Annotated in this window: 88 protein-coding genes and 2 tRNA genes (1 of these 90 cut by a window edge); 43 read left to right on the top strand and 47 right to left on the bottom strand. The window is 68.0% G+C overall.

What is annotated here, in order from left to right:
* Positions 1 to 169: 169 nt before the first annotated feature.
* The 4 genes from ABN273_RS06485 to ABN273_RS06470 all read left to right on the top strand — a co-directional run bounded on the left by ABN273_RS06485 (position 170) and on the right by ABN273_RS06470 (position 3141).
* Positions 170 to 577 (top strand): hypothetical protein, encoded by a 408-nt coding sequence (locus ABN273_RS06485; RefSeq protein WP_349447703.1) that lies wholly within the window; start codon positions 170 to 172, stop codon positions 575 to 577.
* 64 nt (positions 578 to 641) lie between these two features.
* Positions 642 to 1799, top strand: coding sequence for an AAA family ATPase (locus ABN273_RS06480; RefSeq protein WP_349447702.1), 1158 nt, complete (start codon positions 642 to 644; stop codon positions 1797 to 1799).
* Positions 1796 to 2002: a helix-turn-helix domain-containing protein gene (locus tag ABN273_RS06475; protein WP_349447701.1), complete on the top strand. Its 207-nt coding sequence runs from the start codon at positions 1796 to 1798 to the stop codon at positions 2000 to 2002. The genes ABN273_RS06480 and ABN273_RS06475 overlap by 4 nt, the downstream gene beginning before the upstream one ends.
* Positions 1999 to 3141 (top strand): tyrosine-type recombinase/integrase, encoded by a 1143-nt coding sequence (locus tag ABN273_RS06470; protein WP_349447700.1) that lies wholly within the window; start codon positions 1999 to 2001, stop codon positions 3139 to 3141. The genes ABN273_RS06475 and ABN273_RS06470 overlap by 4 nt, the downstream gene beginning before the upstream one ends.
* Before the next feature lie 91 nt (positions 3142 to 3232).
* Here the strand turns inward: ABN273_RS06470 and ABN273_RS06465 are convergent.
* The 9 genes from ABN273_RS06465 to dnaA form a co-directional block, all read right to left on the bottom strand.
* A tRNA-Ile gene (locus ABN273_RS06465) sits at positions 3233 to 3306 on the bottom strand.
* A gap of 128 nt (positions 3307 to 3434) precedes the next feature.
* A complete protein-coding gene (locus ABN273_RS06460; RefSeq protein ID WP_349447699.1) occupies positions 3435 to 4136 on the bottom strand; it encodes a DUF3566 domain-containing protein in 702 nt (233 codons plus the stop codon).
* 3 nt (positions 4137 to 4139) lie between these two features.
* Entirely contained in the window at positions 4140 to 6638 is a 2499-nt protein-coding gene (gene gyrA, locus ABN273_RS06455; RefSeq protein ID WP_349447698.1) for a DNA gyrase subunit A, read from the bottom strand.
* 12 nt (positions 6639 to 6650) lie between these two features.
* Positions 6651 to 8594, bottom strand: coding sequence for a DNA topoisomerase (ATP-hydrolyzing) subunit B (gene gyrB / locus ABN273_RS06450; protein ID WP_349447697.1), 1944 nt, complete (start codon positions 8592 to 8594; stop codon positions 6651 to 6653).
* A 365-nt stretch (positions 8595 to 8959) separates the two neighbouring features.
* On the bottom strand, positions 8960 to 9460 hold the full coding sequence (locus ABN273_RS06445) for a DciA family protein (RefSeq protein ID WP_349447696.1): 501 nt from the start codon (positions 9458 to 9460) through the stop codon (positions 8960 to 8962).
* Complete coding sequence (recF, locus tag ABN273_RS06440; protein ID WP_349447695.1) at positions 9450 to 10703, bottom strand: DNA replication/repair protein RecF; 1254 nt, start codon at positions 10701 to 10703, stop codon at positions 9450 to 9452. The genes ABN273_RS06445 and recF overlap by 11 nt, the downstream gene beginning before the upstream one ends.
* 35 nt (positions 10704 to 10738) lie before the next feature.
* Positions 10739 to 11686 (bottom strand): phosphogluconate dehydrogenase (NAD(+)-dependent, decarboxylating), encoded by a 948-nt coding sequence (gnd, locus tag ABN273_RS06435; protein ID WP_349447694.1) that lies wholly within the window; start codon positions 11684 to 11686, stop codon positions 10739 to 10741.
* Positions 11687 to 11731: 45 nt separating this feature from the next.
* Positions 11732 to 12871: a DNA polymerase III subunit beta gene (gene dnaN, locus ABN273_RS06430; protein ID WP_349447693.1), complete on the bottom strand. Its 1140-nt coding sequence runs from the start codon at positions 12869 to 12871 to the stop codon at positions 11732 to 11734.
* A 533-nt stretch (positions 12872 to 13404) separates the two neighbouring features.
* Positions 13405 to 14982, bottom strand: coding sequence for a chromosomal replication initiator protein DnaA (gene dnaA, locus ABN273_RS06425; RefSeq protein WP_349447692.1), 1578 nt, complete (start codon positions 14980 to 14982; stop codon positions 13405 to 13407).
* A 447-nt stretch (positions 14983 to 15429) separates the two neighbouring features.
* Between dnaA and rpmH the strand changes: the two genes are divergently transcribed.
* From rpmH to ABN273_RS06385, 8 genes are all read left to right on the top strand, one after another.
* Positions 15430 to 15567, top strand: a complete 138-nt coding sequence (gene rpmH / locus ABN273_RS06420; RefSeq protein ID WP_043614899.1) for a 50S ribosomal protein L34 — start codon at positions 15430 to 15432, stop codon at positions 15565 to 15567.
* A gap of 62 nt (positions 15568 to 15629) precedes the next feature.
* Complete coding sequence (gene rnpA / locus ABN273_RS06415) at positions 15630 to 15992, top strand: ribonuclease P protein component (RefSeq protein ID WP_349447691.1); 363 nt, start codon at positions 15630 to 15632, stop codon at positions 15990 to 15992.
* A complete protein-coding gene (yidD, locus tag ABN273_RS06410; RefSeq protein ID WP_349447690.1) occupies positions 15989 to 16270 on the top strand; it encodes a membrane protein insertion efficiency factor YidD in 282 nt (93 codons plus the stop codon). Before rnpA ends, yidD begins: the two co-directional genes overlap by 4 nt.
* Positions 16271 to 16274: 4 nt before the next feature.
* The gene (gene yidC, locus ABN273_RS06405; protein WP_349447689.1) at positions 16275 to 17225 is read left to right on the top strand and encodes a membrane protein insertase YidC; all 951 of its coding nucleotides are present in this window, start codon (positions 16275 to 16277) and stop codon (positions 17223 to 17225) included.
* 20 nt (positions 17226 to 17245) lie between these two features.
* Positions 17246 to 17734 carry a Jag family protein gene (locus ABN273_RS06400; RefSeq protein WP_349447723.1) on the top strand — a complete coding sequence of 163 codons (489 nt, stop codon included), beginning with the start codon at positions 17246 to 17248 and terminating at the stop codon, positions 17732 to 17734.
* A 304-nt stretch (positions 17735 to 18038) separates the two neighbouring features.
* On the top strand, positions 18039 to 18710 hold the full coding sequence (gene rsmG, locus ABN273_RS06395) for a 16S rRNA (guanine(527)-N(7))-methyltransferase RsmG (protein ID WP_349447688.1): 672 nt from the start codon (positions 18039 to 18041) through the stop codon (positions 18708 to 18710).
* 206 nt (positions 18711 to 18916) lie between these two features.
* The gene (locus ABN273_RS06390) at positions 18917 to 19768 is read left to right on the top strand and encodes a ParA family protein (protein ID WP_349447722.1); all 852 of its coding nucleotides are present in this window, start codon (positions 18917 to 18919) and stop codon (positions 19766 to 19768) included.
* A 585-nt stretch (positions 19769 to 20353) separates the two neighbouring features.
* On the top strand, positions 20354 to 21316 hold the full coding sequence (locus ABN273_RS06385) for a ParB/RepB/Spo0J family partition protein (protein WP_349447687.1): 963 nt from the start codon (positions 20354 to 20356) through the stop codon (positions 21314 to 21316).
* A 301-nt stretch (positions 21317 to 21617) separates the two neighbouring features.
* Here ABN273_RS06385 and ABN273_RS06380 read toward each other — a convergent pair whose 3' ends face one another.
* From ABN273_RS06380 to ABN273_RS06370, 3 genes are all read right to left on the bottom strand, one after another.
* Entirely contained in the window at positions 21618 to 22664 is a 1047-nt protein-coding gene (locus ABN273_RS06380) for a threonine aldolase family protein (protein ID WP_349447686.1), read from the bottom strand.
* A gap of 423 nt (positions 22665 to 23087) precedes the next feature.
* Positions 23088 to 24044 carry a D-alanine--D-alanine ligase family protein gene (locus ABN273_RS06375; RefSeq protein WP_349447685.1) on the bottom strand — a complete coding sequence of 319 codons (957 nt, stop codon included), beginning with the start codon at positions 24042 to 24044 and terminating at the stop codon, positions 23088 to 23090.
* 176 nt (positions 24045 to 24220) lie between these two features.
* Complete coding sequence (locus ABN273_RS06370) at positions 24221 to 25567, bottom strand: aminotransferase-like domain-containing protein (protein WP_502910945.1); 1347 nt, start codon at positions 25565 to 25567, stop codon at positions 24221 to 24223.
* Between the two features lie 155 nt (positions 25568 to 25722).
* Between ABN273_RS06370 and ABN273_RS06365 the strand changes: the two genes are divergently transcribed.
* A complete protein-coding gene (locus tag ABN273_RS06365; RefSeq protein WP_349447684.1) occupies positions 25723 to 26340 on the top strand; it encodes a GNAT family N-acetyltransferase in 618 nt (205 codons plus the stop codon).
* Between the two features lie 76 nt (positions 26341 to 26416).
* Here ABN273_RS06365 and trxA read toward each other — a convergent pair whose 3' ends face one another.
* The 8 genes from trxA to ABN273_RS06325 all read right to left on the bottom strand — a co-directional run bounded on the left by trxA (position 26417) and on the right by ABN273_RS06325 (position 35340).
* Entirely contained in the window at positions 26417 to 26731 is a 315-nt protein-coding gene (gene trxA / locus ABN273_RS06360) for a thioredoxin (RefSeq protein ID WP_349447683.1), read from the bottom strand.
* A 14-nt stretch (positions 26732 to 26745) separates the two neighbouring features.
* A complete protein-coding gene (gene trxB / locus ABN273_RS06355; protein ID WP_349447682.1) occupies positions 26746 to 27678 on the bottom strand; it encodes a thioredoxin-disulfide reductase in 933 nt (310 codons plus the stop codon).
* A gap of 153 nt (positions 27679 to 27831) precedes the next feature.
* Positions 27832 to 28740 carry an anti-sigma factor family protein gene (locus ABN273_RS06350; RefSeq protein WP_349447681.1) on the bottom strand — a complete coding sequence of 303 codons (909 nt, stop codon included), beginning with the start codon at positions 28738 to 28740 and terminating at the stop codon, positions 27832 to 27834.
* Positions 28730 to 29365 carry an RNA polymerase sigma factor SigM gene (sigM, locus tag ABN273_RS06345; RefSeq protein WP_185069557.1) on the bottom strand — a complete coding sequence of 212 codons (636 nt, stop codon included), beginning with the start codon at positions 29363 to 29365 and terminating at the stop codon, positions 28730 to 28732. Before sigM ends, ABN273_RS06350 begins: the two co-directional genes overlap by 11 nt.
* 15 nt (positions 29366 to 29380) lie before the next feature.
* Positions 29381 to 30892, bottom strand: coding sequence for a protein kinase family protein (locus ABN273_RS06340; RefSeq protein WP_349447680.1), 1512 nt, complete (start codon positions 30890 to 30892; stop codon positions 29381 to 29383).
* Between the two features lie 166 nt (positions 30893 to 31058).
* Positions 31059 to 32663 carry a murein biosynthesis integral membrane protein MurJ gene (gene murJ / locus ABN273_RS06335; RefSeq protein WP_349447679.1) on the bottom strand — a complete coding sequence of 535 codons (1605 nt, stop codon included), beginning with the start codon at positions 32661 to 32663 and terminating at the stop codon, positions 31059 to 31061.
* Positions 32660 to 34774, bottom strand: a complete 2115-nt coding sequence (locus ABN273_RS06330; protein ID WP_349447678.1) for a DUF6049 family protein — start codon at positions 34772 to 34774, stop codon at positions 32660 to 32662. Before ABN273_RS06330 ends, murJ begins: the two co-directional genes overlap by 4 nt.
* A gap of 50 nt (positions 34775 to 34824) precedes the next feature.
* The gene (locus ABN273_RS06325; protein ID WP_349447677.1) at positions 34825 to 35340 is read right to left on the bottom strand and encodes a YbaK/EbsC family protein; all 516 of its coding nucleotides are present in this window, start codon (positions 35338 to 35340) and stop codon (positions 34825 to 34827) included.
* Positions 35341 to 35491: 151 nt separating this feature from the next.
* Here ABN273_RS06325 and ABN273_RS06320 point away from each other — a divergent pair, with 151 nt between their 5' ends.
* Positions 35492 to 36892 (top strand): CCA tRNA nucleotidyltransferase, encoded by a 1401-nt coding sequence (locus ABN273_RS06320; RefSeq protein ID WP_349447676.1) that lies wholly within the window; start codon positions 35492 to 35494, stop codon positions 36890 to 36892.
* Here ABN273_RS06320 and ABN273_RS06315 read toward each other — a convergent pair.
* Positions 36843 to 38147: an MFS transporter gene (locus ABN273_RS06315; protein ID WP_349447675.1), complete on the bottom strand. Its 1305-nt coding sequence runs from the start codon at positions 38145 to 38147 to the stop codon at positions 36843 to 36845. The two genes, ABN273_RS06320 and ABN273_RS06315, sit on opposite strands and share 50 nt — an antisense overlap.
* Before the next feature lie 108 nt (positions 38148 to 38255).
* Between ABN273_RS06315 and idi the strand changes: the two genes are divergently transcribed.
* Positions 38256 to 38840, top strand: a complete 585-nt coding sequence (gene idi, locus ABN273_RS06310; protein ID WP_349447674.1) for an isopentenyl-diphosphate Delta-isomerase — start codon at positions 38256 to 38258, stop codon at positions 38838 to 38840.
* 69 nt (positions 38841 to 38909) lie between these two features.
* Here the strand turns inward: idi and ABN273_RS06305 are convergent, their stop codons facing one another.
* Both ABN273_RS06305 and ABN273_RS06300 read right to left on the bottom strand, forming a co-directional pair.
* Positions 38910 to 39989 carry an inositol-3-phosphate synthase gene (locus ABN273_RS06305; protein WP_349447673.1) on the bottom strand — a complete coding sequence of 360 codons (1080 nt, stop codon included), beginning with the start codon at positions 39987 to 39989 and terminating at the stop codon, positions 38910 to 38912.
* Between the two features lie 13 nt (positions 39990 to 40002).
* Positions 40003 to 40593 carry a PadR family transcriptional regulator gene (locus ABN273_RS06300; RefSeq protein WP_349447672.1) on the bottom strand — a complete coding sequence of 197 codons (591 nt, stop codon included), beginning with the start codon at positions 40591 to 40593 and terminating at the stop codon, positions 40003 to 40005.
* 79 nt (positions 40594 to 40672) lie between these two features.
* On the opposite strand from ABN273_RS06300, the gene ABN273_RS06295 reads away from it, so the two are divergent.
* The 4 genes from ABN273_RS06295 (at position 40673) to ABN273_RS06280 (ending at position 46214) form a co-directional block, all read left to right on the top strand.
* Positions 40673 to 41113 carry a DUF5318 family protein gene (locus tag ABN273_RS06295; RefSeq protein ID WP_349447671.1) on the top strand — a complete coding sequence of 147 codons (441 nt, stop codon included), beginning with the start codon at positions 40673 to 40675 and terminating at the stop codon, positions 41111 to 41113.
* 135 nt (positions 41114 to 41248) lie between these two features.
* Positions 41249 to 43834 (top strand): transglycosylase domain-containing protein, encoded by a 2586-nt coding sequence (locus tag ABN273_RS06290; protein ID WP_349447670.1) that lies wholly within the window; start codon positions 41249 to 41251, stop codon positions 43832 to 43834.
* Entirely contained in the window at positions 43831 to 45153 is a 1323-nt protein-coding gene (locus ABN273_RS06285; protein WP_349447669.1) for a glycosyltransferase family 87 protein, read from the top strand. The genes ABN273_RS06290 and ABN273_RS06285 overlap by 4 nt, the downstream gene beginning before the upstream one ends.
* Positions 45150 to 46214 carry a mannosyltransferase family protein gene (locus tag ABN273_RS06280; RefSeq protein ID WP_349447668.1) on the top strand — a complete coding sequence of 355 codons (1065 nt, stop codon included), beginning with the start codon at positions 45150 to 45152 and terminating at the stop codon, positions 46212 to 46214. The genes ABN273_RS06285 and ABN273_RS06280 overlap by 4 nt, the downstream gene beginning before the upstream one ends.
* 63 nt (positions 46215 to 46277) lie before the next feature.
* On the opposite strand, the gene ABN273_RS06275 is transcribed toward ABN273_RS06280, so the two are convergent.
* Positions 46278 to 47021: a deoxyribonuclease IV gene (locus tag ABN273_RS06275; protein WP_349447667.1), complete on the bottom strand. Its 744-nt coding sequence runs from the start codon at positions 47019 to 47021 to the stop codon at positions 46278 to 46280.
* 97 nt (positions 47022 to 47118) lie between these two features.
* Here ABN273_RS06275 and ABN273_RS06270 point away from each other — a divergent pair, with 97 nt between their 5' ends.
* Positions 47119 to 47298 carry a hypothetical protein gene (locus tag ABN273_RS06270; RefSeq protein ID WP_349447666.1) on the top strand — a complete coding sequence of 60 codons (180 nt, stop codon included), beginning with the start codon at positions 47119 to 47121 and terminating at the stop codon, positions 47296 to 47298.
* A 43-nt stretch (positions 47299 to 47341) separates the two neighbouring features.
* Here ABN273_RS06270 and ABN273_RS06265 read toward each other — a convergent pair whose 3' ends face one another.
* Entirely contained in the window at positions 47342 to 47584 is a 243-nt protein-coding gene (locus tag ABN273_RS06265) for a hypothetical protein (RefSeq protein ID WP_349447665.1), read from the bottom strand.
* A 266-nt stretch (positions 47585 to 47850) separates the two neighbouring features.
* Between ABN273_RS06265 and rpsF the strand changes: the two genes are divergently transcribed.
* The 7 genes from rpsF to ABN273_RS06230 all read left to right on the top strand — a co-directional run bounded on the left by rpsF (position 47851) and on the right by ABN273_RS06230 (position 52145).
* On the top strand, positions 47851 to 48141 hold the full coding sequence (rpsF, locus tag ABN273_RS06260; RefSeq protein ID WP_080044189.1) for a 30S ribosomal protein S6: 291 nt from the start codon (positions 47851 to 47853) through the stop codon (positions 48139 to 48141).
* A 78-nt stretch (positions 48142 to 48219) separates the two neighbouring features.
* Positions 48220 to 48759 (top strand): single-stranded DNA-binding protein, encoded by a 540-nt coding sequence (locus ABN273_RS06255; protein ID WP_349447664.1) that lies wholly within the window; start codon positions 48220 to 48222, stop codon positions 48757 to 48759.
* 63 nt (positions 48760 to 48822) lie between these two features.
* Positions 48823 to 49059 carry a 30S ribosomal protein S18 gene (gene rpsR, locus ABN273_RS06250; protein WP_020543048.1) on the top strand — a complete coding sequence of 79 codons (237 nt, stop codon included), beginning with the start codon at positions 48823 to 48825 and terminating at the stop codon, positions 49057 to 49059.
* Between the two features lie 14 nt (positions 49060 to 49073).
* Positions 49074 to 49520, top strand: a complete 447-nt coding sequence (rplI, locus tag ABN273_RS06245; RefSeq protein ID WP_349447663.1) for a 50S ribosomal protein L9 — start codon at positions 49074 to 49076, stop codon at positions 49518 to 49520.
* Between the two features lie 123 nt (positions 49521 to 49643).
* Complete coding sequence (locus ABN273_RS06240; protein ID WP_349447662.1) at positions 49644 to 50543, top strand: ABC transporter substrate-binding protein; 900 nt, start codon at positions 49644 to 49646, stop codon at positions 50541 to 50543.
* A gap of 10 nt (positions 50544 to 50553) precedes the next feature.
* Positions 50554 to 51405 (top strand): amino acid ABC transporter permease, encoded by an 852-nt coding sequence (locus tag ABN273_RS06235; RefSeq protein WP_349447661.1) that lies wholly within the window; start codon positions 50554 to 50556, stop codon positions 51403 to 51405.
* On the top strand, positions 51402 to 52145 hold the full coding sequence (locus ABN273_RS06230; RefSeq protein WP_349447660.1) for an amino acid ABC transporter ATP-binding protein: 744 nt from the start codon (positions 51402 to 51404) through the stop codon (positions 52143 to 52145). Before ABN273_RS06235 ends, ABN273_RS06230 begins: the two co-directional genes overlap by 4 nt.
* On the opposite strand, the gene ABN273_RS06225 is transcribed toward ABN273_RS06230, so the two are convergent.
* Together ABN273_RS06225 and ABN273_RS06220 are read right to left on the bottom strand one after the other, a co-directional pair.
* A complete protein-coding gene (locus ABN273_RS06225; protein ID WP_349447659.1) occupies positions 52142 to 53614 on the bottom strand; it encodes an APC family permease in 1473 nt (490 codons plus the stop codon). The two genes, ABN273_RS06230 and ABN273_RS06225, sit on opposite strands and share 4 nt — an antisense overlap.
* Before the next feature lie 138 nt (positions 53615 to 53752).
* Positions 53753 to 55054: an MATE family efflux transporter gene (locus ABN273_RS06220; RefSeq protein WP_349447658.1), complete on the bottom strand. Its 1302-nt coding sequence runs from the start codon at positions 55052 to 55054 to the stop codon at positions 53753 to 53755.
* Between the two features lie 285 nt (positions 55055 to 55339).
* On the opposite strand from ABN273_RS06220, the gene dnaB reads away from it, so the two are divergent.
* On the top strand, positions 55340 to 58084 hold the full coding sequence (gene dnaB / locus ABN273_RS06215) for a replicative DNA helicase (protein WP_349447657.1): 2745 nt from the start codon (positions 55340 to 55342) through the stop codon (positions 58082 to 58084).
* A gap of 25 nt (positions 58085 to 58109) precedes the next feature.
* Here the strand turns inward: dnaB and ABN273_RS06210 are convergent, their stop codons facing one another.
* Together ABN273_RS06210 and ABN273_RS06205 are read right to left on the bottom strand one after the other, a co-directional pair.
* A complete protein-coding gene (locus tag ABN273_RS06210) occupies positions 58110 to 58562 on the bottom strand; it encodes a GtrA family protein (protein WP_349447720.1) in 453 nt (150 codons plus the stop codon).
* A gap of 165 nt (positions 58563 to 58727) precedes the next feature.
* A complete protein-coding gene (locus tag ABN273_RS06205; protein ID WP_349447656.1) occupies positions 58728 to 59564 on the bottom strand; it encodes an SDR family oxidoreductase in 837 nt (278 codons plus the stop codon).
* Between the two features lie 58 nt (positions 59565 to 59622).
* Here ABN273_RS06205 and ABN273_RS06200 point away from each other — a divergent pair, with 58 nt between their 5' ends.
* A complete protein-coding gene (locus ABN273_RS06200; RefSeq protein ID WP_349447655.1) occupies positions 59623 to 60090 on the top strand; it encodes a MarR family winged helix-turn-helix transcriptional regulator in 468 nt (155 codons plus the stop codon).
* 4 nt (positions 60091 to 60094) lie between these two features.
* On the opposite strand, the gene dnaN (ABN273_RS06195) is transcribed toward ABN273_RS06200, so the two are convergent.
* The 3 genes from dnaN (ABN273_RS06195) to ABN273_RS06185 form a co-directional block, all read right to left on the bottom strand.
* On the bottom strand, positions 60095 to 61192 hold the full coding sequence (gene dnaN, locus ABN273_RS06195; RefSeq protein ID WP_349447654.1) for a DNA polymerase III subunit beta: 1098 nt from the start codon (positions 61190 to 61192) through the stop codon (positions 60095 to 60097).
* Positions 61193 to 61292: 100 nt separating this feature from the next.
* On the bottom strand, positions 61293 to 61940 hold the full coding sequence (locus ABN273_RS06190) for a response regulator transcription factor (protein WP_349447653.1): 648 nt from the start codon (positions 61938 to 61940) through the stop codon (positions 61293 to 61295).
* Entirely contained in the window at positions 61940 to 63370 is a 1431-nt protein-coding gene (locus tag ABN273_RS06185; RefSeq protein ID WP_349447652.1) for a sensor histidine kinase, read from the bottom strand. The genes ABN273_RS06190 and ABN273_RS06185 overlap by 1 nt, the downstream gene beginning before the upstream one ends.
* A gap of 109 nt (positions 63371 to 63479) precedes the next feature.
* Here ABN273_RS06185 and ABN273_RS06180 point away from each other — a divergent pair, with 109 nt between their 5' ends.
* Together ABN273_RS06180 and ABN273_RS06175 are read left to right on the top strand one after the other, a co-directional pair.
* A complete protein-coding gene (locus ABN273_RS06180; protein WP_349447651.1) occupies positions 63480 to 64385 on the top strand; it encodes an ABC transporter ATP-binding protein in 906 nt (301 codons plus the stop codon).
* Positions 64382 to 65110: an ABC transporter permease gene (locus ABN273_RS06175; RefSeq protein WP_349447650.1), complete on the top strand. Its 729-nt coding sequence runs from the start codon at positions 64382 to 64384 to the stop codon at positions 65108 to 65110. The genes ABN273_RS06180 and ABN273_RS06175 overlap by 4 nt, the downstream gene beginning before the upstream one ends.
* A gap of 2 nt (positions 65111 to 65112) precedes the next feature.
* Here the strand turns inward: ABN273_RS06175 and ABN273_RS06170 are convergent, their stop codons facing one another.
* The gene (locus tag ABN273_RS06170) at positions 65113 to 66027 is read right to left on the bottom strand and encodes an SMP-30/gluconolactonase/LRE family protein (RefSeq protein WP_349447649.1); all 915 of its coding nucleotides are present in this window, start codon (positions 66025 to 66027) and stop codon (positions 65113 to 65115) included.
* Positions 66028 to 66083: 56 nt separating this feature from the next.
* Here ABN273_RS06170 and ABN273_RS06165 point away from each other — a divergent pair, with 56 nt between their 5' ends.
* Both ABN273_RS06165 and soxR read left to right on the top strand, forming a co-directional pair.
* Positions 66084 to 66515 carry an Lrp/AsnC family transcriptional regulator gene (locus ABN273_RS06165; protein WP_349447648.1) on the top strand — a complete coding sequence of 144 codons (432 nt, stop codon included), beginning with the start codon at positions 66084 to 66086 and terminating at the stop codon, positions 66513 to 66515.
* 9 nt (positions 66516 to 66524) lie between these two features.
* Positions 66525 to 67073 (top strand): redox-sensitive transcriptional activator SoxR, encoded by a 549-nt coding sequence (gene soxR / locus ABN273_RS06160; protein WP_349447646.1) that lies wholly within the window; start codon positions 66525 to 66527, stop codon positions 67071 to 67073.
* Between the two features lie 74 nt (positions 67074 to 67147).
* On the opposite strand, the gene ABN273_RS06155 is transcribed toward soxR, so the two are convergent.
* The 7 genes from ABN273_RS06155 to upp all read right to left on the bottom strand — a co-directional run bounded on the left by ABN273_RS06155 (position 67148) and on the right by upp (position 71693).
* Entirely contained in the window at positions 67148 to 67600 is a 453-nt protein-coding gene (locus ABN273_RS06155; protein ID WP_349447645.1) for a universal stress protein, read from the bottom strand.
* A 109-nt stretch (positions 67601 to 67709) separates the two neighbouring features.
* Complete coding sequence (locus ABN273_RS06150; RefSeq protein WP_349447644.1) at positions 67710 to 68384, bottom strand: FadR/GntR family transcriptional regulator; 675 nt, start codon at positions 68382 to 68384, stop codon at positions 67710 to 67712.
* Positions 68385 to 68483: 99 nt separating this feature from the next.
* Complete coding sequence (locus ABN273_RS06145) at positions 68484 to 69827, bottom strand: helix-turn-helix domain-containing protein (RefSeq protein WP_349447643.1); 1344 nt, start codon at positions 69825 to 69827, stop codon at positions 68484 to 68486.
* Between the two features lie 95 nt (positions 69828 to 69922).
* Positions 69923 to 70456, bottom strand: coding sequence for a PH domain-containing protein (locus ABN273_RS06140; protein WP_349447642.1), 534 nt, complete (start codon positions 70454 to 70456; stop codon positions 69923 to 69925).
* A complete protein-coding gene (locus tag ABN273_RS06135; protein WP_344999800.1) occupies positions 70453 to 70635 on the bottom strand; it encodes a hypothetical protein in 183 nt (60 codons plus the stop codon). Before ABN273_RS06135 ends, ABN273_RS06140 begins: the two co-directional genes overlap by 4 nt.
* Before the next feature lie 72 nt (positions 70636 to 70707).
* Positions 70708 to 70932: a hypothetical protein gene (locus ABN273_RS06130; protein ID WP_349447641.1), complete on the bottom strand. Its 225-nt coding sequence runs from the start codon at positions 70930 to 70932 to the stop codon at positions 70708 to 70710.
* 122 nt (positions 70933 to 71054) lie between these two features.
* Positions 71055 to 71693: a uracil phosphoribosyltransferase gene (upp, locus tag ABN273_RS06125; protein ID WP_349447640.1), complete on the bottom strand. Its 639-nt coding sequence runs from the start codon at positions 71691 to 71693 to the stop codon at positions 71055 to 71057.
* A gap of 185 nt (positions 71694 to 71878) precedes the next feature.
* On the opposite strand from upp, the gene ABN273_RS06120 reads away from it, so the two are divergent.
* The 7 genes from ABN273_RS06120 (at position 71879) to ABN273_RS06090 (ending at position 75501) form a co-directional block, all read left to right on the top strand.
* Positions 71879 to 72394, top strand: a complete 516-nt coding sequence (locus tag ABN273_RS06120; protein ID WP_502910944.1) for a tRNA adenosine deaminase-associated protein — start codon at positions 71879 to 71881, stop codon at positions 72392 to 72394.
* 17 nt (positions 72395 to 72411) lie between these two features.
* On the top strand, positions 72412 to 72888 hold the full coding sequence (locus ABN273_RS06115) for a tRNA adenosine deaminase-associated protein (RefSeq protein ID WP_349447638.1): 477 nt from the start codon (positions 72412 to 72414) through the stop codon (positions 72886 to 72888).
* Between the two features lie 31 nt (positions 72889 to 72919).
* Positions 72920 to 73357 carry a tRNA adenosine(34) deaminase TadA gene (gene tadA / locus ABN273_RS06110; protein WP_349447719.1) on the top strand — a complete coding sequence of 146 codons (438 nt, stop codon included), beginning with the start codon at positions 72920 to 72922 and terminating at the stop codon, positions 73355 to 73357.
* Between the two features lie 10 nt (positions 73358 to 73367).
* A tRNA-Ser gene (locus ABN273_RS06105) sits at positions 73368 to 73454 on the top strand.
* A gap of 317 nt (positions 73455 to 73771) precedes the next feature.
* Positions 73772 to 74119, top strand: coding sequence for a YbaB/EbfC family nucleoid-associated protein (locus tag ABN273_RS06100; RefSeq protein ID WP_349447637.1), 348 nt, complete (start codon positions 73772 to 73774; stop codon positions 74117 to 74119).
* 7 nt (positions 74120 to 74126) lie between these two features.
* Complete coding sequence (locus ABN273_RS06095) at positions 74127 to 74438, top strand: hypothetical protein (protein WP_349447636.1); 312 nt, start codon at positions 74127 to 74129, stop codon at positions 74436 to 74438.
* A 25-nt stretch (positions 74439 to 74463) separates the two neighbouring features.
* On the top strand, positions 74464 to 75501 hold the full coding sequence (locus tag ABN273_RS06090) for a hypothetical protein (RefSeq protein WP_349447635.1): 1038 nt from the start codon (positions 74464 to 74466) through the stop codon (positions 75499 to 75501).
* 210 nt (positions 75502 to 75711) lie between these two features.
* On the opposite strand, the gene ABN273_RS06085 is transcribed toward ABN273_RS06090, so the two are convergent.
* Together ABN273_RS06085 and ypfJ are read right to left on the bottom strand one after the other, a co-directional pair.
* Entirely contained in the window at positions 75712 to 76008 is a 297-nt protein-coding gene (locus tag ABN273_RS06085) for a type II toxin-antitoxin system VapB family antitoxin (protein WP_349447634.1), read from the bottom strand.
* A 48-nt stretch (positions 76009 to 76056) separates the two neighbouring features.
* Positions 76057 to 76959 carry a KPN_02809 family neutral zinc metallopeptidase gene (ypfJ, locus tag ABN273_RS06080; RefSeq protein WP_349447633.1) on the bottom strand — a complete coding sequence of 301 codons (903 nt, stop codon included), beginning with the start codon at positions 76957 to 76959 and terminating at the stop codon, positions 76057 to 76059.
* An 88-nt stretch (positions 76960 to 77047) separates the two neighbouring features.
* Between ypfJ and ABN273_RS06075 the strand changes: the two genes are divergently transcribed.
* The gene (locus tag ABN273_RS06075; RefSeq protein WP_349447632.1) at positions 77048 to 77689 is read left to right on the top strand and encodes a LysE family translocator; all 642 of its coding nucleotides are present in this window, start codon (positions 77048 to 77050) and stop codon (positions 77687 to 77689) included.
* A gap of 78 nt (positions 77690 to 77767) precedes the next feature.
* Here the strand turns inward: ABN273_RS06075 and ABN273_RS06070 are convergent, their stop codons facing one another.
* The 3 genes from ABN273_RS06070 to ABN273_RS06060 are packed head-to-tail and all read right to left on the bottom strand — an operon-like array spanning position 77768 to position 79592.
* Positions 77768 to 78073 (bottom strand): hypothetical protein, encoded by a 306-nt coding sequence (locus ABN273_RS06070; RefSeq protein ID WP_349447631.1) that lies wholly within the window; start codon positions 78071 to 78073, stop codon positions 77768 to 77770.
* Entirely contained in the window at positions 78070 to 79020 is a 951-nt protein-coding gene (locus ABN273_RS06065; protein WP_349447630.1) for an MFS transporter, read from the bottom strand. Before ABN273_RS06065 ends, ABN273_RS06070 begins: the two co-directional genes overlap by 4 nt.
* Entirely contained in the window at positions 79017 to 79592 is a 576-nt protein-coding gene (locus ABN273_RS06060; RefSeq protein WP_349447629.1) for an ArsR/SmtB family transcription factor, read from the bottom strand. The genes ABN273_RS06065 and ABN273_RS06060 overlap by 4 nt, the downstream gene beginning before the upstream one ends.
* Before the next feature lie 244 nt (positions 79593 to 79836).
* On the opposite strand from ABN273_RS06060, the gene ABN273_RS06055 reads away from it, so the two are divergent.
* Entirely contained in the window at positions 79837 to 80241 is a 405-nt protein-coding gene (locus ABN273_RS06055) for a hypothetical protein (RefSeq protein ID WP_349447628.1), read from the top strand.
* Between the two features lie 402 nt (positions 80242 to 80643).
* On the opposite strand, the gene ABN273_RS06050 is transcribed toward ABN273_RS06055, so the two are convergent.
* The gene (locus ABN273_RS06050) at positions 80644 to 80841 is read right to left on the bottom strand and encodes a DUF6223 family protein (protein WP_349447627.1); all 198 of its coding nucleotides are present in this window, start codon (positions 80839 to 80841) and stop codon (positions 80644 to 80646) included.
* Between the two features lie 112 nt (positions 80842 to 80953).
* Entirely contained in the window at positions 80954 to 81427 is a 474-nt protein-coding gene (locus tag ABN273_RS06045; RefSeq protein ID WP_349447626.1) for a carboxymuconolactone decarboxylase family protein, read from the bottom strand.
* Between the two features lie 232 nt (positions 81428 to 81659).
* Here ABN273_RS06045 and sigJ point away from each other — a divergent pair, with 232 nt between their 5' ends.
* On the top strand, positions 81660 to 82175 hold the 5' portion of the coding sequence (sigJ, locus tag ABN273_RS06040; RefSeq protein ID WP_349447625.1) for an RNA polymerase sigma factor SigJ. It continues 414 nt past the right edge of the window; the window shows 516 of its 930 coding nt (coding positions 1-516); the start codon lies at positions 81660 to 81662; the stop codon falls past the right edge of the window.

Raw genomic sequence — 82175 nt, 5'->3', positions numbered from 1 at the left:
TGCCCTCCGTCGGCAAGGTGCCGCCGCCGACGAACTCCCCGGCTCCCCGGAGCATGCATCCGATCTTGTCGGCAGACAGGATGCCGTACTCCGCCCACTACATCGGCATCTTCAAAGTCGTTCAACAACCCGCGCCAACGGCGGATACGTGGTCGGCCCTGGCAGCCGAGTGACCGCCACCGACGGCACCGGCACTTACACCGTGGTCCACGCCGCGCCCGCCGCACCGCTGCCCGCCTGGCTGGCCGACCGGCTCACCCCGGCCCCGCTCCCGCCACAACAGCCCGTGGTGGTCTCGCTCGGCACCGACCGGCGTGGCACCTACCTGCAAGCCGCCATCACCGGAGAGGTTCGCCGCGTGCTCGACTCGCCCGAGGACGGCCACAACAACGCGCTCTACCAGGCCGCCGTGGCGCTCGGTCAGCTGGTAGCCGGTGGCGAACTGCCCGAACCCGAGGTAAACGCCGTGCTGCTGGACGCCGCCCGCCAGGTCGGCCAGACGTACGGCGAAGCCTGCCGCACCATCGCCTCCGGGCTTCGGGCCGGTGCCCGCCGCCCGCGCACGGTGGCCGCATGACCCGCACAAGCTCTGACCTGCAAGGCCGTGCCTCACACCGTGAGGCACGGCGAAGGGCGGCCGCATGAACAGTCCCAACCGTCCATCTCACCTACAGCTGGTCTCCGGTGATGCCGTCAACGTGCCCGGCGCTCCCGTTGCCGGGCAGCCGTTCCGCACCTCGTGGACCGCCGACGAACTCATGGCCATAACCTTCCCTGAGGTGCGGTGGGCCGTGCCCGGCATCCTTGCCGAAGGACTCACCCTGTTCGCCGGACCGCCCAAGGTCGGCAAGAGCTGGCTTTCGCTTGGCACGGCTATCGCTGTGGCCGCCGGTGGCAAGGCGCTGGAGTCCATCCCGGTGGACCCCGGCCCCGTGCTCTACCTCGCGCTGGAGGACACCCCGCGCCGTCTCCAGTCCCGCATGCGGAAGATCCTGGGTAACCAGGCCGCCCCGAGGAACCTCACCCTGGCCACCTCTTGCCCGCCGCTGCCCAACGGCGGGCAGGAAGCCATCGCCCGGTGGCTGGAGCGCAACGTCGGCGCGCGCATGGTGGTCATCGACGTGTTCGCCAAGGTACGCGGCACCACCCCGCCCGGCCTGTCGGCCTACGACGCCGACTACGCCGCGATGGGACGTGCCAAGCTCCTGGCCGATACGTTCGGCGTGGCCGTCGTGCTCGTGCACCACGTCCGCAAGATGGGCTCTGACGACTTCCTGGCCGAAGTGTCCGGCACCAACGGCCTGGCCGGTGCCGCTGACGAAACCCTGGTGCTCAAGCGCGCCCGAGGCACCGCCGACGGCGTGCTCCACGTAACCGGCCGCGACGTGGAAGAGGCGGAATACGCCCTGTCCTTCCAACCCGCCGCCGGGGTCTGGCACCTGCTCGACGGCCCGCCCGAGGATCACACGCTCGGGGAGACCCGAGCGGCCATCGCCCGTTTCCTGCGCAGCAACCCGAATAGCCCGCCCAAGGAGATCGCCGAAGCCATCGGCATGTCCCGGGACACGGTCAAGCGGACGTGTGCCCGCATGGCCGCCGACAGTCAGCTCTGCGTAGACGCTGCCGGACGCTACCGCCTGCCGGGGACAGCCGAGGGGACACAGTCCACTGGAACTGTCCCCACTGTCCCCGCTGTCCCCAAACCGCTATCCACCAGCGAAAACGCCACGATTCTCCGGGGACAGTCCGCCCTGCCGGGTGTCCCCGCTGTCCCCGACAAGGAGCATCCGCACCCATGAGCACCAGCGCACTGGATGACACCCAGCTCTACCGCGTGACCGACGCCATGAAGCTCCTACGGCTCAGCAGGAGCTTGATCTATGACCAGATCAGGACAGGCCGCCTGCGTTCCGTCAAGCAGGGCCGCGCCCGCCTAATCACGGCGAACGGCATCCGCGAGTACATCGCTCTCCTGGAGAAGGAAGCAGAGGAAGCAGCATGACCAAGCGACGCAGCAGGGGCGACGGCGGTCTCCATTGGGATGACAAGCGCCAGCGCTGGATTGCCACCGCCAGTCTCGGCTATGCCCCGGACGGTAAGCGCATCATCAAGCGAGGGAGCGGCAAGACCAAGACCGAAGCCAAGGCCAAGCTCAAGGAGGTTCTCAGGGACTACGAAGATGGGTTGGCCATCGCGCCGGGAGAGTCCACCGTCGCTCAGGCCGCGAACGACTGGCTGGCCTACGGGCTCAGCGGGCTGGACCCGAGCACCGTCGCAACCAACACGACCCTGGTCAAGAGCCACATCATCCCGGCACTGGGCAAGCGGAAGCTCCGCGACCTCAGTGCACAGGATGTGGATAAGTGGTTGGCCGGTAAGTCCAAGACGCACAGCACAAGCACCGTGGCACGGCTCCACTCCTGTCTGAACCGAATCATCAAGCGCGCCATGGCGCGAGACAAGGTCAGGCGGAACGTGGTTGAGCTGTGTCGAGTGCCTCAGGGGAAGGAGGGGCGTCCCTCCAAGGCGCTCACGATGGCGCAGGCCGAAGAGGTGCTCAAGGCCGCCGAGGGCAAGAACCTGTACGCCTACATCGTGGTCTCCCTCCTGACCGGCGCCCGTACCGAGGAACTCCGCGCACTCCGATGGGATCACGTGGACCTGGTGGGCAACCTCGACGGCACCCCGCCGGTACCGCCGTATGTCGCCGTGTGGCGTTCCGTGCGGAATGGGGGAGACACCAAGACCCGCAAGTCACGGCGCACACTCGCGCTCCCCAAACGGTGCGTAGACGTGCTGATTGAGCAACAGGAAGCCCAGAAGAAGGAGCATGGCGACGCTTGGTCAGAGCACGGCCTGGTGTTCGCGTCCACCGTCGGAACCGAGCTGGATGCCGCCAACGTACGGCGTGCGTTCCGCCGAGTCATCAAGCACACCAGCTTGATCCCTGAGGAGTGGACACCCCGAGAGCTGCGGCACAGCTTCGTTTCCCTGCTCTCCGACAACGGGACACCCCTAGAGGAGATCTCACGCTTGGTCGGGCACAGCAGTACGGCGGTGACGGAGCTGGTTTACCGGAAGCAGATCCGGCCCGTGCTCCAAGGGGGAGCGGTGGTCATGGACCGCATCTTTGAGACCTGATCGGGAACGGTAGTCACGCAGATAGACACGCAGACAGCAGAATGGCCGCTTTCCGAAGATCGGATAGCGGCCTTTTTGCTGGTCAGAAAAGTGGGGCTACCAGGACTTGAACCTGGGACCTCTTCCTTATCAGGGAAGCGCTCTAACCGACTGAGCTATAGCCCCGCGCACACCGAACGTTATCGCATCCCCAGGAAGGACGCGAACCGGTTGTTCGGACGAGGAAAAGCTTACCGCCTCCAGCGTGTTGCTCGCGCCGTTCCCGTCGCCGGGACCGGCGCGAGCAACCCCGCCTACTCGGCCTCGCTGAACGTGACCTCGACGCCCCCGACCAGGTCAGAGGCGATGTTGTAGATGACCGCCCCCAATGTGGAAAGCGCCGTGATCAGTACGACGTTCACAGCCCCGAGCAATGCCGTGTAGCCAAGAATCCGCACAGGCTCGAACCACGAGGCGATGTTGATGGGGATCGAGTTCTGCCCCTGCTCGCCCTGGCCCAGCTGGTTGACCAGGTCGACCAGCGAGTCGAACACCCCCAAGGCCGACAGCACGCCGTACAGGACGGCCACCGCCACGAAGAGCACCACGAAGCAGACCAGGGACACCACAAAGCTGAACTTCATGGCCGACCACGGCTCAACGCGGCGCAGGACCAGGTGGGCCTTGCGGGGGAGCCGTGCCCCCGCGGCGCCGGACGACTTCTTCTTGGGCAGCTCGACCGCGGGCGGCGCCTCCGTGGTCAGCGACGGACGGATGCGGACCGTCTCGTTGCCCTCCGGAGGCGGCGGCGCCGGTGACGGCTTGGGCGTAGGTGCGGGCGCGGCAGGTGCCGACGACCGCGCGTCCTCCTTGGCCGGACCCGGCTTGCCCTGCGCGGGCTTCGTGTCCTTGCCGTCGCCGACCGCGCCGATTGTCTCGGATTGGTTGGGCTTCTTCGGTTGCTGTCCGTTACCCGAAGCCGCCTTTGTCCTGGCGGGGCCACCCTGGGCGCTCATGGACTACTCTCCTCCCCCGTTTTCCTCAATTTCCACAGAAGTCTCCATGGACTCCGCGTTCCGGGCGAGGGCCACCACGCTGTCGCCTTCAGCGAGATTCATCAATCGCACTCCCATGGTCTGGCGGCCGGACTGCTTGATCTCTCCGGCACTCGTCCGGATCACCCCGCCGGCGGACGTGATCGCGAAGACCTCGTCCTCTGGGTTGACCATGACGGCTCCGACCAGCTTGCCACGGGAAGACACGATTTTCGCAGTAAGCACTCCCCTACCGCCACGTCCTTGAACTGGATACTGCTCCACTGGCGTCCGTTTTGCGTACCCGCCCTCCGTGGCGATAAGCACATCTTGACCGTCGGCCATCCGATTCATGGCGAGAAGTTCGTCACCTTCGAGGAACCTCATGCCGATGACACCGCTGGTCGCGCGCCCCATGGGCCGCAGCGCCTCGTCGGAGGCGGTGAACCTGATCGACTGGGCGCCCTTGGAGACCAGCAGCACGTCGTCGTTCTCGGAGACCAGGCGGGCTCCGATGACCTCGTCGTCGTCCCGCAGGTTGATCGCGATCAGACCGCCGGACCTGGGGGAGTCGTACTCGGACAGGCGGGTCTTCTTGACCAGCCCGCTGCGGGTGGCGAGCACGAGGTAGGGGGCGACGTCGTAGTCGCGTAGGTCGAGAACCTCCATGACTGTTTCGTCGGGCTGCATCGCCAAAAGGTTCGCGAGATGCATGCCACGCGCGTCACGCCCGGCGTCGGGCAGCTCGTACGCCTTGACCCGGTACACCCGGCCCTTGTTCGTGAAGAACAGCAGCCAGTGGTGCGTCGTGGTGACGAAGAAGTGGTCGACGATGTCGTCCTGCCGCAGCTGCGCGCCCCGGACGCCCTTGCCGCCGCGCTTCTGCGCCCGGTAGAGGTCGGTACGGGTGCGCTTGGCGTAACCGCCCCGGGTGATCGTGACGACGATCTCGTCCTCGGCGATGAGGTCCTCGATCGACATGTCGCCGTCGTAGGCGATGATCTCGGTCTTCCTGTCGTCGCCGTAGCGGCCGACGATCTCGCCGAGCTCCTCGCCGATGATCTCGCGCTGCCGGGCCTCGCTGGCCAGGATCGCGTTGTACTCGGCGATCTGCGTCATCAGGGAGTCGTACTCGTCCTGGATGGACTGCCGCTCCAGGGCGGCCAGCTTGCGCAGCTGCATGTCGAGGATGGCCTGCGCCTGCACCTCGTCGATCTCCAGCAGCGCCATGAGGCCCTGCTGGGCGTGCGAGGCGGACTCAGAGGCCCGGATGAGGGCGATGACGTCGTCGAGCCGCTCCAGGGCCTTCAGCAGCGCGCGCAGGATGTGGGCGCGCTCCTCGGCCTTGCGCAGGAGGTAGCGGGTCCTGCGGACGATGACCTCGATCTGGTGCGCGACATAGTGCCGGATGAACTGGTCGAGCCGCAGCGTACGCGGCACCCCGTCCACCAGCGCCAGCATGTTGGCGCCGAACGTGTCCTGGAGCTGGGTGTGCTTGTACAGGTTGTTGAGCACGACCTTGGCGACCGCGTCGCGCTTGAGCACGATCACCAGGCGCTGCCCGACCCGCGAGGAGCTCTCGTCGCGTACGTCGGCGATGCCGGCCAGCTTGCCCTCACGCACCAGCTCGGCGATCTTGAGCGCGAGGTTGTCGGGATTGACCTGGTACGGCAGCTCCGTGACGACGAGCGCCTGCCGGCCCTTGTCCTCCTCGACCTCGACCACGGCGCGCATGGTGATCGAGCCGCGCCCGGTGCGGTAGGCGTCCTCGATGCCCCGCCGGCCGACGATCAGCGCCTTGGTGGGGAAGTCGGGCCCCTTGACCAGCTTGATCGCCGCTTCGAGCAGCTCCTCGTCGCCGGCCTCCGGGTTTTCCAGCGCCCACTTGACCGCCGCCGCGACCTCGCGCAGGTTGTGCGGCGGGATGTTGGTGGCCATGCCGACGGCGATGCCGCCCGAGCCGTTGACCAGCAGCTGCGGGAAACGCGCCGGCAGGACGTCGGGCTCCTGCGACTTGCCGTCGTAGTTGGGGCGGAAGTCGACGGTGTCCTTGTCGATGTCGCGCAGCAGCTCCATGGCGATGGGCGCGAGCTTGCACTCGGTGTAACGCATCGCCGCCGCCGGGTCGTTGCCCGGCGAGCCGAAGTTGCCCTGCCCGTCGACGAGCGGGTAGCGCATCGACCAGTCCTGCGCCAGGCGCACCAGCGCGTCGTAGATCGAGGTGTCGCCATGGGGGTGGTAGGTGCCCATCACGTCGCCGACGACGCGGGCGCACTTGAAGTAGCCGCGGTCGGGACGGTAGCCACCGTCGTACATCGCGTAGAGCACCCGCCGGTGCACCGGCTTGAGGCCGTCGCGGACGTCCGGCAGCGCCCTGGACACGATGACCGACATCGCGTAGTCCATGTAGCTGCGCTGCATCTCGGACTGGATGTCCACCGGCTCGATGCGTTCAGCCGGGGGAGTGGTGTTCACGTCCGTCACAGGTAAATGTCCTTAAACGTCGAGGAAGCGCACGTCGCGGGCGTTGCGGATGATGAACTCGCGCCTGGCTTCCACGTCCTCGCCCATGAGCACGCTGAACAGGTCGTCGGCCTGCGCCGCGTCGTCGAGCGTGACCAGTCGCAGCAGCCGGGTCTCCGGGTTCATCGTGGTCTCCCAGAGCTGGCCCGCGTTCATCTCGCCGAGCCCCTTGAAGCGCTGCACGTTGTCCCGCGGCCGCGGGTCGGGCTTGCCGTTGGCGATCCCTTCGGCGATGACCGCGTCGCGCTCGCTGTCGGAGTAGGCGTACGAGGCGTCCTCGCCCTTGCGGTCCCACTTGATCTTGTAGAGCGGCGGGCACGACAGGTAGACGTGACCGGCCTCGATCAGCGGCCTCATGAACCTGAACAGCAGCGTCAGCAGCAGCGTGTTGATGTGCTGGCCGTCGACGTCGGCGTCGGCCATCAGGATGACCTTGTGGTAACGCAGCTTGGCGATGTCGAACTCGTCGTGCACGCCGGTGCCCAGGGCGGTGATCAGCGCCTGGACCTCGTTGTTCTTCAGGACCTTGTCGATCCGCGCCTTCTCGACGTTGAGGATCTTGCCGCGGATGGGGAGGATCGCCTGGAAGCGCGAGTCGCGGCCGCCCTTGGCCGAGCCGCCGGCCGAGTCGCCCTCGACGATGAACAGCTCGCACCGCTCGGGGTCGTTCCACTGGCAGTCGGCCAGCTTGCCCGGCAGGCCGCTGCCCGCCTCGAGCAGCGACTTGCGCCTCGTCAGGTCACGGGCCTGGCGGGCGGCGATACGGGCGCGCGAGGCCTGCAGCGACTTGTTGATGATGTCTTTCGCCTCGCCGGGGTTGCGCTCGAACCAGTCGCGCAGGTGGTCGTTGCAGGCCTTCTGCACGAACGACTTGGCCTCGGTGTTGCCCAGCTTGGTCTTGGTCTGGCCCTCGAACTGAGGGTCGGACAGCTTGACCGAGATGATCGCGGTCAAGCCCTCGCGGACGTCCTCACCCGAGAGGTTGTCGTCCTTGCCCTCCTTGAGGAACTTCTGCTCGCGGGCGTAACGGTTGACGATCGACGTCAGCGCCGCGCGGAAGCCCTCCTCGTGGGTGCCGCCCTCCGCCGTGTTGATCGTGTTGGCGAAGGTGTAGACCGACTCGGAGTAGGAGTTGTTCCACTGCATGGCGATCTCGACCGCGATGCCGTCGCCCTCCTCCTCGAAGGAGATGATCGACGCGTGCGCCGGCTCCTTCTTGGTGTTGAGGTGCTGGACGAAGTCGGCCAGGCCGCCCTCGTAGAAGTAGGTGACGGTGTGGGGCTCGCCGTTGACGTGGTCGGGGCGCTCGTCGGTGAGCGTGATCGTCAGGCCCTTGTTGAGGAAGGCCATCTCCTGGAAGCGCCGCGACAGCGTCTCGTAGTTCCAGGTGGTCGTCTCGAAGACGTCGGGGTCGGGCCAGAACGTGATCGTGGTGCCGGTCTCGTCGGTCCCCTCGCCCTTGGCCAGCGGAGCGACGGGCTTGGACATCTCGTAACGCTGGCGCCAGTAGTGGCCGTTCTGCATGATCTCGACGTCCATGGCGGTGGACAGCGCGTTGACGACGGCCGAGCCGACGCCGTGGAGGCCGCCGGAGACCGCGTACGCCTGGCTGTCGAACTTTCCGCCCGCGTGCAGCGTGGTCAGCACGACCTCGACGGCGGAGCGCTTCTCCACCGGGTGGATGCCTGTGGGGATGCCACGGCCGTTGTCGAACACGCGCACGCCGTTGTCGGCCAAGAGCGTGATGTCGATCCTGGTGGCGTAACCGGCGAGGGCCTCGTCCACCGCGTTGTCCACGATCTCGTAGACGAGGTGGTGCAGCCCGCGCTCACCGGTGGAGCCGATATACATACCCGGGCGCTTGCGAACCGCCTCAAGCCCCTCGAGTACGGTGATAGAGCTAGCGTCGTAGGACAACTGCAAAATCCTCCTGCCGCGGACACGCGGCGGGGGAGGCGATCAAAATGCAAAGCTGCCCCTGCCGTGCCCGTCACCGTCGTGAGTGCCCCGATGCGCGGTCACCCAGGGGAGTCGGCTTGCTGCCGGGGTGACACGCAAGCGGACGTGTCCGGAATCCGTCTTCATTCTACCGGGTCCGGAGCCCGTTAGTGGCAAGGAACGCGCCTGTGATGCCCGCTAGCTCGTTTTGCCCCCAGTCCAGCATCCCCCCTCCGGAAAGGGGCCTTATCGCGTCTGTGGCTTTCTGATCGCCCCTGATGCCTAACCGCGGGTCCTATCCGTAGCGGCGCTCAGCGCCTGCTGTGGACAGCCACCGGACGCGGCTATCCATAGGTGTCGCGCGGGCCCCGGCTTCCGGTCACCCTCAACCCGCCTGACGGTCTCGGCGCGTTCTGCGGGCCTCTGACCTTGACCTTTGTGACGGTGCCGTCGCCGAGCTCCTCGTTCAGCCTGCGTACGAGGGTGCGCGCGAGCAGCCGCACCTGCGTCGCCCACGCCGTCGAGTCGGCCACGATCAGCACCTCGCCGTCCTCGAACGACTCGGGTTTGGTGTGGGCGGCCAGGTCAGGGCCCACGATGTCGATCCAGCGCCCGAACACCCCGCCCACCGCCGCCGAACGCTCCCAGCCGCGGTCGGCCAGGAGGTCTGCGATGGCACGTCCGAAAAGCTGTGGATCGCCGCTCTCCCTGCGCGGCCCCGCCGCCTTGCGCCTGGGCTCGCGCCGGGGGAGCTGGCCGCGTTTGGCCGCGTCGGCCTTGGCCTGGGCGAGCTTCTCCCTGGCCATCGCGGCGCCCCTGGCCGTGGGATTGTCGTCAACGGACACGGGTCACGCTCCCTTCTTCGACGTCGAACCTGGCGCCCACCAGCTCCGGAGGGACGTCCGCCGGCACAGCCGCGGTGATGAGCACCTGCTCGGCGGGGGCGACGATCTCGGCGAGCCGGCGCCGACGCTGGCTGTCGAGCTCGGCGAACACGTCGTCGAGGATCAGCACCGGGTCGCCGCCGTCGGCCCGCAGCAGGTCGTACGCCGCCAGCCGCAGCGCCAGCGCGAACGACCAGGACTCGCCATGGCTGGCATAGCCGCGGGCGGGCAGGTCGCCGAGGCCGAGTATCAGGTCGTCGCGGTGCGGGCCGACGAGCGTGACGCCTCGCTCCAGCTCCGCGGAGCGGACCTCCAATAGCCGCTCCCGCAGCCGTTCTTCAAGGGTTTTCCCCAAGTCTGTGGATAACGTCTGTGTATCGAAAGATCCCCGCTCACCGGGGACTTCGCCGTCCCGGCCACCCTCATCCGTATCCCCACCTGTGGACAACGTGCTGCGGTAGGCCAGGGTCGCGGGCGCGCTGCTCGGGGCGAGCGCGGCGTACGCGCCGGCCACCAGCGGGCGCAGCGCCTCGATGAGCTCCAGCCGCGCGCGCAGCAGCTCCGCGCCGTGCCTGGCGAGGTGGGCGTCCCACACCTCCAGCGTGCTCAGCACGTCGCCCGCGCCCGCCGTGGTGAACGCGCTGTCGCTCTCGGCCCGCCGGGCGCTCCTGCTGCCTCTGCTGCCTCTGCGGGCCTGCGCGGCCGTACGGAGCAGCGCGCCGCGCTGCTTGAGCACGCGGTCGTAGTCGGCGCGCACGCCGGCGAACCTGGGCGCCCTGGCCACCAGCAGGTCGTCGAGGAAGCGGCGGCGCTCGGCCGGGTCACCCTTGGACAGCGCCAGGTCCTCGGGGGCGAACAGCACCGTACGCAGCAGGCCGATGACGTCACGCGCCCTCGAGACGGGGGAGCGGTTGAGCCTGGCCCGGTTGGCCCGTCCAGGGTTGATCTCCAGCTCGACCAGCGCCCGCCGCTCGTCCCTGTGGACGGCGCAGCGCACGATCGCCCGGGTGGCGCCCCTGCGCACGAGCGGCGCGTCGCTCGACACCCGGTGGCTGGAATGCGTCGCGACGTAGCCGAGAGCCTCGACCAGGTTGGTCTTGCCCTGGCCGTTGGGCCCCACGAACGCCGTGACGCCCGGCTCCAGGCCGAGCTCCACGGACGCGTACGACCTGAAGTCGGTCAGCGAGAGGTGGGCGACATGCACCCCACGAGGTTAGTGCGCCTCAGGGATCGGTGTGGTCACCGACGCTCGGTCTCGCGCGGCGGCACCACGTCGGCGCCCGGCGAGTCGGCGCCCTTGCCGGTGCTGCCCTCGGTCGAAGTGATCGCGTGGCCGCCGAACTGGTTGCGCAGCGCCGCGACCACCTTCATGGCCGGCGAGTCGTCCTGCCGCGAGGCGAACCGGGCGTACAGCGCGGCGGTGATGACCGGCAGCGGGACCGCGTGGTCCACAGCCGCCTGCACCGTCCACCGGCCCTCCCCGGAGTCCTGTGCATAACCGCGGAGCTGGTCGAGGTGCTCGTCGTCGTCGAGCGCCCGCACCAGCAGGTCGAGCAGCCAGGAGCGGATCACGGTGCCGGTGCGCCAGCTCTTGAAGGAGCCCTTGACGTCCTTGACGATGTCGGAGGCCTCCAGCAGCTCCCAGCCCTCCGCGAACGCCTGCATCATGCCGTATTCGATGCCGTTGTGGACCATCTTCGCGAAGTGCCCGGCGCCGACGTCGCCCGCGTGGACGAAGCCGTCCTCGCCCTCGGGCTTGAGCGTCTCGAAGATCGGCATCAGCCGCTCGACGCCGGCCTTGTCGCCGCCGCACATGAGCGCGTAACCGTTCTGGAGCCCCCACACCCCGCCGCTGACGCCGCAGTCGACGAAGCCGATGCCCTTCTCCGCCAGCTCGGCGGCGTGCTTCTGGTCATCCACATAGTGGGAGTTTCCGCCGTCGACGACGATGTCGCCCGCGTCGAGCAGTTCGCCGAGATCGTCGACCGTGGACTGGGTGGGCTTGCCTGCGGGGACCATGACCCAGACCGCGCGCGGCGCCTGCAGGCGCTCGATGAGCTCCTTCAGGCTGGACACGTCGCTGATCGCCGGATCGCGGTCGTAGCCGATGACGTCGTGGCCGCCGCGGCGCAGGCGCTCGGCCATGTTGCCGCCCATCTTGCCCAGTCCGACCATGCCGATCTGCATGATGTCTACCCCCTTGTCAGACTTCCATCATCCCCGATGACAGGATCAGCCTGACAGGCGGATGGGCATGATCAGGTAACGGTAGTCCGTAGCGGCTCCGTCATCCACAGGCTTGCCACCGGTGAGGATAGCGGGCTTCGTCGATGTGGTCATCTGGAGCCGCGCGATGTCGGAGTCGATGGCGCCGAGACCCTCCAGCAGGAACTGGTGGTTGAAGGCGATGTTCATCTCCTCGCCCTCGTAGTCGACCGGGAGCGCCTCGACGGCCTGCGCCTCGTCGCCGCTGCCGGCCTCCAGCACGACCTCGCCGCTCTTGAACGCCAGCCGCACCGGGGTGTTGCGCTCGGCGACCAGGGCCACACGCTTGACGGCCTCGACGAACGAGCCTGTGGACAAGTCCGCGCGCGCGGAGAACTCCGTGGGCAGCAGCGAGCGGTACTTGGGGAACTCGGGGTCGAGCAGCCGCGTCGTGGTCCGCCGCCCGGCGCTGGAGAAGCCGATCATGCCCTCGCCGGTGCCGCCCGCGGAGCTGAGCGCGATCTCGACCTCCGCACCGGTCGTGCCGAGCGCCTTGGCCGTGTCGGCCAGGGTCTTGCCGGGGATCATCGCGATCGCGGAGAAGTCGGGCTGGCCCGGCTGCCACTTCAGCTCGCGTACGGCGAGGCGGTAGCGGTCGGTCGCGGCGAGGGTCACCGTGTCGCCCTCGATCTCCATCCGCACGCCGGTGAGCATCGGCAGCGTGTCGTCCCTGCCCGCGGCGACGGCGACCTGGGCGACGGCGGAGGCGAACACGTCGCTGCCCACCCGGCCGGCGGCCGGCGGCATGGCCGGGAGGGACGGGTAGTCCTCCACAGGCATGGTGAGGAGTGTGAATCGAGCGCTGCCGCAGGTGACGACCGCCTTGGCGCCGTCCACCACGAAGTCCACAGGCTGTGCAGGAAGAGCGCGGGTGATCTCGGCGAGCAGCTTGCCGGAGACCAGCACGACGCCGGGCTCACCGGTCTGGAGCTCGAGCGTCACCTCGGCGGAGACCTCGTAGTCGAAGCCGGACAACTTCAGCTGCTGCTCTTCGGTGACCTCCAGACGCATGCCGGCGAGAACGGGCACCGACGGGCGCGCCGGGAGGCTGCGTGCCGTCCATGCCACCGCCTCAGCGAGGACGTCTCGCTCGATTCGGAACATCACGGTGATCAGCCTCCTGGGTTCGTCGTTGATTCAAGTCTTCACTCTCCCGCACCTGAGCTCCGGGAGGACCCTCTATGGGTCTTTGGGTTTCTTAGTTAGAGATAGAAGAGGTCATCACACTAGGGGCTGTGGAAACTGGGGACAACCGGCGTTCCGGCTGGTCAGCAGCCCTGTTTTCATCCACTGGGGGTGTGGGTGACGCCTGGGGAGAACTCGCGCTCCTGGGGATGACGAGTTTTCACACACAGGCCGTCCCCAGATCTTGGTGCCTTCATCCACCGGCATCGGCCAGTTATCCACGAGGTTTCCACAGGTTGTCCACGGGGTAAAACGGACACCCCTGGAGTCCCAGATCGCCTGTTCACAGGCCGTCCACACGTTATCCACGAGTAGTCCCCAGGTTCTCCCCAGGCTGTCCCCAGAGTTGTCCCCAGGGCCTGTGGGGGATTTTTTCGGGCATTGCGTGGCGAAGGGCCGCCGGGATTTGGTGTTTTCGCAGATCCACAGTGTTTTCCACAGGCTGTGCATGACGCTCAGGCCCCGCGGGATGTCCGCTTGATACGCAAAGTCAGCTCGTTGACCTGGTTGTACATCGACCTGCGCTCGGCGATGAGCGAGCGGATCTTCCGCTCCGCGTGCATGACCGTGGTGTGGTCGCGGCCGAACTGCTGGCCGATTTTGGGCAGCGACAACTCGGTCAGCTCGCGCGCCAGATACATGGCGATCTGCCGGGCGGTGACGAGCGCCCGGCTGCGCGAGGTGCCGCACAGGTCCTCGATGCTGATGCCGAAATATTGAGCGGTCTCAGTCATGATCGCGGCGATGGTGATCTCGGTGTCGGACTCCGTGGTGATCAGGTCCTTGAGCACCACCTCCGCGAGCTGCAGGTCCACACCCTGCCTGTTGAGGCTGGCGAACGCGGTGACCCTGATCAGGGCGCCCTCGAGCTCGCGGATGTTGGTGGAGATGCGGCTGGCGATGTACTCCAGCACCTCGGGCGGCGCGGCCAGGCCCTCCTGGATGGCCTTCTTCCTGAGGATCGCGATCCGGGTCTCCAGCTCGGGCGGCTGCACGTCCGTGATCAGGCCCCACTCGAACCGGTTGCGCAGCCGGTCCTCCAGCGTGGTCAGCTGCTTGGGCGCGCGGTCGCTGGAGATGACGATCTGCTTGTTGGCGTTGTGGAGCGTGTTGAAGGTGTGGAAGAACTCCTCCTGCGTCTGCTCCTTGCCCTCCAGGAACTGGATGTCGTCCACAAGCAGGATGTCGATCGCCCGGTAGCGGCCGCGGAAGCCGTCGGCCTTGTGGTCGCGGATGCTGTTGATGAAGTCGTTGGTGAACTCCTCGGAGCTCACGTACCTGACCCGAGCGCCGTCGTACAGACTCTGTGCATAGTGCCCGATCGCGTGCAGCAGGTGCGTCTTCCCAAGCCCCGAGTCGCCGTAAATGAAGAGGGGGTTGTACGCCTTCGCGGGGGATTCGGCCACCGCCACAGCCGCCGCATGAGCGAACCTGTTGCTGGCACCGATGACGAATGTCTCGAATGTGTACTTCTGATTGAGCCTGGCCGGTTCGCTGGGCTTGGTGCTCTTCGCCTCCCACCGGTTCGGCGCCGGCTCCGGCTCTTTCTCCACAGGCGGTGTGTACGGCTGCGCCTGTTCAAAAGAGAAGCCTGGCTGTGGATATTCGGTGGATATCTGGGGCTGCTCAGGCTGTGGAGAATAGAACTGAGGAGGCTCGGCGGCCTGCTGGTGCTGGGGTTGCGCAGGCTGTGCGTAACGCGGCTGGCTCTCCACATTCTGGGGATAACTCTGAGTCACAGGCTGTTGATGAGCGTCGCGCGACGACTGCTCGGGCGCCGTGGTGTCGATCATCACGGCCAGCCGCATGTTCTGGCCGAGCTCCTGCGACAGCGCGTGCGCCACGAGCGGGCGCAGCTTGCCCTCGATGAGGTCCTTGAGGAAGTCGTTGGGAACGCCCAGCACGATGGTGTCGTTCGCCAGCGCGATCGGGCGGACCATGGCCAGCCACGTGCGCTGCTGGATCGGCACGTTCTCGTTGAGGAAGTTGCTCAGGGCCCTCGCCCATACCGTGCCGAGGTCGACACCGTTCATGGTGCGGTTCCCCCTCCTCCCTCTCGCGGCCCCCCGCGATCGTTTATCCACATGCGCGGCCGCCCGCTGTGATCGGCGACCCCTTCGTCCACAGCGTGGAGGCGGGGCTTCGTGCCCAGGTCCTCCACAGGAGATCCACAAGTTGTGCACAGCCTTTGGGCGGGTCCGGAAGGGCCGACAGTATCTATGTGCACAGCTGTGTTCAAGCGTTGTCCACAGCCTAGTGGTACCTGGGTGCACATACTGTGGACGCCGGTCTGGCCGTGGAAAAGTGGCCTGTGGAAAGGTGGATAACCCGTTCAGTTTGACCTGGACGGTGCTTCCCCCGTAACGTACGACGGTCGGCTTGTCACGCGACGGCTATTTCGCGTGCCCTCGCTTCCCTGGCAGGCCATCCATGTGTGTATAAGCGCCCTTGCGGCGCACCATCAAGCCTGGAGCCCACCCGTGAGCAAGCGTACTTTCCAGCCGAACAACCGTCGCCGCGCGAAGACCCACGGCTTCCGGCTGCGGATGCGCACCCGGGCCGGTCGCGCCATCCTCGCCGCCCGTCGCCGCAAGGGCCGCGAGAAGCTGTCGGCCTGACCGTCCCGCGCCCGATAGTTGGCCCGCCGGTGGATCTCGCCGGCGGGCGTTAGGCGTATACAGTGCTGTCCCATCAATCCCGCATGCGGCGCGGGGAGGAGTTCAACGCGGCGGTCAGGCGCGGCAAGCGCGCGGGTCGCCCGACTCTGGTGGTGCATTTCGCCATTTCGGGGGAAGAGTCCCCTCGGGTGGGTTTCGTAGTAAGCAAGGCCGTCGGTGGCGCCGTGACCCGGAACACGGTCAAGCGACGGCTCCGACACCTGATGCGGGACCGTCTCGACCGGCTGCCGCGAGGTAGCCTGCTGGTGGTACGCGCCAATCCACCGGCCGCGTCCGCGCGATTCGAGCACCTGGCCGCCGAGCTTGATTCCGCGCTGGAACGTTTGCTCAGGCGGCGCGAGTCCTCGACGGGTGGACAGAAATGACGGAGCAGCCGCAAGGGGTGACGCCGAGCTTCGCCGCTCGGGCGCTGATCATCCCGATCCGGTTCTACCGGGCGTTCATCAGCCCGATGCTCGGTCCACGCTGCCGCTTCTACCCGTCGTGCAGTGCGTATGGACTCGAGGCGATCGCCACGCACGGAGCATTGCGCGGCACATGGCTGACTGTCCGGCGCATCGGGCGGTGCCACCCATTCCATCCCGGAGGTATAGACCCGGTGCCCCCACGCCCGGTCCGGTCCCACGAAACGCAAGGGAGATAGCTCGGTGGAGCTGTCCTGGCTGAGCTGGCTATATGAAGCCGTAGCCCATGTCATCATTTGGATCCACACTGGGTACAGCACGATCCTCGACCCGGACAGCGGGCTGACTTGGGCGTTGACGATCATCACGCTGACTGTCTGCATGAGGATCCTGATCTTCCCGCTCTTCCTGAAGCAGATGCGCTCGTCGCGGAAGATGCAGGAGCTCGCCCCCAAGGTGCAGGAGCTGCGCAAGCGCTACAAGAACGACAAGCAGCGCATGAACCAGGAGGTCATGGCGCTCTATCAGGGAGCCGGGGCCAACCCGCTCGGTGGCTGTCTGCCTGTCGTCGCCCAGTTCCCCATCTTCATCTCCATGTTCACGGTGCTGCAGAACATGGCGAACGGCCACCCGAAGTACGGCATGACGCAGGAACTGGTCGACAGCGCCAGGGCGGCCCACATCTTCGGTGCGCCGCTGCCCGCGAGCTTCTTCATGTCCGAGGCGCAGATCGTCGGCTTCGACGCCACGGTCGTACAGACCAAGGTCGTGCTCGCCATCTTCGTGGCGATCAGCTCGCTCACCACGTTCCTCACCGTCCGGCAGAGCGTCACCCGCTCCATGGCCCAGATGCCGGACAACCCGATGGCGCAGCAGCAGAAGATCCTGATGTACATCTCGCCGCTGTTCGCCTTCTTCAGCCTGAACTTCCCGCTCGGTCTGATCCTGTACTGGGTCACCACCAACCTGTGGACGCTCGGTCAGCAGCACTGGTTCTACAGCCGGAACCCGATGCCGCAGTTCGACGCCAAGGGCAACGCGATCCCCGCGCAGACCAAGCCGGGCCTGATCGCCAAGCTGCGCAAGACCACGCCGGAAGAGCAGGCGCCTCCGCCCCCGCCTGAGCCTAAGATCATCAGGCAGCAGCCAAGCCGCCAGTCCCGCAGCAAGCGCACCGGCAGCAAGAAGTCTTGAACATGAAGGAGAGGCCGGCCATGACCGAGGCCGAGCAGGAGAAGACTCCTGATCTCAGCGCGCTGGAGCAGGAAGGCGAGATCGCTGCCGACTACGTCGAGGGCCTTCTCGACATCGCCGACATCGACGGCGACATCGACATGGACGTCGAGGGGGACCGCGCCATGGTCTCCGTCGTGGGTCTCAAGGGCACCGAGCTCGTAGGCCCCGAGGGAGAGGTCCTGGAGGCGCTGCAGGAGCTGACCCGCCTGGCCGTGCACCGGCAGACCGGCGAGCGCTCCAGGCTGATGCTCGACGTCGGCGGCTATCGGGAGCGTCGCAGGGCCGAGCTGACCAAGCTCGGCACCGAGGTCGCCAACCAGGTCAAGGACCATGGGGAGCCGAAGTCGCTGCAGCCGATGACGCCCTTCGAGCGCAAGATCGTCCACGACGCGGTGGCGGCCGCCGGGCTCCGCAGCGAGTCCGAGGGCGAGGAGCCGCACCGCTACGTGGTGGTTCTGCCCGCCTGAGGAGTGTTACGCCATCCGATCCGGCCGTCTGCCCGCTTGTGTGCGAGGTGGACGGCCGTTTCGCGTTTGTACTCTTTTATCCCTGTACGTCCACTGCAACGTGCATATATGCGCTTGTTAGCGTTTTCTCGGTCAGCCGGGTCGTACCGATAGCGGCGTGCTCAAAGGTCGCCTTCAGACCGGCCCGCTAGTCTTCCACTGTGATCTCACCTCTAGCCTTGAGTAGAGACCACCCGCAATAGATCAACGCCGGACTGTCGCCCGCCCATCAGGGCGGATCAGTCCTAGAAAGGGCCACTGACCAGTGAGCGATGAGCTTCCGGCGCCGCCGGACATAGCGCGGGACGTCTTCGCCGGGGAGGCTTGGGACCGCGCGAAGGCGTTCGCCGAGCTGCTGGCGGGGCCCGGCGTGGTCCGCGGGCTGCTGGGCCCGCGTGAAGTGCCCAGGATCTGGGATCGCCACCTGCTCAACTGCGCGGTCGTGGCCGAGGTCGTGCCCCCGGAGGTGCGCCTGGTGGACATCGGGTCCGGCGCCGGGCTGCCCGGGCTCGTGCTGGCGATCGTCCGCCAGGACATCACGGTCACGCTCCTCGAGCCGCTGCTCCGCCGTACCGTGTTCCTGGAGGAGTGCGTCCAGACGCTCAAGCTCGACAACGTCGAGGTGCTGCGCGGGCGGGCGGAAGAGCTGGCGGGCAAGCGCGAGTTCGACGTCGCCAGCGCACGCGCGGTGGCGCCGCTCGACCGCCTCCTGAAGTGGGCCATGCCGCTGCTCCGCGAGGGCGGCGAGCTGATCGCCATGAAGGGGGAGCGCGCCGCCGAGGAGCTCGCCGAGGCGGAGGACCAACTGCGGGCCATCGGAGTGCGATCGGCCGAGCTCGTGACCGTCGGGCGCGGTAAGGTCGAGCCGCCTGCAACACTGGTTCGGGTGGTAGCGGGTCGCGCGCCGGAGCGAGCCAGGCGGCGACGAAGGAGGTGACGGTCGTGCCAGTCGCGTCAAGCGGTCTTGGCTGGCCGGACAGCCGTCCGTCCGAGAGTCCAAGCGGGGTTGGCTGGCCCGAAAAGGGCGTGTCGCGACAGTCAATTCCCGGCACCGGCACACCACTGGTTGAAAGGATGGCCATCGTGACCCAGACCCCCCTGAACCCCGGCGATTCGCCGTTGGTACGAGAGGCGCTCAGCTCAGTGGTTTCACGTGAAACATCTGCAACCCAGACCGCTGCCCCCAGCGACGGGGACGGCGCGTGGCCGCGCCCGCCCAAGACCAGGGTGATCGCGGTGGCCAACCAGAAGGGCGGCGTGGGCAAGACCACCACGTCGGTGAACATCGCCGCCGCCCTGTCCATGAACGGCCAGCGCGTGCTCGTCGTCGACCTCGACCCGCAGGGAAACGCCTCCACGGCGCTGGCCACGGAGCATCGGGGCGACGTGCCGGACGTCTATCAGGTGCTCGTCGATGACCTTCCGATGGCGGACATCGTCAAGCAGGTCCCCGACATGCCTAACCTCTACTGCGCACCGGCCACCATCGACCTGGCGGGCGCGGAGATCGAGCTGGTCTCCCTGGTGGCCCGGGAGGCCCGCCTCCGCCGCGCGCTGGCGGCGTACGACGCGGTCGAGCTGGACTACATCGTGATCGACTGCCCGCCGTCGCTGGGCCTGCTGACGGTGAACGCGTTGGTGGCGGCGGAGGAGGTCATGATCCCCATCCAGTGCGAGTACTACGCCCTGGAGGGCCTCGGGCAGCTCCTCAGGAACGTGGACCTGATCCGGGCCCACCTGAACCCGACGCTGAAGCTCTCGACCATCGTCCTGACGATGTACGACGGGCGCACCCGTCTGGCCTCGCAGGTGGCGGACGAGGTTCGGGCGCACTTCGGCGACACGGTCCTCAACACGGTGATCCCGCGCAGCGTCCGCCTGTCCGAGGCGCCCAGCTACGGCCAGTCGGTGATGACGTACGACCCGGGATCCAGTGGCGCGATGGCGTACATGGACGCGGCCCGCGAGATCGCCCACCGCGCCACCGTGTCCTGATCGGGCCCCTTCGGCCTTCGAACCCGGGCGGAAAGGGAACGCGCCGCCCATCCCGGTCCGCTCCTCGGCGCCACCCCACCTGCCGTCACGGATGTTCTGCATGCCGTGGCGGGGCCGCACGGTGTTCTTCTGTCGTTGCCGTGGCCGCGCGTGTGCGCGCAAGAGTCCCGCAGCGCGCGCCTGACGAGACGCCTCCGCCAACGACCGGACCGTCACTGCGGAGACGGGAACCGAGTTGCGCGGCGTTGTCTCGGTGGCGCCGGCACCCATACCAAGAGCACGGCACAGCGAGACTGCGGCCCCGTGAGGCGGCGGCCCCGTGAAGTGGCGGCCCCGTGAAGCGAGGGCCTGCCCGTGAGATGGCGGGGCGTGGGTGCCGGAGTCGGGCGGCCGAGATGACAGGGCGACGACGCAGCGGGGTGGCGGGGTGGCCGGGGTGGCGGGTCAGGCGGTCGTTGGGTTGGTTTGCGGCCGTGTCGGTGTAAATACCGCGGGCCGGTGTGTGGCGAGGGGGCACCGTGCGGGGCATGCAACGGTAACCTCTCCTGGAGTGACCGGAATCGACCGGGTGGATGAGGAGACGCAGTGAGTCAGCAGCGGCGGGGATTGGGCAAGGGACTCGGGGCGCTCATCCCGACCGGTCCTATCGTTGACGGTTCGGGGACGGTGCCCGCCCCGTCGAACGGTTCAACGGGGGAGACGGGCCCGAGGCCGATCGCTGGAGCGTACTTCAAGGAAGTCGCGCTGGACGCGATCGTCCCCAACCCGCGCCAGCCGCGTGAGGTCTTTGACGAGGAGCGGCTTGAGGAGCTGGCGGCGTCCATCCGGGAGGTCGGTCTGCTGCAGCCGATCGTGGTCCGGCCGGTCGGGGGCGGTCAGTACGAGTTGATCATGGGGGAGCGGCGCTGGCGAGCGTGCCAGCAGGTCGGGTTGGATCCGGTTCCGGCGATCGTCCGCAACACCCAGGACACCGATCTTCTCCGGGACGCGCTCATTGAGAACCTTCAGCGTGAGCAGCTGAACGCTCTCGAAGAGGCCGCGGCCTATCAGCAACTCCTCGACGACTTCCAGGCGACGCACGAGCAGCTGGCCCAGAAGGTCGGCCGCTCCCGCTCTCACATCACCAACACCCTCCGCCTCCTGAACCTCCCGCCCGAAGTCCAGCGCACGGTGGCCGCCGGCGTCATCAGCGCCGGTCACGCCCGAGCCCTCCTCGGCCTCAACAGTCCCGAGGAGCAGATGCAGCTGGCCAAGCGCATCGTGGCGGAGCTCCTCTCGGTCCGGGCGGTGGAGGAGATCGTGGCCATGGGGAGCGCCAAGGCGGCCACGAAGCCCACTCGCGAGCGTCAGCCAGCCAAGCCCACGGCCCCCGGCCTGACCCACCTCGCCGACCGCCTCTCGGATCACTTCGAAACCAAGGTGAAGGTGGACTTGGGGCGGCGCAAGGGGCGCATCGTCGTCGAGTTCGCCACGATCGACGACCTTGAGCGCATCATCGGCACCATGGCGCCGGAAGCTGTCCGCGCGATGCGAGAAGCCGAAGACTGACCTCTGTTTCCACGTGAAACCGGCATCGCCGAGAGTCGGAGCTCATGTTTCACGTGAAACTGCGTGGGATCGAGCGCCCGGCCAGCCCCTTCCCTTGGGGGCGATGTTTCACGTGAAACGCGGGGCGCTTCGACTGGTTCTGCTTCTGAGAGGGTCGCCGCCGAGTGTGAGGCGCCTGTCGTCCGTGCTTGTTGTTTCACGTGAAACGTGCGACCCAGCGGCAGGATCCGACGGGCAGCATCGTGACCCGTCTCGGGCCGCCTGTTTCACGTGAAACAGGCGGCCGCTGTGGTTGCGATGGCTACGTGGCAGCGGCCTTGTGGATGTCCGCCAGGAAGTCGTCTACGTGTTCCGGGGTCGTATCGAAGGCGGTCATCCACCGGGCGACTCCCGTGGGCTCGTCCCAGTGATGGAAGAGGTAGCGGCTCTGGAGGGCCTCCACGACGGTCGGTGGGAGAGCGGCGAAGACGGCGTTCGATTGGACCGGATAGGCCAGGGAGACGCCGGGCATCTCGGCTATGCCGTCCGCCAGGCGGGTGGCCATCTTGTTGGCGTGGGAGGCGTTCTCGCGCCACAGCTCGTCCGTCAGTAGCGCCGAAAGCTGGGCCGAGACGAAACGCATCTTCGAGGCGAGCTGAAGTGACTGGCGGCGGAGGTAAGGGATGCCGGGGGTGAGTGAGGGGTCGAGGATGACCACCGCCTCCGCGGCCAGGGCGCCGTTCTTGGTGCCGCCGAAGCTGAACACGTCCACACCTGCGTCCGTCGTGATGGTCCTCAGATCGCAGTCGAGGTGGGCGGCGGCATTGGCGAGCCTGGCGCCGTCCACGTGGAGGCGTAGGCCCGCCGCGTGTGCGGTCTCCGCGAGGGCGGCGATCTCGTCGGGGGAGTAGCAGGTGCCGAGCTCGGTGGCTTGGGAAATGGAGACGACCGAGGGCTGGGGTTCGTGTGGATTGCCGATCACACCCAGTCGGGACTCGATGTCGTCGGGGCGGAGCTTGCCGTGCTCGGTGGGGATCGTCACCAGCTTGACACCGAGCAGGCGCTCTGCCGCTCCCGTTTCATGCGTGACGATGTGGGCGCTGTCGGCACAGAAAATGGAGTTGTAGCGGCCGAGTACCAAGGACAGCCCGACCATGTTGGCGCCCGCCCCGTTGAGCACCGCGAATCCCTCAGCGCCCGGGCCGAACACCTCCTTGATCCTGTCTTCGAACGCCGAGGTCCAACGGTCGTCACCGTAGGCGGGTGCGTCCCCGTGGTTGGCGGCGGCTATGGCTTCCAGGACGGTCGGGTGCACGCCCGCGTGGTTGTCACTGGCAAAGCTCTTGGGGTACATCGAATCGATCGGCACACGGTAAGGCTACTTACTCGCTCTCGACCGGAGTTCTGCCCGGTTGTCGTCTGGTGGCGGGGAGGGGTGAGGGGCACGGATTGGGCGCGCCGCACCGGTACCGCGCTCAGCCCGCACCGTATCGGGCGATGTGGTGCCGAGCGGATCGGTGGACGCGATGGGCTGAGCGTCCGAAGGGGAGGGCACTTGGCGCCTCAGGTTGCCGGCGGCGCCTCGCGGCAGGTTTCCGGCTCAAGGCGTCGACAGCCCGGTGCTGCGTCGCCCGTCTGCCCGGTGGTGCCGTGCCGAGCCTCCGCCGTGTGGTGCCGTGCAAAGCGTCGTCTGCTTCATGTGCCGTGGCGCGTGCTTGAGGTGCAGTGGCGCGCGCCGTCCTTGAGGCGGTGGCCCCGTCTCGCAGCACGGCACCAGCGAGCCGGAGTGGGGCTAAGCGTGGGCGCGGGATGCCGCGTTCTGGAGGAGGGTGCGGCAGAGGTCGCCCAGGTCTTGACCGGCGGCCTCGGCGGCCATCGGCAGGAGGGATGTCTCCGTCATCCCCGGGGCCACGTTGACCTCCAGGAAATGCGGGGTGCCCGCCGCGTCCACGATCAGATCCGTGCGGGAGATGTCGCGGAGACCGAGCGCCGTGTGGGCGGTCACCGCCGTCTCCGCGCACGCCGCGGCCGCCTGGGCGGAGAGGCGGGCGGGAGCGAAGAACTCCGTGTGCCCGGCGGTGTAGCGGGCCGCATAGTCGTAGACGCCCTCGTCCGGGACGATCTCGACGGCCGGCAGGGCCACCGGGCCGTTGCCCAGGTCCACGACGGAGACCGCCACCTCGACGCCCTCCACATAGCGCTCGATCAGCGCCGTGTCGCCGTACGCGAAGCAGCCGACCATCGCGGCGGGCAGCTCCTCCGCCGTGCGCACGATGGAGGCGCCCAGCGCCGACCCGCCCCGGGCGGGCTTGACGAACAGGGGGAGGCCGAGTCGCTCCACGATGCGGCCAAGCACCACCGTGGCGCCGAGGTCGTGGAAGGTCTCCTTCGGCAGCGTGACCGACTCCGGCGTCCGCAGGCCGACGGAGCGTACGACGGCCTTGGCGGTGGGCTTGTCGAACGCCACCCGGCACGCGTCCGGGTCGGCGCCCACGTAGGGGACGTTGAGCAACTCGAGCACGGAACGGATGGCGCCGTCCTCGCCCGCGCCACCATGGAGGGTCACGAACACCGCGTCCGGCGGGTCCGCGAGGATGGACGGCACGAGGGAGGCGTCGGTGTCGCGGGCCTCCACATCGATGCCCGCCGCACGCAGCACCTCGCTGACTCGGCGACCGGAGCGAAGGGACACCTCTCGCTCATAGGAGAGACCTCCGGCCAGCACGAGCACGTGGCCCAGATCGCTCATCACTTCTCCTCCGCTGATCGCACGCGCCGCTGTCCAACCGTACCGCCATGGCGTCGTCGCCAGGCACGGAGCCGACGTATGGCGCGTCTGCTTGACGGCATGCGGAGGCGCGATGCCCGAAGGGGGCGGGGCCGCCGTGGTGCCGGCCCCGCCCAAGAAAGAAAGCCAGGAAAGGACTAGGCCAGGTCCGGGCCGGGGGTGTCGACGCCCTGGTGGTCGCGGACCGAGCCGGTGCCGAACGTGTCCCGGAGCTGCATCTCCTGCTCGATCACCACGGCCAGCCGCCGCACCCCTTCCCTGATCCGGTCAGGCTCGGGGTAGCAGTACGAGAGCCGCATGTGCCGGGCGCCACTCCCGTCCGAGTAGAACCCGGTCCCCGGCACGAACGCCACCCGCTCGGCCACCGCCCGCGGCAGGATGGCCTTCGAGTCGAGCCCCTCTGGCAGGGACGCCCAGACGAAGAAGCCGCCGGCGGGACGGGTCCACGTCACCTCGGGAGGCATCAGGGAGTCGAGCGCGTCCAGGAGCGCGTCGCGGCGCTCGCGGTAGAGCTCCCTGAACGCCTTGATCTGCTCCTGCCACGGCTGCGTGGCGAGGTACTGGCCCACGGCCAGCTGGGTGAACGAGGAGTGCGAGAGCACGGCCGACTCCATGGCAAGCACGAGCTTGTCGCGGATGGCGTGCGGGGCCAGCGCCCAGCCGACGCGGAAGCCGGGGGCGAGGGTCTTGGAGAACGACCCCAGGTAGACCACGCCGTCCGGATTGTCGGCCCGGAGGGCCCGCATGGGCTCCCCGTCGAACCCGAGCAGTCCGTACGGGTTGTCCTCGATGATCAGGATCCCGGCCCGCTGGCAGATGTCGAGCACCTGCTGCCGGCGGGCGATGTTCAGGGTGACGCCGCCCGGGTTGTGGAAGGTCGGGATCGTGTAGAGGAACTTGATGGGCGCGCCGGCCGTCTCCAGGGCGTAGATGGTCTGGGCGAGCGACTCGGGCACGATGCCCTGATCGTCCATGGCGATATGAACGACTTTGGCCTGGTAGGCGGCGAAAGTACCTAGCGCGCCCACGTACGAGGGACCCTCGGCGAGCACCACGTCGCCCGGGTCGATGAAGATGCGGGTGATCAGGTCGAGGGCCTGCTGCGAACCGACGGTGACGACCACGTCGTTCGCCCCGGCGTTGATCCCCTCCAGCCGCATGACCTCGCAGATCTGCTCGCGCAGATGCGGGTCGCCCTGGCCGGAGCCGTACTGCAGCGCGACGGGGCCGCGCCTGGTGACGAGCTCGGAGACCAGCTCGCCGACCATGTCGAGGGGAAGAGCCGTGACGTACGGCATGCCGCCGGCGAGCGAGACCACCTCGGGCCTCGACGCGACGGCGAAAAGAGCTCGGATCTCGGAGGCGACCATCCCGGTAGCTCGCGCGGCGTACCGATCGACGTAAGCGTCGATGCGCGACCCTTGGGTCGCGGGTGCCTGACCGTGATCCAGCTCTCCTGTCACGGCCCACCTCCTAGGTGTCATATCGGACTGAAATACCAGATTACGCTAACCGGACATGTCGCCTGTGACGGGCTCGACCGTCGTGGTGTCCGCTGGCTGCATCTTCACTGGGCTACGATGCCACCTGTGGACGCGGTTTTCGCGCGCTTTTCCGGGTCAACGACAGGGGGCCGTAGTTGTCGCGCCGGCTGGTCAACATAACCCTGGACAATCTTGATGATCTGCCGCGGCGCTGCCGCCGGTGCGTGTTCTGGGAGCTCGATCCGGTCAGCGGGGAGCGGGCGGTGGAGTCAGGCGATCCGGGGCTGGAGAAGGAGGCCTGGATCTCCGGCACGCTGCTCGAATGGGGCAGCTGCGGGAAAATCGTGTACGTCGACGGGGTGCCCGCGGGGTTCGTGCTCTACAGCCCGCCGCTCTACAGCCCTCGTTCCGTGGCCTTCCCCACCTCTCCGGTCAGCGCCGACGCGGTGCTGCTCATGACGGCGCACATCATTCCGGAGTTCTCGGGCGGCGGGCTGGGGCGAATGCTGATTCAGGGCGTGGCCAAAGACTTGACCAGGCGCGGGGTGAAAGCCATTGAAGCTTTTGGCGACCTCAAGTGGGAAGAGCCTAGTTGCGTAGTTCCAGCTGAATACTTGCTTTCTGTGGGGTTTAAGACGGTTCGTCCGCATTTGCGTTTTCCGCGACTCCGGCTGGAGCTCAAGACCGCCGTCTCGTGGCGTGAGGACGTCGAGGTGGCCTTGGAACGGCTCCTGGGCTCCATGAGTCCAGAACGCGCGCTACGTCCCGTCTGACGACTTCTCAGCGCCGTACAACGCGAAAGCCCCCCGCCATGGGCAGGGGGCCGGGCGCGCGCCGCGGGAGAGCGGACTAGATGATGCCGTCGAGCTCGCGAAGCAGCATGGCCTTCGGCTTGGCGCCGATGATCTGCTTCACGAGCTCTCCGTTCTTGTAGACGTTCATCGTCGGGATCTGGAGCACACCGTACTGGCGCGGAACCTCCGGGTTCTCGTCGATGTTGAGCTTGACGATCTCCAGCTTGTCGCCGTGCTCGTTGGCGATCTCCTGGAGGATGGGCGCGACCTGACGGCAGGGGCCGCACCACTCGGCCCAGAAATCGACCAGCACGGGCTTGTCGCTCTTGAGGACGTCAGCTTCGAAAGAGGCGTCGGTGACAGCCTTCACGGTGCGCTCCTTTATCACTTCTCGGTGTTGGCCAGCCAGCGCTCGGAGTCGAGCGAGGCCGAGCAGCCGGTGCCGGCCGCGGTGATGGCCTGGCGGTAGGTGTGGTCGACGACGTCTCCCGCGGCGAACACGCCGTCGATGTTGGTCGCAGTGGACGGCGCGGCCACCTTGATGTAGCCGTCCTCGTCGAGATCGATCTGCCCCTTGACCAGCTCGGTACGCGGATCGTGCCCGATAGCCAGGAACAACGCGTCAGTGGCCAGCTCGCATTCCTCGCCCGTCTTGACGTTGCGCAGCTTCACGGCCTCGACGTGGGTGTCGCCGAGCACGTCGACGACCTCGGAGTCCCAGACGAAGCGGATCTTCTCGTTCGCGAACGCCCGCTCCTGCATGATCTTGCTGGCGCGCAGCGAGTCGCGGCGGTGCACCACGGTCACCATGCGGCCGAACCTGGTGAGGAACGTGGCCTCCTCCATCGCCGTGTCGCCGCCGCCGACGACCACGATGTCCTTGTTGCGGAAGAAGAAGCCGTCACAGGTCGCGCACCAGGACACGCCGTGCCCCGACAGGCGCTTCTCGTTCGCCAGGCCGAGCTCCCGGTAACCGGACCCCATCGCCAGGATGACGGACTTGGCGTAGTAGGTGTCGGTGTGGGTCTTGACGACCTTGGGGTTGGCCTCCAGGTCCACCTCGACCACGTCGTCGGCCACCAGCTCGGCACCGAACCGCTCGGCCTGCTTGCGCAGGTTGTCCATGAGATCGGGGCCCATGATGCCGTCGGGGAAACCGGGGAAGTTCTCCACGTCGGTGGTGTTCATGAGTGCGCCGCCGGCTGTGACGGAGCCCTCGAAGACCAGTGGCTTGAGCTCGGCGCGCGCGGAGTAGACGGCCGCGGTGTAGCCAGCTGGGCCGGATCCAATAATGATCACGTTACGAACGTCGCTCAACGCTCCACGCCTTCCTCGTCTGCTGTTGCACCGGCGTCAACAGATCCTAGGCCGCCGTGATTCCCTGCCCTACACACAACGCCCCCTACACAGCAAAAGAGCCCGCCAGAATGCGGGCTCTTTCACCACGAACCTTCTCAAAAGCGCATGTTGCTACCAGTGGCCCAGGGCGGGCTTACGGAGGTTCTTGCAGTTGAACGGGTCAACGATGTCGATGCGCAGCTTCTGGGTGGCCTTGTCCTTCCAGGAAGCCACGATGAGGGCCTCCTGGCCGTTGTACTGGCCCTGGTCGACCGCGTACGTCGGCAGCTTCGACCGGCTCGCCACCCGGCTCACGCACTTGTCGACCTTGCCGGCGTCGTCGGAGCCGTCCAGCACCATGCGCTGGAAGCCGAACATGCCTTCGAGCGGCTGGCGCAGGTCCTGGTCGCTGTAGTTGTGGCCGCTGTCGGTCAGCGCGTACGCCTTGGCCCGCTGTCCGACCTTCGACGGAGTCGAGGGTGCAGACGAGGGCGCGGGCTTGGCCTCGACGCCACCGGTCTGAACCTTGGTGCCGCCGCCGCTGCTGCTCACGAGCAGACTGGTCGAGGTCACGATCGTGCCCACCACGGCGGCTGCCGCCGCGGCCGCGATCGCGGGCATCGCCCACCTGCGCCGCCGCGAGGCTCTGCGCCTGGCCGGGACGATCGTGCCGTCGTCGGAGACGACCCCGAGGCGTACCGGTTGGGGGGCTTCTTCCGCGGCCACCTCGACCGGCCGCTCCCACGGGGCGTCCCGCATGAGCTCGTCCCAGTCAGGTGCTTCCACGAGGCCGACACCTCCCCGCCGGGACTCCGCCTCGGCGGCCAAGGCCTTGTCGATGCGCAGTGCGACACCCATCGGCATGGCCGGTGTGGGGGTCGCCGCGAGCACCTCGCGAACCGCCGCCAGGTCTGCCAGCAGCTCCCCACAGGGGTCGCAGACCGCGAGATGCCCGCGGACCTGGCGCGCCGTGTCGACGTCTAGGAGATCCTCGGCCAGCTCGGCCAGGATGTCCAGATCGTAGTGCGTATCACCCGTCACGAAGTTCTGCTCCCTTCGCGGATGAGACGCGATTGAGGTCCGATCGGTTCCGCAGATGCGAAAGAATTGGGGCAAGTTTCGCGCGCCCTCGCGCGCACCTGCTCTTCACCGTGCCGCTCGGCACTTGGAGCACCTGAGCTGCGTCTTCGACCGAGTAGCCCATCATGTCGACGAGCACCAGCGCCGCCCGCTGGTCGCTGGGCAGCAGCTTGAGCGCGGCCGAAACCTCCATCGAGACCTCGCGCTCGACGGTCTGGTCGGGCAGGGGGGTTTCACGCTCGGCGGCCTCGATCAGCTCGTCGTCCGCGACGGGCCTGACCGATTTACGGCGCATCCTGTCGAGGCAGGCGTTGACCACGATCCGGTGGAGCCAGGTCGTGACGGCCGCCTCGCCGCGAAACGTGGCGGCCTTGCGGTACGCGGAGACGAAGGCATCCTGCACGGCGTCGGCGGCCTCGTCAGGGTCACCGAGCGTACGCAGGGCGACCGCCCACATGCGATCGCGATGCCTCTTGACGATTTCGCTGAAGGCGTGTGGATCCCCGTTGATATGCGCGGTCAGCAGCTCGGCGTCTGTGACCGCCGGCCGCTCCGCTGCTGAGGGTGTCTCGGGTGGGGAGTTCACAAGAGGGATTCCTGATTATGCCGATCCGGGAGAGTGCACCACTACTTCATAGATGGTGCCATGAAAGTTGCCCGCATCCGCCGGAACACGAGTAAACCAGATCAAAACGTACTGACCCGTTGCCGGTTGATCAGGGGTCAGCGTGGTCTTGCCTGCCGCGTTCTTCTCGGTGGCCACCGTCTTCAGCGAGCCGAGCTCCGGCGAGTCGCCCACCTTGAGCTCGACCGTCGCACCCGGAGCATCGGCCAGCGTAGCGACCACGTCGCTGATCTGCATGGACTTGCCCATGTCGAGCAGCAGACCGACGCCCTCCTTGAGGTTGCCCAGGTCGGCGCTGGTGTACCCCTCTGTCTTCCACAGGGTGCTGGGCTTGCCGTCGATGGCCAGATCGGCCATGTCGGACTTCTCGTCCTTGTCGCCGAGCGGGTCGAACCCCTGCGCCTTCTTCGGCTTGACCACCTGGGCCTCGGCCGAGGCCGACGTGGAGGCGCTGGGGCTGGTGCCCTCCGCCTCGGGCGTGGTCGGGCTGCCCAGGCTGCGGCCGATCGTCCAGGCGCCGACGCCGACGGCCGCGATGACGAGCAGCACGACCAGCGTCATCAGCACCCGGTTGAGCGTGCTGCCGCCGCCGCTTCGCGGGGGGCGCGGCGCGGGCGGCAGCGGCGGGACCGTGAGCTGCTGGCGGTGCGCGATGTCCAGGCCCTCGGTGTGGGAGGCGGAGGCCACCGCGGGCGTGGAGGGGTAGGCGATCGGGATGGGCATGGGTCTGGCCACCCCGGCCAGCGCCTCTGCCACGTCGGACGGGCTGGCCAGCGCGCCCTGGCCCCTGCGGGCCTCGGGCAGGCACGCGCGTACGGTGACCGTGTCGAGGTAGCTCGGCACGCCGGCGGTGACCTGGCGGGGCGTGCAGAAGTGGCCGTCGGTCATGGGGGCCGCGGGCAGCCCGCCCTCTTCCTCGTCGCCCGGCCAGTGGCCGGTCAGCCCGGCGTACAGCAGCCGGCCGAGGCCCTCGGCGTCGTCGAGCGCCGGCTGGTCGGTGGTGAGCCCGGACAGCGCCGCGTCGACGGCCACGCCGAGCACCTTGACCGTGTTGCCGGTCGTCCACACCAGGTGGGAGGGGCGCAGGCACAGGTGGTAGAGCTGCGCCTCGTGGGCGTGCGCGAGCGCCTCCGCGGCCTCGGCCACCAGCCCGGCCGCCCGCTCGGGCTCCAGCGGGCCGGAGGCGAGCAGGTCGGTCAGCGACTCGCCGGTGACCCACTCGCTGACGACGTAGGCGGTCTTGTCTTCCTCCGCAGCGTCGAACACCTGCGTCAGGCGCGGGTCGGTCAGCCTGCTCGCGGCGCGGGCGGCCGTGACGACCTCGTGGACGCGGGGGAAGTCGGGCGCGAAGGTGTGGACGGCCACGGGACGCGCGAGTATCTCGTCGATGGCCTTCCACAACGTGGCGCCGTCGGACTCGCTGACGCGGTCCTCGAGCCGGAAGCGCTCTGCCAGACGGGTGCCGGGTTCGACGGCCGACGTGCTCACAGGCTCACTCCGCTTGGCCGATCGGGCGTGCTCATGACTCGAATCACCTGCGTGGTGGTGTCCCACGAAGGCACGCTATGCCGGGTGGATCCGCCCACGCCCCTCCTGCTTCCATTCGCGCGTGTCGCGCACCATGGTAGTGCCGAGTGGATTCGGCCCGCGTTCTTTACCGACCTACCCGCCCCGCGACCATCCCAACGATGGAATTGACCTCCGGGATGCGCATTCTGTGGGCGACGCCGAGATAGAGCAGCAATCCCAGGCCTCCCCCGACAGCAAGCACGATCAGGGAATTGACGAACCCTAGCCCGGTGAACACTCCCGTGGCCACCCAGACCGCCGCCAGCGCCACCACGGCGGTGGGCATGGCCGCGAGGTACATCCTGGTCAGCGCCATGCCGATGGTCCAGCCGCCCAGCCCGCGAACCCGGCGGCTGGCCAGCCACCAGGCCCCGAGCGCCCCCAGCGCGTACGCGATGGCGTACGCGAGCGCCAGCCCCATCACGGCGTACCGGGCCGGCAGCAGCGCGTTGAACACCACCATGAGCAGCGCGTTGACCGCGGTCGTGCCGGCGCCGATGAACACCGGCGTGCGGGTGTCGCCGAAGCTGTAGAAGACCCGCAGCAGCAGCTGGAACAGCGCGAACGGCACCAGCGCGAGCCCGTACACCTGCAGCACGTTGCCGATGTAGACGGCGTCGGCGACGGTGTTGGCGCCGTGGCCGTAAATGGGCACGGTGATCGCCGGCCCGAGCACCATGAGCAGCAGCGACACCGGCACCATGAGCGAGCAGATCAGCCGCACGCTCGACCCGAACTCGCTGCGCACGTCGTCGAGCCGCCCTTCGCCGACGGCCCGGCTCATCCTGGGCAGCATGGCGGTGATCACCGAGACGCCGATGATGCCGTACGGGAGCTGGAAGAGCTGGAACGCCAGCGTGTACGAGCTGATGCCGTGGCCGTCCACCACGTTGCCCGCCGCGCTGGCCAGGTTGGTGGTCAGCATGAAGCCGAGCTGGGTGACGATCACGTAGCCGATCGTCCAGACACCGGCCCTGCCCATCTCGCCCAGCCGGGCATTGCGCACGTCGAAGCGGGGCACGAAGGCGAACCCGACCCGCTTGAGCGCGACGATCAGGATGGCCGCCTGGGCCACGATGCCCACCGTGGTGCCCAGGCCGAGCAGCACCAGGTCGCCGGTGGTGACCTGCCCGATGTCGCGTGCGCCGCCGACCATGACGTAGACCAGGAACACGCCGATGACGACCACATTGTTGACCACCGGCGCCCACATGGGGGCGCCGTAGCGGTCGCGCGTGTTGAGTATGGCGCCCGCCACCGCGCCCACGCCGAAGAAGGCGAGCTGCGGCAGGATGAAGCGGGCCAGCATGACCGCGGCCTCGAATTTGGCGCTGCCCGCGTCCCAGTCGGTGTAGAGGTCGATCAGCAGCGGCGCGCCGAACACCGCCACCACCGCGACCGCGATCAGCGCCACCGCGGAGACCGTCAGCAGCCGCTGCTCGTACGCCCGGCCACCGTCGGGGTCGTGCTGCTGCGCCCGCACGATCATCGGGACCACGACGCTGCTCAGCACGCCGAGGAGCAGCAGGTCGAGGATGCTGTACGGGATCGCGTACGCCGCGTTGTAGGAGTCGCCCAGCGCCCTCGTACCGATGGCATAGGCCAGCACCATGGTCCGCACGAACCCCGTGACTCTGGACACCATCGTGCCCGCCGCCATGATGGCGCTGGCCCGAAGCATGCGGCTCATACGGTCTCACTCTCCCGGGTCTTGGCTGCGCGCGCGACCTTCCGCTCCGACCTGCGCCGCAGCACCCGCGTCACCGCGGCGGCGAGCATCACGGTCAGCGCGGCACCCACGATCACCGAGGCGATGCCGGTGTAGCCGGTCGTACGGATGATCAGCCGCTGCGGCTTGCCGTACGGCTGCCCGTCGGCGGTCTTGAGCTGCACGGTCACCGTCGCGTCACCGCTGCCGCCGGTGGCGGTGTTCATCTCCACCTGTACCGTGCCGCTCTGCCCGCCGCCGATCCTCAGCAGCTCCTCCGGCGAGTTGACCCGCAGCAGCTCAGGGTTGTTGGACGTGACGTCGATGTAGAGGGCGATGGGGACTCCCAGCGAGTTCTTCACGCTGATCGGCACCACGCCGTTGCTGCCCGCCAGCGTGCGCGGCCGGTCGGGACCCGCTCCCGTGATCTGGATCTTGTCGATCCGCTCCGTCACCGCCGCGTCGACCAGCTTGGTCACCGAGCGGCCCACACGGGTGTTGTTGCGCCACGCCGACGAGGTGAGCCTGAGCACCGCCGCGTCGAAGCCGGAGGCTATCTTGTCGGCCGTGATCAGGGAGGTGAGCTGCGCCTTCGAGCTGGCGTCCCGGACCGGGGTGAGGTATTTCGCGCTCAGCTCTTCCTTGCGGTCCTGGTCGGTGTAGGTCAGCCCGGCGCGCGGGACGGCCAGCCTGGTCGGCTTGAGCGACTCCAGCTGGGTCAGCTGCAGCCAGGGCAGCTTCTCCGCGGTCTTCATCAGCTCGGTGACGAGCTTCGGGTTGGGGTCCCAGCGGCGCGACGGGGCGATGACGATCGACCTGGGCGAGGTCTGGCCGGCTTCTGCGGCGATCACCGCGGTCTCGGCGATGAAGCGTTGCGTGCTGAGCAGCACCGACGTGCTGGTGGTCGGCTCGAACAGCTTGCTCAGCTCGGCGTCGGCGACCAGGGCGGTGACGGGCCCGTTCACCGAGTCGAGCGTGCCGGCGGCGTCGGGCGTGAACGGCACGGGTGGCTGCGGCGGCAGGTTGGTGGGGTTGAGCAGGACCTTGTCGACCTTGTCCGTGCTGACTGAGAGCAGGTCGAGCGCGTCGGCGTCGAGCAGGCCCGCGGGTGGCCAGTTGACGTTGGTCTTGACCTCGCGCCCGAGCTGTGCCGCGAGCTTCTGCCTGCCCAGCGCGATCGCCTTGCCGGGCTGCGCGTCCAGCCCCTGGTGGGCGAGCGCGGCCACGTCAGGATCGGCGTACGGGACCGCGAACACCGGAGAGGCGGCCAGCGCGGTGCGCATGGTCGTCAGCCAGCTCGCGGCCTCGGCACTGGCCGGCTTGTCCTGGACGCCGTCCTTCTTGGTCTTGACCTGGTATTTCCCCTTCATCGCGGTGAGATCGTCGAGCAGTCCCGGCTCGACGAACCAGGTGACGTCCTTGGGCGCCGCCTGCGCGATGGTCGCCAGATCGGCGAGCCGTCCCCTGCCGCTGATCGACTGGCTCAGTTTGTCGTCCACGAACTGAGGGCCGTCGATCGCCCGGTGCGGCTGGTCGATGACGGGCAGGGCGATGGCGAGCTTGTTGCGCGGCAGTTTCGGCACCGTGGGCGGCGCGTAGGTGACGTACGTGCGCTGCGCGGTGATGCCCACGTTGTACTGGGCCACTTCCACGGCCACCGGGTAGACCCCGAACGAGGGGACCGCAGGGGAGGTGAGCTGCATGGGCGTCGCGGTGAACTCCCAGCGCACCTGAGCGCCCGCGGCCAGCGCCTGGATGTCGTAGCGGGAGGTGGAGGAGACGTTGCCGGGAAGTGTCGCGGGGTTCTGGTCGCTCTGGTAGGCGGCCATGGTGGCGCGGTCGGTGAACTTCTGTGGCTGGTAGCGCAGGCGTACGCTCAGGCCGGTCATCGGCGCGCTGCCGTCGTTGCGAAGCGTGCCGGTGAACTTGATCACATCGGTACGCGCGGCCGGCACCTGGGGCGTGATCGACGAGATCGAGACGGACAGGGTCTGCCTGCTCGCCTTCGCGATCTTCGTGGCAGCCGCGCCGGGCGCGGTCGCCACCACGGTGAGGGCGAGCAACGCGAAGAGCAGCGTGGCCTTACGGATCACGCGTATGCCCGAGCTGGAGTACGACGACGCACGCCCGCAATGGTACGGGTTCAGTGCCGCCGCGCGACCGCCTCACGTGATCCTTTCGCCCGGAGGTCGACCATCTTGCCTGGCAGAAGTGCCAACAGGTCGAGCGCGCGCAAGGTGAGGGCGGTGTGCCGTTCGCCGGTGGCGGTGTGGACGAGATCGTCGTCGTCGAGCAGCCGGTCGTCGACGAACATGGGCAGCGACTCCGGCAGCAGCAGCGGGCACACCAGCCCGCTCGCGTAGTCGGTGGCCGCGTTGACGACGTGGGCCGGGGCCGGTCGCACCCGCCGCATGCCCAGTATTCCGCCGACGGTTCCCAGCGGCGGCGGCGCCGACACGGGGGAGGTGATTCCGATGACGACCTCGCGGCCGACCCTCGTGGCGACCTCGAGCACAGTGACCATCAGGCACCTGTCCGGTGCCGCGGAGACCGCCTCAGGCAGATCTTCCGCGCAAGTCATGGGGCGCGGAAGGCGTACGATCTCATGATGGACCTGGTGTGCGAGGAGCCAGCGGTGGATCGCGAGGGCGTCCTTCATATAGTCCTCCTTGCCTTGTTCCATGGCCCCCGACGGTCCCAAGACCGACGGTAACCCCGACCCGGTGTGGCTCGGGGGATATGTTTCGGCAGCACAAGAAGGACCTACCCGCTTGTCCGACTCAACTCTGACTGACAGCCAGCAGCGAGCCATGACGGACCTGTTCCGTAAGATCGCGCCGGTGGCCGACGAGCTCGGCCGCCTCTTCGCCGTGCACGGCCACGAGCTTGCCCTGGTCGGCGGCCCCGTACGCGACCTGCTGCTCGGCCGCATCGGCAACGACCTCGACCTGACCACCGACGCCCGCCCCGAGCGGGTGCTGGAGATCGTCAGGGACTGGGCCGACTCCGTCTGGACCATCGGGATCGACTTCGGCACCGTGGGGCTGCGCAAGGGCAGCTGGCTGATCGAGATCACGACGTACCGGAGCGAGTCGTACGACCCGAAGTCGCGCAAGCCCGAGGTCATGTACGGCGAGACGCTCGAAGTGGACCTGGAGCGGCGCGACTTCGCGGTCAACGCGATGGCCGTGCGGCTGCCTGGGCACGAGTTCGCCGACCCCTACGGCGGGCTCGGCGACCTGAAGGCCAAGGTGCTGCGCACGCCGGGCACGCCCGAGCAGTCCTTCGGCGACGACCCGCTGCGCATGCTGCGGGCCGCCAGGTTCGCCTCACAGCTCGAGTTCAGCGTCCACGAGAGCGCCGTGGCGGCGATGACCGCGATGGCCGGGCGCATCGAGATCGTCTCGGCCGAGCGCATCCGCGACGAGCTCGACAAGCTCGCCTGCGGCGCCGACCCGCGCGAGGGGCTGCGGCTGCTCGTCGAGACCGGCCTGGCCGCCCACGTGCTGCCCGAGCTGCCCAAGCTGCGCCTGGAGATCGACGAGCACCATCGGCACAAGGACGTCTACGAGCACACGCTGACCGTGCTCGACCAGGCCATCGCGCAGGAGGAGGACGGCAAGCCGGACCGGGTCCTGCGCTGGGCGGCGCTCCTGCACGACATCGGCAAGCCGAAGACGCGCCGCCACGAGTCGGGCGGACGCGTGTCGTTCCACCACCACGAGGTGGTCGGCGCGCAGATGACCAAGAAGCGGATGACCGAGCTGAAGTTCCCCAAGGACGTGGTCTCGGACGTCGCGCGGCTGGTGGAGCTGCACCTGCGCTTCCACGGCTACGGCACGGGGGAGTGGACCGACAGCGCCGTACGCCGCTACGTGCGCGACGCCGGTCACCTGCTGGACCGGCTGCACAAGCTGACCAGGGCCGACTGCACCACGCGCAACAAGCGCAAGGCCGCGGCGCTGTCGCGCACCTACGACCACCTCGAGGAGCGCATCGCCAGGCTCGCCGAGGAGGAGGAGCTGGCCAAGATCCGCCCAGAGCTGGACGGCAACGAGATCCAGCGCGTCCTGGGCATCGGGCCTGGGCCGGTGGTGGGGCGGGCCTACAAGTTCCTGCTCGACCTCAGGCTCGACAAGGGCATGATCGGCAAGGCGGCGGCTACCGAGGCGTTGACGGAGTGGGCCAGGTCGAACGGCGTTGGCGGGTGATCATCCGATAGACGAGCGCCGCCACGGGGTAGCCGACCGAGATGATCGCGACGGCGAGGTAGGACTTGCCGTTGGCGGGCAGGATCATCGCCGACAGGGCCGCGGCCAGCACGTACATGCCGTTGAAGAGCATGTCGTAGACGGAGAACGCCCGGCCCAGGTAGATGTCCTCGACGTCGCGCTGGACCGTGGTGTCGGCGCAGATCTTGACGCTCTGCCCGGCCACCCCGAGCACGAACCCGGCCACGGGCAGCCCCCACTCCTGGAACGGAAGCACCAGCGCGGCCGTCAGCACCCCGGCCGCCGACAGTGCGATCGGCACCCACCGCTCGATCGTGAACCGCTCGGTCGCGTACGGGGTGATGACCACCGCGAGGAAATAGCCCACGCCGGACGTGGCCACGACCAGGCTGACTCCGCGTAGCGCGGCGTCGGGGTCACCGTTGGTGAAGTAGTAGCGGTAGAGGATGATGCCGAGCGCGGTCGCCATGCCGTAGAGGAAGCGGTGCGCGGCCATCGCCCCCATGGTGGCGGCGGCCATGCGGCGGTGAACCAGGTGTCTGGCGCCGTCGACCAGTCCGGCCAGCACGTTGCGCATGGCCTCGCGCGCCTGCGGCCTCCTGGGGTCGTACTCGGGGCCGAGCAGGTCGCGGGCCATCGTCCGCGCCATCAGCGCGCTCATCCCGAACACCACGCCGGAGGTCACCAGCAGCAGCGCGACGCCCCGGTCGGCGCTGCCGAACACCTCGCGCAGCAGGAACCCCACGCCCGCGCCCACGAACGTCAGCACGGTGCCGGAGGTGGGGGTGACCGCGTTGGCCGCCAGCAGCCGGTCCGCCGGCACCACGTGCGGCAGCGAGGCGCCGAGCGCGGCCAGGAAGAACCTGTTGACGCCCAGCACGGCGAGCGCCGCCGCGTAGAACACCGGATCCGGCACGTCCGCGGCGACCAGCACCGCCGTGACCAGCAGCAGCGCGCCGCGCACGATGGGCGCGACCACCAGGATCTGCCGCCGCGACCAGCGGTCGATGAACACGCCGACGAAGGGCCCGAGCACGCTGTACGGCAGCAGCAGCACGGCCAGCCCGACGGCCACTTCGAGCGCGGTCGTCTGGCTCTCCGGGCTGAAGAAGGCGAAGCCCGTCACCCCGAACTGGAAGATCCCGTCGGAGAACTGCGAGATCAGCCGGGTGGCGAACAACCTCCGGAAATCATGGCCCCGCAGTACCACGCGCAGGTCGGCGACGAACGACACGCGGCAAGCCTAGTCCTCCGCACGTCGCATACGATGCCGGGGAGATATTGAGACAGCAGGTGGTTCGCGGGTTCCGAGCGGTCATCATGATCTCGTACGCTTCATAGCGTGACGATTGAGGAACACGTTGTGCTGGTCGACGGTGACGGCCGTGCACTCGGCACCGCGCCCAAGTCCGAGGTGCACGGACGTGAGACGCCCCTTCATCTGGCGTTCTCCAGCTACGTCTTCGATCACGACGGCCGCGTGCTGCTCACCAGGCGGGCCGACCGCAAAGTCACCTGGCCGGGGGTCTGGACCAACAGCTGCTGCGGCCACCCGCTGCCGGGCGAGCCGGTGGACCGGGCGGTCGCGCGCCGGCTCTCCTACGAGCTGGGACTGACGGTGGAGAGCGTCGACCTGATGCTGCCGACCTTCGCCTACCGCGCCGTCATGGCCAACGGGATCGTCGAGCACGAGCTCTGCCCGGTCTACCGCGCCACGGTGTCCTCGCCTGTCGTGCCCAACCCGGAGGAGGTGGGGGAGACGCGGTGGATGCCGTGGAAGGAGTTCGCAGAAGGGGTCATGAACGGGCTGCTGGCGATCTCGCCCTGGTGCCGGGAGCAGGTGCCGCTGCTGGACGAGCTCGGGTCCGACCCGATGGCCTGGCAACCCGCCTCGCCGTCCGCACTGCCGCCAGCGGCGCGCCTGTAGGCGGCGCCCGACGCGGGCGAAAGGACGGCGCCGCACCCCGTACCGAGGGCGCGGCGCCGTATCAGCGGGTCAGCGCTCGACCTCGCCCCGGATGAACTTCTCGACGTACTCGCGAGCCTCGTCGTCCGAGAACTGCTTCGGCGGCGACTTCATGAAGTATGAGGAAGCCGACAGGATGGGCCCGCCGATGCCCCGGTCGAGGGCGATCTTGGCGGCGCGGACCGCGTCGATGATGATCCCCGCCGAGTTGGGCGAGTCCCACACCTCCAGCTTGTACTCCAGGTTGAGCGGCGTGTCGCCGAACGACCGCCCCTCCAGCCGCACGTAAGCCCACTTCCGGTCGTCCAGCCACGGCACGTGGTCCGACGGACCGATGTGCACGTCGGCCTTGCCCATCTCGTGCGGGATCTGCGAGGTGACCGACTGCGTCTTGGAGATCTTCTTGGACTGGAGCCGCTGCCGCTCCAGCATGTTCATGAAGTCCATGTTGCCGCCGAAGTTGAGCTGGTACGTGCGCAGCAGCTCCACCCCGCGGTCCTCGAACAGCTTGGCCAGCACGCGGTGCGTGATCGTGGCCCCGACCTGCGACTTGATGTCGTCGCCGACGATCGGCACCCCGGCCTCGGTGAACTTCTCCGCCCAGACCGGGTCCGAGGCGATGAAGACCGGCAGCGCGTTCACGAACGCCACGCCGGCGTCGATGGCGCACTGCGCGTAGAAGCGGTCCGCCTCCTCCGAGCCCACCGGCAGATAGGACACCAGCACATCGACCTGGTTGTCACGGAGCACCTGGACCACGTCGACGGGAGCCTCGTCGGACTCCTCGATGATCTCCCGGTAGAACTCACCCAGGCCGTCGAAGGTATGGCCGCGCTGGACGGTCACCCCCGTGGGCGGCACGTCGCAGATCTTGATCGTGTTGTTCTCGCTGGCGACGATCGCCTCCGAGAGGTCGCGGCCGACCTTCTTGGCGTCCACGTCGAACGCGGCGACGAACTCGACGTCGCCGACGTGGTAGTCGCCGAACTTCACGTGCATGAGGCCCGGGACCCGTACGTCCGGGTCGGCGTCCTTGTAGTAGTGAACGCCCTGGACCAGCGACGACGCGCAGTTGCCGACACCGACAATGGCCACGCGAACCGAACCCATCGCACTCGCTCCCTTACTCATCAGTTGACGTGGTATTTCTTTCGGGCCCCTCCTCTGACGAGGCCCGACGCTCCGTTGCGATCAGCTCGTTCAGCCAGCGCACCTCGCGCTCGACCGACTCGAGCCCATGACGCTGCAGCTCGAGCGTGTAACTGTCGAGACGCTCCCTGGTGCGCGCCAGCGCCGTGCGCACCGCGTCGAGCCGCTCCTCCAGCCGGCTACGGCGTCCTTCGAGGATGCGCAGGCGCACCTCTGCCTCGGTGTGGCGGAAGAACGCGAAGTGCACACCGAAGCTCTCGTCCTCCCAGGCGGAGGGACCGGCCTGCGTCAGCAACTCCTGCAGCCGTTCCTTGCCCTCGGCGGTCAGCTTGTAAACGATCTTCGATCTGCCGCCGACGATCGTGGCGGGAGCGGGCTGCTCCTCCGCGATGAGGCCCTGAGCCAGAAGCGATCGCAGACAGGGGTACAGCGAACCGTAGGAGAACGCGCGGAACATCCCCAGCAGGGCGTTGAGCCGTTTGCGCAGCTCATAGCCGTGTAGCGGAGTCTCGTGCAGCGACCCGAGCACGGCCAGCTCCAAGACCCTGCCCTGTCCGCCGGCCACCGGAACCGCCTCCTCTCGCGTCGATGTATCGAGCCGATACATCCCGAGGATACGTCGCACCGCTATATCGCGGCAATCTATGAATCTGCCAAGCCGTTGGGATGGAGTCGCAAAACGCCGTAGTCTGGCGCTCATGTGGTCCCAGAGAAGGGTGGTGGATTACGGCCTGGCGAAACGGGCGGTAGTCCGATCCCTGCGTGCGGGGCAGGCCTCGCGCGGCGATGTCTGTGACGCACAGCCGTACCTCCTTCGCGCGGCGCGCTACTTCGGCGAGCCGACCGAACGCCTCTGCCCGGTCTGCGAGAGGGAGAACGTCACCAACGTGACCTATGTCTACGGCGATTCGCTTGGGCGGCATGCCGGTCAGGCAAAGGTGGCGTCAGAACTCGTCGCAATGGCCCATGATTACGATGAGTTCCGGGTGTACGTGGTCGAGGTCTGCCAAGGTTGTTCCTGGAACCACCTGACGGTTTCGTACATCCTTGGCAACGGACCGCCTGATGCCGCTGGCCAAGCGTGATGACCGAGGGCGGCGAGAACCTCACGCCCAACCGCCGTTTATGTTCCGACGACGATGCGAGGACGTGTGAGTAACAGCATGAATGAGGGGGCCGGTCGCCCGGGAAGGCGCCGTCGCTCCAGCTCATCCCGTTCTGTGCCCCAGGATTCTCCCCCGCAAACCGGCGAGTCGAGCTGGGGAGCGGCGCAGCCGCCGCGTCGTCCGGAAGCCGCCTACGAGCAGACCGGCGCCATGGCCGCGCAGCCGTACGACGACCAGCCGAAGCGCGGCGACCAGCCGCCGGCGCGCTCGCGCGCCCGGCAGGACACGCGCACGGTGAGTAACCAGGAGACGATGGTCAGCGACGCGCCGCGGCGCTCGCGCAGGAGAGGCGAGGGCGAGCCGCCGGAGCCTCCGGGGCCGCCGACCAAGAAGGACGGCGGCAAGGACGGCGGCAAGGGCGGCTGGCGCAGGTTCGTGCCGAACTGGAAGATCGTCATGGCCGGGTTCGTGGTGCTCGCCGCCGGCCTCTTCGGCATGATCATGGTGGCGTACGCCAACACGCCGGTGCCGACCGCCGACGACGCCAAGGCGGAGGCGCTCGCCCAGCAGAGCACCCTCTATTACCGGGACGGCAAGACCGAAATCGCCAAGCTCGGCACAAAACGTGAGCGCGTCCCGATCTCGAAGATGGACCAGACGGTCAGGGACGCCGCGGTGGCCATCGAGAACAATACGTTCTACGAGGACTCCGGCATCTCGATCTCCGGCATGTTCCGCGCGCTCTACATGACCGCGACCGGGCAGCAGCTGCAGGGCGCCTCGACGATCACCCAGCAGATGGCCAGTAACTACTACGACGGCCTCAACCGGGAAGTCTCCATCAAGCGCAAGGTCATGGAGATCTTCGTCGCGGTCAAGCTCAACGACGAGCTGAGCAAGGACCAGATCCTGGAAAACTACCTGAACACCGTCAACTTCGGCCGGGCCTACGGCGTCGAGGCCGCCGCCAAGGCGTACTTCGGCGACAAGGTCACCGCCGCGAAGCTGACGCCGGAGCAGGGCGCCTACCTCGCCGCGCGCATCCAGCAGCCCAACTGGGAGCCCGACGCGCCCGCGCTCAAGAGCCGCTGGACCACCGTCATCGACTACATGTCCAAGCAGTGGCCCGAGCGGTACGGCAACCTCCCGCAGACCGCCAAGTTCCCCAAGACCCGTAAGAACAGCGACGACAACGAGCTCGGCGGCATCAAGGGCTACATGGTGATGCAGGTCCTCCAGGAGCTGAAGGAGCGCCGCGGCCTGACCCCCGACGCGGTCCGCAGTGGTGGGTACCACATCACCTCCACCTTTGACCGGAAGCTCATGCTGGCCGCGCAGGAGGCGGTCAAGAGCACGACCGCCAGCATGAGCAAGGAGTTCCACGCGGGGCTGGCCGCGGTGGATCCGAAGAACGGCCGCGTTCTGGCGTTCTACGGCGGCACCAACTACATCACCGACCCGTTCAACGAGCCCTTCGACGCCAAGAAGCAGGCCGCGTCGGCGTTCAAGCCGTACGTGCTGGCGGCCTGGCTGCAGGCCGGCTACTCACTCAAGAGTTACGTGCCGGGCAACGAGACGGTGCCGAAGGAGATCCCCGGTGTGCAGAAGGAAGGCATCAGGAACAGCCACAACGTCGGCAGGTCCATCGATGTGATCAAGGCCACCGCCGATTCGGTCAACACGGCGTACGTGTCGATGGCGTACAAGCTGCCTGGGCAGCTCGGTGAGTTGAAGAATCTCGTCGAGTCGGCCGGGTTCAACCAGCAGCGCATGGAAGACGACGTCAAGGAGCACAGCTACCAGTTCGCCATCGGCAGCGCCCTGGTGACCCCGGTCGAGCAGGCCGCCGGCTACTCCATCTTCGCCAACGGCGGCAAGTACACCAAGTACCACGTGGTCCAGAAGGTCGAGCAGGGCGGCCAGGTCGTCTACGGCGAGCAGAGGTCGGCCAAGAAGATCATCGACCCCGCGGTCGCCGCCGACGCCACGGTCGCCATGCAGGAGGTGCTGCGCAACGGCACCGCGCGGGGCAAGGGGCTGGGCAACCGGCCGGCCGCCGGCAAGACCGGCACGAACAACGACGAGAAGGAAGCCTGGTTCGTCGGCTACACGCCGCAGATCTCCGCCGCGGTCGGGTTCTACCGCGAGGAGTGCAGGACGAAGACGGGCAAGGTCGTCCAGCCCATCCACTCCAACTGCCCAGTGACTCCCCGCGGCAAGCCGCACACCAAGTACAACGGGAACAACCCCTACACCAGGCCCTATGAGGTGTCCCTGGAATTCGAGGGCGCCGGTCCGCCCACGCTCACCTGGCAGAAGTTCATGACGCTCGCCCACGAGGGCCTGCCGGTCGAGCAGTTCCCGAAGAGGGCCGAGGTCGGGCTGCCCGAGAACATCGTGCCGAGCCCGACGCCCACGCCGAAGCCGGAGGACGAGAACCCGTTCGACAGCGGGGACGACCCCTTCGGCGACCAGAACGACGACCAGGACTGCCTCATCGGCCCGTGCGATGACAACGTGACCCCCACCGGAGAGCCCACCATCGACGACGGCGGTCCCGATTTCCCGCAGACCGCCAACGGCGACGTGGCCGGTGGCAACAACGGCAACAACGGCAACGGTCACGGCAACGGTGGCGGGCGGCTGCCTGAGCCGAGGCCCACGGGGTGGGCGTCGATGGCCCGGCCCGAGGACCGGTGACGAGCGTGGAGGTGCGCGCCCCCTTCGTGGCGCGCGCCGTGCCGTACCTACCCCTGGGGCTGATCGCGGCCCTGGGGGCCACCCTCGCGTACGTGGTGCGCCTGCCGTGCCGCACCGGCGGCTGGAACGACCAGGTCTCGACTTACACGAACTTCTGCTACACCGACATCTACCCCCTGTACTTCGACAGGGAGCTGGCCACCCAGAACCCCTACTTCGCCCAGGGCGTGCCGTTCGACAAGCAGGTCGAGTACCCGGTCGTGCTGGGCGAGGTCATGCAGGTGATCAGCTGGCTCGCCAGGGCGGTCACGCCCGAGGCCGCGCAGGCGGTCAGGTTCTACGACCTGACGGTCATCCTGCTCGGCATCAGCCTCGTCGCCGGCGTCCTGCTGATGGCCGCGGCGGCCGGGCCGACGCGGCGGTGGGACGCGCTCTGGTACGCCATCTCGCCCGCCGTGGTGCTGGCCGCCTACATCAACTGGGACCTGGTCGCCGGGGCGCTGTCGATGGGCATGCTGCTGGCCTGGGCGCGGCGCAGGCAGGTGCTGGCCGGGGTGCTGCTGGGGCTGGCCATCGCGACGAAGTTCTATCCCCTGATGTTCCTGGGCGCGTTGTTCCTGCTCACGTGGCGTACCGGGCGATGGCGACCGTTCCTGGTCACGCTGGCCTCGACCGCGGGCACCTGGCTCGTGGTCAACGTGCCGTTCATGCTCTTCGCTTGGGAGGGATGGCGCAGGTTCTACGTCTTCTCCCAGGAGCGCGGGGTCGACTGGGGTTCGCCGTGGTTGTTCTTCCAGAACAAGGGGTGGCCCATCCTCGGCGAGGGCGACGTGAGCAAGCTGGGCATGGCCTCGCTGGCCATCCTGTGCCTGGGCATCGCCGTGCTCACGCTGACCGCGCCGCGCCGGCCCAGGCTGGCGCAGATCTGCTTCCTGGCGCTGGCCGCGTTCATGATGACGAACAAGGTGTGGTCGCCGCAGTTCGTGCTCTGGCTGGTGCCGTTCGCCGTGCTGGCCAGGCCCAACTGGAAGCCGCTCGTGCTGTGGCAGCTCGCCGAGGTCTGGTACTTCGTCGCCATCTGGCTCTACCTGCTCTCCCAGCCGCCGCTCAGCAGGAGCGACCTGGGCATCGGTGACGACACGTACTTCACCGCCGTCTGGGGGCGGGTCATCACGATCGGGATCATGATGGCGTTCGTCGTGCGGGACATCCTCCGTCCCGACAAGGACGTGGTGCGCCAGGCCGACATCGACGACCAGGCGGGCGGCGTCTTCGACGACGCTCCCGACCGGTTCACGCTGGCGCCCGTCGTTCGATGATCACCCGCTCGGCCGGCCGGGACGCGCTGCTGCTCTGGTTCGGCTCGCGGGCCGGGCTGCTGGTGGCGACGCTGCTCGGGACGGCGCTCGGCACGTACGCCGGCAAGTGGCGCCAGTGGGACGCCGGGCTGTTCATCACGATCGCCCAGTACGGCTACGACGGCGAGCCCGGCAAGCCGGTGGACGACGGGCTGCCCGCGTTCTTCCCCGGGTTCCCGGTGGTGCTGCGGGCCGTGCACGTCCTCGTGCCGGACTGGGCGGCGGCCGGGCTGCTGATCTCGCTGGTCGCCGGGGCGGTGGCCATGGTGTCGCTGGCCCGGCTGGCCGAGCTCGAAGGCGCGTACGGCTGGATGGCGGTGCTGGGGCTGCTGCTCTACCCGATGGCGGTGTTCCTGTCGGCGGGTTACAGCGAGTCGCTCTTCCTGGCCTTCGCGATCCCGGCGTGGCTGGCCGCCAGGCAGGGGCTCTGGTCGGCTGCCGCACTGCTCGCGGCGGGGGCCTCATGTGTGCGGATCACGGGGCTGTTCCTCGCGGTCGCGCTCGTCGTGGAGTTCTGCACGAGCAGGGAGCCCGTTCGGCGGGCCGGGTGGCTGGCCGTGCCCTTCGTGCCGCTGGTGGCGTACTCGTACTACCACTACAGCCGGTCGGGCGACTGGCTGGCCTGGAAGCACGCGCAGGAGGCCGGATGGGGGCGCGACTTCGCGTGGCCGTGGGACGCCTGGAAGACGACCTGGCGCTCGGCCATGGGCTCCGACGACTTCGCCGTGGCCTTCCGGATGGAGATCGCCGGCGCCGTGGTGGCGTTCGCGGTGCTGATCTGGCTGCTCCTGCTGCGCAGGTGGAGCGAGCTCGTCTACACGGGGTTGCAGGCGGCGGCGCTGATGACGTCGGCGTACTACCTGTCGATCCCGCGCTCGCTGCTGCTGTGGTTTCCGCTGTGGGTGCTGGTCGCGAAGGTCGCGACCAGGAAGCCGTGGGTGATGGCCGGGTACGCGCTGATCTGCGGGCCGATCATGCTGCTCAACGCGGGACGTTTCCTGAGCGGCGCGTGGGCGGGCTGATTTCTATACCCGCTTCTTCGTCTCGGTAATCCAGGAAAGTTATCCACAGGCTGTGTGTATTTCCTAGAGGTTCTTCCGCAGGAACGCGATGTCGTCCGCCTGGCCCTCGGCGGGGGTCTCCACCACGATCGGCGCGCCGGCCGCCCGGCAGACCGCCAGGATCAGCTCGGAGTCGATCTTCCCCTTGCCCAGGTTGGCGTGGCGGTCGGCGCCGGAGTCGAAGTCGTCGCGCGAGTCGTTGCAGTGGACCAGGTCGATCCGGCCGGTGATGGCCTTGACCCGCTCGACCAGGTCGACCAGCTCCTCGCCGCCCGCATGGGCATGGCAGGTGTCGAGGCAGAAGCCCACGTCGAAGCCGTCGAGCGCGTCCCACAGCCGGGCGATGCGCTCCAGCTTGCGCGCCATGGCGTTGCCGCCGCCCGCCGTGTTCTCGATCAGCACGGGGATCGGGCACTCCATGCGCTCGAACACCTTGCGCCAGTTGTCGAACCCCGTCTGCGGGTCGTCGTTCTTGTTGACGTGGCCGCCGTGCACGATCAGGCCCTTGGCACCGAGGCCCGCGGCCGCCTTGAGGTGCTGCTCGAGCAGCTTGCGGCTGGGGATCCTGATGCGGTTGTTCGTGGTGGCCACGTTGATCAGATAGGGGGCGTGGATGTAGATGTCGACGCCCTCGACCGCTTTGGCGGGCAGCACCGGCTTGTCGTAACCCTGGGGATCGCCGAGGAAGAACTGCACCACCTCGGCCCCCACCTCCTCCGCGTGAGCGGCGGGGTCGTCCTGATCGACATGAGCTCCGATGCGCACCATAGTCCCCGAGCTTACGGCCTGCATGACCGGCGAAGCGCGGTTTGCCGGGAGCGCGTCAGGGCAGTCGGCTGGCGCCCCCTACGCGAGGAGAAGCGACATGGCACGCTGGCGCTGGCGAGCGCTGATCTTATTGATCTACGTCGTGATCGGGCTCTACGTGGCCTGGGTGTACGACTACATCACCCCCGGACTGCTCAGGGACGTCGCGGAGGCGTTGCTGGCGGTGTTCCTCTGGTTCCTGGTCCTGCTCGGAATAGACCTGCACATCGGCAGGTGAGCCTCATATCGAACGGCCCCGGGACGTGTGCCGGGGCCGTTGCTCATGGATGGGGAAGGAAACCGCCGTGGGCGATGCCGAGGGCAGCCCCCACGAACGACCCGACCAGGCCGATGATGTTGAGCGAGCGCTGCGGCGTGGTCGCCGATACGTACTGGGAATAGAGCCCCACGCCGAAGCCCAGCGTGCCGAACCACGACGAGATCGGGTGCGCGGAGACCCAGAACGTCGAGACGAAAGCCACCACGCCGCATGCCAGCGCGGCCACGGCAAGGCCGTTTTCCACAGGGTGAGACTGTCCGTCGGTGTTGAGCGTCAGCCTGAACCGCTCCCTTTCGGAGGATTGAAGCACGTGTGGCACTACCACCACCCCCTAGGTTTCCTAAAGGCCTTCCCACGTACTCGCGGCTGGTAACCTGGGCACGCTGCGTTGTGATGGGTGATCCATCGCCCCGAGGTGCCGAAAGGGGCGCCCCGGGCACCGGCGTCAGCGTCCTCCTGTCACGGCAGAGTGTCGTGACCGCAAGAGTCCAGAGGAGGTTGGAGTCCCGCATGCGTCGTTACGAAGTAATGGTCATTCTGGACCCTTCGCTCGATGAGCGCACTGTCGCGCCGTCCCTCGACCAGTTCCTCTCCGTGGTCCGCAACGACGGCGGCACCGTGGAGAAGGTCGACGTCTGGGGCCGTCGCCGTCTCGCCTACGACATCGACAAGAAGTCGGAAGGCATCTACGCCGTCATCGACCTGTCCGCGGAGCCCGCGACGGTCAAGGAGCTCGACCGGCAGATGAACCTCAACGAGGGGATCCTGCGCACCAAGGTCCTGCGTCCGGACGTGCACTAACCCCCGGTTTTTGTCGGGGAAGCCCCGTACTCTGAGCCGTAACCCAAGCGAAGGCGTGCAGGAAGGCGAGCGCTAGCCATGGCAGCAGGCGACACCGTAATCACCATCGTCGGCAATCTCGTCGACGACCCGGAGCTGCGCTTCACCCCGACGGGGCAAGCGGTGGCTCGATTCCGCATCGCGTCCACTCCGCGGTTCATGGATCGCCAGACCAACGAGTGGAAAGATGGCGAGAGCCTCTTCCTGACCTGCAACGTGTGGCGTCAGGCGGCGGAGAACGCCGCCGAGAGCCTGCAGCGCGGCATGCGGGTCATCGTGCAGGGGCGGCTCAAGCAGCGGTCTTACGAGACCAAGGAAGGCGAGAAGCGCACCGTTTACGAGGTCGAGGTCGACGAGGTCGGCCCGTCCCTGCGTAACGCCACCGCCAAGGTCAACCGCACCTCCCGCCAGGGTGGCGGCGGCGGCGGCTTCGGCGGCGGCCCGGCCGACGACCCGTGGGCCTCCGCGACGCCCGCCCCGCCCCAGGGCGGCGGCTTCGGCGGCGGCGGTGGCGGCTACGGCGGCGGCCAGCAGGGCGGCGGCGGCGGTGGCGACTTCAGCGACGAACCGCCTTTCTAAAACCTGTCCACAAGCCCGAGTCCATTCCCGCCCGGAAGGCGGGGCTCTGAAAGGAGCACCACGATGGCTAAGCCGGCACTGCGCAAGCCGAAGAAGAAGGTTTGCCTGTTCTGCCACGACAAGATCTCCTACGTCGACTACAAGGACACGGCCCTGCTGCGGAAGTTCATCTCCGACCGCGGCAAGATCCGTGCGCGCCGGGTGACGGGCAACTGCACCCAGCACCAGCGCGACGTGGCGACCGCGATCAAGAACGCGCGTGAGGTGGCCCTGCTGCCTTACACGAGCACCGCGCGCTAAGGAGGCCTGTCGATATGAAGCTCATCCTCACCAACGAGGTCTCCGGCCTCGGCACCCCTGGCGACGTCGTCGAGGTCAAGGACGGCTACGGCCGTAACTACCTCATCCCGCGCGGCTACGCCATGCGCTGGACGCGCGGCGCCGAGAAGCAGATCGAGACCATCAGGAAGGCGCGCGACGCGCGCGAGATCCGCGACCTCGGCACCGCCAAGGAGGTCGCCGGCCAGCTCGGCGCCCTGCGCGTCCGCCTGTCCACGCGCGCCGGCGAGTCCGGCCGCCTGTTCGGCTCGATCACCACGGGCGACATCGCCGAGGCCGTCAAGGCCGCCGGCGGCCCGATCCTCGACCGCCGCCGCATCGAGATCGTCAACCCGATCAAGAGCGTCGGCTCCCACCGCGTCACCGTCAAGCTCCACCCCGAGGTCTCTGCCTCTGTGGACATCGAGGTTGTCCCGGCCTGACGCCGCTCAAGAGCCCCCTCCCTTTCCGGAGGGGGCTTTTGTTTGTCCCGGATCGCCCCCGCCTCGGATGATTTCCGTGGTCAGGGGCACCCTCCGCGTAATTTCCTATTCGAGCATCGTAGAATGCGTTCGTTCTTTCGCGCTTTCCCCCTGGAGGCTCTGGCCATGGCCCGTCCCCTCATGCTGCTCGCGCTGGCCGTGGCGCTCGTTGGTTGTGCGCCCGTGGACAACACGGACAGCACGGCCAGCACCGCCGCGTCACCGTCCACCGCCTGCACCAAAGAGCAGCTCAAGCTCGTCACTCCCGGCAAGCTGACCATCGGGACCGACAAGCCTGCCTACGAGCCCTGGTTCAAGGACGACGATCCCGGCAACGGGCAGGGGTTCGAGAGCGCCGTGGCCTTCGCCGTGGCGGGGGAGCTGGGCTTCGACCGTACTGAGGTGCAGTGGAGCACGGTCAAGTTCGACTCGGCGTTCGCGCCCGGCGAGAAGCAGTTCGACTTCGACGTCAACCAGGTGTCCATCACGCCCGAGAGGGCGAATGCCGTGGACTTCAGCAAGGGCTACTACGCCGTCAAGCAGGCCGTCGTCGCCATCGACGGGAGCAAGTTCGCGGGGGTGAAGAGCCTGGCCGAGCTCAAGGACGCGAAGATCGGCGTACAGGTGGGCACGACCTCGTTCGACGCGGTCAAGAGCGTCATCAAGCCCGCCGACGAGCCCAACGTCTACAACGAGCAGATCGACGCCGTGAACGCGCTGAAGAACAAGCAGGTGGACGCGCTGGTCGTCGACCTGCCGACGGCGTTCTACGTGACGGCCGCGCAGGTCGAGAAGTCCAAGATCGTGGGCCAGTTCAGCTCGACGGGTGGCACGCCCGAGGAGTTCGGGCTGGTCATGGAGAAGGGCAGCGCGCTCAAGCCGTGCGTCGACAAGGCCGTGGACGCCCTGAAGTCGAAGGGCGAGCTGGCCAAGATCGAGCAGCAGTGGCTCGGCTCGGCCGCGGGCGCGCCAGAGCTGAAGTGAGCGCGCGGCGGTGAGTGAGCACGCCCAGGCGTGGGTCAAGTCGGAGCGGCAGCTCCAGCGGGAGCGGGTACGCAAGTCGCACGCCCGCCGCTCCACCTCGATCGCGACGGGTTCGACGATCGTCTTCATCGTGCTGGTCGGGTGGGTCGTCACCAACTCGCCCGGCTGGCCCCGTGTGCGGAAACTGTTCTTCGATCCAGGGAACTTCGCCGCGGCGCTGCCCGACGTGCTGAGCGGCTTCCTGCTCAACATCAAGATCTTCCTGATCGCCGAGCCGCTGATCCTCGTCGTCGGGCTGCTGGTCGCGCTTGCCCGGGGGATCAAAACACCGGCGTTCTTCCCGATCCGGGCGCTGGCCACGCTCTACACCGACGTCTTCCGCGGCGTGCCGACGATCCTGGTGATCTACCTGATCGGGTTCGGTCTGCCCGCCCTCCGGTTGCAGGGCATCCCGACCGACCTGGCCACGCTGGGCATCATCGCACTGACGCTCTCGTACGGCGCCTATGTGGCCGAGGTGTTCCGGTCCGGCATCGAGTCCATCCACCCGAGCCAGGTCGCCGCGGCCCGCTCGCTGGGGCTGAGCCACGTCAAGACCATGCGGTTCGTGGTGCTGCCGCAGGCCACCCGCAGGGTCGTGCCGCCGCTGCTGAACGACTTCGTCTCGCTGCAGAAGGACACCGCCCTCGTGGCCACCATCGGGCCGCTCGAAGCGCTCAGGCAGGCGCAGATCCACGTGGCCAGCACGTTCAACTACACGCCCTACCTGGCGGCCGCGCTGCTGTTCATCCTGCTCACCATCCCCATGGCCAGGTTCACCGACCACCTGGCGGCCCGTACGCGCAGGAGGCGCGGAGCATGAGCCTTCTGACGATAGAGGGGGTGTGGAAGAACTTCCACGGCCACAGCGTGCTGCGCGGCATCGACCTGGAGGTGCACCCGCACGAGGTGGTGAGCCTGATCGGGGCCTCCGGCTCGGGCAAGTCCACGCTCCTGCGCTGCGTCAACCTGCTGGAGACCGTGGACGACGGCGCGATCTTCCTCGACGGGGCGGAGATCACCGATCCGCGCGCGAACGTGGACGACGTGCGCAAGCGGCTGGGCATCGTGTTCCAGTCGTTCAACCTGTTCCCGCACATGACCGTGCTGGAGAACATCACGCTGGCGCCGCGCCAGGTGCACAGGACGGCCAGGGCGCAGGCCGAGGAGCAGGCGCACGACCTGCTGGCCAGGTTCGGGCTGGCGGACAAGGCGGGGTCGTACCCCGACCAGCTGTCGGGCGGGCAGCAGCAGCGGGTGGCCATCATCAGGGCGCTGGCCACCCAGCCCAGGCTGATGCTGCTGGACGAGGTCACCTCGGCTCTCGACCCCGAGCTGGTGATGGAGGTGCTGGGGATCATCAGGGAGCTCAAGGAGTCGGGCATGACGATGATCCTCACGACCCACGAAATGAGCTTTTGCCGCGATATTTCGGACATGGTGTGCTTCCTCGACGGTGGCGTGCTCCTCGAGAAGGGACCCGCCGAGAAGATGTTCAGCGATCCGGAGCACCCCAGGACCAGAGAGTTCCTGCGTAGCGTGTTGCAGTCAGGCCGGTTCTAGCGCCGGTGGCGCCCGCGGGCCGGCTCGACCGGGTCGCGGGGCCGGGCCAGCAGGCTGTGGCGCCGGCCGTACACGAGGTAGACGAGCAGGCCGAAGGCCATCCACAGGGCGAACCACGCCCAGGTCACCACCCGCAGGTTGACCATCAGCCAGAGGGTGGCCACCAGCGACAGCGCCGGCAGCAGCGGCGAGAGCGGCACCGTGAAGCCCCGCTCCAGGTACGGCATGCGCCGCCGCATCACGATCACTCCGGCCGCCACGAACGCGAACGCGAACAGCGTCCCGATCACCACGAGCTCCTGCATCGTGAGCACCGGGACGAACTCGGCCAGCACGATGGCGACGAACCCGATCACCAGCGTCACCCACGACGGCGTGTGATACCTGCGGCTGACCGCGGCCAGGCGGCCGGGGATCAGCCCGTCGCGGGCCATTGAGAACAGCACCCGCGTCTGCCCCACGATCAGCACCAGGATCACGGTCGACAGCCCGAGCACCGCGCCCACGTCGATGACGTGCGCCATCCAGTCCACGCCGACCGCGCGGAAGGCGCTGGACAGCGGATCCTCCACCGAGATCTTCGTGTACGAGACCATGCCCACCATGACCAGCGCCACGGCGATGTAGATGATCGTGGCGATGACCAGGCTGCGGATCATGCCCTTGGGCATGGCCTTGGGCGCGTTCACGGTCTCCTCGGCGGCGGTCGCGACGACGTCGAAGCCGATGTACGCGAACGCGATGGCCGAGGCCGCCGCGAAGATCCCGAACCAGCCGAACACCTGGCTCTGCCCGAAGAGGACCTCCAGCACGGTCGCGGGCGGCGTCGGCAGCGTCTTGGGCGGGACGTGGAAGTCGCCGAAGTTCGCCACGTGGATGTGCGGCAGGCCGACGACGATGACCGCCCCGATGGCCAGCAGCTTGGCCGACACCATGACCCACAGCGCGCGCAGCCCGACCCGTGCGCTCAGCGCCACGACGCCGGCGAGCAGCACCAGGATCACGAGCACGAGGGCGTCGCCGACGAGCTGCTCGTCCGGCACGCGTACCCCGAAGTTGGAGATCGCCCTGACCGTGATCGTGGCCCACGCCCTGGCCACCACGGCGACGGCGAACTGCAGCTCCAGGATCAGCGCCCAGCCGATGATCCACGCCCAGACCTCGCCGAAGATGACGTACGTGAAGGTGTAGGCACTGCCGGAGGTCGGCATCGTGGACGACAGCTCGGCGTAACACATGCAGGCGAGCAGGCAGGCGATGCCCGCGATCATGAAGGAGAGTATGACGCCGGGCCCCGCCGTGGTGGCCGCCTGCCGCCCGGCGATGGAGAAGATGCCCGCGCCGATCATCACACCGAGTCCGAGCACCACCAGGTCGGCCGGGCGGTAGAGCTCGGCCAGACTGTGTCGGGCTCCTGTGCGTAACCCGGTCGCCTCAGAGGGCGACAGCCGTCGCAGAATCCTCGTCAAGGAACACCCCGCTCAGGGAACTCCCGACAATCCTGAACAACACCCAGCACGAAGGGGTCACGGTGCGGCCGCGTTTAGCGGTCCACCGCAGGCAGCGGTTTGTGCGCCTACGGTGCGGCCGCGTTTAAGAGGGCTGTGTCATGCCCCGGTCACCAGCCACTCAGTGCCCGCGGCCCGGCGTACAAGAGTGATCAAACGCGCGATCATCCACACTCCGAGCGCGCACCAAAGAGCAACGACCCCCAACCCGGAGGCGAGGAAGGCGGCGGGGAGGTACGCCAGAGTCGTCCACACCCCCGCCCACACCAGATAACGCTGGTCGCCCGCGCCGATCAGCACACCGTCGAGCACGAACACGACCCCGCACACCGGCTGGAACGCCGCCACCGGCCACAGCAGGGCCAGCAGCAGCTCGGTGACCACCGGATCCGCGTCGAACAACCCGGGCAGCACCGGCCTGGCGGCGATGACCAGGACGCCGAGCAGCACGCCGGACCATACGCCCCACTGCACCATCCTCCTGGTGGCGGCCCTGGTGGCCGCGACGTCTCCGGCGCCGAGCGAGCGTCCCGTGATGGCCTGCCCGGCGATGGCGATGGCGTCCAGAGCGAAGGCGAGCAGCGTCCACACCTGGGTGGCGATGGCGTACGCGGCCAGCTCGGCCTCGCCCATCCTGGTGGCGATCATCGTGGCCGCGAGCAGCACCACCCGCAGGCAGACGGTGCGGACGAGCAGCGCGAACCCAGCCGTGCCCGCCTGTTTGACCCCCTCGAGACCCGGAGTGAGCGGCGTGCCCAGCCTGATCGCGCCCCTGGCCACCACGGCGAGGTAGACGGCCGCGCCCAGCGTCTGCGCCAGCACCGTCCCCCAGGCCGACCCGGCGATGCCCCACCCTAAGCCCAGCACGAACCAGGCGTTCAACGCGGCGTTCAGCAGGAACGAGCCGATGGCCACCACCAGCGGCGTGACCGTGTCCTGCAGCCCGCGCAGCACCCCTGTCCCGGCCAGCACGACCAGCATGCCGGGCGCGCCGAGCAGGCTGATCCGCAGGTACGTCACGGCCTGCGCCCCCTGCTCGCCACCCGCCCCGAACAGCTCCACGATTCCGGGGGCCAGCGGCCAGCACACGGCTATGAGGGCGACGCCGATGGCCAACGCCAGCCAGATCCCGTCCACACCGCTGCGCATGGCCCGCGCGTGGTTCCCCGCGCCCGTCTGGCGCGCCACGGAGGCCGTGGTGCCGTATGCGAGGAAGACACACAGGTTCACCAATGTGGCCAGAACGGTGCCCGCCACGCCCAGGGCGCCCACTGCCGTGGTGCCCAGCCCATGCCCCACGATGGCGTAGTCGGCGAGCAGGAAGAGCGGCTCGGCCACCAGCGCGCCGAACGCGGGCACTGCCAGCCGGAGTATCTCCCGATCCCTGGATGTAATGGGCATTTGTCTATTATGGCCATTACGCGGCTTGTTAGGGAAACTTTCTTTTCTCCACAGCTGGTGGATAACGTTCTCGCAGGTCAGGGGCCATTTGGCGACCATCCCCAAGAGTTATCCACAGCCTGTGTCCACAGGCCTTTCACACCCTGGGCGCAGTAGTACACAGCTTGACCACAGGGTTGTCCACAGGCCGCGTTGCCAGTCGGCACGCGACTCCGGGAAACTGTCAGACCGGTCGGCTACAAGTGGGGGTGGTGCGACCGCCTGCAAGGTGTTCGAGGGGGCGCGGTGAGCATTGACGAAGAGACGGGCGCCGGCCCCGGTTTCGAGCGCACACCGCCGCACAACATCGAGGCGGAGCAGTCGGTGCTCGGCGGCATGCTGCTGTCGAAGGACGCCATCGCCGACGTCGTCGAGATCCTGCGCTCCGACGACTTCTACCGTCCCGCTCACCAGATGGTCTACGACGTCATCACCGACCTCTACGGCCGGGGCGAGCCCGCCGACGCGGTCACCGTCTTCGACGAGCTGCAGAAGCGCGGCGAGATGGCCAGAGTGGGCGGCGCCGCCTACCTCCACACCCTCACGGCCGTCGTCCCCACCGCGGCCAACGCCGGCTACTACGCCAAGATCGTCAGAGAGCAGGCCATCCTCCGCCGCCTCATCGAGGCCGGCACCCGCATCGTCTCCTACGGTTACGGCGGCCAGAACGAAGAGGTCGACGACCTCGTGGACCGCGCCCAGGCGGAGATCTACAAGGTCACCGAGCGCCGCACCTCGGAAGACTACGCACCGCTGGCCGACATCATGCCCGGCGCCCTCGACGAGCTCGAGGCCATCGGCAGCCGCGGCGGCCAGATGGTCGGCGTGCCGACCGGCTTCCAGGACCTCGACCAGCTCACCAACGGCCTCCACCCGGGCCAGATGATCGTCGTGGCCGCCCGGCCCGCCATCGGGAAGGCGCTGGCGCTCGACACGCCGCTGCCCACGCCGACAGGTTGGACGACGATGGGCGAGGTGGAAGTCGGCGATCAGCTCATTGGAGCCGACGGGCGCCCAACTCGGGTGGTCGCGGCCACCGAGGTCATGTACGACAGGTCGTGCTACGAGGTGGAGTTCAGCGATGGCACGATGATCGTCGCGGACGCCCAGCACCAGTGGCGCACCACCACACGCGCAGCCAGGAAGGCGCGGCATGCCGGACAGTCCTTCTATTGGTCTGCAGAGGCCATCCGGCGAGTGCAGGAAGCGTACGAGGCAGCGCAGGCTGATCCAGACAGGCCAGTCACCCATAAGCAAGCCGCCGAGATCGTGGGAGAAGAATTCCGCCACGTTCTCCATACGGTACTGAAGGACATTGGTGCTATCGGGAAGGTGCCCGCTGGAGTGGGCGGGGAAAGCGGCGGCCGTGTCCGGCCCGCCCTGGCGTACCCGGCGGCAACGCTCTTTGGGCGTCTTTACGAGCGGGTCTGTAAACCCAAAAACGCAGCCACGATGGCGAAGCACAAGGATGTGGTCACCACCGAGGAAATCGCCGCCTCGCTACGCTGCTCCAGTGCCGATGGGCGGCCCAACCACGCGGTCGCCGTGTCCACACCGTTCGTCCTCGATGAGCGAGAGCTGCCGCTGTCACCATACGTTCTGGGGGTATGGCTGGGTGACGGCCACACGGGATGCGCACGCTTCAGCACTACGGACCCGGAGATCGTCGCTAACGTTGAGACTGAAGGGGTGCTCGTACGGCGGGTGGGATCCTCGCTGACCCATCAGATGACTCTGCCCGAGCCAACAGTGGTCTCCCCTTTGATGTGTTTCGACTGCGGAGCTCCGACGGGAGCTCGCGTGCGCTGTGAGGCATGCCATCGCGAGCATGGCACCGTCCAGGCCATTCTGCGTACGCTCGCCGTGCTCAACGACAAGCACATTCCGTCGAGTTACCTGCGTGCCTCGGAACGACAGCGGCGCGATCTGCTCGCAGGCCTACTGGACACCGACGGATACGTCAACAGCCATGGGCAGGTCCAGTTTGCGGTGACAAACCGGCGGCTCGCGCACGATGTGCATGAGCTCGTCTTGAGCCTCGGGTACAAGGCAACTGTACGCACCAAGGCCGTCAAGGGCAGGACGGAGGATTCTTCGACCTGCTACATGATTAACTTCACGCCGTCCGATCCTGTGTTTCGCCTATCTCGCAAGGTGGAAAGGCAGGTCAAGACCGCGAACCCGGCCACACGCGTGCGCTATATCGTCGATGTGCGTCCCATTAATTCCCAGCCTGTCCGATGCGTGGAAGTTGACAACGCCGACCACATGTACTTGGCGGGCAAGACGTGCATCCCCACGCACAACAGCACCCTTGGGCTGGATTTCGCCCGTTCCGCAGCGATCAAGCATGGGATGACCACGGTCATCTTCTCGCTGGAGATGTCCCGTAACGAGATCACCATGCGTCTCCTTTCCGCCGAGGCCCGGGTCGCGCTGCACGCCATGCGCTCGGGCATGATGGGCGACGACGACTGGACGCGCCTGGCCCGGCGGATGAGCGAGGTGGCGGAGGCGCCGCTGTTCATCGACGACTCGCCCAACATGTCGATGATGGAGATCCGGGCCAAGTGCCGGCGGCTCAAGCAGCGTAACGACCTGCGGTTCGTGGTCATCGACTACCTCCAGCTGATGAGCTCGCCGAAGAAGACCGAGAGCCGGCAGAACGAGGTCTCCGAGATCTCCCGTGCGATCAAGCTGCTGGCCAAGGAGCTGGAGGTCCCGGTCATCGCGATCTCGCAGCTCAACCGTGGCCCCGAGCAGAGAACGGACAAACGCCCTCAAGTTAGCGACCTGCGCGAATCCGGATCTATCGAGCAAGATGCTGACATGGTCATCCTGTTGCACCGGGAGGACGCCTACGAGCGCGAGTCGCCACGAGCGGGCGAGGCGGACCTGATAGTCGCCAAGCACCGTAACGGACCCACGGCGACGGTGACGGTGGCGTTCCAGGGGCACTACAGCCGCTTCGTGGACATGGCGCAGCACTGACGGAGACGATCAGGATTCGCTGCCATCAAGCCGCCTCCTCCGTGGAATCGGGAGTGGGAGCCAGCCGCACGCTGCCGGACTGGGCCTTCTCCTCGGGGAAGACCCACTTCCGGAGCGCCCAGAAGCGGAAGACCATGGCGATCAGCGTGCCGATGATCTGTGCGCTCATGAAGTCGGCGATCTCCTGGGTCACCAGGCTCACATCCGGGGTCTCCAGGCGAAATACGTACCGGGAGATCCATAGCGGCGCGGAGCTGAGCACCAGACCGACGCCACTGACCAGGAAGAACAGCGCCGCCTCATGGCGGCGCTCGCGGCCGCCCCTGGTCCGGAACGACCATTCGCGGTTCAACACGTAGGACACGATCGTCGCCACGAGCACCGCGATGATCTTCGCGGTCACCGGCTTCGGTTCCAAAATGGTCAGCTTCAGCCCATAGAACACCGTGTTGTCCACTAAGAACGCTGTTCCACCCACCACCGCGAACTTCAGCAGTTCGCGGTGCTTCAGCGCAAGTGCGTGCAGCGGTCCCGGTAATCTTGCGAGTACTGCGTTCGCTATTCGGAGCACCCCCGATCTTCTCACCAGTCGAACACCCTGGTAACAAGCTTTACGGACACGGCTTGTCCGGCGGGTGATGGGTCATGGGCGGAGCTGGGCGGCGTGGTCGCGGGCGAAGTCGGCGAACGACCGGGCCGGGCGGCCCATCACCTTCTCGAAGTCGGGGGTCGTGTAGTCACCCCACCCCGCCGAGTACGCCGTGAGGTACTCCTGGGTGACCGCGGCCACCCACGAAGGCAGGCCCGCGTCCAGCATCGACCGGCGAGCGTCGTCCGGCGTCACCGGCTGGTAGGCGATCGGCGTGCCGTACACCTTGCCGAGTTCGGCGGCGACGTCACCCAGTGAGATGCTGGCCGGGCCCGTGAGAGTGTAGGTGCTGCCCTTGTGCTGTGCGGGAGCGCGCAGGACGGCGGCGGCGAAGTCGCCGATGTCGCTTACGTCGATCATGCCGAGCCGGCCTTCGCCCGTCCCGCCGTACAAGGTGTCGCCGTTGACCGAGCCGAAAAGGTTCTGCATGAAGAAGGCCGGGCGGATGACGGTCCAGTCGAGGCCTGAGGCCGCGAGCTCGACGTCCGACAGGGCGTGCAGGCGGCCGTTGCGGGTCGGTGCGTCGTGGGCGGCGCCGATGGCCGACATGCGTACGACGTGGCGCACTCCCGCCTTTCGCGCCGCCCAGACGGCGTTCATGCTGGCGTGCGGCGCCTGCGGGCCCATGGCGGTCAGCAGCCACAGCGTTTCGACACCCTCGAAAGCCTGGTCGAGCGTGGCGGGGTCGTCCAGGTCGCCGACCGCGACCGCCACGCCCGACGGCGCCTTGGCCGCGTCGCGCACCAGGACCCGCACGTCCGCGGTGCCGGACAGGGAACGAAGGACAGCGCTGGAAACGGTGCCGTTGGCACCAGTGATCAAGATGCTCATGCAGCCGACAATATAGTAAGATTTAGTGACAATCAAGCTCGGTGACTAAAAGGAGGGTGTGACGGTGCGCAGGAGCCGGCGCAAGCAGGACGAGCCCGATCTCGGCATCCTGTCGAGCAGGACGCTTTTCGGCCTGCAACATGAGCTGTTCGATACGCTGGCCGAGCAGGGGCATCCGGGGCTGCGGCCGCGGCACGGGGCGGTGCTGGCGTACCTTGACGAGGCGGGCAGCAGGGCCACGGACCTGGCCGCGCAGTCGGGCCAGCACAAGCAGGTGATCGGCACGCTGGTGGACGAGCTGGTGGAGCTCGGCTACGTGGAACGGCAGCCCGACCCGGCCGACCGGCGGGCCAAGCTGATCGTGCCCACCGATAAGGGGCGCGACCACATGGTCAGGTCGGACGCGATAATCGCCGCCATGGAGGCGGACCACGCCGAGGCCGTGGGCGAGCAGGCGTACGCGGAGTTCAAGAGGGTGTTCAAGCTGGTCGCCGAGCGCCAGGCGGGCGGGGGCCGGCAGAAGTGACGGCTCAGGCCTGGCGCAGGGACATGACGAGGTAGCGGAAGGCGGGATCGGCGTCGCCGGGCACGTCCTGGATCAGGGCGGGCCTGGTCGGCGACTCCATGTTGATGCGGGCCAGCTCGCTCTCGATCCCGGTCAGCCCGTCGAGCAGGAACTGCGACTGGAAGGCGATCTGGATGTCGTCGCCGCGCAGCTCGCAGTCGACCACCTCGGCGCCGCGCCCGATGTCGCCGCCGCCGGCCTGGATGAGGACCCGCCCCTGGCTGAACGACAGCCGGATCGCGGTGTTGCGCTCGGCCACCAGGGCCACCCGCTTGATCGCGTTGACGAACGGCGCCACGGCCACGTCGGCCCTGATCGACCAGTCGGAGATCAGCCTGGATCGATAGTCGATGAACTGCTCGTCGAGCAGCCGCACGGTCGTGCTGCGCCCGACGCTCTCGAACCCGGCAACCCCGTCGCCCATCGCCATCGACACCTCGCCGCCGCGCAGCGACTTGGCCACCTCGACCAGCACCCGGGCCGGGACCATGGCGGAGACGGCGAGGCCGGGGCTGGCCGGGCGCCAGGTGAAGTCGCGGGCCGCGATGCGGTAGCGGTCGGTGGCCGCCATCGCCACGGACTCGCCCTCGATGTCGACCCTGATGCCGGTGAGCATCGGCAAGGTGTCGTCCCGGCTGGCCGCGGGCGCGACCTGGCCGACGGCAGAGGCGAACACGCCGCCGCCGATGGCGCCGATGCTGGGCGGCATGATGGGCATGGTCGGGAAGTCTTCGACCGGCATCGTGATCAGCCCGAACTCCGCGGTGCCGCAGGTCAGGACCGCCTCGGGGCCCTCCGTGACGATCTCCACGTCGTCGGCGGGCAGGCTCCTGCTGATCTCGGCCAGCAGCCGGCCCGGGATGAGCACCCGGCCCTCCTCGGCCACGTCGGCGTCGACCGCCGCCCTGGCCGAGACGTCGTAGTCGAACGCGGACAGGGTCAGCTCGTCGCTCGCTTCCAACAGCAGCCCGGACAGGACGGGCACCACAGGCCGGGCGGGCAGAACTCGGGCGGCCCACGCCACCGCATCTGCCAGAACATCGCGGTTAACCCGGATCTTCACCTGTTACCACCCCTTCGTCGCGCCTGCCTCTATGAAAATAGCCGGTGCGACCGACAAGTCTGGGCGGTCTCGCGGGATGGCCAACCCCAGGTGGAGGGTCCTAGCGGCTGTTGAGATAGGCGAGTACGGCGAGCACGCGGCGGTTGTCGTCGTCCGACGGCGCGAGCCCCAGCTTGGCGAAGATGGCGGCCGTGTGCTTGGCCACGGCGCTCTCACTGAGGTAGAGCCGCTGGCAGATGGCGGCGTTGGAGCGCCCTTCCGCCATGGCCTCGAGCACCTCCCGCTCGCGCGGCGTGAGCGCGGCCAGCGGCTCGTGCCTGGCGTTGCTGGCCAGCAGCTTGGCGATCACCTCGGGGTCCATGGCCGTGCCGCCCTCGGCGACCCGGCGTACGGCGTCGACGAACTGCTCGGCGTTGAAGACCCGGTCCTTGAGCAGGTAGCCGATCGCGCCCGAGCCGTCGGCCAGCAGCTCGCGCGCGTACAGCTGCTCGACGTGCTGGGACAGCACGAGGATCGGCAGCCCGGGCACCTTCTCCCTGGCCGCGAGCGCGGCCTGCAGGCCCTCGTCCGTGAACGTGGGCGGCAGCCGCACGTCCACGATCGAGACGTCGGGCCGGAGCTCCAGCAGGCCCTTCAGCAGCTCGGGCCCGCTCTCCACGGCCGCCACGACGGAGAAGCCGTGGGCCTGGAGCAGGTGCACCAGCCCGTCTCTGAGCAGGTAGAGGTCTTCAGCGATCAGTACGTTCATCAGCACGACAGTTTGGTCGGTTGGACACGTTCGAACCAGCGCTCGCGGTTGTGGGTGGAAGGTAGCCAGATGGCCAGGGCGTGCATGAAAGTGCCCAGCGTGATCATGCCGAGGATGACCGGCCACTGCCAGACCTCGGGCATGTACAGCGCGAGGAACCAGGTCTTCTCGTCGACGTCCAAGATCTTGAAGATGCCCGCCACGAGTCCCTGCGGGAACGTCGGGCACCAGGCCGTGGCCCAGAGCAGGATGACCGTGGCAGCCTTCCAGCGCGGCATCTTGGGGAGGTTGCCCGCCCAGTGCTCGGGCAGCGCCCGGGGCAGTTCCATGGTCACGGTGGTGGGGCCGCCGGGCGGGCTGTTCAGGGCGAGCACCCCGTCGAAAGCCGCCAGCCGCCGCTCGATGCCGGACAGGCCGCTGCCCTTGGCCGGGTCGGCGCCGCCCAGGCCGTCGTCGGTGACGGTGACACGCAGGTCGGGGCCGTTGGAGCTGATGTCCACCGTCGCCGAGCGCGCGTCGCCGTGCCGGGCGGCGTTGGACAGCAGCTCGCTGACCGCGAAGTACACCGCCGCCTCCACCGGGGGTTCCGGCCGGTGCGGCAGATCGACGTCCACCGTGACCTGCATCGGGCTGTCCATGGCCAGGGCGCGCACGGCGTCGGCAAGTCCGCGCTCGGCCAGCACCGGCGGGTGGATGCCGCGGATGACCCTGCGCAGCTCGGTCAGCGTCTCGGCGGAGGCCTCCCTGGCCTTGGAGAGCAGGGTCTTGGCCGCCGAGGGATCGTCGTCGACGAGCTGTTCGACCGCGCCCAGCGTCATGCCGATCGCCACCAGCCTGGCCTGCGTGCCGTCGTGCAGGTCGCGTTCGATCCTGCGCATCTCGGCCGCCTGCGAGTCGGCGGCCAGGTTACGCGTCCGCCTGAGGTGGCTCACCTGGCTCGCCAGGCGGCTGGCGGCGGTCGCGCCGAGCAGCAGCTCGCTCCAGAGAGCGTAGACGCGCAGGCCCCGCTCGGGGACCAGGAAGAACAGCGGCACCAGCGCCGCCTTCACCACCGGGTCGAGCATCAGCCAGGCCTCGTCCCGCCAGGTCGCGGGGTCGCTGACCAGCCACTTCCACCGGTTGTTCCAGGCGGGTATCCGCGGCGTCCTGTAGAGGGTCCGGTCGGAGCGGTACATGCCGTCCGCCTGAGGCTCCGGAGGCGGGGGCTCGGGCAGGTACGGCGGCTCGATGCCGGCGCCGACCCACTTCCCCATCAGCCGCCGGTTGAGCTCGGCGAGCCTCCTGACCATCATGACCTGCGGGGGGAACAGGAAGATCATGCCCAGCGCGAGCGACAGCAGCAGCATGGCGATGCTCAGCACGATCGCGGGCACCTCGATGAGGAGGAGCGCGAGCAGGGTCACGACCTGACCGGACCTTCGCGACAGCATGCTCTCAGTCTGCGGCAACGGGTACGGTCCGGCCATTGCACCTAGGTACACCCCTGCCCGACACCCAGCCGGATTCCCCGCTAAATCCCGGGTTTCTAGCGTCGATGGCATGAAAGTCATCGAAGTCAGGAATCTGCGCAAGCAGTACCCGAAGCACCTGGCGGTCGAGGACGTCTCGTTCGACGTCGCGGAGGGTGAGATCTTCGGCATCCTCGGGCCGAACGGCGCGGGCAAGACCACCACAGTGGAGTGCGTGGCCGGCCTGCGGGCGCCGGACGGCGGCACCGTACGCGTGGCCGGACTGGACCCGCAGCTGGACAGGGGCGAGCTGCGGCACGTGCTGGGCATGCAGCTGCAGAGTGCGGCGCTCCCGGAGAAGATCAAGGTGTGGGAGGCCATGGACCTCTACGCCTCCTTCTACCCCGACCCGGCGAACTGGCATGAGCTGCTCGACCGGGTCGGCCTCGCCGGCAAGCGCGACACGGCGTTCAAGAAGCTCTCCGGCGGGCAGCGCCAGCGACTCTCGGTCGCGCTGGCCCTGGTGGGCAGGCCGCGCGTGGCGGTGCTCGACGAGCTGACGACCGGACTCGACCCGCAGGCGCGCAGGGACACCTGGGAGCTGGTCGAGCAGGTACGCGACTCGGGCGTGACGATCGTGCTGGTCACCCACTTCATGGAGGAGGCCGAGCGGCTCTGCGACCGGCTCGCGCTCATCGACGCGGGCAAGGTGGTCGCCACCGACACGCCTGCCGGGCTCATCGCGCAGCTGGGCGGGGAGCAGCGGGTGAGGTTCCGGCCGTCGGCGCCCGTCGAGGACGGCGTGCTGCTGGCGCTGCCCGAGGTACGCGAGGTCGCCAGGAGCGGCGACCAGATCGTGGTGAGCGGTACGGGCAACCTCGCTCCCGCCGTCACGCTCGCCCTGGCCCAGCACCAGATCGTCCCTGGAGACCTGCGGATCGAGCAGGCCACGCTCGACGACGCGTTCCTCGCGCTCACCGGAAGGAAGCTGTCATGAAGCTGCTCCTCGTGGAGACCAAGCTGTACCTGCGCGAATGGCCGTTCTTGATCTTCACGATCGGGCTGCCGGTCGCGCTCCTGGTCGTGCTGGGCCTCAGCATCCCGTCGATGACCGAGCGTGCGGCGTCCGGGGAGCGGGCCGTGGACACGCAGATGCCGAGCATGATGACGCTGCTCGCGCTGCTGACCCTGGCCTGCAGCGTGGTGCCCGCGGTGCTGGTCGCGTACCGCGAGCAGGGGGTGCTCAGGCGGATGTCCACCACGCCCGTGCACCCGGCACGGCTGCTGGCAGTGCAGCTCCTGATCAACCTGGCGGTCGGAGTGGTGTCCACGGTCCTGCTGATCGTGACGGGCTCGCTGCTCTTCGGCTCGGCGGCGCCGCGGCAGTGGGTGGGATTCGTCCTGGTCTTTCTGCTCGGCAGCGCCGCGCTGCAGGCCATCGGGCTGGTGATCGCCGCGCTGGCGCCCAACGCGAAGGTCGCGCCGGGGATCGGGTCGGCGGTGATGTTCCCGCTGATGTTCCTTGGGGGCATGTGGGTGCCGCGCGACGTCATGCCGGACACGTTGCGGGCGGTCAGCGACTACTCCGTCGCGGGGCCGTTCGCCCAGGCGCTCAGGGACACCTGGGCGGGTCACCCGCCGCAGTTCGCGCACCTGGCGGTGGTGGCCGCCGGGCTGGTGATCTTCGGCGGGCTGGCCGTGCGGCTGTTCAGGTGGGAGTGAGGCTAGCGCCTGGCCCAGACCGGGCGCGCGCCGGTGACGTTGGTCATCAGGGAGTAGAGCGAGGACGAGGCCGTGATGAACATCCGGTTGCGCTTGAGCCCGCCGAACACCAGGTTGGACGTGAACTCCGGCAGCTTCAGCCGGCCGATCAGCGTCCCGTCCGGGTCGTAGCAGAGCACCGCCTTGCCTGCCGCGGCCCAGACGCGGCCGGTGTCGTCGAGCCGGAGGCCGTCGAAGTTGTCCTGCTCCGTGCCTTCGGCGAAGACCTTGCCGCCCGCCAGCGTGCCGTCCTCGCGCACGTCGAACACGCGCAGGTGCTTCATCCTCGTGTCGGCGATGTAGAGCCGGCTCTCGTCGAGCGAGAACGCCAGGCCGTTGGGGCGGACGAAGTCGTCGGCCACGATCCGGACCTCGCCCGTCACCGGGTCGGCGCGGTAGACGTGGCAGCCGTCGATCTCCTGCTCGGCGGCCCAGCCCTCGTAGTTGCTGATGATCCCGTACGGCGGGTCGGTGAACCAGACGGACCCGTCGGAACGCACCACGACGTCGTTGGGGCTGTTGAACCGCTTGCCCTCCCAGCGGTCGGCGATCACCGTGATCGAGCCGTCGTGCTCGGTACGGGTGACGCGGCGATTGCCGTGCTCGCAGGAGATCAGCCGGCCCTCACGGTCGAGCGTGTTGCCGTTGGTGTAACCGGACGGCTGGCGGAACGGGCCGACCGCGCCGGTCATCTCGTCCCAGCGCAGCATCCGCTCGTTGGGGATGTCGCTCCACACCAGGAACCGGCCGGCGGGGAAGTAGACAGGGCCCTCCGCCCAGCGGGTGCCGGTGTGGAGCCGTTCGATCTGGTCGTCTCCGCCGATCGCGGCGAACCGCTCGTCGAGCACTTCGAACTCAGTAGGGATCGTGTCCGTCATGCCGCCTACCATACGCCGTTTAGCCTGAAGGGCATATCGCCGGATACCATCTAACAGTGGATGATATCGACAGGATGCTGATCGGCCTGCTGCTGGAAGATGCGACGCAGTCCTACGCGGTGCTCGGCAAGGCGGTGGGGCTGTCGAGCGGGGCCGCGCACGAACGGGTGCGCAAGCTGCGCGAGCGCGGTGTGATCAGGCGCACGACGATCGAGGTGGACCAGGCGGCGCTCGGGCGCTCGGTCACGGCGTACGTGCTGGTGGACGGCAGTACGTGGATGGGCGACAGCGCGGACCGGCTGGCGGCGATCCCGGAGGTCGAGGAGGCGCACGTGATCGCAGGTCCCGCGTCGGTGCTGCTCAAGGTCCGTACGTCCGGGACGGCGGAGCTGCAGGACGTGTTGCGCCGGGTGTTCGGCCTGGACGGTGTCACGGGGACGCAGACGGTCGTGGTGCTGGAGACGTTCTTCGAACGAACTCTCAAGTAATCTCTAGGTATGACGAAGGTCGCCTGGAACACAAAGGAGCTCTCGGTCGGCCAGCTCGCCGAGCGCAGCGGGGTCGCCGTGTCCGCCCTGCACTTCTACGAGGCCAAGGGGCTGATCAAGAGTCGTCGTACGGCGGGCAACCAGCGCCGCTACCACCGCGACACCCTGCGCAGGGTCGCGTTCATCAGGCTGGCCCAGCGCATCGGCATCCCGCTCAAGACCATCAAGGACGCCCTGTCCAAGCTGCCGGACGAGCGCACCCCCAACCGCGAGGACTGGGCCCGGCTGTCGGCGGGCTGGCGCGGCGAGCTGGACGACCGGATCGAGCAGCTCCAGCGGCTGCGTGACGACCTCACCGACTGCATCGGGTGCGGCTGCCTCTCGCTGGACCGGTGCCCGGTGGCCAACCCGCACGATCGGCTGGGTGACGAGGGGCCGGGCGCGCGCCGCATCGACGTCCAGCTGTGCCGGCCGCAAGCCTCCGGCGGCCCGTGCGCGCCCACGGCCACCGATGGAGCTCCAGAGGCCGCCTGCGCCACAATTCCCGCAGCCTCGTAGCGGCCGGACCTCATCCCCTCCGCACAGACCAGCCGAAGTACGGCGGCGCGTTGGCTGAGGGCCGAGGGGGCGGCTCAGCGAGGGGTCTTGGCGGGCGGGACGATGAGGGTCGGCCGGTGCGCGTGGTGCAGCACGTGGTTGGACACGCTGCCGAGCAGCACCGACCTGACCCCGGCCAGACCGCGCGAGCCCGTGACGATCAACGAGGCGTCGATCTCGTCCGCCACGTCCACAATCCTCTTCCAGATCGACTCGTTGTCGGCCACCGCCCGGTAGGTGACGTCGGTGAGCCCGGAGGCGATCGCCAGCTCGGCCCCCTCCCTGGCGTGCTGCTCGGCCAGGGCCTTCGCCTCGTCCTCGGTGCCCGGGTCAATGGCGGCCGCGGCCAGCGGATACTTCTTGAGCTGGACGAGCAGCGGCTCCCACACCGTGATGACGACGGTGGGCTCGGCGGCGAGGTGCTTGGCCGCGAACTCGATCGCGGCGCGCGAATCGGCGGAGCCGTCGTAGGCGACAAGAATGGTCATGACGTTTTCCCTTTCGCTATTCGCTCTTTCGCTAGAGCACTGAAGCGATCAGGTGCCATTCCTGGGGGAGTTGTCTGTTTTGTCACACCCGTTTAGGGGTGGCAGGCAGTCAGGACTCGGTGAGGGCGATGAGGATGTGCTCCATGCAGGCGTGGCCGGCCCGCTCGGCCGCCGCCGCGTCGCCCGCCGCGATGGCGCGCGCGATGGCGTCGTGCGGGATGTAGGTCTTGTTGAGCGAAGTGCCCGCCGCCGTGATGCTGGCCCGCAGAGCCGCCGAGAAGTCCTCGTACAGGTCGATCAGCACCAGGTTGTGCGTCGCGTGCGCCACGGCCATGTGGAAAGCCAGGTCGGCCTCCACGAAGAAGTCGGGGTCGTCCAGCTCCCAGGCCCGGTCCCGCTCGGCCAGCGCCGCCTCGATGTGCTTGATGTCGTCGTCGGTGCGCCGGGTCGCGGCCAGGCGCGCCGACTCGACCTCGAGCGCGCGCCGTACCTCGAGGATCTCCAGCTGCTCGGCCTGCTTGAGCCGGCGCAGCATCGCGCCGGACAGCTCGCTGGTCGCGCGGACGTAAGTGCCGTCCCCCTGACGGCACTCGAGCAGCCCGGCGTGCGTGAGCGCGCGTACGGCCTCCCGAACGGTGTTGCGACCCACCCCGAGTTGCTCGGCGAGCACCGTCTCGGTCGGGATCTTGCCGTTCATCGGCCACGACCCTGAGGTGATCTGCTCCTTGAGCTGATCGATCACCTGGTCGACGAGCGAAGCCCGCTGCGCCGTACGCAGACTCACAGTCCGCCTCCTCCGGGGAAACCAATCATCCTATGAGTCAATGACTGGTAGACCCTAATTATTCCACGCTCCAAACGCCAAATCGGAGCCCGGGGAGGTTCAGCGGGAAACTGCGGCGTCTACCGTCACCCCTGCCAGCGCGGAGCGGACTCCGGCGGCTTCGAGCGCTTTACGATATGCGGCCGTCTGCTGTGCTCTGGACTCGACCTGACCGTACAGATCGCCGAGCTCGCGCCAGCAACGGGCGGCCTGCCGATCCGAGCCGAACACCGGCCGGTCGAGCGCGTCGAGCGCCCGGTGCGCGTTGCCCAGATGCGTGGAAGCGTCGCCGCCGAGCTCGATCGCGATGGTGGCCAGGACGAGGTGGGCCTCGGCAGCCGTCGTGCCCATGCGGTCGACCACCGGCTCAAGAGCGGCGCCCGCCAGCTCACCCGCACGCGCCGGCTTGCCGGCACGCAGGCTGACCCGCGCGTGCACGATGAGGCTCTCGCCGTGCTCGCCGCTGGTGGCAGGGGAGGCGGCGAACGCCTTGGACGCGGCCGCGATGAGCCGCTCGGCCTCGTCGACCGGCACCGTGGCCAGCCTGGACCAGTGCATGGCGGTCCTGGCGAGCTGCAGCGACAGCCAGGCCTGGCGGCCCGCCATGATCGCGTCGTCGGCCAGGCGCACGGCCAGGGCGGAGTCCTCGCCCGCCGCGGCGGCGGTACTCGCGTGCCACAGCGCGCGAATCTCTCCGGAACGGTCCACAACTTCAGGAACGCCGGTCAGGTCCAGCACCCGCTTGACGTATTGGAGCTCGGGGGAGTCGCTCTCGCGCTCGCTGCGCGCCTCGACCAGCGCGGCGGCCAGGTCGATGGCGATCTCGCCCTGCGTGATGGACAGCCGCACGGCCTGCTGGAGCGCGGCGGAGGCCAGGTCACGGGCCCGCAGCCGGTCGCCCGCCTGCTGGTAGCAGCGGCTCAGCGCGATCGTGAGCGGCAGGTCGGCCAGCCGCTCGGGGTGGGCCGCGGCCTCCCTGCGCAGGCGCTCGAACGCCTCCACAGCCTGACCGAGGCGGCCCTGGGCTTCGAGGGCGCGCGCCCTGCCGAACCGGGCGTGCGCGGTCAGCATGGCGTTTTCCTCGTCGGCAGCCTTCACGATCTCCGTGAAGCGGTCCGCCGCGACGGCCGGGTCGCCGTGCCGCAGCTCCAGCTCGGCGTGGCGCAGCCCGAGCTCGGTGTCGATGCGCTGCCGAGGCTCGATCCCGTGAAGGAGGAACTCGGTCGTGCACCCCAGCCGCTCGGCGAGCAGCCGAGCCACGACAGGAGTCGGCGTGCGCTTGCCCGACTCAATGAGCGAGACATAACTGTCAGACAGGTCGGGTCCGGCCAGTTGGGCCTGGGACATCCGCCTGTTCAGCCGCAGTCCGCGGACGCGGTCACCGATGGTTCCCTGACTCGGCATCTCATCTCTCAAGGCGGGGAAGGGTCAACAACACGCAATGATTGCATGAAGTAGCCGAATCGGGTATCCCTGCTGAAGAATTCCCCGCCGGGAGATTAATCGTCGCTCTCGTCCTTGCTCGGAAAAAGCATGCCGCAGACCTCGAGGTACAGGGTCTCCGGATACGGAATGTACTCAACTGTGGACAGTGCTTGATCCTGACCGGCCGACTCAAGGATGAACTCACCGTAACCGAGCATGCGCCCAAGCAGCGATCTTTGGAAGCTCATGTCGGTGACCTTGCCCAAAGGCATCATCGCGACCTTCCGGGTGATGAGCCCGGTGGTCAGCAGCATGCGCTTGGAAGTCACCACAAAGTAATCGACCGACCACTCCGCGACTTTCCATACGAAACGGACAAGTAGCAGGAGCCACAGCCACCACACGACGACCAGCGCCGTGCCACCCTGATCGCTGCCGCCGAAGACCTTGCTGAGCAAGCCGGCGACGATCAGGCCGGCGAGCACCTCGGCGACCGGGCGCAGCAGGATGGCAGGATGCCGCCGGACCATGATGAACTGCTGTTCTTGGGGGAGGAGGTAGCGGTTGACCGACGACGGAGCGGAGTCCCCGTGGGTCACAAGTCTCATGAGAGGCTGTTCACAAATTGCGCCAGCGAGTCAGCCGCGTTGAACACTGTGTCGAACGCTCCCTTCACCGAGTCCGCGGCGTCAGATGGACGCGCGAACAGGTAGTACGCCACAAATGCGATGCCACCGTATGTGAGGACTTTTTTGACCTGCACCGTTGCCTCCGTGCCCTTACCCACTCCACCCGCCCTATACATTACCCACCCGGCTGCCCGGGTAAAGGTGACTTGACGGGATAGTTTTGATCTTGCTTAGCCTCGTTCGCTGGCCACCAGGGCCAGGACGTGAAGGTGCTTGCGCGCGATGCGCTCAACAAGGCTCGGATGGGCGTAACCGGTGACCTCCAGCGCGCCGTAGTGCGCCGCCTCGACGCACCGCGTTACGGTGGTCGCGGAGTGGATGCCGGCGAACTCGTCGCGCAGCACCGTCTCCACCTCCGCGTACGGAGTCGGATCCGCCTCGGTGTGATCGCTCATCGTGCTCCCCACGCGCATGCGGAAGTTGCCTTCCTACCTCTTCGTACCCACCTGACAACAGTATGTAACGAAGCGATGACTGCTTGTGACGGGAAGGGGGCTTTTCAGCCCACGTCGCAGGATCAGACGACGCCGTAGAGGCGGTCTCCCGCGTCGCCGAGGCCGGGCACGATGTAGCCGCTCTCGTTGAGCCGCTCGTCGAGCGCGGCGGTCACGACACGGATGGGCTTGCCCGAGTTGGCGAACACCTTGTCCATGTAGGCCAGCCCCTCGGGAGCGGCCAGCAGGCAGATGGCCGTGACGTCCACGGCGCCCCGGTCGAACAGGAACTGCACGGCCGCCGCCAGCGTGCCCCCGGTGGCCAGCATGGGGTCGACGACGAAACACTGCCGGCCCGAGAGGTCGTCGGGCAGCCGCGTGGCGTACGTCTCGGCCTTGAGCGTGGACTCGTTCCTGATCATGCCGAGGAACCCGACCTCGGCCGTGGGCAGCAGCCTGGTCATGCCGTCGAGCATGCCGAGCCCCGCGCGCAGGATGGGCACGACCAGCGGCTGGGGCTTGGCCAGCCGGACGCCGTGCGCCGGGGCGACCGGCGTCTCGACGGTGACGTCGGTGACCCGCACGTCGCGGGTGGCCTCGTACGCCAGCAGCGTCACCAGCTCGTCGGCGAGCCTGCGGAAGGTCGGCGAGTCGGTGCGGACATCACGCAGCGTGGTCAGCTTGTGCGCCACGAGCGGATGATCTACGACGAGGGTTTCCATAAGGGACAACGTATCTGGTGGTGGACAATGATGTGGACCCCTGCCGGCTGCGGATGATCACAGAGCGCGGCCGCCTCGGAGTCATTGGTTTTGATCACAATTTGGTCGGAGAGCCACACGCCGAGTGGCCGGTTCTGGAACGATTGGGTGCTGGTGATATCTGTCGGGTCAGAGGTCGGGTGGAGATGGCGATGACAGACGAAGACGCTCTCGACTTCGCCATTGTGGTCTACCGCGAGGACGATCGCTGGGATGCCGAGCTCCTGCCGGCCACGCTCACGTCCGACCTGAAGGGGCTCATCCACGCCCTGCGCCAGCAGCCGAGCGAGAGCGGCACGATTGGCCTGGTCGCCGTGGGGGATGAGTTCTTCGTGGCGCTGCGGGTCCTTGGCGAGCGGGTGGACGTCTTCCTGTCCGACATCGCCGCCTCCTGGGACTTCCCGCTGGCACGCCAGGTTCTCGACTACCTGGACGTGCCGGTGCCGGACGAGGAGGAGCTCGACGAGATCCTCCAGGACGAGGAGACCGTGCTCCCCGCCGGAGATCTGTCGATCTTCGCCGATCTCGGGTTGGACGAGATGGAGCTGGGCATCCTCTCCGGCGACATTGACCTGCTGCCCGAAGATGTGCTGTCCAGCATCGCCGCGCGGCTCGGCTTCTCCGAGCCGTTCGAGCGTGCCATCGAATCGGTCTTCGGCTGACCCCCTGGAGCGCGGACATGGCGTCCAACACCTTTTCTGCGGCCTTCGTCATGACCTCCGACGGCTGGAGCGGCGCCGAGGTCGATCTGAGCGATGCCGAGATCGTTGACGACCTCGGTGACACGGTCACGGAGACGCTGGGGCTCGGCGGCGACGAGCTGGCCCTGCTCTGCGTCGAGGTCGAGGACGAGTGGTTCGCCATCGCCCGATACCGGGGCGAGGACGAGCCGCGCGTCTTCCTGTCCGACGTGCACGCGGTGCTCTCCGACCGCCTGGGCGAGCTGTTCGCCGAGTTCGCCGGCGTGGTGCCCGACAAGGAGGGCAATGGCCTCGGCGTGCGCCCGGCCGGCGACTTCGAGCTGCTCAGCGACCTCGGGGTGAGCTCGGAGGAGCTGCTGGAGCTGAGCATGGAGGAGGGCGTGCTGCCGGCCGACATCCTGTCGGTGATCGCCGAGCGGCTGTCCTTCGCCGACGAGCTCGACCGGCTGCGGTGATCTGGCTCTCGCCGTGACGTACGAGGAGGCCATGCGCCTGGCGCTGGCGGAGGCCGTCACGGCGGGCGCCGGCGGTGAGATCCCCGTGGGCGCGGTCGTGCTCGGCCCGCTCGGCGAGGTCCTGTCCATGGCGGGCAACGACCGCGAGTCCTCGGCCGACCCGACGGCCCACGCCGAGGTGCTCGCGCTCAGGCAGGCGGCCATGGGGCGCGGCCAGTGGCGCCTGAACGGCTGCACACTCGTCGTGACGCTGGAGCCCTGCACGATGTGCGCGGGCGCCGCGGTGCAGGCCAGGGTGGACCGGATCGTGTACGGCGCCGTGGACGAGAAGGGCGGGGCCGTGGGCTCGCTCTGGGACGTCGTACGCGATCGCCGGCTCAACCATCGGCCCGAGGTCGTCATGGGGGTCCTGGCCGATGAGTGCTCGTCCGTACTAAAGCGGTTCTTCGCCACTCGGCGGATCCGGTAAGCTCATGCGCGGTGGTGTCGCCTAGTGGCCGAGGGCGCACGCCTCGAAAGCGTGTGATGGGGCAACTCATCCGTGGGTTCAAATCCCACCACCACCGCCGTTGAAGAGGGCCTCCGACCTGTGCGAACAGGTCGGAGGCCCTTCGTCTGTCAACCCGGCCCGTGATAGGTGAGCTGCCCGCCGCAGCCGGTCTCGACGACGGGGATGCCGCGTAACGGGTCCGGAGGGTGCGACATCGGCGTGCGGCGGCCGACGGTGTGGACGGACGGGCGGCTGAGCAGCAAGACGTGCCGGGGCCGTACACGCCGCTGTCAAGGTTCACAGGCCGAAGCCGGTGGTCAGCAACGCGGTGTGGCGCTTTAATGTTCTTGACTCTTCTGCGTCAGATGTGGCTTTTGGGGCTGGAGTGATGACATGCCTGCGGCATACCAGGATGACGAGCCCACCGGTGAAGCGGAGGCCGCCGGAGGATTAGTGCGTGCCGTCGTCGGTGAGGACGGCCTGCTGGCCGGACTGCGGCTGGACGCGCGGGCGATGCGGTTCGCGTCTCAGGACCTGGCGGAGCACATCGTCTCCGCCGTACGGGCGGCGCAGCAGGATCGGCTGAGCCGCGTCGGCGACCCTCCGGAGCCCTCTGAGGAGGGCGCCGACATGGAAGAGTTCTTGCGCCGACTGGACGCCATGGAAGAGCAGGCGGCCCACGATTTCGGTCGGTTGACGGCGAGCCTCGATGAGACGCTGCGTCGCCTGGACGAGAGGTGACATATTCGTGACAGATGATGGGGTCGTGTGGGATGTGGCTGGTCGGCAGGCGTCCGCTCAGCAATTCCGTACGCTCACAGATGAGCAGCAGCAATTCCTGCAGAGCTTTCGCGCGGAGCTGGGCACCGGAAGCCTGTTGCAAGATCCCGACTTCGATGGTCCTTACCAGACATTCTTGAGCGCGTTGTTCGGTGGCTTCGAAGAACGGGTCGCCGATCTGGGGCACATGGGAGAAGGTCAAGCCCTGATGGGCGCCCGGGACAGGGAGGCCGAGAAGGCGAACGAGGTGATCTTCGGCCATGGCGGCAGCTGGGCTTGAGGCGGCCGGTTTCAACATGCTAGGTGTGGCGCCGCCACCGGATACCGGCGAGCTCGCGCGTCATGCCGGCCTGCTGGAGTCGGTGGCGGGTGTGCACCGATCAGTCGGCGATGACGGCGCTCGCGCGTACCGGGCTGCCGGGAGCAACGCCGGCGCCGCGACCGACGCGCTGGCCGAGCACGTGGCGGGGAAGGACGGCGTGTTCCCGCGGAACACCGAGCATGGTCTGCATGTCTCGGTGGCGGCGAGCGTGATGAAGGTCACGTTCGCCGGGCACGAGTGGGCCAAGAACCTGCTCATCGGGCTGGCCGGGACCGCGGCCGCGGTGGCCGGGGTCGCCGCCATCAGGCCGGAGGTGCTGGTGACGATTCGGGCACGGTTGCGGCTGTTCGCTCAACGGGTGCAAAAGTGGATGAGAATCATCAGGCAGGCCGTCGGCCGGCACATCTCGCGCCTGGCCGAGCTCCTGCGCAGGACTCCCTCCAAGCAACAGATCGGCAACAACCTGGCGGCGGAGCAGCGGCTGATGGCGGACCGATGGCGGCACACCTTGGTAAGGCACGACGTGACCAGGGTCGCAAATGCCGCGCAGGCCAGGAGCTCCATGGGCCGGGCCGCTCAGAGCCTGGATCAGGCCGGGCACGAGGTGAGCCAGGCCGAAGTGAGCGTGCGCCGCGCCAGGAGCATCGTCAACGCCGACATCAATGCATATAACGATGCCTCCACTGCGGCATACCTCAAGGCCAACCCCAAGGGCTTGGCCTACGACGATCTGCTGGACTACGACACCAGGCTGAAGCTCTACCAGCAGGCGGCAAGGTTGGAGCAGGTCGAAGCGCAGCTCGGCGGGCCCACCGCCGCTCAGCTGGCCCACGCGGGACGCCACGTGGACGAGGGGCTCAACATCGCAAGGAAGCACGGGCTGGATGCCTCCGAGCTCCAGAGTCTGCAGCAGAGGCTGAACGAACTGAAGTTCCAGCGTCACGAGCTGGCTGACAGGGCGTGGACCGCCCGCCTGGACATCCAACGCCCCGACGACCTCTACAAGGTGTACCCCGTCTGACGGCGACCCATCGGGAAACGCCGGGCATCGGCACCAGGACGCCTCGAAGGCGGCGGCCACGACCGTGCGGACCTCGTCCATGGAGTGCGGAGCCCGACCCGCGGCGCGACATTCTTCATAAATGATGTTGGAAAGGCGCGGCGTCCGGGCTGCCGGGCGGGCGCGCATACGAAAAGGGAGCCGCGAATCGCGCGGCTCCCTTTTCCATTCTCAGCTGGGCAGCTCCAGGACTCTGGCGTGCAGGATCGATCGTTGGTGCAGGGCCGCGCGCAACGCGCGATGCAGGCCGTCCTCCAGATACAGCTCGCCCTGCCACTGCACCACGTGCGGGAAAAGATCCCCGTAGAAGGTGGAGTCGGCGGCGAGCAACGAGTGCAGGTCCAACATGGCCTTCGTGGTGATCAATGAGTCGAGCCGGACCTGCCGTGGAGGGATCTGCGCCCACTCTCGGTGCGTCAGACCGTGTTCGGGATAAGGGCGTCCGTCGCCGACAAGCTTGAAGATCACCCCCCCGATTTTAGGAGAGAATTCGAATCCTTGCGTTGTCAGGACGCGTCAGCGCAGTTCAGCCAGCCCGCAGTCGTCGGGTCTACCGTTTTCGTAGCCGCGCTGGAAGGCGTTGACGCGTTGCTTGGAGCTGCCGTGCGTGAACGATTCAGGGTCGATTCTGCCGGTGGTGCGCTGCTGGATTCTGTCGTCGCCGACCGCGGCGGCGGCGTCCAGGGCCTCGGAGATTTCCGTCGTGGTGAAGGGCTTGTCGTAGAAGCCGGTCTTGACCGCGTTGTGCGCCCAGACGCCCGCGTAGCAGTCGGCCTGGAGCTCGATGGGGACCGGCGAGGCGCCTGAGTCGAGCGCGCCGAGCAGGTCCTGTACGTGGTGGCCGTACTCGTGGGCGATCACGTACGCCTGCGCGAAGGGGCCGCCCTCGGCGCCGAAGTCGCGCTGGAGCGTGTTGAAGAACGTCAGGTCGAGGTAGACCTTGCGGTCGGCGGGACAGTAGAAGGGGCCCACGGCGGAGTCGGCCGTGCCACAGGCGGTGTTGACCGCCCGCGAGAACAGCACGGTCTTGGCGGGTGCGTACGTCTTGCGCCCGCGCTCCTCGAACGCCTGCCGCCAGTACGACTGGATGCTGTTGACCGTCCCCACGACGCGGCAGTCCTCGGACTGCTCTGCGTCGGCCCCGGTACGGCAGCGCGCGGCCAGGTCGCCGGTCGGGGCGCGTCCGGCCGGTGCGCTCGGCTGCTGCCCGCCACCCTGAAGGCCGCTCTCGTTACCGCTGAACGGCGACGGGAAGACCCCGAACAGGAACATCCCGGCCACCGCCAGGATCAGCAGGAGGCAGCCGCCGCCCCTGCCGCCGATGGGCAACATGCAGCCGCCCCCGCCCGGTTGCGGACCCGCGGCCCGCACGTCCTCGACCTGCGACGGGTCAAGCTGCGCGTCGTCGTCGAACTGCATGCCTCCCCTCCTCCCCCGCAGCGACCTGATTACGCGGCGCAATGGGGTTGTGGTGCGAAATCAGGTATATGTCCGCTAATCTGCCGACATGACGGGTGGATTGATTGGGATTGCGCTGGTGTCGCTGGGCATGGTTCTCACGCCCGGGCCGAACATGATCTATCTGGTCTCACGTTCGATCACCCAAGGCCGCCGAGCCGGCCTGATCTCCCTCACCGGCGTCGTCCTCGGCTTCAGCGTCTACCTGACCGCGACATGCCTGGGGCTGACGGCCGTCTTCGCGTACGTGCCGGCCGCGTACACGGCGCTCAAGCTGGCCGGCGCCGCGTACCTGCTCTGGCTGGCCTGGAACGCCGTCAAGCCGGGCGGCGCCTCGGCCTTCCAGCCGCGCGAGCTCGTGCCCGAGCCCCCGCGCAAGCTGTTCGGCATGGGCCTGTTCACCTGCCTGCTCAACCCCAAGATCGCCATTCTGTACCTGTCGCTGCTCCCGCAGTTCATCGACCCGGCCATGGGGCACGTGCTGCTGCAGAGCCTGGCGCTCGGCTCGGTTCAGATCGTCGTCGCGACCACGGTCAACGCCCTGATCGCGATCTCGGCAGGCGCCCTGGCCGCCTTCCTGGCCCGCCGCCCGCTCTGGCTCCGCGTCCAGCGCTACGTCACGGGCACGGTGCTCGGCGTCTTCGCCGTACACATGGCCACGGACCGCTCAAAGGCCATGGTCGCCGCCTAGCAACGTACGGCATCGTCCCTCCGCGGGGTGGCCTTGCTCGCGGCCGGTCACCCCCTCGTGACCTGCGGAGATCGAGAGTTAGGCCGGCTCGTCGTGTCCGGGTGGCGGTGGGGCGTTCCGGACGGCCGGGCTGACAGTGGCGATGATTGCGGTAACGAGCATCACCGAGGTGAGCACCCATATGGAACCGGTTGGGCCAAGGGCGGTCAGTAGGTAGCCGGCGCCGAGGGAGGCGAGGGGCATGACCCCCCAGGACAGGGTCATGGCTGCGCTCGTGACGCGCCCCAGCAACTCGTTCGGGACGAGGAGGGTCGCGTAGGTGATGATCACGACATTCCACAGCGGCCCGATGAACGCGCAGGCGCCACCGATGGCTCCGATCACCAGAGGGCTGGGCGCGAGTGCGAACAGGGGCAGTAGCGCAGCCCAGATCCAGTTGACTCCGATGATGACGGTTTGGGAGTGAAGCGGCGATGGAGCCTGCTCGCTGCCAGGGCGCCGATCAGACCGCCGCCGCTGTAGATGCCGAGCATCATGCCGATGGTGGCGGAGGACGCACCCTGGCGCTGGGCCAGGACGACGAGGATCAATGTGAGTGCCTGGAAGACCAGGTTGCTGACGGCGATCAGCAACATCGCGGCGCGGATGAGGGGGTGGCGCCAGATCCAGCGCAACCCTGCGGTGGTTGCCTGCCACAGCGGTTCCGCCGGCGTCTTCGTCGGGTTCTGCAGGTCGCTTCGGATGAACAGCAGTCCGATGGAGGCAATGACATAGGAGAGCGCGTCGGCCAGGAACGGTACCGCGCGGTCGATGCCGAAGAGCAGGCCGCCCAGGGGAGGCCCGGCCAGGGCCGCGCCGCGGCTCCTGGCCTCGTTCTGGGCCACCGCTGTGGGCAGCAGCGCCGCCGGGACGATCATGGGGAGGGCGGCACGCTCGGCCAGCCCGAAGAAGACGGAGCAGAGTCCTTGCACAAAAGCGACAATCGTGAGCTGCGTGACAGTGAGTACGCCCAGCCAGAGGGCGATCGGGACAGTGGAGAGCGCCAGGCCTGCGACGAGCTGGCTGATCAACAGGATTTTGCGGCGGTTCCACCTGTCCACCAGCGGTCCGGCCGGCAGGTGGGCGATCAGGAAGGGGAGCGTGCCGGCAGCGCCGACGATCCCGGCGGCGGAGGGCGATCCGGTGGTCACGAGCACGAGCAGCGGCATGGCCGTCCCGCTGATCTGGGCGCCCAGGGTCGAGACAACCTGACCGCTCCATAAGGCGACGAACTCACGGTTGCGCCACAACGACGGCCGTTCGGTGGCCCCCTGTGCAGCCGGGGCAGTCACGACCCATCCCCGCTGTCCGGGGTGGGGAACGCGTGGAACACCACGGTGATGTGCCGGCTGTCGGGGGATGCCTTGCCAGGTTCCCGGTGCCAGCGGTTGAGGAAGGCGATGTATTCCTCGCCGAACTCGGCCAACTCCTCAGCGCTGAGCATGGTGGCGCCGAAGGAGTGCATGGCGGCGGTGGCGAACTCGCCGAACGCCTCCCTGCCGGACAGGTAGGCGGCGAGATCACGATCAGCGCGGTCCATCCACTGCCGGCCGATCTCGTCAGCGGCAGCAGCAACCTCCGGATCCGCCGGGCTGCGCGGAAGCCGCACGTCCTGTGGGATGGCTCGCCAGTACTTGCGTCGCCCGGAGGAACGGTCCGTGTCCTCCTCGATGAACTCGAAGCGGGCCAATTGCCGCAGGTGATAGCTGGTCGCGCCGCGATCCGCGCCGAATTCGGCGGCCAGGTCCGCAGACGTGGCTGAGCCATGACGCTGGAGCCAGGTCAGCAGCTGTTGTCGCAGCGGGTGAGCAAGTGCCTTGAGCGCGTCAATGTCAGAGAGTTCGCGTCGTCGTGATGCGGGCATGATGAGAAGATATCTATGCAAAGATTTCTTCTCAACCCTGGATTGCCGAGCCGACAGAGGCTCGTCAACCGAGGACGAGGTCGACCATGCGCTGTCGTGTCAGCGGCCGCGTCAGGACGGCAACGGCCCGGTATCAGAGCGGTCGGCGATGGTGGATGCCATGAACGGTTCAGCGGTTGCGGCCCCAAGGCTCATCCGTCCGTTCAGTTGGACTTTCGTAACAGGTTCGAAGGAGCACACAATCATGTCCATCACCCTTTCCGACCAGGACAAGCTCACCCTGCGGATCGCCGCGTGGGGCGCCGTCTCGCTGATGTCCGCCGCTGGTGCCGCCGGCTCCGCCCACAAGGTCGCCACTCACGGCTCCATCGCCCTGACCTCCGCGACCGGCCTGGTCGGGCACGTGCTCACCAAGGCGCCCAAGGGCGTGAAGTACGGCAAGTCCGTCGCCGAGCTCGCCGACCAGGTGCTGCCGGCCCTGACGGAGGCCGTGAGCCTGCTCAGGCAGCAGGCTCCGGCCGAGGCCGACAACTTCCGCCGCACCGTCATCGTCGCCATCGAGGCAGCCGCCCGGCCCCAGCAGGGCGAGCCCAGCCCCACTCTGGCTGAGATGGCCCGCAAGATCACCGGAGCCCTCGACGCCGCTTGATGGGATGCCGGCCTGCGCAGCTACAGCTTGTCACCGGGGTCCTCTCCGGGCCCCGGCTCATCACCGCCGACAAGGATGTCGAGCTGCTCATCGTGCGGGCAGGCCGCGGACTGACGGGGCCGAGCCGACTCAGCCGACGGCTGAGCACCGTGGATCCGTACGCCTTGAGGGAGTTCCCGGGCGAACCGTGATGGCCATCACGGGTGGTCCAGTGGCGGCATGGCCCGCTGGTACCAGCACGTCACCGACGGCATCCGGGACACGGTGGCCAAGCAGGTTGAACCCTCCGAAGAGGCCAACTGCGACTGGGCATAGCAAAAGGGGCCGACTCGGATGGGGTCGGCCCCTTTGCGTTTACTGCCTCAACCAGGCGCGCGACGGTGGAGCCGAGTCTTGGTCGAATCAGGTGGTGCGGCGGGCTCGGGACAGGGCCAGCCCACCCAGGACCATGCCGATCAGCCCGAGCAGCAGGGCGAAGATGGCCCCGGCCAGCCCGTTGCCGGTACCGAAACCGCCGGCGGAGTTGGCCGCATGCAGTCCACCGATGATCAGGCTGGTCAGCCCGAGATAAGGGCTGGAGGCGTATCCGATCTTTGGCATCGGAAGTGGTGAAAGGGGGCCTGTGCGGGGGATGCCAAGGCACGCCCTGGCCCCCTGGGAGCGGTCTCTAGGCTGTACTGACGCGAGGTAGGACCCGGGCCGGTCCTGCTCGTTACCCGTGCTGGCCGGGCTGGTAGTCGCCGGCGGGCTGCCGGATGATGACATTCACGCGGTTGACGGCGTTGATGAGGGCGATGAGGGACACCAGTGCGGCGAGCTGGTCCTCGTCGTAGTGCTTGGCGGCATTTGCCCAGACCTCGTCGCTGACGCCACCGGCCGCGTCAGCGATGCGGGTACCCTGCTCGGCCAGCTCCAGGGCGGCGCGCTCGGCTTCAGTGAACACCGTGGCCTCCCGCCAGGCCGCGACCAGGTTGAGGCGGGTGGCGGTCTCCCCGGCGTGCGCGGCGTCCTTGCTGTGCATGTCCACGCAGACCGCGCACCCATTGATCTGACTGGCGCGCAGCAACACCAGCTCGCGCGTCACGGGCGGCAGCGTCGAATCCGCGGCCACCTTGCCCGCGGCCACGATGTGCTTCAGAGACTTGCCCGCGACCGGGTTGCCGAAGAGGTTCAACCGAGCATCCATCGTGCTCTCCTTGTCGTTGTCCCGTTGTCGCCCCTCTAGGACAGGGCAGTCCGCCAGCCTGTGACGGCGACGAATGTGACGTGCGTCTCCCCTCTCGTGCGGGCGCCACGCGGCTGATCCACGGCAACGCTCCTCGGCTACCCTGCGGTACGTCATGCGCAAGCGTCCTCGACGAGGGGCCGGCAGAAGGGCGCGGCCGGGCACGGTCGTACGCGAGTTGGGGAGGAATTCCGTGCTTGGACCAACGGCTCAGAGCGAGGCTGTCGGCTACCGGCCGCTGCTGTTCTCCATCGCCTATGGGATGACCGGCTCCGTGGGCGATGCCGAGGACATCGTGCAGGACGCGTTCCTCGGTCTGACCCGGGCGTACCAGGCGGGGACCGTGATCGACAATCTGAAGGCGTACCTGACCACGGCCGTGACGCGACTGGGCCTCAACTACCTGAGTTCGGCGCGGGTACGCCGGGAGACCTATGTCGGCCAGTGGCTGCCGGAGCCGGTCGTCGTGCTCGCCGACATGCCCGGACCGGCCGAGCACGCTGAGCTGTCCGACTCGCTGTCGATGGCCTTCCTGGTGCTGCTGGAGTCGCTCTCGCCGGTGGAGCGGGCCGTGTTCATGCTGCGTGAGGTGTTCGGGTACGGCTATCCGGAGGTGGCGGGGATCACCGGCAAGACCGAGGCGAACTGCCGGCAGATCTTCGCCCGGGCCAGGCAGCGCATCGCCGCCGGAGGGCAGGTCGAGGGCGGC

The organism is Nonomuraea sp. B19D2, assembly GCF_040137845.1.
Taxonomy (GTDB): Bacteria; Actinomycetota; Actinomycetes; order Streptosporangiales; family Streptosporangiaceae; genus Nonomuraea.
Note: the sequence above shows the minus strand (reverse complement) of the source record. Positions and strands in the feature narration are given on the sequence as shown.

Coding starts and splice junctions, on each gene's coding strand:
- ABN273_RS06480 (WP_349447702.1), top strand. CDS start 642: ATGAACAGTCCCAACCGTCCATCTCACCTACAGCTGGTCTCCGGTGAT.
- ABN273_RS06475 (WP_349447701.1), top strand. CDS start 1,796: ATGAGCACCAGCGCACTGGATGACACCCAGCTCTACCGCGTGACCGAC.
- ABN273_RS06470 (WP_349447700.1), top strand. CDS start 1,999: ATGACCAAGCGACGCAGCAGGGGCGACGGCGGTCTCCATTGGGATGAC.
- ABN273_RS06460 (WP_349447699.1), bottom strand. CDS start 4,136: ATGAGCGCCCAGGGTGGCCCCGCCAGGACAAAGGCGGCTTCGGGTAAC.
- gnd (WP_349447694.1), bottom strand. CDS start 11,686: ATGCAGATCGGCATGGTCGGACTGGGCAAGATGGGCGGCAACATGGCC.
- dnaA (WP_349447692.1), bottom strand. CDS start 14,982: ATGAACGGTGTCGACCTCGGCACGGTATGGGCGAGGGCCCTGAGCAAC.
- yidD (WP_349447690.1), top strand. CDS start 15,989: ATGACGGAGCAGCCGCAAGGGGTGACGCCGAGCTTCGCCGCTCGGGCG.
- ABN273_RS06400 (WP_349447723.1), top strand. CDS start 17,246: ATGACCGAGGCCGAGCAGGAGAAGACTCCTGATCTCAGCGCGCTGGAG.
- ABN273_RS06375 (WP_349447685.1), bottom strand. CDS start 24,044: ATGAGCGATCTGGGCCACGTGCTCGTGCTGGCCGGAGGTCTCTCCTAT.
- ABN273_RS06370 (WP_502910945.1), bottom strand. CDS start 25,567: ATGACACCTAGGAGGTGGGCCGTGACAGGAGAGCTGGATCACGGTCAG.
- murJ (WP_349447679.1), bottom strand. CDS start 32,663: ATGAGCCGCATGCTTCGGGCCAGCGCCATCATGGCGGCGGGCACGATG.
- ABN273_RS06325 (WP_349447677.1), bottom strand. CDS start 35,340: ATGAAGGACGCCCTCGCGATCCACCGCTGGCTCCTCGCACACCAGGTC.
- ABN273_RS06320 (WP_349447676.1), top strand. CDS start 35,492: ATGACGGACCTGTTCCGTAAGATCGCGCCGGTGGCCGACGAGCTCGGC.
- ABN273_RS06305 (WP_349447673.1), bottom strand. CDS start 39,989: ATGGGTTCGGTTCGCGTGGCCATTGTCGGTGTCGGCAACTGCGCGTCG.
- ABN273_RS06295 (WP_349447671.1), top strand. CDS start 40,673: ATGAATCTGCCAAGCCGTTGGGATGGAGTCGCAAAACGCCGTAGTCTG.
- ABN273_RS06280 (WP_349447668.1), top strand. CDS start 45,150: ATGATCACCCGCTCGGCCGGCCGGGACGCGCTGCTGCTCTGGTTCGGC.
- ABN273_RS06275 (WP_349447667.1), bottom strand. CDS start 47,021: ATGGTGCGCATCGGAGCTCATGTCGATCAGGACGACCCCGCCGCTCAC.
- ABN273_RS06270 (WP_349447666.1), top strand. CDS start 47,119: ATGGCACGCTGGCGCTGGCGAGCGCTGATCTTATTGATCTACGTCGTG.
- rpsF (WP_080044189.1), top strand. CDS start 47,851: ATGCGTCGTTACGAAGTAATGGTCATTCTGGACCCTTCGCTCGATGAG.
- ABN273_RS06255 (WP_349447664.1), top strand. CDS start 48,220: ATGGCAGCAGGCGACACCGTAATCACCATCGTCGGCAATCTCGTCGAC.
- rpsR (WP_020543048.1), top strand. CDS start 48,823: ATGGCTAAGCCGGCACTGCGCAAGCCGAAGAAGAAGGTTTGCCTGTTC.
- rplI (WP_349447663.1), top strand. CDS start 49,074: ATGAAGCTCATCCTCACCAACGAGGTCTCCGGCCTCGGCACCCCTGGC.
- ABN273_RS06240 (WP_349447662.1), top strand. CDS start 49,644: ATGCGTTCGTTCTTTCGCGCTTTCCCCCTGGAGGCTCTGGCCATGGCC.
- ABN273_RS06230 (WP_349447660.1), top strand. CDS start 51,402: ATGAGCCTTCTGACGATAGAGGGGGTGTGGAAGAACTTCCACGGCCAC.
- ABN273_RS06220 (WP_349447658.1), bottom strand. CDS start 55,054: ATGCCCATTACATCCAGGGATCGGGAGATACTCCGGCTGGCAGTGCCC.
- ABN273_RS06205 (WP_349447656.1), bottom strand. CDS start 59,564: ATGAGCATCTTGATCACTGGTGCCAACGGCACCGTTTCCAGCGCTGTC.
- ABN273_RS06190 (WP_349447653.1), bottom strand. CDS start 61,940: ATGAACGTACTGATCGCTGAAGACCTCTACCTGCTCAGAGACGGGCTG.
- ABN273_RS06185 (WP_349447652.1), bottom strand. CDS start 63,370: ATGCTGTCGCGAAGGTCCGGTCAGGTCGTGACCCTGCTCGCGCTCCTC.
- ABN273_RS06180 (WP_349447651.1), top strand. CDS start 63,480: ATGAAAGTCATCGAAGTCAGGAATCTGCGCAAGCAGTACCCGAAGCAC.
- ABN273_RS06175 (WP_349447650.1), top strand. CDS start 64,382: ATGAAGCTGCTCCTCGTGGAGACCAAGCTGTACCTGCGCGAATGGCCG.
- ABN273_RS06170 (WP_349447649.1), bottom strand. CDS start 66,027: ATGACGGACACGATCCCTACTGAGTTCGAAGTGCTCGACGAGCGGTTC.
- soxR (WP_349447646.1), top strand. CDS start 66,525: ATGACGAAGGTCGCCTGGAACACAAAGGAGCTCTCGGTCGGCCAGCTC.
- ABN273_RS06155 (WP_349447645.1), bottom strand. CDS start 67,600: ATGACCATTCTTGTCGCCTACGACGGCTCCGCCGATTCGCGCGCCGCG.
- ABN273_RS06145 (WP_349447643.1), bottom strand. CDS start 69,827: ATGCCGAGTCAGGGAACCATCGGTGACCGCGTCCGCGGACTGCGGCTG.
- ABN273_RS06140 (WP_349447642.1), bottom strand. CDS start 70,456: ATGAGACTTGTGACCCACGGGGACTCCGCTCCGTCGTCGGTCAACCGC.
- ABN273_RS06130 (WP_349447641.1), bottom strand. CDS start 70,932: ATGAGCGATCACACCGAGGCGGATCCGACTCCGTACGCGGAGGTGGAG.
- upp (WP_349447640.1), bottom strand. CDS start 71,693: ATGGAAACCCTCGTCGTAGATCATCCGCTCGTGGCGCACAAGCTGACC.
- ABN273_RS06120 (WP_502910944.1), top strand. CDS start 71,879: ATGGCGATGACAGACGAAGACGCTCTCGACTTCGCCATTGTGGTCTAC.
- ABN273_RS06115 (WP_349447638.1), top strand. CDS start 72,412: ATGGCGTCCAACACCTTTTCTGCGGCCTTCGTCATGACCTCCGACGGC.
- tadA (WP_349447719.1), top strand. CDS start 72,920: ATGCGCCTGGCGCTGGCGGAGGCCGTCACGGCGGGCGCCGGCGGTGAG.
- ABN273_RS06100 (WP_349447637.1), top strand. CDS start 73,772: ATGCCTGCGGCATACCAGGATGACGAGCCCACCGGTGAAGCGGAGGCC.
- ypfJ (WP_349447633.1), bottom strand. CDS start 76,959: ATGCAGTTCGACGACGACGCGCAGCTTGACCCGTCGCAGGTCGAGGAC.
- ABN273_RS06075 (WP_349447632.1), top strand. CDS start 77,048: ATGACGGGTGGATTGATTGGGATTGCGCTGGTGTCGCTGGGCATGGTT.
- ABN273_RS06060 (WP_349447629.1), bottom strand. CDS start 79,592: ATGCCCGCATCACGACGACGCGAACTCTCTGACATTGACGCGCTCAAG.
- ABN273_RS06055 (WP_349447628.1), top strand. CDS start 79,837: ATGTCCATCACCCTTTCCGACCAGGACAAGCTCACCCTGCGGATCGCC.
- ABN273_RS06050 (WP_349447627.1), bottom strand. CDS start 80,841: ATGCCAAAGATCGGATACGCCTCCAGCCCTTATCTCGGGCTGACCAGC.
- ABN273_RS06045 (WP_349447626.1), bottom strand. CDS start 81,427: ATGGATGCTCGGTTGAACCTCTTCGGCAACCCGGTCGCGGGCAAGTCT.